The organism is Streptosporangium sp. OZ121 (genome assembly GCF_051918885.1).
Lineage (GTDB): Bacteria > Actinomycetota > Actinomycetes > Streptosporangiales > Streptosporangiaceae > Streptosporangium.
This window is the reverse complement of the sequence record NZ_JBPXMC010000005.1, coordinates 165164-277096: the sequence shown is the minus strand read 5'-3', so window position 1 is coordinate 277096 and position 111933 is coordinate 165164. Positions and strand designations below refer to the sequence as shown.

At 72.1% G+C, this 111933-nt stretch carries 99 protein-coding genes and 2 pseudogenes (1 of these 101 running past the window's edge); 55 read left to right on the top strand and 46 right to left on the bottom strand.

What is annotated here, in order from left to right; all coding sequences use genetic code 11:
- Positions 1-813: 813 nt before the first annotated feature.
- Positions 814-1854, top strand: coding sequence for a hypothetical protein (locus tag ACTOQ1_RS13355; RefSeq protein WP_440066998.1), 1041 nt, complete (start codon positions 814-816; stop codon positions 1852-1854).
- Between the two features lie 139 nt (positions 1855-1993).
- Positions 1994-3181: a DUF6716 putative glycosyltransferase gene (locus tag ACTOQ1_RS13350; protein ID WP_440066997.1), complete on the top strand. Its 1188-nt coding sequence runs from the start codon at positions 1994-1996 to the stop codon at positions 3179-3181.
- Positions 3182-3210: 29 nt separating this feature from the next.
- Here ACTOQ1_RS13350 and ACTOQ1_RS13345 read toward each other — a convergent pair whose 3' ends face one another.
- The 9 genes and pseudogenes from ACTOQ1_RS13345 to ACTOQ1_RS13305 all read right to left on the bottom strand — a co-directional run.
- On the bottom strand, positions 3211-4269 hold the full coding sequence (locus tag ACTOQ1_RS13345; protein ID WP_440066995.1) for a HAMP domain-containing sensor histidine kinase: 1059 nt from the start codon (positions 4267-4269) through the stop codon (positions 3211-3213).
- Positions 4266-4940 carry a response regulator transcription factor gene (locus ACTOQ1_RS13340; protein ID WP_440066994.1) on the bottom strand — a complete coding sequence of 225 codons (675 nt, stop codon included), beginning with the start codon at positions 4938-4940 and terminating at the stop codon, positions 4266-4268. Before ACTOQ1_RS13340 ends, ACTOQ1_RS13345 begins: the two co-directional genes overlap by 4 nt.
- Positions 4941-4946: 6 nt before the next feature.
- On the bottom strand, positions 4947-6650 hold the full coding sequence (locus tag ACTOQ1_RS13335) for a serine hydrolase domain-containing protein (RefSeq protein WP_440066992.1): 1704 nt from the start codon (positions 6648-6650) through the stop codon (positions 4947-4949).
- Positions 6651-6778: 128 nt separating this feature from the next.
- Positions 6779-8056, bottom strand: coding sequence for an alpha-2,8-polysialyltransferase family protein (locus tag ACTOQ1_RS13330; protein ID WP_440066990.1), 1278 nt, complete (start codon positions 8054-8056; stop codon positions 6779-6781).
- Positions 8056-8982: a glycosyltransferase family 2 protein gene (locus ACTOQ1_RS13325; RefSeq protein ID WP_440066988.1), complete on the bottom strand. Its 927-nt coding sequence runs from the start codon at positions 8980-8982 to the stop codon at positions 8056-8058. The genes ACTOQ1_RS13330 and ACTOQ1_RS13325 overlap by 1 nt, the downstream gene beginning before the upstream one ends.
- Before the next feature lie 60 nt (positions 8983-9042).
- On the bottom strand, positions 9043-11100 hold the full coding sequence (locus tag ACTOQ1_RS13320; protein WP_440066986.1) for an N-acetylneuraminate synthase family protein: 2058 nt from the start codon (positions 11098-11100) through the stop codon (positions 9043-9045).
- A gap of 263 nt (positions 11101-11363) precedes the next feature.
- Positions 11364-12326, bottom strand: coding sequence for an alpha/beta hydrolase (locus tag ACTOQ1_RS13315; protein WP_440066984.1), 963 nt, complete (start codon positions 12324-12326; stop codon positions 11364-11366).
- Positions 12327-12672: 346 nt separating this feature from the next.
- Complete coding sequence (locus ACTOQ1_RS13310) at positions 12673-13074, bottom strand: zinc ribbon domain-containing protein (protein WP_440066982.1); 402 nt, start codon at positions 13072-13074, stop codon at positions 12673-12675.
- A gap of 44 nt (positions 13075-13118) precedes the next feature.
- Positions 13119-13583 (bottom strand): annotated as a pseudogene (locus ACTOQ1_RS13305) (transposase); the annotation flags it as partial.
- Here ACTOQ1_RS13305 and ACTOQ1_RS13300 point away from each other — a divergent pair.
- The gene (locus ACTOQ1_RS13300; RefSeq protein ID WP_440067176.1) at positions 13498-13881 is read left to right on the top strand and encodes a hypothetical protein; all 384 of its coding nucleotides are present in this window, start codon (positions 13498-13500) and stop codon (positions 13879-13881) included. The pseudogene ACTOQ1_RS13305 and the gene ACTOQ1_RS13300 overlap by 86 nt on opposite strands.
- 242 nt (positions 13882-14123) lie before the next feature.
- A complete protein-coding gene (locus tag ACTOQ1_RS13295) occupies positions 14124-14840 on the top strand; it encodes an MgtC/SapB family protein (protein ID WP_440066980.1) in 717 nt (238 codons plus the stop codon).
- Between the two features lie 397 nt (positions 14841-15237).
- On the opposite strand, the gene ACTOQ1_RS13290 is transcribed toward ACTOQ1_RS13295, so the two are convergent.
- Together ACTOQ1_RS13290 and ACTOQ1_RS13285 are read right to left on the bottom strand one after the other, a co-directional pair.
- Positions 15238-16002 carry an ABC transporter permease gene (locus tag ACTOQ1_RS13290; protein ID WP_440066978.1) on the bottom strand — a complete coding sequence of 255 codons (765 nt, stop codon included), beginning with the start codon at positions 16000-16002 and terminating at the stop codon, positions 15238-15240.
- A complete protein-coding gene (locus ACTOQ1_RS13285; RefSeq protein WP_440066976.1) occupies positions 15999-16943 on the bottom strand; it encodes an ABC transporter ATP-binding protein in 945 nt (314 codons plus the stop codon). Before ACTOQ1_RS13285 ends, ACTOQ1_RS13290 begins: the two co-directional genes overlap by 4 nt.
- 110 nt (positions 16944-17053) lie before the next feature.
- On the opposite strand from ACTOQ1_RS13285, the gene ACTOQ1_RS13280 reads away from it, so the two are divergent.
- The 3 genes from ACTOQ1_RS13280 to ACTOQ1_RS13270 all read left to right on the top strand — a co-directional run bounded on the left by ACTOQ1_RS13280 (position 17054) and on the right by ACTOQ1_RS13270 (position 21314).
- Complete coding sequence (locus tag ACTOQ1_RS13280; RefSeq protein ID WP_440066974.1) at positions 17054-18163, top strand: sensor histidine kinase; 1110 nt, start codon at positions 17054-17056, stop codon at positions 18161-18163.
- Entirely contained in the window at positions 18160-18807 is a 648-nt protein-coding gene (locus ACTOQ1_RS13275) for a response regulator (protein WP_440066973.1), read from the top strand. Before ACTOQ1_RS13280 ends, ACTOQ1_RS13275 begins: the two co-directional genes overlap by 4 nt.
- Before the next feature lie 137 nt (positions 18808-18944).
- Positions 18945-21314: a protein kinase domain-containing protein gene (locus ACTOQ1_RS13270; protein WP_440066972.1), complete on the top strand. Its 2370-nt coding sequence runs from the start codon at positions 18945-18947 to the stop codon at positions 21312-21314.
- 106 nt (positions 21315-21420) lie between these two features.
- On the opposite strand, the gene ACTOQ1_RS13265 is transcribed toward ACTOQ1_RS13270, so the two are convergent.
- The 3 genes from ACTOQ1_RS13265 to pulA form a co-directional block, all read right to left on the bottom strand.
- Positions 21421-22296 carry an AEC family transporter gene (locus tag ACTOQ1_RS13265; RefSeq protein ID WP_440066970.1) on the bottom strand — a complete coding sequence of 292 codons (876 nt, stop codon included), beginning with the start codon at positions 22294-22296 and terminating at the stop codon, positions 21421-21423.
- A 124-nt stretch (positions 22297-22420) separates the two neighbouring features.
- Positions 22421-24145, bottom strand: a complete 1725-nt coding sequence (locus ACTOQ1_RS13260; RefSeq protein ID WP_440066968.1) for a carbohydrate-binding module family 20 domain-containing protein — start codon at positions 24143-24145, stop codon at positions 22421-22423.
- A gap of 90 nt (positions 24146-24235) precedes the next feature.
- The gene (gene pulA, locus ACTOQ1_RS13255) at positions 24236-30184 is read right to left on the bottom strand and encodes a pullulanase-type alpha-1,6-glucosidase (RefSeq protein ID WP_440066966.1); all 5949 of its coding nucleotides are present in this window, start codon (positions 30182-30184) and stop codon (positions 24236-24238) included.
- A 364-nt stretch (positions 30185-30548) separates the two neighbouring features.
- On the opposite strand from pulA, the gene ACTOQ1_RS13250 reads away from it, so the two are divergent.
- The 14 genes from ACTOQ1_RS13250 (at position 30549) to ACTOQ1_RS13185 (ending at position 49296) form a co-directional block, all read left to right on the top strand.
- Entirely contained in the window at positions 30549-31841 is a 1293-nt protein-coding gene (locus tag ACTOQ1_RS13250) for an extracellular solute-binding protein (protein ID WP_440066964.1), read from the top strand.
- 24 nt (positions 31842-31865) lie between these two features.
- Positions 31866-32855, top strand: coding sequence for a carbohydrate ABC transporter permease (locus tag ACTOQ1_RS13245; protein WP_362682965.1), 990 nt, complete (start codon positions 31866-31868; stop codon positions 32853-32855).
- Positions 32852-33727 carry a sugar ABC transporter permease gene (locus ACTOQ1_RS13240; protein ID WP_440066962.1) on the top strand — a complete coding sequence of 292 codons (876 nt, stop codon included), beginning with the start codon at positions 32852-32854 and terminating at the stop codon, positions 33725-33727. Before ACTOQ1_RS13245 ends, ACTOQ1_RS13240 begins: the two co-directional genes overlap by 4 nt.
- A gap of 50 nt (positions 33728-33777) precedes the next feature.
- Positions 33778-35394, top strand: coding sequence for a glycoside hydrolase family 13 protein (locus ACTOQ1_RS13235; RefSeq protein WP_440066960.1), 1617 nt, complete (start codon positions 33778-33780; stop codon positions 35392-35394).
- Positions 35384-36448 carry a LacI family DNA-binding transcriptional regulator gene (locus tag ACTOQ1_RS13230; protein WP_440066959.1) on the top strand — a complete coding sequence of 355 codons (1065 nt, stop codon included), beginning with the start codon at positions 35384-35386 and terminating at the stop codon, positions 36446-36448. Before ACTOQ1_RS13235 ends, ACTOQ1_RS13230 begins: the two co-directional genes overlap by 11 nt.
- A 330-nt stretch (positions 36449-36778) precedes the next feature.
- Positions 36779-36910 (top strand): hypothetical protein, encoded by a 132-nt coding sequence (locus ACTOQ1_RS13225; protein WP_440066957.1) that lies wholly within the window; start codon positions 36779-36781, stop codon positions 36908-36910.
- Positions 36907-38373 carry an FAD-dependent oxidoreductase gene (locus ACTOQ1_RS13220; protein WP_440066955.1) on the top strand — a complete coding sequence of 489 codons (1467 nt, stop codon included), beginning with the start codon at positions 36907-36909 and terminating at the stop codon, positions 38371-38373. Before ACTOQ1_RS13225 ends, ACTOQ1_RS13220 begins: the two co-directional genes overlap by 4 nt.
- On the top strand, positions 38370-39053 hold the full coding sequence (locus tag ACTOQ1_RS13215) for a DUF6875 domain-containing protein (protein WP_440066953.1): 684 nt from the start codon (positions 38370-38372) through the stop codon (positions 39051-39053). The genes ACTOQ1_RS13220 and ACTOQ1_RS13215 overlap by 4 nt, the downstream gene beginning before the upstream one ends.
- Positions 39050-43717: a non-ribosomal peptide synthetase gene (locus tag ACTOQ1_RS13210; RefSeq protein ID WP_440066951.1), complete on the top strand. Its 4668-nt coding sequence runs from the start codon at positions 39050-39052 to the stop codon at positions 43715-43717. Before ACTOQ1_RS13215 ends, ACTOQ1_RS13210 begins: the two co-directional genes overlap by 4 nt.
- Positions 43714-45030, top strand: a complete 1317-nt coding sequence (locus ACTOQ1_RS13205; protein WP_440066949.1) for an MFS transporter — start codon at positions 43714-43716, stop codon at positions 45028-45030. Before ACTOQ1_RS13210 ends, ACTOQ1_RS13205 begins: the two co-directional genes overlap by 4 nt.
- A 98-nt stretch (positions 45031-45128) precedes the next feature.
- A complete protein-coding gene (locus ACTOQ1_RS13200) occupies positions 45129-46160 on the top strand; it encodes a methyltransferase (RefSeq protein ID WP_440066947.1) in 1032 nt (343 codons plus the stop codon).
- 181 nt (positions 46161-46341) lie between these two features.
- Positions 46342-47601 carry a right-handed parallel beta-helix repeat-containing protein gene (locus tag ACTOQ1_RS13195; RefSeq protein WP_440066945.1) on the top strand — a complete coding sequence of 420 codons (1260 nt, stop codon included), beginning with the start codon at positions 46342-46344 and terminating at the stop codon, positions 47599-47601.
- 94 nt (positions 47602-47695) lie between these two features.
- Complete coding sequence (locus ACTOQ1_RS13190; RefSeq protein ID WP_440066943.1) at positions 47696-48334, top strand: amino acid-binding protein; 639 nt, start codon at positions 47696-47698, stop codon at positions 48332-48334.
- Positions 48335-48567: 233 nt separating this feature from the next.
- Positions 48568-49296 (top strand): hypothetical protein, encoded by a 729-nt coding sequence (locus ACTOQ1_RS13185; protein ID WP_440066942.1) that lies wholly within the window; start codon positions 48568-48570, stop codon positions 49294-49296.
- Positions 49297-49386: 90 nt separating this feature from the next.
- Here the strand turns inward: ACTOQ1_RS13185 and ACTOQ1_RS13180 are convergent, their stop codons facing one another.
- On the bottom strand, positions 49387-50676 hold the full coding sequence (locus ACTOQ1_RS13180) for an ABC transporter ATP-binding protein (protein ID WP_362845700.1): 1290 nt from the start codon (positions 50674-50676) through the stop codon (positions 49387-49389).
- Between the two features lie 295 nt (positions 50677-50971).
- Between ACTOQ1_RS13180 and ACTOQ1_RS13175 the strand changes: the two genes are divergently transcribed.
- The gene (locus tag ACTOQ1_RS13175; protein WP_440066940.1) at positions 50972-52036 is read left to right on the top strand and encodes a LacI family DNA-binding transcriptional regulator; all 1065 of its coding nucleotides are present in this window, start codon (positions 50972-50974) and stop codon (positions 52034-52036) included.
- Between the two features lie 54 nt (positions 52037-52090).
- Positions 52091-53140, top strand: a complete 1050-nt coding sequence (locus ACTOQ1_RS13170; RefSeq protein WP_440066938.1) for a carbohydrate kinase family protein — start codon at positions 52091-52093, stop codon at positions 53138-53140.
- Positions 53141-53301: 161 nt separating this feature from the next.
- Here ACTOQ1_RS13170 and ACTOQ1_RS13165 read toward each other — a convergent pair whose 3' ends face one another.
- Entirely contained in the window at positions 53302-56790 is a 3489-nt protein-coding gene (locus tag ACTOQ1_RS13165; protein WP_440066936.1) for an indolepyruvate ferredoxin oxidoreductase family protein, read from the bottom strand.
- A 109-nt stretch (positions 56791-56899) separates the two neighbouring features.
- Between ACTOQ1_RS13165 and ACTOQ1_RS13160 the strand changes: the two genes are divergently transcribed.
- A complete protein-coding gene (locus ACTOQ1_RS13160) occupies positions 56900-57352 on the top strand; it encodes an Lrp/AsnC family transcriptional regulator (RefSeq protein ID WP_362845710.1) in 453 nt (150 codons plus the stop codon).
- Positions 57353-57436: 84 nt separating this feature from the next.
- On the opposite strand, the gene ACTOQ1_RS13155 is transcribed toward ACTOQ1_RS13160, so the two are convergent.
- Entirely contained in the window at positions 57437-57907 is a 471-nt protein-coding gene (locus tag ACTOQ1_RS13155; protein ID WP_440066934.1) for a DUF2000 domain-containing protein, read from the bottom strand.
- Positions 57908-58020: 113 nt separating this feature from the next.
- On the opposite strand from ACTOQ1_RS13155, the gene ACTOQ1_RS13150 reads away from it, so the two are divergent.
- Positions 58021-58512, top strand: coding sequence for an Lrp/AsnC family transcriptional regulator (locus tag ACTOQ1_RS13150; protein WP_362682891.1), 492 nt, complete (start codon positions 58021-58023; stop codon positions 58510-58512).
- 170 nt (positions 58513-58682) lie between these two features.
- Entirely contained in the window at positions 58683-59093 is a 411-nt protein-coding gene (locus tag ACTOQ1_RS13145; protein WP_440066932.1) for a hypothetical protein, read from the top strand.
- Positions 59094-59190: 97 nt separating this feature from the next.
- On the opposite strand, the gene ACTOQ1_RS13140 is transcribed toward ACTOQ1_RS13145, so the two are convergent.
- Both ACTOQ1_RS13140 and ACTOQ1_RS13135 read right to left on the bottom strand, forming a co-directional pair.
- Positions 59191-59853, bottom strand: a complete 663-nt coding sequence (locus ACTOQ1_RS13140; protein ID WP_440066930.1) for a response regulator — start codon at positions 59851-59853, stop codon at positions 59191-59193.
- Positions 59850-60977, bottom strand: coding sequence for a sensor histidine kinase (locus ACTOQ1_RS13135; RefSeq protein ID WP_440066928.1), 1128 nt, complete (start codon positions 60975-60977; stop codon positions 59850-59852). The genes ACTOQ1_RS13140 and ACTOQ1_RS13135 overlap by 4 nt, the downstream gene beginning before the upstream one ends.
- A 230-nt stretch (positions 60978-61207) precedes the next feature.
- On the opposite strand from ACTOQ1_RS13135, the gene ACTOQ1_RS13130 reads away from it, so the two are divergent.
- Both ACTOQ1_RS13130 and ACTOQ1_RS13125 read left to right on the top strand, forming a co-directional pair.
- Positions 61208-61630, top strand: a complete 423-nt coding sequence (locus ACTOQ1_RS13130; protein ID WP_440066926.1) for a DUF6223 family protein — start codon at positions 61208-61210, stop codon at positions 61628-61630.
- Positions 61627-61821 (top strand): hypothetical protein, encoded by a 195-nt coding sequence (locus ACTOQ1_RS13125; protein ID WP_440066925.1) that lies wholly within the window; start codon positions 61627-61629, stop codon positions 61819-61821. The genes ACTOQ1_RS13130 and ACTOQ1_RS13125 overlap by 4 nt, the downstream gene beginning before the upstream one ends.
- A 30-nt stretch (positions 61822-61851) precedes the next feature.
- Here the strand turns inward: ACTOQ1_RS13125 and ACTOQ1_RS13120 are convergent, their stop codons facing one another.
- The 3 genes from ACTOQ1_RS13120 to ACTOQ1_RS13110 form a co-directional block, all read right to left on the bottom strand.
- The gene (locus tag ACTOQ1_RS13120; RefSeq protein WP_440066923.1) at positions 61852-62994 is read right to left on the bottom strand and encodes an AI-2E family transporter; all 1143 of its coding nucleotides are present in this window, start codon (positions 62992-62994) and stop codon (positions 61852-61854) included.
- Between the two features lie 461 nt (positions 62995-63455).
- Positions 63456-64847 carry an acyl-CoA thioester hydrolase/BAAT C-terminal domain-containing protein gene (locus ACTOQ1_RS13115; RefSeq protein ID WP_440066921.1) on the bottom strand — a complete coding sequence of 464 codons (1392 nt, stop codon included), beginning with the start codon at positions 64845-64847 and terminating at the stop codon, positions 63456-63458.
- A gap of 434 nt (positions 64848-65281) precedes the next feature.
- The gene (locus tag ACTOQ1_RS13110) at positions 65282-65935 is read right to left on the bottom strand and encodes a class I SAM-dependent methyltransferase (RefSeq protein WP_440066919.1); all 654 of its coding nucleotides are present in this window, start codon (positions 65933-65935) and stop codon (positions 65282-65284) included.
- A 37-nt stretch (positions 65936-65972) separates the two neighbouring features.
- Between ACTOQ1_RS13110 and ACTOQ1_RS13105 the strand changes: the two genes are divergently transcribed.
- Complete coding sequence (locus ACTOQ1_RS13105) at positions 65973-66398, top strand: MerR family transcriptional regulator (protein ID WP_440066916.1); 426 nt, start codon at positions 65973-65975, stop codon at positions 66396-66398.
- Positions 66399-66481: 83 nt separating this feature from the next.
- Here ACTOQ1_RS13105 and ACTOQ1_RS13100 read toward each other — a convergent pair whose 3' ends face one another.
- From ACTOQ1_RS13100 to ACTOQ1_RS13090, 3 genes are all read right to left on the bottom strand, one after another.
- Positions 66482-67297: an isocitrate lyase/PEP mutase family protein gene (locus tag ACTOQ1_RS13100; RefSeq protein ID WP_440066915.1), complete on the bottom strand. Its 816-nt coding sequence runs from the start codon at positions 67295-67297 to the stop codon at positions 66482-66484.
- Positions 67294-68196: a hypothetical protein gene (locus ACTOQ1_RS13095; protein ID WP_440066913.1), complete on the bottom strand. Its 903-nt coding sequence runs from the start codon at positions 68194-68196 to the stop codon at positions 67294-67296. Before ACTOQ1_RS13095 ends, ACTOQ1_RS13100 begins: the two co-directional genes overlap by 4 nt.
- Before the next feature lie 212 nt (positions 68197-68408).
- A complete protein-coding gene (locus ACTOQ1_RS13090) occupies positions 68409-69113 on the bottom strand; it encodes a CTP synthase C-terminal region-related (seleno)protein (RefSeq protein ID WP_440066911.1) in 705 nt (234 codons plus the stop codon).
- 77 nt (positions 69114-69190) lie between these two features.
- Here ACTOQ1_RS13090 and ACTOQ1_RS13085 point away from each other — a divergent pair, with 77 nt between their 5' ends.
- Positions 69191-70087, top strand: coding sequence for a LysR family transcriptional regulator (locus tag ACTOQ1_RS13085; RefSeq protein ID WP_440066909.1), 897 nt, complete (start codon positions 69191-69193; stop codon positions 70085-70087).
- Here ACTOQ1_RS13085 and ACTOQ1_RS13080 read toward each other — a convergent pair.
- The gene (locus tag ACTOQ1_RS13080; RefSeq protein WP_440066907.1) at positions 70030-71385 is read right to left on the bottom strand and encodes a serine hydrolase domain-containing protein; all 1356 of its coding nucleotides are present in this window, start codon (positions 71383-71385) and stop codon (positions 70030-70032) included. The genes ACTOQ1_RS13085 and ACTOQ1_RS13080 overlap by 58 nt on opposite strands.
- 507 nt (positions 71386-71892) lie before the next feature.
- Between ACTOQ1_RS13080 and ACTOQ1_RS13075 the strand changes: the two genes are divergently transcribed.
- The gene (locus ACTOQ1_RS13075; RefSeq protein WP_440066905.1) at positions 71893-72159 is read left to right on the top strand and encodes a GlsB/YeaQ/YmgE family stress response membrane protein; all 267 of its coding nucleotides are present in this window, start codon (positions 71893-71895) and stop codon (positions 72157-72159) included.
- A 391-nt stretch (positions 72160-72550) separates the two neighbouring features.
- Here ACTOQ1_RS13075 and ACTOQ1_RS13070 read toward each other — a convergent pair whose 3' ends face one another.
- Positions 72551-73024 carry a MarR family winged helix-turn-helix transcriptional regulator gene (locus tag ACTOQ1_RS13070; RefSeq protein ID WP_440066903.1) on the bottom strand — a complete coding sequence of 158 codons (474 nt, stop codon included), beginning with the start codon at positions 73022-73024 and terminating at the stop codon, positions 72551-72553.
- A gap of 98 nt (positions 73025-73122) precedes the next feature.
- Between ACTOQ1_RS13070 and ACTOQ1_RS13065 the strand changes: the two genes are divergently transcribed.
- On the top strand, positions 73123-75876 hold the full coding sequence (locus ACTOQ1_RS13065; protein ID WP_440066902.1) for a helix-turn-helix transcriptional regulator: 2754 nt from the start codon (positions 73123-73125) through the stop codon (positions 75874-75876).
- Positions 75877-75915: 39 nt separating this feature from the next.
- Complete coding sequence (locus ACTOQ1_RS13060) at positions 75916-76386, top strand: SRPBCC family protein (protein ID WP_440066900.1); 471 nt, start codon at positions 75916-75918, stop codon at positions 76384-76386.
- A gap of 168 nt (positions 76387-76554) precedes the next feature.
- Here ACTOQ1_RS13060 and ACTOQ1_RS13055 read toward each other — a convergent pair whose 3' ends face one another.
- Together ACTOQ1_RS13055 and ACTOQ1_RS13050 are read right to left on the bottom strand one after the other, a co-directional pair.
- The gene (locus tag ACTOQ1_RS13055) at positions 76555-76917 is read right to left on the bottom strand and encodes a nuclear transport factor 2 family protein (RefSeq protein WP_440066898.1); all 363 of its coding nucleotides are present in this window, start codon (positions 76915-76917) and stop codon (positions 76555-76557) included.
- Between the two features lie 2 nt (positions 76918-76919).
- Entirely contained in the window at positions 76920-77231 is a 312-nt protein-coding gene (locus ACTOQ1_RS13050; RefSeq protein WP_440066896.1) for a phenolic acid decarboxylase, read from the bottom strand.
- A gap of 163 nt (positions 77232-77394) precedes the next feature.
- On the opposite strand from ACTOQ1_RS13050, the gene ACTOQ1_RS13045 reads away from it, so the two are divergent.
- From ACTOQ1_RS13045 to ACTOQ1_RS13030, 4 genes are all read left to right on the top strand, one after another.
- Positions 77395-78249 carry an alpha/beta fold hydrolase gene (locus ACTOQ1_RS13045; RefSeq protein WP_440066895.1) on the top strand — a complete coding sequence of 285 codons (855 nt, stop codon included), beginning with the start codon at positions 77395-77397 and terminating at the stop codon, positions 78247-78249.
- A 110-nt stretch (positions 78250-78359) separates the two neighbouring features.
- Positions 78360-79070, top strand: a complete 711-nt coding sequence (locus ACTOQ1_RS13040; protein ID WP_440066893.1) for an alpha/beta fold hydrolase — start codon at positions 78360-78362, stop codon at positions 79068-79070.
- Between the two features lie 104 nt (positions 79071-79174).
- Complete coding sequence (locus ACTOQ1_RS13035; protein WP_440066891.1) at positions 79175-80170, top strand: hypothetical protein; 996 nt, start codon at positions 79175-79177, stop codon at positions 80168-80170.
- A 1-nt stretch (position 80171) separates the two neighbouring features.
- Entirely contained in the window at positions 80172-80819 is a 648-nt protein-coding gene (locus ACTOQ1_RS13030; protein ID WP_440066889.1) for a pyridoxamine 5'-phosphate oxidase family protein, read from the top strand.
- Positions 80820-80892: 73 nt separating this feature from the next.
- Here ACTOQ1_RS13030 and ACTOQ1_RS13025 read toward each other — a convergent pair whose 3' ends face one another.
- Complete coding sequence (locus ACTOQ1_RS13025) at positions 80893-81516, bottom strand: hypothetical protein (protein WP_440066887.1); 624 nt, start codon at positions 81514-81516, stop codon at positions 80893-80895.
- Positions 81517-81884: 368 nt separating this feature from the next.
- On the opposite strand from ACTOQ1_RS13025, the gene ACTOQ1_RS13020 reads away from it, so the two are divergent.
- From ACTOQ1_RS13020 to ACTOQ1_RS13010, 3 genes are all read left to right on the top strand, one after another.
- On the top strand, positions 81885-82334 hold the full coding sequence (locus tag ACTOQ1_RS13020; RefSeq protein ID WP_440066885.1) for a helix-turn-helix transcriptional regulator: 450 nt from the start codon (positions 81885-81887) through the stop codon (positions 82332-82334).
- Between the two features lie 5 nt (positions 82335-82339).
- Positions 82340-82750 (top strand): VOC family protein, encoded by a 411-nt coding sequence (locus tag ACTOQ1_RS13015; protein ID WP_440066883.1) that lies wholly within the window; start codon positions 82340-82342, stop codon positions 82748-82750.
- A 249-nt stretch (positions 82751-82999) separates the two neighbouring features.
- Complete coding sequence (locus ACTOQ1_RS13010) at positions 83000-85390, top strand: ATP-binding cassette domain-containing protein (protein ID WP_440066881.1); 2391 nt, start codon at positions 83000-83002, stop codon at positions 85388-85390.
- A gap of 96 nt (positions 85391-85486) precedes the next feature.
- Here ACTOQ1_RS13010 and ACTOQ1_RS13005 read toward each other — a convergent pair whose 3' ends face one another.
- Positions 85487-86056: a PadR family transcriptional regulator gene (locus tag ACTOQ1_RS13005; RefSeq protein WP_440066879.1), complete on the bottom strand. Its 570-nt coding sequence runs from the start codon at positions 86054-86056 to the stop codon at positions 85487-85489.
- Between the two features lie 94 nt (positions 86057-86150).
- On the opposite strand from ACTOQ1_RS13005, the gene ACTOQ1_RS13000 reads away from it, so the two are divergent.
- The gene (locus tag ACTOQ1_RS13000) at positions 86151-86585 is read left to right on the top strand and encodes a nuclear transport factor 2 family protein (RefSeq protein WP_440066877.1); all 435 of its coding nucleotides are present in this window, start codon (positions 86151-86153) and stop codon (positions 86583-86585) included.
- A gap of 122 nt (positions 86586-86707) precedes the next feature.
- Here ACTOQ1_RS13000 and ACTOQ1_RS12995 read toward each other — a convergent pair.
- Positions 86708-87351: pseudogene (locus ACTOQ1_RS12995) on the bottom strand (dihydrofolate reductase family protein).
- A 198-nt stretch (positions 87352-87549) separates the two neighbouring features.
- On the opposite strand from ACTOQ1_RS12995, the gene ACTOQ1_RS12990 reads away from it, so the two are divergent.
- The 4 genes from ACTOQ1_RS12990 to ACTOQ1_RS12975 all read left to right on the top strand — a co-directional run bounded on the left by ACTOQ1_RS12990 (position 87550) and on the right by ACTOQ1_RS12975 (position 90613).
- Positions 87550-87918: a YciI family protein gene (locus ACTOQ1_RS12990; protein WP_440066876.1), complete on the top strand. Its 369-nt coding sequence runs from the start codon at positions 87550-87552 to the stop codon at positions 87916-87918.
- Positions 87919-87925: 7 nt separating this feature from the next.
- A complete protein-coding gene (locus tag ACTOQ1_RS12985) occupies positions 87926-88264 on the top strand; it encodes a YciI family protein (protein ID WP_440066874.1) in 339 nt (112 codons plus the stop codon).
- Positions 88261-89502, top strand: coding sequence for an RNA polymerase sigma factor (locus ACTOQ1_RS12980; RefSeq protein WP_440066872.1), 1242 nt, complete (start codon positions 88261-88263; stop codon positions 89500-89502). The genes ACTOQ1_RS12985 and ACTOQ1_RS12980 overlap by 4 nt, the downstream gene beginning before the upstream one ends.
- Positions 89503-90178: 676 nt before the next feature.
- Positions 90179-90613, top strand: coding sequence for a cupin domain-containing protein (locus ACTOQ1_RS12975; protein WP_440066870.1), 435 nt, complete (start codon positions 90179-90181; stop codon positions 90611-90613).
- 247 nt (positions 90614-90860) lie between these two features.
- On the opposite strand, the gene ACTOQ1_RS12970 is transcribed toward ACTOQ1_RS12975, so the two are convergent.
- Positions 90861-91694 carry a helix-turn-helix domain-containing protein gene (locus tag ACTOQ1_RS12970; protein WP_440066868.1) on the bottom strand — a complete coding sequence of 278 codons (834 nt, stop codon included), beginning with the start codon at positions 91692-91694 and terminating at the stop codon, positions 90861-90863.
- A 180-nt stretch (positions 91695-91874) separates the two neighbouring features.
- On the opposite strand from ACTOQ1_RS12970, the gene ACTOQ1_RS12965 reads away from it, so the two are divergent.
- Positions 91875-92651, top strand: coding sequence for an SDR family oxidoreductase (locus ACTOQ1_RS12965; RefSeq protein WP_440066866.1), 777 nt, complete (start codon positions 91875-91877; stop codon positions 92649-92651).
- Positions 92652-93155: 504 nt separating this feature from the next.
- Complete coding sequence (gene aspS, locus ACTOQ1_RS12960; protein WP_440066864.1) at positions 93156-94487, top strand: aspartate--tRNA(Asn) ligase; 1332 nt, start codon at positions 93156-93158, stop codon at positions 94485-94487.
- Positions 94488-94542: 55 nt separating this feature from the next.
- Here aspS and ACTOQ1_RS12955 read toward each other — a convergent pair whose 3' ends face one another.
- Positions 94543-95757 carry a M20/M25/M40 family metallo-hydrolase gene (locus ACTOQ1_RS12955; RefSeq protein ID WP_440066862.1) on the bottom strand — a complete coding sequence of 405 codons (1215 nt, stop codon included), beginning with the start codon at positions 95755-95757 and terminating at the stop codon, positions 94543-94545.
- 167 nt (positions 95758-95924) lie between these two features.
- Here ACTOQ1_RS12955 and ACTOQ1_RS12950 point away from each other — a divergent pair, with 167 nt between their 5' ends.
- Positions 95925-96383, top strand: coding sequence for an Lrp/AsnC family transcriptional regulator (locus ACTOQ1_RS12950; protein WP_362692404.1), 459 nt, complete (start codon positions 95925-95927; stop codon positions 96381-96383).
- Positions 96384-96425: 42 nt separating this feature from the next.
- Here the strand turns inward: ACTOQ1_RS12950 and ACTOQ1_RS12945 are convergent, their stop codons facing one another.
- Entirely contained in the window at positions 96426-96680 is a 255-nt protein-coding gene (locus tag ACTOQ1_RS12945) for a hypothetical protein (protein ID WP_440066860.1), read from the bottom strand.
- Positions 96677-97042, bottom strand: coding sequence for a hypothetical protein (locus ACTOQ1_RS12940; RefSeq protein ID WP_440066858.1), 366 nt, complete (start codon positions 97040-97042; stop codon positions 96677-96679). Before ACTOQ1_RS12940 ends, ACTOQ1_RS12945 begins: the two co-directional genes overlap by 4 nt.
- A 215-nt stretch (positions 97043-97257) precedes the next feature.
- Here ACTOQ1_RS12940 and ACTOQ1_RS12935 point away from each other — a divergent pair, with 215 nt between their 5' ends.
- The 3 genes from ACTOQ1_RS12935 to ACTOQ1_RS12925 are packed head-to-tail and all read left to right on the top strand — an operon-like array spanning position 97258 to position 99891.
- Positions 97258-97932, top strand: coding sequence for a response regulator (locus tag ACTOQ1_RS12935; protein ID WP_440066857.1), 675 nt, complete (start codon positions 97258-97260; stop codon positions 97930-97932).
- Positions 97933-97939: 7 nt separating this feature from the next.
- Positions 97940-99430 carry an ATP-binding protein gene (locus ACTOQ1_RS12930; protein ID WP_440066855.1) on the top strand — a complete coding sequence of 497 codons (1491 nt, stop codon included), beginning with the start codon at positions 97940-97942 and terminating at the stop codon, positions 99428-99430.
- On the top strand, positions 99427-99891 hold the full coding sequence (locus ACTOQ1_RS12925; protein ID WP_440066853.1) for a hypothetical protein: 465 nt from the start codon (positions 99427-99429) through the stop codon (positions 99889-99891). The genes ACTOQ1_RS12930 and ACTOQ1_RS12925 overlap by 4 nt, the downstream gene beginning before the upstream one ends.
- A 37-nt stretch (positions 99892-99928) precedes the next feature.
- Here the strand turns inward: ACTOQ1_RS12925 and ACTOQ1_RS12920 are convergent, their stop codons facing one another.
- The 5 genes from ACTOQ1_RS12920 to ACTOQ1_RS12900 all read right to left on the bottom strand — a co-directional run bounded on the left by ACTOQ1_RS12920 (position 99929) and on the right by ACTOQ1_RS12900 (position 105314).
- Positions 99929-100621, bottom strand: coding sequence for an aspartate/glutamate racemase family protein (locus tag ACTOQ1_RS12920; protein ID WP_440066851.1), 693 nt, complete (start codon positions 100619-100621; stop codon positions 99929-99931).
- 174 nt (positions 100622-100795) lie between these two features.
- On the bottom strand, positions 100796-102175 hold the full coding sequence (locus tag ACTOQ1_RS12915; protein WP_440066849.1) for a UDP-N-acetylmuramoyl-tripeptide--D-alanyl-D-alanine ligase: 1380 nt from the start codon (positions 102173-102175) through the stop codon (positions 100796-100798).
- Positions 102172-103128, bottom strand: coding sequence for a D-alanine--D-alanine ligase family protein (locus ACTOQ1_RS12910; RefSeq protein ID WP_440066847.1), 957 nt, complete (start codon positions 103126-103128; stop codon positions 102172-102174). Before ACTOQ1_RS12910 ends, ACTOQ1_RS12915 begins: the two co-directional genes overlap by 4 nt.
- 169 nt (positions 103129-103297) lie before the next feature.
- Entirely contained in the window at positions 103298-103870 is a 573-nt protein-coding gene (gene vanY-N, locus ACTOQ1_RS12905) for a D,D-peptidase/D,D-carboxypeptidase VanY-N (protein WP_440066845.1), read from the bottom strand.
- 226 nt (positions 103871-104096) lie between these two features.
- The gene (locus tag ACTOQ1_RS12900) at positions 104097-105314 is read right to left on the bottom strand and encodes an MFS transporter (RefSeq protein ID WP_440066843.1); all 1218 of its coding nucleotides are present in this window, start codon (positions 105312-105314) and stop codon (positions 104097-104099) included.
- A gap of 134 nt (positions 105315-105448) precedes the next feature.
- Between ACTOQ1_RS12900 and ACTOQ1_RS12895 the strand changes: the two genes are divergently transcribed.
- The 3 genes from ACTOQ1_RS12895 to ACTOQ1_RS12885 all read left to right on the top strand — a co-directional run bounded on the left by ACTOQ1_RS12895 (position 105449) and on the right by ACTOQ1_RS12885 (position 108301).
- Positions 105449-106384 (top strand): LysR family transcriptional regulator, encoded by a 936-nt coding sequence (locus ACTOQ1_RS12895; protein WP_440066841.1) that lies wholly within the window; start codon positions 105449-105451, stop codon positions 106382-106384.
- A gap of 253 nt (positions 106385-106637) precedes the next feature.
- Positions 106638-107285 (top strand): HD domain-containing protein, encoded by a 648-nt coding sequence (locus ACTOQ1_RS12890; RefSeq protein ID WP_440066839.1) that lies wholly within the window; start codon positions 106638-106640, stop codon positions 107283-107285.
- Positions 107273-108301, top strand: coding sequence for a GlxA family transcriptional regulator (locus ACTOQ1_RS12885; RefSeq protein ID WP_440066837.1), 1029 nt, complete (start codon positions 107273-107275; stop codon positions 108299-108301). The genes ACTOQ1_RS12890 and ACTOQ1_RS12885 overlap by 13 nt, the downstream gene beginning before the upstream one ends.
- Before the next feature lie 85 nt (positions 108302-108386).
- Here the strand turns inward: ACTOQ1_RS12885 and ACTOQ1_RS12880 are convergent, their stop codons facing one another.
- Genes ACTOQ1_RS12880 through ACTOQ1_RS12860 form a run of 5 tightly spaced genes read right to left on the bottom strand, consistent with a single transcriptional unit; the run spans position 108387 to position 111687 of the window.
- Positions 108387-108857 carry an SAM-dependent methyltransferase gene (locus tag ACTOQ1_RS12880; RefSeq protein ID WP_440066835.1) on the bottom strand — a complete coding sequence of 157 codons (471 nt, stop codon included), beginning with the start codon at positions 108855-108857 and terminating at the stop codon, positions 108387-108389.
- Positions 108858-108872: 15 nt separating this feature from the next.
- Positions 108873-109670, bottom strand: coding sequence for an ABC transporter permease (locus ACTOQ1_RS12875; protein ID WP_440066833.1), 798 nt, complete (start codon positions 109668-109670; stop codon positions 108873-108875).
- The gene (locus ACTOQ1_RS12870) at positions 109667-110434 is read right to left on the bottom strand and encodes an ABC transporter permease (protein WP_440066832.1); all 768 of its coding nucleotides are present in this window, start codon (positions 110432-110434) and stop codon (positions 109667-109669) included. Before ACTOQ1_RS12870 ends, ACTOQ1_RS12875 begins: the two co-directional genes overlap by 4 nt.
- Entirely contained in the window at positions 110427-111341 is a 915-nt protein-coding gene (locus tag ACTOQ1_RS12865) for an ABC transporter ATP-binding protein (protein WP_440066830.1), read from the bottom strand. The genes ACTOQ1_RS12870 and ACTOQ1_RS12865 overlap by 8 nt, the downstream gene beginning before the upstream one ends.
- A gap of 55 nt (positions 111342-111396) precedes the next feature.
- Entirely contained in the window at positions 111397-111687 is a 291-nt protein-coding gene (locus tag ACTOQ1_RS12860) for an antibiotic biosynthesis monooxygenase (protein ID WP_440066828.1), read from the bottom strand.
- A 60-nt stretch (positions 111688-111747) separates the two neighbouring features.
- Here ACTOQ1_RS12860 and ACTOQ1_RS12855 point away from each other — a divergent pair, with 60 nt between their 5' ends.
- Positions 111748-111933: the beginning of a TetR/AcrR family transcriptional regulator gene (locus ACTOQ1_RS12855; RefSeq protein WP_440066826.1), read on the top strand. 447 nt of this gene lie beyond the right edge of the window; only the first 186 of its 633 coding nucleotides appear in the window; its start codon is at positions 111748-111750; its stop codon lies beyond the right edge, outside the window.

Genomic DNA, 111933 nt, shown 5'->3' with positions numbered 1-111933 from the left:
GACGGCGGAAGGTCTCCGCCAGGTGGGACACGGTCGGGCAATGTGACGGCAATGCACAGACCTGGATAGACCTAGGCAATTGCCATGAATAGGACGAAGGTACGCCAGACGGACAGACGATTACAAGTAGGACATATTGCCTTGACTTGGGAATACGTCCGAATCGGGTCGGTGTCGCGGGGTGCCGCCCGGCCCGGGAGGTGGGGTGAGGCCGCGCCGGCCGCGCCTCCTTCCGGCGGGTGGGGGAACGCCCCACCGAGGCCGGGATCCCCTGCCCCCGCGGCGATCCCGGGTTTCCGGACCCGCCTGCGAGCCGCCGGCCGGGGAGTGCTGAGGTGCGCGGGTGAACCCCCTGGTCCGAGATGGTGTGCCCTCATCTGTTCGAATATGTGTTCGATAGTAAAAAGTATTCGGATGGTAGGGGTTCTCCCATGGAAGGCCAGGAGAGGGCGCTCGGGATCCGGCGGTCCTCGACCCGCGCCTGACGGGGTTTCCGCAGCTCAGAGCGATGGGAGAGCGACGCGATCAGGCCGCCGGCCGGCCTGGCCGCCCGAAGGGTAAAGAAACGCGCGCTCGGAGGGGTTCGACGCCCGCGAAGGTAAAGGCGAGAGGTAAAGGAAGTCGCTTTCCAGACGGCCCTGTCATCCGCGGAGGTAAAGGCGCGCGGGACAAGGGCGCGTCAGGGCGAACAGCGGGCCGGTCGGCCTGGAACGGCCGTGGGCGGAGAACCCGCCGCACCGGCGGTCGAGCGTGGTCGGCTGTTCACCCGCAGTTCCCGGGCGCTTAAGGCCGCCGGGTTAGGTTGTGGCAGTCGTGAACGGGTCATCGCCCGGCGTGGAGGACGGCCGAGACCACGCGCGGGAACAGGGTTCGGCCGTTGCCTGGGTGGAGTCCCCGCTGCAGATGCTCTGCGCGGTGGAGGCCCACCACGCCGGGCTGCTCGGTGCCCGCAGCCATCTCGTGCCCAGGGCGAAACTCCGCCCGCTGGCCGTGACGGGTCGCGAGCTGGACCGTCTCACCCTGCCCAGCGGGCTGGAGCTCACCGCGGCCAGGCTGGACATGCCCCGGCCGCGCCGGGGCGAGACCTGGGTGGTGGGCGACGCCTTCTCCGGCAAGGTCCAGTTCCGCTGGCTCACCGCGCTCCCGGGCCGGATCGTGATCGTCGACGACGGGCTCGCCACCATCCGGCTCCTGGAACTGCTCACCGGCAGGATGGGAACGCCCCTGCTGAGGGCCAGGGGGAAGGCCGGAAGGCTCAGGACCGTCCTCGGCGCGGCGGCCGGGCTCAGGCTGCGCGCCGCCGCCCGCTCGGGGCGGCTGTCGATCTTCACCGCGCTGCCCGTGCCCCCCGACCTGGCGAAGGCCGTACGCGCCGGGGGAGCCGAGCTGGTCACCCACGACTTCGCCTGGCTGCGCTCCCAGCCGCTGCGCGGGCCCCGTCCCGAGGAGCGCACCGTCGTCCTCGGCACCTCGCTGGTCCGCAACGGCCTGATCCACCGCGACCGCTACTTCAGCTGGCTGGCCGGGCTCGGCTCGGCCGGTCCGGTGGCCTACTTCCCGCACCGCCGCGAGGATCCCGACGACCTCGCCCGGGTCGGGGAGCAGCCGGGGATCACCGTCTACGACGGCGGGACCCCCGCCGAGATGACCCTGCGCGGGCTCGCCGCCGAGCAGCGGGTGCTGAGCCTGCCGTCCACCGCGGTCACCTCCCTGCGGGTGCTGCTCTCGGCACGGGGCGTCGCCGTGGAGACGGTGGACGTCCCCGACGAGTGGTGGACGGCCGAGGCGGTTCCCTCGCTCCGCTCCCACCTGTCGAGGTTCGCCCATCACGACTCGGGAGTCACCGGGTCATGACCTCACGGCCGGCGCACGGCGGGCCCGCCGCTCGCGGGACGCGCGCCGTGCCGCCTCTCCACGAACGAATCCTCTCCACCCACGAAATCGCGCGAAACCGGGGATTCCCCGTCGGAGGTTCTCTTTGAAGGTCCTGGCCGTGGCCGACTCTGACTCCTACCTGAAGTGGGCGGCCTGCCTGCTGAGGGACCTGCCCTCGGGCTGCGAGACGGAGCTTGCGGTCATCCGCACCCCCATCACCCCGTCGCCGGCGCAGATCCACGCCGCCGTCACCGGCTCGGCGGCCGACCCGCCCGTGCTGTCGGCCCGCGCGCTCCGCCGGACCGCGGAGCGTTTCAGGCCCGACGTGGTGCTCGTCGCCTGTACGGGGCCCGTGGTGGACGTGCTGGCCGGCGAGGTGCTGGCCGGGCTGCGGCCCCGGCCGGTGTTCGTCTCGGGGCTGCCGGGCATCTCCGTCCCGGCCACCGAGAAGGCGTGGCTGTTCCGCAGCGGGTGCGACCTGTTCGTGCTGCACAGCGGCCGGGAGGTCGAGGAGTTCTCCGAGATCGGCCGCAGGCTGGGCGGAGGCGGCCAGATCGGGCTGGCCCGGCTGCCGTTCCTGCGCGACGGCGCGGAGACCCCCGTCACCGGGCCGCGCGACCGGGTGGTGTTCGCCACCCAGGCCAAGGTGCCCAGGCGCAGGGAGGAGCGGGAGCGCATCCTGCTGGCCCTGGCCGAGCTGGCCGGGAGGCGGCCGGACCTTGACGTCGTCGTCAAGCTCCGTGCCCTGGACACCGAGCGCCAGACCCACAACGAGCGCCACCACTACCAGCGCCTGTGGCAGGCTCTCGCCGCGGAGGGACGGGTGCGCGCCGAGGCCGTGCGCTTCGCGGTGGGGCCCATGCACGAGCACCTGGCCCACGCGGCGGGGTTCGTCACCGTCAGCTCGACCGCCGCGCTGGAGGCGATCGCCCAGGAGGTGCCGCTCCTGGTGCTGTCGGACTTCGGGGTGGGCGCCGAGATGATCAACCTGGTCTTCGAGGACAGCGGCCTGCTCGGCACCCTCGACGACCTCTCCGCCGGGCGCTTCCTGGACCCGGACGACGCCTGGTGCAAGGTCAACTACTTCCACCCCGGTGGCGAGAGCGACTGGGTGTCGCGGATGGTCTCCCTGGTCGGGCAGGCCCGCTCCGGGCGCCTGGTCCCGGCGAGCTCCCTGCTCGAAGGCCCCGAGTTCGCCGCGGCCCGCCGCCGCGCCCGCATGCGCGTGGAGGTCCCGCCGAACGTGCTGCGCGTCGGCTACCGCGCCAAGCGCCGGATGCGCCGCTACCTCAAGGCGCTCGGCTAGCCGCGAACCGGGATCGTCCTCGAAACCGGTCAGCGGTGCAGGGTGAGCCGGAAGGCGCAGCCGTCACCGTCGGGCCGGGAAGGGTCCAGCGTGAGGTCGCCGCCGTGGGCCAGCGCGATCTGCCTGGCGATCGGCAGGCCGAGCCCGGTGCCGGGGACGTCACGCCGGCCGCGCCAGAAGCGCTGGAAGACGTGTTCGCGCTCGCCGGGGGGGATGCCGGGGCCGTGGTCGGTCACGGTCACCGCGGCCTCGGCGCCGGTGACCTCGACGTCGATCTCCACCCTCGACCCGGCCGGGGCGTACCTGATCGCGTTGTCGACGAGGTTGGAGATCGCGCGGCTCATGGTGGGCTCGTCGACGGAGCACACGGCGGTGGGCGGGCCGGTGACCGACAGGCCGATCTCCTTCCCGGCCGCCAGCACGCCGGCGTGCTCGACGACGCCGCGTACCAGGGCCATCAGGTCGGCCGGCCGCCGGTCGACGGCGCGGGCCCGCGCGCGGGCGTCGACCAGCAGGTGGTCGATCGTCGTCTGGAGCCGTTCCGACGCCGCTCGCGAGCGTTGCAGCCCTCGCCGGTAGATCTCGACGGTGGGCGCGGGGTGGTCGAGGAGCACCTCGGCGTTGGTCATCAGTACCGACAGCGGCACGCGCAGCTCGTGGCTGGTCTCGTCGATCAGCCGCCACTGCGTCGCGGCGGCCTGTTCCAGCCGGTCGAGCATGGCGTCGAAGGCGGCGGCCAGTGCCACTATCTCGGCCGGCCCGCGGTCCAGGGCGATGCGCCGGCTCAGGTCCGTTCCGCCGATGTCGTCGGCCGCCGCGCGGACCCGCTCGATCGGGGCCGTCGCCCGGCCCGCCCACCACCAGGCGAGCGCGGCGGCGGCCGGAGCGAGCGCGAGGACGGTCCAGCTGACCCACGCCGACCTGTGCGTGGAGGTGCTCCGGACGCTCTGCGCGCCGTCGAGCGTCTGGAGGGTCGTCTCGGTGTCGGTCACGAGGATCACGCCGAACAGCAGCAGCGCCGGGAGGTAGCTCGCGAGGAATCCGAGCACGGCCAGGCGCGCGCGCAGCGAGCGCCAGGGACGGGTCATGACGAGGGTCCCTTCAGCCGGTAGCCGACATTGGTGATCGTGAGGATCAGGGGAGGATCGCCGAGCTTCCTGCGCAGCCGGCTGAGGATGACCCGTACCGAGGCGGTGAAGGGGTTGGCGTGCGCGTCCCACACGTGCTCCAGCAGGTCCTCGGCCGAGAGCGTCGCACCGGGGTGGTGCATGAAGTAGCGCAGCAGCGCGTACTCGCGCGAGGTGAGATCGAGCTCGACGCCGGATCGCCACACCCGGTGGGCGGCCAGGTCGAGCGTCAGCTCGCCCACCCGCAGGATCGAGCCGTGGTCGTCGCCGCGACGGCCCAGCGCCCGCAGCCGGGCGACGAGCTCGGCGAAGTGGAACGGCTTGACGAGGTAGTCGTCGGCACCGGCGTCCAGCCCGGCCACCCGGTCGGCGACGGCGTCGCGGGCGGTCAGCACGAGCGTGCGCCGGGGCCGGTGCAGGTCGGGATCGCGGGCGAGCCGGTGCACGAGGTCGAGCCCGTCACCGTCGGGCAGGGACAGGTCGAAGCAGGCCACGTCGTAGGCCGTGGTCCGCAGCGCCTCCTCCGCCTCGCGGTAGGTCGCCGCCAGGTCGACCGCGTACGACTCGTTGCGCAGGCCGAGGGCGACCAGCTCGGCCAGATCGGGGTCGTCCTCGACGATCAGGATGCGCACGGCGGGTCAGCCGGTTCGCCGGGCGGTCGAGGTCCCGTCCGCCCGGGAGACGACCAGGTTCCGGTCCCGGAGGGAGAGGCTCACCTGGGGCCCGGTGCCGGTCGGGTCGTCGGGGAGGTAGAGGCCGTCCCCGGAGGCGACGAAGGTCAGCCTCGGGGGTTTGGTGGGAACCTCCGCCGCCTGGACGCCCCCCTGCTCGTTCACGGTGTACCAGCCGAGGACCGGCCGGGTTCCCGCGGTGATGGTGACGTAGGTGCGCACCTCGCCGTCGCCGGTCACGGTGCCGGCCAGGGTGACGCCGCTCACGGGCCCGAAGGCGGAGGTCAGGGACGCCCGCTCCTTGCGGCCCTCCTGCGTCTGGCCGGCCAGCAGCGCCAGCACGCGCTCGTCGTGCCCGCGCGCGTCGCCGGCGCCGGGCCCGCGCGGCGGGAACAGCGCCGTGACGGCGTCGGGGCCGGTCGCGGAGACCGTCACCTTGCCCGCGGCGGCGCTCACGTCGAAGGAACCTCCCGTCTCCAGCTCGTACGTTCCGACGATAGCGGCGAGGTCGGCGCCGTCGCGGGGCGCGGTGGTGGGGGTGGGCAGCGGGCCGCCGGTGAGCAGCGCCGGGCCCACCGCCCGCAGCAGGTCCTCGGCGCTCACCTCCGGCCTGTTGGCCGATATCGCGACCACCCGATCCTGTCCGGGGATCCACGCGACGGTGGTGTTGTGGCCGACCTCGCCGCCGCCCCCCGCCGCGGTCACGAACGGTTCGCCGAACACCGACTTCTCGAACGCCACCCATCCCGGGGTCTCGGACCTGCCGTCGCCCAGGTCGTGTCCGGGCCTGGCGACGGCCTCGGCCGACTCGCGGGAGAGCAGCCGCCCGGTGAACAGCGCGTGCGTCCAGGTCGCCAGGTCCCGCATGGTCATGGCGAGGCCCCCGTTGCCCTCCACGGCCCAGTACGGTCCGGCGAAACCACCCGGGTGGCCGGTCGTGCCGTTGTCGAGGCGGCCGACGGCCCGGGGGCCGGTCACGGCCGGCTCACCGTCCCAGAATCCCCCCGCGACCCGTCCGCCGGGCAGCCGCAGGATCCTCGACGCCAGGTAGGAGCGGAAACTCCGGCCGGACGCCTTCTCGACGACGAGCGCCAGCAACGTGTAGCCGGCGTTGGAGTACAGGTAGCCGCGGCCGGGCTTGAAGGCCGGCTCCAGCGCGCCGATCGCCGCCACCGCGGCGTCCCGGTCGAGCGGCTCGTAGTCGTCGTCGGCGTGCGAGCCGTTGAGCCCGCCGGTGTGCAGCAGCAGCTGCCCGACCGTCGCCTTGGCCGCGGCGCCGCCCAGCTCGGGCAGGATCCGCCCCGCCCGGTCGTCGAGCGACAGCTTCCCCTCCTCCACCAGGGCGAACACGGCCGCCGCGGTGAAGGCCTTGGTGACCGATCCGATGCTGAACACCGTCTCCGGCGTGTTCGGCCTCGCGGTGGCGTCGTCGGCCGTGCCGTAGGCGGCGAGACACTCGACCCTGCCGCCCTTCATGATCGCGATCGATCCGCTGAACCCGGCCCTCGCCCACGCGCCGAAGGCCGTGTCCAGCCGGTGGTCGCACCGCGGCGCGCCGGCGTCCGCGGCCCGTCGCGGCTGCGGGCCCGCCTGGCCGGCCGGATCGGCGCTGCACGCCGCCAGGGTCGCCGTCAGCGCGAGGACCGCGATCGCTGGAAGAGATTTTCGCATGAGGCGAAGCTAGGACCCCGCCCGCAAACCTGATGTGAACGGCTCCGCGCCGGGCCGGAGTCCCGCCCGGCCCCGCCACGACGGCGGCCGTTCACCGGCCCCGCCGTGGCGGGTCCGGGTCCGGGGGTCTAGGGGAACGCCTTCGACAGGCGGTCGCGGAGCCTGCCCAGAGGACTCCGCTCCCGGGAGGCGGCGGCGGCCCGCGGGGCGACCAGGTCCAGGGCGCCGAGGCGCTGGCGCTTGAAGTAGCGGGCGGGGCCGTGCGCCTCCAGGTAGGCGGCGGCGTTCTCGCGCAGCCCCGGATACACCTCGGCCTGCATGCAGTAGCCGACCGCGCCCACCAGGGCGGGAAGATCCACCGGCGGCGGTTCCTCCAGCGAGCCGTCCGCCGACAGACGCGGCAGCAGGGCGTCGGTGACGGTGGCCGGGATCCGGTTGCTGTTCTCGTACGGGGTGAGCCGCTCCAGGACCAGCTCGCCGCCCACCGTCGCCACCGGGAGCCCGAAGTACCGGCTCGCGGTGATCAGGGCGGTGGAGAAGCAGCCGACCACGAGCTCGGGCCGCAGCTCGGCGAAGCACGACTCGGCGGGCACGGTCTCCGCCACCACCTCCAGCTCGACGCCCAGCTCGGCGGCCGTCTCGCGCAGCCGCCGGGCGTGCTCGCGCCCCGCGGCCGGGTGGGGCTTGAACAGCACGCCGCGAAACCCCCGGGCGGTGAGGCCGCGCAGCATGTCGGCGTGCAGCCGCGCCTCCTCCTCGGGGGTGACGAGGTCGAGGGCGGACAGGTACTGCCCGAGGATCATCGCCCGGCCCGAGGGTGTCCCGGGTGTCCCCCCGATCAGGTCGAGGAAGGCCCGGCCGGGGATGATCTCGGCGGGGACCCCGTACTCCGACAGCAGCAGCGGCGTCAGGCCGGGGACCAGGTCGAGGTGGAGCAGGCGGGTGATCCGGCCGGAGACCTCCAGCGGCAGCGGGTCGCGGGTCGGGCCGTAGCTCATCAGGCCGTCGGAGTAGACCGAGATCGGGCAGTCCTTGACCAGCCCCGCCAGGGTCCTGGCCGGCGGGACCGCGATGGACTCCAGGACCAGCTCGGCGGGCCCGTTCCCCAGGGACAGGTGCGAACCGACCAGGCGGCTCAGCATCGGCACCTCGATGACGCGGGCCTTCCAGTCCGAGGGGTGCAGCGGGGCCACGATCTCGTTCCACGAGTGGACCTCGTCGAAGCGCGGGCGCAGCGCGGCGAAACCGGGGGTCTCGTCCAGGGACGGGGTGATCTCCGGGATGGCCGCGTTGTTGGACACCAGCAGGATCCGGCGCCCCTCGCGGGGGCCGAAGCGGCCGTCGTCGATCGCCGCCGCCAGCGTCATCGCGCCGAACAGGGTCGAGGCGTAGAACAGCTGCGTCATCAGCCCTCCAGGAGTCTCTGCAGGATCTGGTCGCGTTCCGGGTCCAGGCGGGTCTCGGCGAGCAGGTCCGCGGGGAACCGCCTCAGGGTGGCGGCGCCGCGCTCCTCGAAGCGGGCGCGCAGCTCGGGGGAGAACCGCTCGCCCGTCTCCAGGTGGTGGGCCAGGAGCGCGCGGAACATGCGCACCGCCTTGGGCGTGAACTCCTCCTCCAGGCCGTCGAAGACCATGTCGAAGGCGTCGAAGAAGTGCAGCTGCCTGGCGTCGCCGATCCGCGTCAGCGAGCCCGCCACCATCCGCCGGTAGAACAGCCCGGCCAGCGACACCACCGCGAACGAGCTCGCGGCGCGGTGCAGCCGCCAGATCCACGGCCTGTCCTCGGCGGTGTGCAGATGCCCGGGAAAGGTCAGCAGCTCGCCGAGGTCGCGGCGGTAGATCCCCGCCCACGCGTACGGGTAGTCGACCATGGTCTTCGACCGGGCGGGCAGGATGTGGTCGCGCGGCTTCAGCACGACCTCCCGGGTGGCGAGCGGCGCCCGGTGGATCACCCGCTTCCTGCCCTCCACCTGGACGTGGTCGACCCGGACGAAGTCGCAGCCGAGCCGCTCGATCGCCCCGACCAGGTCCTCCAGGTAGCCGGGCGCGAGCCAGTCGTCGCCGTCCATGAACGTCAGGTAGCGGCCGGAGGCCAGGGTGACCCCGAGGTTGCGCGCGTCGGCCAGCCCGACCGGCGCGTCGTTGTGCAGCACGACCAGACCGGGCAGGTCGCCGCGGAAGTCCTCGACGATCTGCCCGGTCGCGTCCGCGGATCCGTCGTCCACCACGATGAACTCGAAGTCCCGGCGCGCGTTCCTGACCAGCGAGGTCAGCGCGTCACCGATGTAGGCCTCCGCGTCCCGCACCGGGACGACGACGGACAGCTTGATCAAGTTGTTCTTCCCGTTCCTGATCGGAGGGCCATACGGTGACGCGACTTCCCGATCGAAGGGTCACACGGTGACGCGGCGCAGGCGCGACTTGGGAGCCTCCTCGCCGGGGAAGACCCGCTTGACGCCGTCGCCCAGGGCGGTCTCGATGATCCGGATGTCGCGGACCAGGTGCTCCAGCCCGGCCGGCTCCAGCGAGGCGGCGTGGTCGGAGCCCCACATGGTGCGGTCGAGCGTGATGTGCCGCTCCACGGTCACCGCGCCCAGGGTCACCGCCGCGAGCGAGATCTGCAGGCCGCGCTCGTGGCCGGAGTAGCCGACCGGCACGCCGTACCGCTCCTGGAGGGTGACGATCGCGCGGAGGTTGGCCTCCTCGGGAGGAAGCGGGTAGGTGGAGGTGGCGTGCATCATCACCAGCTTGGAGGTGCCGAGGATCTCCACCGCCTGGTCGATCTCCTCCAGCGTGGACATGCCGGTGGACAGGATGAGCGGCTTGCCGGTGGAGGCGAGCGCGCGCAGCAGCTCCAGGTCGGTCACGCTCGCCGAGGCGATCTTGTGGGTGACCACGTTCATCGACTCGAGGAACTCCACCGACGGCACGTCCCACGGGGAGGCGAACCAGTCCAGGCCGCGCTCCTGGCAGTGCTTGGCGATCTCGGTGTACTCCTTCAGGCCGAACTCGGTCCTGATCTTGTACTCCATGTAGGTCATCTCGCCCCAGGGCGTCTGCCGGATCTGGTCGCGCTGCTCCAGCGGCACGCAGATCTCCGGGGTGCGCTTCTGGAACTTGACCGCCTGGCAGCCCGCCTCGGCCGCCACGTCGATCAGCCTGCGCGCGATGTCCAGGTCGCCGTTGTGGTTGATGCCGATCTCGGCGATCATGTAGACCGGCTGGCCGGCGCCGACCAGCGAGTCGCCGATCTGGACGGGCTTGGCGACCGGGGTGAGCCGCAGCTCGGCGCGGGGCGCGGGAGTGGTGACGACCTCCTCCAGCGGTCGGGCCGCGAGGACCCGGTCGCACAGCTCCCGTACGGCCCCGGCCCCTCCGGCCCGGGTCAGCACGGTCCTGGCGGCGGCGCGGACCTTGGGGTGGGCGTCGGGGACCGTGACGGGCCAGCCGACGTCGCTCATCGGGCCCAGGTCGTTGACGTCGTTGCCGACGTACGCGACGCGGGCCGGGTCGATCCCCTCGATGGCGAGCCAGTCGCGCAGCACGGTCCGCTTGTCGGTCAGGCCCTGCAGGACGGGCACGCCGAGCTTGCGGGCGCGGGCCGCGACCACCGGGTTGTGCTCGGTGGACATGATCATCAGCTTGACGCCGGAGCGGCGCAGCAGCGAGATGCCCATGCCGTCGGAGCGGCTGACCGCGACCATCTCGCGGCCGTCCTGGTCGACGTAGGCGCGGTCGTCGGTGTGCACGCCGTCGAAGTCGGTGATCACCGCGTCCACGTCGATCGGCTCGGGCTCGTCGACGAAGGGCGCGAGCGCCCGTACGATCTCCAGGTCCTCGGGGGTGTCGACCTCGATGGCGTGGCGCGAGGGCACCTGCTGCACGGCGACGGCGCCGAAGAAGCGGTGACCGTGCTCGCGCAGGCCCTCGGTGCGCATCACGTAGAACGCGCCGGTCTCGCGGAAGTTCGGCTCGCGGTCCTGGCGGCGGGGACGGTGGGACGGGTCGTGGTTGACGCCCGCGCCGCTGGCGCTCCACAGGAACTCGTGCGTCTCCAGCCCGGAGAAGACCACGTCGGCGCTGCCGTCCAGGACCTTGGCGATCGCGCTGTCCAGGTCGGCGGGGTCGATGAACGCGCTGGTGCACTGCACCAGGATGACCACGTCGGGGACCTCGGACAGATGGTCCAGCGCGTGCAGCACGGCGGACTCGCTGGAGGCGGTCGCGCCGCTCAGCTCCTCCGGCCGGTGGATCACGGTGGCACCCGCGGCGCGGGCGGCCTCGGCGATTCCCTCGTGGTCGGTGCTGACCACGACCTCGTCGACCAGCTCGGCGCGCACGCAGGCCCGTACCGCACGGGCGACCAGGGGACTGCCGCCCACCGCGGCCAGGTTCTTCAGGGGGACCCCCACCGAACCTCCACGGGCGGGGACAACGGCCAGGACTCGCAAGGTGGCTCCTCATGACATACGGCGAACGCCCCTGAGCTGGGGTGTCATAGGAACCTAGCCACGGGGGTGACCGGAAAGGGGTGTCTGAGCTGAACGCCCAGAGTCGCCCGTCTTAACTTTCCGCGCGACCGGGAGTACCAGCTCGCCGGTGCCCCGTGACCTCTTGAGTCACCGGCCCGCCGGTCGCTCGCGGTCCCCTGAACGCCCGCCCGCCGGTGCCCCGCGGCCTCCCGGTCGCCGGCCCGCCGATGACCCGCGGATCCTCAGACGGACGCGCCGATGGAGCCCATGAGCATGGGGAGCGAGCGTTCGAGGCCGCGGCGCCAGTAGGGCCAGGAGTGGGTGCCGGGGCCGTAGAAGTCGACCGCCACGTCGGCGCCGTTCGCCTTGGCCCGCTCGACGAAGGTCACGGCCTGGAGGAGCAGGGAGGCCTCGCCCTCGTCCCGCGCCTCGGAGGCGTCGTCCAGCGGGCCGGGGGCGCCGTCGCCGCTGGAGACGAAGAGCCGCACCCCGCGCAGCGCGCCGGTGAGGTCGGCCGGATTGCGGGCGGCCCACTCCGGGTCCTGGGGGGAGCCCCAGAGCTTCACGGACTCCTCGCCGTACTGCTCGAGCAGCCAGTCGACGCCGCCGTTGCCGTCACGGGTGTGCAGCACCCCGGAGTAGGAGGCCGCCGCCTGGAACATGCCGGGGTGGCGGGCCGCGTACGACATCGCCCCGAACCCGCCCATGGACAGCCCCGCCACCGCCCGCCGGTCCCCGGCGCCGTAGTCGCGCTCCAGGACGGTCCGCACCTCGGTGAGGTGGAAGGTCTCCCAGCCGGGCCCCTCGCGCCAGTCCGAGTAGAAACCGACGTCGCCGCTCTCGGGGATGACCACGAGCGCGGGGTAGCCCGAGGTGAGCTCCGCGGCGCCTCCCTTGGTCACCCAGGTGTCGTAATCGGACTGGCAGCAGCCGTTCAGCAGATACAGCACCGGCCACGGACCCGAGCCCGGCTCCCACCCCTCGGGCAGCAGGACCCTGACCCTGCCCTCGCGGCCGAGCGCGGCGGAGGTGACGGTGAGCTCGTGGTCGCGCTCGCCCAGCTTCTTCACCGCGACGGCGGAGGCTCGGGCGTCCTCCTTGCCGTACGTGCCGGTGGAGGACGGGGGCAGCAGGGCGAGGAGCACCGCCACGACCGCGACGGCGGCCAGCAGGAACACTCCCAGGCGTACAGCGGTGCGGTTCACGCCGCCAATCCTCCCGCGTCCCGCTGATCGCGTGAAGCCCACATGCCGTACCGGGCCCGCGGAGGAGGCGGCGAGGCGGCGTGTCCGGCGGAGGGGCGGGAGTTCGCGGCCGGTACGGCTCGCCGTTTGGGCCAGTCCATTCATGTTAATTCTGGTGACATATGGCGCTTTAGTAACCCGAAAGCTTGAAAATTACACAAGATCTATTCAGGATTCTCCACGTGGGTTGTAAAGATCGTGCGCACCCCGCGTCGCTCTGCCGGGCGGGAGACTCCCGTCCGGAGTGAGTGAAGGAGATCGTGTGTCAAACACCGTTGCTTGTGAGCGTGCTGTGGTAAGCGCGCTCTCAGGCAGCTTCCGGCTTGCGCCGGAGCGTTCCCCGTTTCCGGGGTTCCCGTTTCGCCGGTGCGCGCCCGGCACGGGTGCCGGGTCCTACCGCTCCTCCACGGGCGTTTCGCGTCTTTCCGCGACTCTGGGCGACGTCGGCCGCGAGCGCGGCCAGATTCAGCGCGGCATTGAGGTCACGGTCGGCGACCAGGCCGCACCCGGCGCAGGTGTAGGTGCGTTCGGACAGGGCGAGCTTGGCTGTCACCGCGCCGCAACCCGAACAGGTCTTACTGGAGGGATACCACCGGTCGGCGACGATGAGCCTGCCGCCGCTCCATGCGGTTTTGTAGGACAGTTGCCGCCGCACCTCGGCCATGGCGACGTCGGAGACGGCGCGGGCCAGGCGACGGTTACGGACCATCCCGGAGAATGGTGAGGTCTTCGACCAACCACCGTGCCCCAGGTGGCCGCCAGGCGGCTGGTGAGCTTATGCAGGCCGTCGCGCCGCTGGTTGGCCACCCGTGCATGTGCTTTGCCGAGCGCGGCCTTGGCCTTGGCCCAGCGGGCCGAGGCCTCGCGCCTGCCGCCGTCCGGGGCGCGGGGGCCGACGCGGCGGGCGAGTTGCTTGTTCAGCTTGCGCAGCCGCCTGAGCGCCGAGCGGTGATGTTTGGGGTTGGCGACGACTTCCCCGGTGGACAGCACCGCGAGGTCCTTGACCCCGAGATCCACCCCGACGACGGCGCCCGGCCGGGCCGGGGCGCGGTCGGGGCGGTCGAGCTCGCAGGTGAACGCGACGAACCACCGGCCCCCCTCGCATCGGACGGTGGCCGACAGGATCCGCCCCGTGCCGCGCTCCACGTGCCGGGCGAGTTTCCGGGTGGATTCGTGCGAGAACGCCGACTTCACCCCCTTCTGGATCGCCAACGCCATCCAGGTGACCGGCAACGCCAAGCTGGCCGAGAAGATCGCCGAGCGGCCCGAGGTGGACCGGATCGAGCCCAGCCGGGTCACCAAGGTGCCCGAGCCGCTGCCCGGCAAGGAGGTGGCGAGGATCAACGCGATCGAGTGGAACATCGACCGCGTCAACGCCCCCGCGTCTGGGACGAACTCGGCGTCCGCGGCGAGGGCATCGTCGGGCCAGCTCAACGTGCGGTTCGCCAAGCGGACCGGCGACACCGTGCTCAACAGCCTCCGCGTCTCCGAGCGCCCCGACAAGGCCACCCCGTAGCGGCCTGACCCCCACCGGCCCTCCCCGCCTTCCCCGCGGGGCGGGCCGGTGCTCGTCCCCCCGGCGGTCCGCGGTACGACAGTGCGCGAGCCGGGGGCCGCGGTGTGACGGTCCGCGGGCCGGTGGTTCGAGAGCCGGCCGGACGGGCAAAGTCCTGGCCAAACGACGTTACGGGTCGTGCGGGGCCGGGGATTGGCGGGGTGTGTCGCCTTCACCGGGGCGCGGGACCGGGGGTGATGGGGATGGCACCTCTCGGTGAACTCGCCGGACAGGGCTGGGCACAGGTGGGGGCACTGTTCCTGGCCTTCGCGCTCTCGGCCATGATCGGCCTTGAGCGGGAGGTCCGCCAGAAGAGCGCGGGCCTGCGCACCCACACCCTGGTCGGCTTCGCCGCCGCCCTGATCATGCTGGTGTCGAAATACGGCTTCGCCGATGTCCTGGGGGAGAACGTCAACCTCGATCCGTCCCGGGTGGCCTCCCAGATCGTGTCCGGCATCGGCTTCCTGGGCGCGGGACTGATATTCGTCCGCGGTGACGCGGTCCGCGGCCTCACCACCGCCGCGGCCGTCTGGCTCACCGCCGGGGTGGGCATGGCGGCGGGGGCCGGGCTGTGGCTGCTGGCGATCATCGTGACCGCCGGGTACTTCGCGACGGTGTTCGTCCTCACGCCGCTGGCCGACCGGCTTCCCCGGTCCAAGTACGCACCCTCGCGGCTCCACCTGACCTACCTCGGCGAGCAGGGCGTGCTGCGGCGGGCACTGGCCGAATGCACGCGGCGGGGATTCGGCGTGGACGAGCTGTCCGTCGGCCAGCGCCCCGAGGGTCAGAGCCCGGCGACCGTCTCGCTCTGGCTCACCGTGCACGGCGCCGGCTCGATAACGGAGCTCACCACGGCGCTCTCCGAGATCGACGGGGTGCTCGCCGTGGTGAGCAGGGACGCCAACACGGCGATGCCCTGAACCGCGGTCGCGCGCCCCCGGTGATCGCTCCTCGGAGTCGTCGCTGCCGGGTGCGGGGGAAAGCATGTCCATGACGTGGGGATTCGCGGGTTTTCGCCGGACGGGGATCCGGTGGGATGAGTAGGGGATACTCATGCTTTCCGGCGCGTCCCTGCCTAACGTTCGGAAAGACCCGTCCTGACCGATCCACGGGGGGTGGGTGGGAAAAGGGCTGGATCCGTCCTCGTCATCGTGTTGATGACGCCGGTGCCGCTCCTCGCGGGTGTCGCACCGGCCGCCGGGAAAGCCGCGAGCCTGGCGGGGGCCGGCTCGCGGGCCGTCCCGTCCGGCCGTCCCCGGACGCCGGTCATCGGGCGGCGGGGGACGGGGGCAGGGCTGAGCGGGGGCGCAGGGCCGGCTAGTCCCAGCGGAAGAACACGGCCGCGACGACGCTGCCGAACACGACGCCGGCGGCGAGACCGATCAGGTTGGAGGCCTCGATGGGAGCGCCGATCCAGGCGGCCGACAGGGCCTGGCTCCCGGCGCCGAACGGCAGCCACTGACCGATCGTCGTGATCACCTCCGGGAGACTGTCGCGCCCGCCGAACATGCCGCCGGTGGCGCCCAGGACGAAGAAGAGGCTCAGGCCGATCGCCACGGAGGAGTTCGGGGTGGGCGACAGCGCGGCGACGACCAGGCCCACGGCGTACATGGCGGCCACCGTCAGCGCCAGCACACCGAGCGCCGCGCCGACGCGCACCGGGGGGTTGGCGTCGAACGCCAGCGTGGCCAGGATCCAGGCGGCCGTGACGCCGACGGCGATCTGCAGCACGCCGGCGGCCGCCTGGGCGACGAGGATCAGCACGGGCGAGGCGGGCGTCACCCCGAGACGTCGCAGGATGCCGCTGTGACGGTAGTGGGCCAGGAAGCTCGGCATGTTGACGATGCCGGTCAAGGCCACGATCATCGTGAACGTCAGCGGCAGCACGTGGACGTCGAACGCCGTGCGGCCGTGTGCGATCGTCTCCCGGCCGGCGGACGAGGCGTTCATCACCAGGATGAGCATGGGCAGGCCGATCGGCACGATCAGCCCGGCGGTGTCGCGGGCGACCATCTTGAGCTCGCAGATCAGCAGTCCGGCCCAGGCGCGCGGGCCGGGGCGGTGGACGGTGATGTCCGTCATCGGATCGTCTCCTCCTCGGTGTCGAGCCGGTGCCCGGTCAGGGCGACGAAGGCGTCGTCCAGGCCGGCCTGTTCGCTGCGCGTCTCGGTCGCCACGACGCCGGCGCGTACGAGCGCGACGCTGACGGCCTGGAGCAGGTCACCGCGGCCTTCGACGAGGACGTGGTCGCCGTCGGCGCGTACCCGCTCGACCTCGCCGAGTCCTTCGAGCAGCCCGCTCGGCACGGGGGCGGCCGTGCGGAAGGTGACCCGCTGGGCGAACCCGGCCCTTCGCACGAGCCCGGAGGGCGAGTCGAGGGCGATGACCCGTCCCTCGTCGAGCAGCGCGACCCGGTCGCACAGTCGTTCGACCTCCTCCATGGCGTGGCTGACGAGCAGGACGGTCACGCCGGACTCGCGCAGCCGCTCAAGGGCCGACCACATCTGGCGGCGCGCCTCGGGGTCGAGCCCGGTGGTGAGCTCGTCGAGGATCACCACCCGGGGCCGCCCGACGAGGGCGAGCGCGATCGACAGCCGTTGCTGCTGGCCGCCGGAGAGATTCTCGAAGCGGGTGCGGTGGGAGGCGGTCAGGCCGACCGACTCGATCAGGCCGGCGGCCGGCAGCGGGTCGCGGTAGAAGGTCCCGTACAGGCGGACCAGCTCGGTGACCGTGAGCGCGGGGTGCAAGGTGGCCTCCTGCAACTGGACTCCGAGGACCTGGCGCAGCCGGGCCCGGTCGCGCCGGGTGTCCAGGCCGAGCACGCGGACGGTGCCGCGGTCGGGCCGCCTGAGCCCGGCGATCAGCTCGACGGTGGTCGTCTTGCCGGCTCCGTTGCGTCCCAGGATGCCGAAGATCTCGCCGGCGGCGACAGAAAGGCTGACCTCCTCGACGGCGACCTTGGAGCGGTAGCGCTTGTGCAGACGGTCCGCTTCGACGGCGGGAGGTGACGTTGTCGCATGCATGCCGTCGACGTTAGGAAGGGCGAGCCCCTGGCGCCTGTGCCGATGGTCAGCATCGGTACCCATGACTTTCGGCACCTCGGCGCGGATGCGAGCGTCAGTAGAGTGATGGTATGCGGCGAATCGAGCCGGACGGGTGGGCTGGGCTGGCGGTGCTACTGGTGTGCCTCGCGGTGGGCACCCCGATACTGCTCGGCGCGGCCCGGACCTGGGTGCCCCTGCCGGTGTGGGGCGTGCTGTTCGTGGCGCTGCTGGCCACCTCGCTGACCGCCGCGCTCTGGGAGGATCGCCGGCCGAGGCGGGCGTGGGCCTGCTACGGCGCGGCCGTCGCGCTGGGATGGCTGACGGTCCTGACGGCGCCCGGCGCCGGGTGGCTGCCGATCCTGCTGGTCTTCGCCGCGGCCTTGAGCGCGTACGTCGCGCCGCCGTGGGCGGGCCCGGTGGTGGTCGTGCTCAACACCGTCGTCATCGCCGCGAGCGTGGGCCTCACCGGCGCCACCCTCACCGAGATCGGCCTCAGCGCGCTGCTGTACCTGCTGATCCAGGTCGCGACGCTGCTGAGCTCGCTGGCGACCATCCGGGAGCAGCGGATACGCCGCGAGCTGAGCGAGGCGCATCTGGAGCTGCGGGCGGCGAGCGTCATCCTGGCCGACACCGCACGCGCCCACGAACGCCTGCGCATCGCCCGGGAACTGCACGACCTGATGGGGCACCAGCTCACGGCGCTCACCCTGGAGCTGGAGGTCGCCCGGCACCACGACGGCCCCGGCGCGCGCGTGCACATCGAGCGCGCCGACCGGGTGGCGCGGGACCTGCTCCGCGACGTGCGCACGACCGTCGGGCAGCTGCGCGCCGACGCGCCCGATCTGCGCGAGTCCCTGGCCGCCGTGGTACGCGACATTCCCGGCCTCGACATCGGCGTGTGGATCGACGACGACGTACGTCCCACCGAGGAGGTGACCATGACGCTCATCCGCGTCGTCCAGGAGATCGTCACCAACACCATCCGGCACGCGGACGCGACCTCGCTGCGCATCCGGATCGAGAGCACCCCGGACCGGGTCGTGAGGCTCACCTCCGTCGACGACGGGCGCGGCAGCCCCCAACTGCGGCCGGGCAACGGGCTGCGCGGCCTGAGCGAGCGGATCGACGCGATCGGCGGCGACGTGCGGCTCGACGGCAGCGACGGTTTCCGCGTCACCGCCAGGGTGCCGGCGCGGTGATCCGGGTGATCGTGGTCGACGACCAGACCCTGGTCCGGCAGGGCATCCGCAGCCTGCTCGACCTGACCGACGACATCGAGGTGGTGGGGGAGTCCGACGACGGCATGTCCGCGCTGGCGGCGATCGAGGAGCACGCCCCCGACGTCGTCCTGCTCGACCTGCGCATGCCCCGCCACGACGGCATCTGGGTGCTCGAGGCGTTGCGGGAGCGCGCGGACGACTCGCCGCCGGTGCTCGTGCTGACCACGTTCGACAACGACACCCTGGTGCTGGACGCGATGCGGGCGGGGGCATGCGGCTACCTGCTGAAGGACGTGACGCTCGAACGGCTGACCCGGGCCATCCGCGTCCTGGCCGACGGAGGGACGCTGATCTCGCCGTCGATCACCGATCGGCTGCTGCGCGCGGTGCACCGCCGCCGGCCGGCGGACGACGACCTGCCCGCGATCCAGCGGCTCACCGAACGAGAGGTGGAGGTGCTGCGGCTCGTCGCGGAGGGTTACAGCAACCGCGAGATCGCCCAGGCTCTGTTCCTGGCCGAAGGCACGGTGAAGAACCACGTCTCGACCGTGCTGCTCAAACTCGGGGCGCGCGACCGGACCAACGCGGTGCTGCGCGCCCTGCACGCCAGCATCCTCGACTGACAGTCAGCAGGCATTTGGTCTAATTCGCTGATACTGGCATGCTCCTTTCCGGGACTCGGCTGCCCGGAACCCGGCGCGTGCGGCAGGGCGCCGGCCGCCGGCCCACTCGGGCGGGTTCGCGGCGGGGGAGGAGCACGATGGCCGGTACGGAGCTCAGATCCGGCGACCCCACCGCCTTCGGGCCGTACACGATCGAGGCCAGGCTGGGTGAGGGCGGGCAGGGCACGGTCTACCTCGGCCGTGACCCGGCCGGTGAGCGCGTCGCGGTCAAGGTGCTGCACCCGAGGTTCGCCGCCGACCAGGTCGCGAGGACGCGCTTCCAACGGGAGATCGCCGTCGCCCGGCAGATCGCCGAGTTCTGCACCGCCCGGGTGCTCGACGCGGGGGAGAGCGGCGACCACCTCTACGTGGTGAGCGAGTTCATAGACGGGCCGTCGCTGCAGCAGGCCGTCGAGCGCGAGGGGCCACGCGACGGTGCCGCCCTGCAGCGCGTCGCGATCAGCACGGCCACCGCGCTCGTCGCCATCCACCAGGCGGGGATCGCGCACCGCGACTTCAAACCGGCCAACGTGCTCCTCGGCTTCGACGGCCCGCGGGTCATCGACTTCGGCATCTCCAAGGCGCTCGACGCCGGGCCCGCCCAGACCAGCGGCGCCATCGGGACCCCGGCCTACATGTCACCCGAGCAGGTGCACGGTCAGCTCGTCGCCGCTCCCTCGGACGTGTTCAGCTGGGCCGTGACGATGGTGTTCGCCGCCACCGGCGGCCCCGCGTTCGGCCAGGACTCCATCCCGGCCGTGCTCCACCGCATCCTCAACGCCGAGCCCGACCTGTCCGGGGTGCCCGAGGGGCTGCGGCCGCTGCTGCGCGCCTGCCTGGCCAAGACCCCCGCCGGCCGGCCGACCGCCCCCGACCTGCTGTTCCGGCTGATCCGCCAGCCGTCGGCGGGTGCCGTCGCGCCACCGTCACCGCCGCGGGCCGGGGACCCGGTACGGGACCGGCCGCCGTCGCCCCAGCCGTCCCCCGGTTGGGACGGCGAGTCCGGGCAGCCGTCTCCCGGGTGGAGTGCCGGCTCCCGGCAGCCGCTCTCGCGGTCGCTGTCCGAGTCGCCGTCCCCGCCGTTGCCGCCACCCGGGCGTGGCACCGCGCCCGCGCAGCCGTCGTACGCCGGGCGGTCACCGGTCGGCCCGGGCGCCACGCCGGGGCAGCGGCGCCCGGCGGATCCCGGGGGACCGGCCTTTCCCGGTGACACGCGGGAGGAATCCGCCGACGCGACCGTGCCCGGCGGGTCCGGACGATCGCGCCCGTGGCGGATCGGGGCCGCCGTCGCGGCCTCCGCCCTCGCGGTCTCCGCGGGAGTCTTCGTGCTCCCGCCGCTGCTGGCGGGTACGGGGGAGGAGCCCGCGGACCCCACCCCCGTCGCGCTGACCGGATCCCCGTCGGTCTCCGGCGGATCCCCCTCGTCCGGCGAATCAGCGCCGCCCAGCACCTCGCCGTCTCCCAGCGGTTCCCCCTCTCCCGGTGGATCGGCGTCCCCCGCGGCCACCCCCACCTCGGTCACCGGGGACTGGAGGAGCGCGCCGGTCGGCGGCCCGTTGCGCGGCCATCGCGACGACCTCCAGACGGTGGCGATCGCCCAGGTCGGCGGCAGGCCCGTGATCGTCTCCGGTGCCAACGACCGCACCGTCCGCCTGTGGGACCTCGCCACCCGCAGGCCGCTGGCCACGCTCACCGGGCACACCAACTGGGTGCGCTCCGTCGCGGTCACCGAGCTGGACGGCAGGACGATCGCGGTGTCGGGCGGCGACGACGGCACCGTACGCCGCTGGGACCTCACCACCCGCAAGCCGGTCGGCAGGCCCTTCGACGCCGCCGTGCCCGTCTTCTCCCTCGCCCTGGCCACCCTCGACGGCGAGCCCGTCGTGGTGGCCGGCGGCCGCGACGGGAGCCTGCGCCTGTGGGACCTGAGGACGGGCGCCGCGATCGGCAAGGCCCGCCGTGCCTCCGTCGGCGCCGTGTTCGGCCTGGCCACCGCCGAGCTCGACGGCGAGCCCGTCGTGTTCACCGGTGGCGGCGACGGTACGGTGCGCCGCTGGCCGCTCCGCTCGGGGCCCGGCGAGACGATCCTCACCCAGCGGTCCCAGGTCACGGTCGTCACCACGGCCGAGCTGGACGGCAGGCTCGTGGTGCTGTCCGCCGGAGGCGCGCAGGACATCCACATCGACGACGCCGCGGGCGCCGGTGAGGTGCGCCCGCCCATCCGGAGCCACAGCGGCTGGGTCTACTCCCTGGCCGTCGGCCGGGTGGGGTCGCTCACCGTCGTCGTCTCCGGCAGCAACGACTCCACCGCGCGGGTCCACGACCTCGACACGGGAAAGCCGGCGGGGCGGCCGTTCAAGGCCCACGACCACAACGTGTTCGCCGCCGCGGTGACCGAACTCGGCGGGCGCCCCGTCGCGGTCACCGGAGGCGGCGACGACGCCGTCCGCGTCTGGCGCCTGGGCTGACCGGCCCCCGGCACATCGCGGCGATTCCCCGGCTGCCCAGAGTCGTCTCGCTCGTCCGCCCGTCGCCGGTGCTCAGGCCCGGACGCGCTCCTGAGGCGGCTGTGGATCACTCGGCGCCCAGCAGGGCGATGGCGGACAGGGTGCCCAGGGACAGGACGCTGGAGACGAGGATGGCGTCGCGGGGCAGGTCGGTGGGGCGGCCGTACTCGGCGGCGTACACGAACGTGTTCTGCGCGGTGGGAAGCCCGGAGAACAGGACGGCCGCGAAGAGCGCCGGGCCGTCGAGGTGGAGGAGGAAGCGCCCGACCAGGAAGGCCACCAGCGGCTGGAGCAGCAGCTTGAGCGTCACCGCCGGTGCCGTCGCGCGCCAGGAGACGGCCGAGCCGTTCAGGGACATGCCCAGCGAGAAGAGCGCCAGGGGCACCGCGGCGCCGCCGAGGATCTCCAGGGGCCTCAGCGCGAGGTCGGGCAGCCTCAGGCCGAGGGCCGACACGCCCAGGCCGAGGAACGAGGCGATCACGATCGGCGTCCGCAGCGGGGCGAGGAAGGACGCGCGCCCGGCCCCGAGGCCGAGGAAGATCAGCGGGGAGACCAGCAGGACCTGGAAGATCAGGACCGACACCACGAACGTCGCGTCGTCCAGGACGTACAGGCCGACGGGGATGCCGAGGTTGCCGGCGTTGACGTAGGCCGACGACATCGCGCCGATCACCCGTTCGGGCAGCTCGCCGCGGAACAGCGCGAGCGCGAGCAGGCCGACGGCGAAGGTGCTGACCGCGAAGGCGAGCAGCGGGCCGGGCTGGATCCGGTCGAGCGGGGTACGGCTGAGCGTCGTGAACAGCACCGCGGGCATCGCGACGGTGAACGCGAACCGCGTCAGCGCCCGCCGGGCGTGGTCGCTCGCCCACCCGAACCGGGCGGCCAGCCAGCCGAGGGCGCCGATACACCATATGGGGATGAATGCCGCGATAACCGACTGCACCCGGCATACCGTAGCCGGGTTCTCGCGCGGGGCCGGGAGCCCGGCCCCGACCGGCACGGCTTTCCGGGCCGCGCCGGCCAGGGCCGGGCCGTGTCAGTCAGGGCAGGTCAGGGCAGGTCGGGGATCAGCGCCAGGAGTCGGTGCGCGTCGCGGTGCCGCCGGAGGGGGTGGTGAAGGAGCGGTTGGGGTCGCTCTCCCAGGTAACCGAGCCGTCGGAGTTCTTCTTGATGTACTTGTACCGGATCGTCGTGCCGGCCGGCAGGTTCACCGTGGCCCTCCAGACCGGGTACGCGGCCGACGACAGGGCGACGGCGTTCGCCGGGTTCCAGGAGCCCAGCGCGGCGACGTCGCCGACGACGAAGACGTTCTGGCCCCAGTTCGTGGTCACGGTGGCGTTGAACGTGGTGGCGACCTGGCCGGGGTTCACCGTCGGCGTCGGGCTGGGGCCGGGGCCGGAGGCGCCGGTGTGGACGGCGACCGCGCCCCTGGCCGGGACGGTCACCGAGGCCGAGCCGTCCGCGCCGACGGTCACCGAGCCGCCGCCCGCGACGTTGGCGTAGGTCCCGGCGGGCAGGCCGGTGGAGAAGGTGCGGGTGACGGCGCCGCCCTCGTTGTTGATCGCGACCCAGCCCTTCGCGCCCCGGCTGAAGGCGATCACGTTGTCGCCGTTGTCGTACCAGTCGCCGACCGAGGTGCCCTGCACGGCGCGGTTGAAGCCGACCATGCCGTTCATCTGGCGGTGGAAGCAGGTCCACCGGCCGTTGCCGCAGTCGGCGTCGGTGGCGAAGCCGCCATTGGCCGACGGCGGACCGGCCTCGCCGTCGCTCCAGGTGAACCCGGAGTAGACCCTCGGCGTGCCGTACGGCCAGGCGAGCATGAAGACGTTGGCCAGCTTGTAGGCGTCGCCGTACTTGTAGTTCATGGTCGAGCCGTTGCGCTCGGTGTCGTGGTTGTCGACGAACACCACGGCCTTGTCGCTGGGCACCGACAGGCCCCAGCTCTGCCCGAAGGACCGCAGGTTCCTGATCTGGCCGCCGTTGAACTGCTCCTTGAGCTTGCGCCCGTACACGAACTCGTGGACGTCGCCGACGCCGGTGTACTGGCTCGGGCTGATCGCCTCGCCGTCGCCCTGGATGACCTCCTGGTGGATGTACGGCGAGCCGGTGAGCCTGCCCTTGATCGCGGCGAGGTCTCCGGGGTCGATGTGCTTGGCGGCGTCGACGCGGAAGCCGTCCACGCCCAGGGAGGTCAGCTTGTTGAGGTAGCCGGCGATCTGGTCGCGGACGTACTCGGAGCCGGTGTTGAGGTCGGCCAGGCCGACCAGCTCGCAGTTCTGCACCCGCCAGCCGTCGCCTGTGTAGTCGGAGCCGTTGATCGTGCAGGCGGGGGAGTGGAAGTCGGCGGCGGAGTAGAGGCCGGGGTAGTTGTACTTGCCGAAGCCGTAGCCGCCGTAGCTGGTGCTGCCCTGGCCGGTCATGTGGTTGACGACGGCGTCGGCGTGGACCTTGACGCCGGCCGCGTGGCAGGCGTTCACCATGTTCCTGAACGCGTTCTCGTCACCGAACTTGCTGGTGAGGGTGTAACGGGCGGGCTGGTAGATGTCCCACCAGACCGAGCCGCCCCGCGACATCGAGTCGCTCGGCGGGGAGACCTGCACGGCGGCGTACCCGGCCGGGCCGAGGACGTCTGTGCACTCCCTGGCGACGGAGTTCCAGTTCCAGTTCCACAGCTTCACGATCGGGCCGGGGGTGGGCGGCGCCGCCTGGGCGGGGAGCGCGCCGGGCACCAGCACGGCGGCGCTCGCCAGAGCGCTTAACGCCGTGGCAACGACGACTCTGTAGGGTTTCACGAGGGGGCCTCCAGGATCGATGGACGGGTTCCCTGGCCGGGCCGGGTGCTGCAACACCTGGCCCGGCCGTCTTTCCGGGGTGTGCGGGGGTCAGGGCTGGACGAAGACGGCGACCGTGCGGGCCGGTACCGTCAGCGTGCCCGTGGCGGGGTCGAACGTCGACCGCTTCACGACGGCGTCGTCGCCGGCCGTCTGGACGGGGTGGAGCGTCACCTGGGCGCCCTTCAGCGCGGCGACGGTCTGCGGCCGCGCCTCGGGGGTCGCGTTGAAGACGACGGTGACCGACTTCCAGCGCGGGTCGATCCCCGTGGCGTCCAGGTGCATGGTCACGACACCCGGGGTCTCCGAGGTGCCGCTCGTCGGGAAGGTGAGGCGCTTCTGCACCTCGGCCAGGGTGGCGAGGCCGAAGACCGGCGAGGATGAGCGGATCCTCAGCAGCTCCCCGTACCGGGCGCGGGCCGCGCCGATCGCCGCGCAGTCCGGCTTCAGCGCCGGGTCGGCGAGCAGCGGCCTGGCGTACTGCCACTTGTCCTCGTTGTCGGGCCTCGGGGGGAGCCCGGCGCCGAAGCCGTTGCCCGCCGAGCAGTCCCACAGCAGCCGGTTGAACCAGTCGCCCGAGTCGTAGGAGTTGCGGTCGAGGGACTTGGAACGCAGCCGCTCGCTGCCCGCGTGCACGAACGAGGTGCCCTGCCCGAGGACGGCCGTGGCCAGCGAGAGCGACTGCATGCGCACCCGGTCGGCCATCGCGGTCGCCGGGGGCAGTTTGTACGCCAGCGCGTCGAACAGCGTCTCGTTGTCGTGGGCGTCGACGTAGGTCACGACTTCGCCCGGTGCGGCGGTGTACCCGGCGGGGGAGCCGTTGTAGCTCACCTGCGAGCCCTTGACCCGCTCGCCGCTGGAGGCGGTGAAGGTGTAGTCGCGGAGGTTGCCGGCGAGCCCGACCTTGATCAGGTCGTGGTAGTTCAGCAGCCGGGACCTCTGCTGCGCCTCGTCGCCGTTGGCCGGTGAGCCGTTGGGCGCTCCGGCGAGCCCCGAGCCGAAGCCCTGCACGCGGGGGTCGGCGTCGAACGGGCCGCCGCCGCGCACCGCGTCGCGCAGCCGGTCGCTGAAGGTGCCGATCCCGGTGCCCGCCATGTTGGCCTGGGTGGCCTGCTCGAAGCGGGCGTCGTCGGCCACCTCGCCGAAGTTCCAGCCCTCCCCGTACAGGATGATCGACTTGCCGTCGACGCCGTCGCGGGCGACGGTCAGCTTGTCGAGGGCCGCACGGACCGCGACCATGTTCGCCTTCGGGTGGTGGCCCATCAGGTCGAACCTGAAGCCGTCCACCTTGTACTCGCGGGCCCAGGTCACGATGGAGTCGACGACGAGCCTGCCCATCATGGCGTGCTCGGGCGCGGTGTTGGCGCAGCAGGTGGAGGTGGCCACCGTGCCGTCGTCGAGCAGCCGGTGGTAGTAGCCGGGCACGAGGCGGTCGAGCACCGAGGCGGGGTCCTGGCCGGCGGCGTGGGTGTGGTTGTAGACCACGTCCATCACCACCCGCAGCCCGGCCCTGTTCAGCCCGCCGACCATGCCGCGGAACTCTCTGATCCGCGACGACCCGTCCGGCTCGGAGGCGTAGGAGCCCTCGGGCACGGTGTAGTGCAGCGGGTCGTAGCCCCAGTTGAAGGAGTCCTTGGCCGCGGTCCGCGCGACGCAGGCCTGCTGCTCCTCGGAGTCGGGGGGCATCGAGGCGAGGTCGCAGTCGGGTTCGGTCCGGTCGGCCTTCCTCTCGGGGACGGTCGCCATGTCGAAGACGGGCAGCAGGTGCACGTGGGTCAGCCCGTCCTTCGCCAGCCCGCGCAGCTCTCTCATCCCCGCCGAGTCGCCGGTGAACGCCGCGTACGTGCCGCGCTCGGCGGCCGGGACGGTCGTGTCGGAGGCGGAGAAGTCGCGCACGTGCAGCTCGTAGACGGACGCCTTCTGCTGGGGGACGGCCTTCGGTTTGGCCAGCGACGACCAGCCGGCAGGGCGCAGCGCCCGGTCGGACAGGTCGGCGAGCTGGCTGCGGCCCGAGCCCGCCGACAGCGACAGGCTGTACGGGTCGGTCACCTCGTTGACGACGACCTTCCCTGCCGTGTCCTCGCCGGGTGCGTAGACCGTCACCAGGAAGGTGTAGTAGCGGTCCTTCCAGTCCCGCTGCCCCCGCAGCGACCAGACGCCGGTGTCGTCGTCGCGGCGCATGGGGTGGACGGTGCGCTTGCCGCCGGAGGAGTCACGGTAGAGCGCCAGCTCGACCTTGCCCGCGGTCGGCGCCCAGACCGACAGCCTGGGCGTGCCGCCGCTCCAGGAGGGGCCGAGCTCGGCGGTCGCCGCCCTGGGGTACAGGTCGTCGAGCAGGCCGGGCAGTTGCACGCCGGTGGCGGCCAGCAGCGCGCCGGAGGCGTCGCGCTCGACGGCCACGACCTGGCCACGGGTGGCCTCGCGCACCAGGTCGGCGTCGCGCGGGTCGACGGTGAACGCGGCGTGCCCGGCCAGGTGCGGCCACTTCGCCTTCTGCGCCTCGGTCAGCGCGCCGGGGGCGAGACGGATGAGCTTGAGGTCGCCGGTCAGGTCGCCCTTGTCGTAGGTGATGCCGCCCTTGGCGGAGAAGGCCAGGGAGTAGCGGTTCGTGGTGGAGGGGGCGACCTTCCAGGCGACGGTGGCGCGGTCGATCCAGTGCGCCGACGACTTCGACAGGTCGGCGTCGGCCCCGCGCGCCGAGGGCTGGGGCAGCAGGTGGCCCTCGGTGGCCGCGACCCGCCACACCTCGTGGCCGGTCGCGGTCAGGTCCAGCGACTGGTCGTCCGGCAGGTCCTTGGCGTCGCCCTTGTGGATGATGTAGTTCACGGTCTTGGCCCCCTCGGTCAGGGGGACGCGGAAGTGAACGCCGAACCCGTCCTCGCCCGCGGGCGGCAGCGGCGCGGCCCACTCGGTGGGATTCGCCACGTCGCCCCACAGATGAAGTCCCCAGCCGTCGTAATTCCCGTCCGGCCGGTGGTAATGCAGGATCGCGACGTTCTCGGCCGCCGCCCGGGTCGGGTGGGCCTTCGCCACGCCCGAGGCGACGTAGGCGTCGGGCTGCGACGCCGGGGTGAACGACTGGTCGGGCCCGGGGTCCTTGGTGTCGCCCTTGTGGATGATGAAGTTCGCCGGAAGGGAGGCGTCCTTCAGCGGCACCCTCCAGAACGCGCCGAAGGAGTCGACGCCGTCCGGCGGGCGTGGCGCGGCCCAGTCGGTGGGCACCCCGTCGGCGAGCCCGTCGCCCCACAGGTGCAGTCCCCAGCCGTCGTAGTCCTTGCCGGGGCGGCCGTAGTGGACGGTCGCGTACCCCTGGGCCGCCGCGCGGGACAGGTGGGTCTCCGGTCTCCCCTTCGCCAGCCAGACCTCGCCGTTCCTGGCGGGGTTCACGATCCGGTCGCCGCCGTCCTTCTCCTCGCCCTTGTGGGCGATGATCCCGACGCTGGTGGCGCCCGGCTTGAGCTTGATCCAGGCGAAGCGGCCGTAGGAGTCCTCGCCGGTCAGCGGGAGCGGGGTCGCCCACTCGGTCGGGTTCTCCACGTCGCCCCAGACGTGCAGGCCCCAGCCGTCGTAGTCGGCGGCGTCCTCCCGCTGGTAGTGCACGACCAGCCAGTCGCGCCTGACCGCGCCGGGCTCCTCGGGGGCGGGCTCGGCGCCGACGGTCGCCTGCGCGCCCGCCGAGGCGAACCGGCCCGCGGAGTCCTTCACCACGGCCTTGTACGAGATCCTCGTGCCCGCCGCGATGCCGCGCAGGTCGTGGAAGACCCGGAAAGCCCTGGAGGCGGGGCCGGAGGGGGCGGCGTTGGGGGCGTCGTCGGTGCCGATCGCCCGCCAGGGGCCTTCGCCGACCTTGGCGGCGAAGGTGACCTGGTCGAAGCCGGTGCCCGGCACGGTCGCGACGACCGGGATCCGGCCGTCCTCGGCGGTGCCCCTGATCTCGGTCCCCGGCAGGGCGATCGAGACGGCCGGGGCCGAGGCCGGTGCGGCGAGCTTGGCGGGCGCCTTGTAGACCACCGCCGACAGGGCGGGGACGGTGAGCGCCAGCTTGGCGTCCGCGCCGGTGGTGAGCGTGGCGGCGCCCTCGCCGTACACCTTCGTGAAGGCCGCGCCCGCCGAGAAGGTGGGCACGCTCGCGGTCGCCGGCTGTTCGGCGTTGTTGACCGCGACCAGGTACTCGACCTGCCGCGTGGCGTCGATCCTGGAGAAGGCGTAGACGCCGCCGGAGACCAGCCGCTCGATCTGGGCGCCGTCGGCCAGCGCCGGGTGGGCGTCGCGCAGCGCGGCCAGGGCGGAGATGCCCCGGTAGAGCGGGTGGGAGGGGACGAAGTTGTCCTGGGCGTGGGTGGAGCCGGTGCCGATCAGGTCGTCGCTCAGGTAGCTCTCGGTTCTGGAGGCGAACATGGACGCGCGGGCGTCCTGGTCGCCGCCCTTGCCGGTGAAGCCCTGCTCGTCGCCGTAGTAGACGACCGGCTGGCCCCGGGTGAGATACATCAGCTCGTGGGCGAGCAGGTCCCTGCGCAGCAGCTCGGAGTCGGGGGCGCCGGGGTTGTCCTGGGCGACGAAGCGGCCGATGCGGCCCATGTCGTGGTTGCCGAGGAAGGTCGGCAGCGACGAGGCGTTGCCGTCGGCGTCGATGTGGTAGTCGTCGCCCGCGTACAGCCGGGCCAGCCGGGACGCGTCCGCCGTGCCGCCGGCGAAGGAGCGGGCGGCCTCCTGGAACGGGAAGTCCAGGGTGGCGTTCATGGCGCCCCGGGTGGAGTAGCGGCTGGTGAAGGCGGGCTCGCCGGAGTAGACCTCGCCGAACATGAAGAACCGCTTGTTGCCGTGCTGGGCCGCGTAGCCGCGCAGCGCCGGGGAGAATTTCTCCCAGAACTCCATGTTCACGTGCTTGGCGGTGTCGATGCGGAAGCCGTCGAGGCCGGTGTCGCGCACCCACGTCTTGTAGATGTCGGTCATCCCCTTGACGACCTCGGGGCGCTCGGTCCACAGGTCGTCGAGGCCGAAGAAGTCGCCGTACTCGTCGTTCTCGCCGCCGCTGAAGGTGGAGTCGCCCCGGTTGTGGTACATCGTCGGGTCGTTCAGCCAGGACGGGGTCTTGGCGTTCCTCGGCGCGACCGGCGTGTACGGGAACGAGCCGGCGTCCACCTCCGGGAAGGTGTCCTTGCCCGCGTGGTCGCGGTCGTCGAACGGCACGCCGTCGGTGTCGACGTAGGGGTAGGCGCCCTTGGAGCGGTAGGAGTAGGTCTTCTCCGCGTAGTCGACCACGTCGGCCGTGTGGTTGGTGATGATGTCGAAGAAGACCTTCATCCCGCGCCGGTGGGCCTCGCGCACCAGCTCCTTCATCTGGGCGTTGGTCCCCAGGTGCGGGTCGATCCTGGTGAAGTCGGTGATCCAGTAGCCGTGGTACCCGGCCGAGACGTTCGCGCCGGTGCCCTGCACGGGACGGTTCACGAAGGCCGGGGTGATCCAGATCGCGGTGCTGCCCAGGTTCTTGACGTAGTCGAGCTTGCCGAGCAGGCCCTTGAGGTCGCCGCCCTGGTAGAAGCCCTTGTGCGTGGGGTCGAAGCCGGTGGCGAGCCGGTCGCCGGACAGGCCGCCCCGGTCGTTGCCGGTGTCGCCGTTGGCGAACCGGTCGGTCATCGCGAAGTAGAAGCGCTCGCGGCTCAGGTCGGCGCGGAGCGCGTCGCGCGCGAGGTCCCGGTCGGAGGGCTCGGCGGTGCGGCTGAGCGCGGACACCACGGGACCGGACGACACCGCGGGACCGGACGCCGCGGGACCGGACGCCGCGGGACCGGACGCCGCGGGGCCGGACGCCGCGGGGCCGGCGCCGGACGCGGAGGGCGCCGTGGAGGCCGGTACCGGTGCTGAAAGGGGTGCGGGGGAGGGGGACGCGGCGGCGGGGAGCGGGGTGGCGGCGAGGGGGGTGGCGATCAGGGTCGCCGCGAGCGCGACCCCCGTCAGGAAGGTCGTTCTCGCGCGCCGTGGGGGGAGCGGCCAGACCACGGGGGGCCTCCACGGGAGTTGTTTCGAGGGTGTTGCCCGGAAGTTACTCATTGGGAATGGTCTGTGCAATCCCTTGCGGCAATTTTCTGAATCCCGGCAATTCGCGGTCGTCCGGAAGGGGACCCAATCGGTTGCCCAAAACGTACAAAAGGTGATTTTCATCACTAAGAGGGCGATATATCTGCTCGAAGGTCGAGGGAGAGGCAGTGAGACCCCTCGGCTTTGGGGGGCTTTGTAACGACTTTGCAGACTCTTGCAGAAACTTCTTCCAATGGGGTTCACGTCGGCGTAACGTCCGGCGTACTCCAGACCCGGCCGGACGGCTCTTCGGTCCCGGCCGCCCCCTGAACACGAGGAGAAGAACATGCGGCGAGCCTTCTCGGCCGCGACGATTGTCGCGGCCCTCGCCCTGGCGGTCTCCGCCTGTGGTGGCGGTGACGCCGGTACGGCGGCCCCCACCCAGCCCGCGGCGACGGACCCGTCGAAGATCACCGGTGAGATCACCTGGTGGGACACCGTCAGGCCCGACAGCGAGGGCCCGACCTTCCAGGCGCTCATCAAGGACTTCCAGGCGAAGTACCCGGGCATCAAGGTCAAGTACGTCAACGTCCCCTCCGACCAGGCGCAGAACCAGTTCCAGACCGCGGCGCAGGCGGGCGCGGGGGCGCCGGACGTGATCCGTTCCGAGGTCGCCTGGACCTCCCAGTTCGCCTCGCTCGGCTACCTCCAGCCGCTGGAGGGCACGCGCGCCGTGGAGAACGAGTCGGACTTCCTGCCGGGGCCGCTGAGCAGCACCAAGTACAACGGCAAGACGTACGCCGTCCCGCAGGTCACCGACACCCTCGCGCTCATCTACAACAAGCGGCTGCTCAAGGAGGCCGGGCACGAGAAGGCCCCCACCACGGTCGAGGAGCTCAAGCAGACCGCGCTCGACGTCAAGGAGAAGACCGGCGCCAGCGGCCTCGCGCTCAACGTCGACTCCTACTTCCTGCTGCCCTTCATGTACGGCGAGGGGGGCGACCTCCTCGACGTGCAGAACAAGAAGATCACCGTCAACTCCCCGGCGAACGTGAAGGCCATGGCCACCGTCGCCGACCTGATCACCTCCGGCGCCGCGCCCAAGCCCGCCATCCAGGACAGCTACGCCAACGCGATGACCGCCCTCAAGGACGGCAAGGCCGCGATGATCTACAACGGCCCGTGGGCGCTGTCGGAGATCTACCAGGGCAAGGAGTTCAAGGACAAGGAGAACCTGGGCATCGCCCCCGTCCCGGCGGGCTCGGTCAAGGCCGGCGCCCCCACCGGCGGCTGGAACCTGGCCATCTACGCCGGCTCCAAGAACCTGGACGCCTCCTACGAGTTCGTCCGCTTCATGAGCACCCCCGAGTCCCAGGCCAAGGTCGCCAAGGAGATCAGCCTCCTGCCGACCCGCGTCTCCGCGTACGACAACCCCGACGTGCAGGCCAACAAGGACGTCTCCGTCTTCAAGCCCATCATGGAGACCGCGACCGCGCGGCCGTGGATCCCCGAGGGCGGCCAGCTCTTCCAGCCGCTGCTCGAGGGCTACCAGTCGCTCGTCGGCGGCACGGCGACCCCCGAGGACATGCTCAAGAAGGTCGACGGCCAGTACCGAGGCATCTTCAAGGACTGGAGCTGACCCGTGGCGCTCTCGACTGGGCGTGTGAACAGCACGGCCAGGGACCGGGCCGCGGGTGCCGACGGCGCCCGCGGCCGGGGCCGCCCGCCGGGCGGCCCGTTCCGGCGGGCGCTGGGCAGGCACTGGTACGCCTGGGCCATGGTCGCCCCGGTGATCCTGGTCACCGGCCTGCTGGTCGGCTGGCCGCTGGCCAGGGGCGTCTACCTGTCGCTGACCGACGCCACCGAGGCCAACATCGGCCGGACGATCGGCGTCAACGTCATCCCCTCGACGTACGAGTTCACCTGGTTCGACAACTACGTCGCGATCCTGACCAGCGGACTGTTCTGGGAGAAGCTGACCTGGACGGTCGTGTGGACCGTCGCCTGCGTGGCGTTCCACTACGGCCTGGGCCTCGGCCTGGCCATGCTGCTCAACCGCAAGGTCAGGTTCCGCTCCGCCTACCGGCTGCTGCTCATCCTGCCGTGGGCGATCCCGGGCTTCGTCTCGGCCTTCATCTGGCGCTACCTCTACAACAGCGACTTCGGCGTGATCAACGCGATGCTGCGGGCCGCCGGCCTGGGCGCGGTCGGCTGGCTCGACGACCCGACCACGGCGAAGATCGCGGTCATCGCGGTCAACGTCTGGATGGGCGTGCCGTTCATGATGGTCGCCGTGCTGGGCGGGCTCCAGTCGATCCCCGGTGAGCTGTACGAGGCGGCCGAGGTCGACGGCGCCACGCCGTGGCAGCGCTTCCGCTTCATTACGATTCCCGGCTTGCGTACCGTGTCGAGCACGGTCGTCCTGCTGGGCACGATCTGGACGTTCAACATGTTCCCGGTGATCTACCTGATCAGCGGGGGAGGACCGGGCAGCTCCACCGAGATCCTGGTCACCTACGCCTTCCGCGAGGCCTTCACCGGCGTCCGCAACTACTCCAACTCCGCGGCATGGGGAGTGATCATCCTCCTGCTCCTCGTCGTGCTGGCCGTGGTCTACCGGCGCTCGCTGCGCAAGCAAGGGGAGGTCTGGTGAGCGCCACCGTCACCACGTCCGGGACCGGCCGCGTCCGGGGGCGCGGGGAGCGCAGCGTCGGCAAGTCGATCCTGCTGCACGCGACCCTGCTCGCCGCGGTCGTCACCTCGCTGTTCCCGATCGTCTGGCTGGTCCTGACCTCGCTCAAACCGCGCGACGGCTGGCTCTCCAGCGAGCTGGAGATCTTCAATCAGCCCTCGCTGGACAACTACGTCCGGGTGCTGACCGAGACGCGGTTCCCGACCTGGTTGCTCAACTCGGTGATCGTCGCCGGGCTGACCACGGTCATCGGCGTCTTCCTCGCCTCCACGACCGGGTACGCCATCAGCCGCTTCCGCTTCCCCGGCTACCGCGGGGTGATGTGGATGCTGCTCGTCACCCAGATGTTCCCGGTGGCGATCCTGATCGTCCCCCTCTACAACCTGATGGCGGGCCTCGGGCTGCTCAACCAGATTCCCGGGCTGGTCATCGCCTACATGACGGTGGCGGTGCCGTTCTGCGCGTGGATGATGAAGAGCTACTTCGACTCCATCCCGCGCGAGATCGACCAGGCGGGACTGGTCGACGGCCTGACGCCGTTCGGCGCGTTCTGGCGGGTCATCCTGCCGCTGGCCAGGCCGAGCCTGGCGGTCACCGCGTTCTACTCGTTCATGACCGCCTGGGGCGAGGTGGCCTACGCCACCGTGTTCATGTCGCAGGAGGAGAAGCGCACGCTCGGGATCGGGCTCCAGCAGTTCGTCGGCCAGCACTGGTCGGACTGGGGCCTGCTCACCGCCGCCGCGGTGCTGATCGCGGTTCCGGCGGCGGTCGTCTTCCTGCTCGTCCAGCGGCATCTGGTCACCGGGCTCACCGCCGGTGCCACGAAGTCGTAACACCACTGTGCTAGTACGTCCTGATATGTCGTCTGATCGGGGGATTTAATATGACCGAGCTTGTCCGGGCGGACCGGGGTGCCGGGACCGCCACCCGATGGTGGCGCGACGCGGTGATCTACCAGGTCTACGTGCGCAGCTTCGCCGACGGCAACGGCGACGGCGTGGGCGACCTGCTCGGCGTGCGCGGCAGGCTCCCGTACCTCGCGGACCTCGGGGTCGACGCGGTCTGGCTCACCCCGTTCTTCACCTCGCCGATGGCCGACTTCGGCTACGACGTGGCCGACTACCGTGACGTGGACCCGATCTTCGGGTCGCTGGCCGACGCCGGGGCGCTGATCGAAGAGGCGCACCGGCACGGCCTGCGGGTCATCGTGGACGTGGTGCCCAACCACACCTCCGACCGGCACGCCTGGTTCCTGGAGGCCCTGGCGGCGCCCTCCGGAGACCCCGCGCGGGAGCGCTACATCTTCCGCCGGGGCCGCGGAGCCGAGGGGGAGCTGCCGCCCAACGACTGGGAGTCGGTCTTCGGCGGGCCCGCGTGGACCCGGCTGCCCGACGGCGAGTGGTACCTGCACCTGTTCGCCCCCCAGCAGCCCGACCTGAACTGGGAGAACCCCGAGGTCCACGCGGAGTTCGAGTCGATCCTGCGGTTCTGGCTCGACATGGGGGTGGACGGCTTCCGCGTCGACGTCGCCCACGGCATGGTCAAGGCGGACGGCCTGCCCGACGTCGGCCACCCCGACCAGGTCGGGATGATCGGCACCGAGGTGGTGCCGTTCTTCGACCAGGACGGCGTGCACGAGATCCACCGCGCCTGGCGCAAGCTGCTCGACTCCTATCCCGGGGAGCGGATCGGCGTCGCCGAGGCGTGGGCGCCCTCCTCGCAGCGGCTGGCCAACTACGTCCGCCCCGACGAGATGCACCAGGCGTTCAACTTCCACTTCCTCGTCGCCCCCTGGGAGGCCGCGACGTTCCGCGCGGTCATCCAGGAGTCGCTGACGACGGCCGGGACGGTCGGCGCGCCCTCCACCTGGGTGCTGTCCAACCACGACGTCAAGCGCCACCTCACCCGGTACGGCGGCGGCGAGGTCGGCCTGCGCCGCTCCCGCGCCGCCGCCCTGCTGACGCTCTCCCTGCCCGGCTCGGCCTACATCTACCAGGGGGAGGAGCTCGGGCTGCCCGAGGTCCTCGACCTGCCGGAGGAGTTCCAGCGCGACCCGCAGCGCCTGCGCAACCCCGACCACGGCCGCGACGGCTGCCGGGTGCCGCTCCCGTGGGCCGACGGCGAGCCGCACTTCGGCTTCAGCCTGCCCGGTGCCGAGGAGACCTGGCTGCCCATGCCGCCCTCCTGGGGGCCGCTCAGCGTCGCGTCCCAGCTCGGCGACCCGGTCTCCACGCTGAACCTCTACCGGGAGGCGCTGCGGATCAGGCGCGAGCGCCGCTCCTTCGACGACGCCCCGCTGACCTGGCTCGACTCCCCGCAGGGCACCCTGGCCTTCGCCAGGGGCGACGGGTTCGCCTGCACGGTCAACCTCACCGGCGAGCCCGTGGAACTGCCCGCCCCCGGGCGGATCCTGCTGGCCAGCGCGGAGACGGCCGTCGCGGGCGGCACGGTGCGGCTCGCCCCCGACTCCGCCGTCTGGTGGGAACCCGATGCCGCATAGCACCGGGCAGCTCGGTGCCGGTGCCGGCGGCACCGGCACCGCCCGGCTGACCGACATCGCCGCCCAGGCCGGGGTGAGCGAGGCCACGGTCAGCCGGGTGCTCAACGGCAAGCCGGGCGTGTCCGCGGTGACCCGGCAGGCGGTGCTGACGGCGCTGGACCTGATGGGCTACGAGCGCCCGCAGCGGCTGCGCCAGCGCAGCAACGGGCTGGTCGGCCTGGTCACCCCGGAGCTGGACAACCCGATCTTCCCGGCCTTCGCCCAGGCCTTCGAGAAGACGCTGACCCAGCACGGCTACACCCCGGTGCTCTGCACCCAGCTGCCCGGCGGGGCGGTCGAGGACGAGTTCACCGAGGTCCTCGTGGAGCGCGGGGTGAGCGGCATCATCTTCGTCTCCGGGCTGCACGCGGACATCACCGCGCGCTCGGACCGCTACACCCAGCTGATCGGGCAGGGCGTGCCGATCGTCCTGCTCAACGGGCACGCCGCCGACGTGCCCGCCCCGTTCATCTCCCCGGACGACCGGGCCGCGGCGCGGCTGGCCGTGCAGCACCTGGCCGACCTGGGACACGAGCGCATCGGCCTGGCCGTCGGCCCCGGCCGGTTCGTGCCGGTGATCAGGAAGATCGAGGGTTACCGGCAGGCCATGTCCCAGCTGCTCGGCGTCACGGACGTCGACGGGCTGATCTCGCACTCGCTGTTCTCGGTGGAGGGCGGCCAGGCCGCCGCGGCGCAGCTGCTGGAGCGCGGCTGCACGGGGATCGTGTGCGCCTCGGACCTGATGGCGCTGGGCGCGATCCGGGCCTGCCGCGACCGGGGACTGTCGGTGCCGGGAGACGTGTCGGTGGTGGGGTTCGACGACTCGCCGCTGATCGCGTTCACCGACCCGCCGCTGACCACCGTGCGCCAGCCCGTGCAGCCGATGGTCACCGCCGCCGTGCACACCCTCCTGGAGGCCGTCGCCGGGGCGCCCGGCCAGCACTCCGAGCTCATCTTCCAGCCGGAACTCATCGTGCGGGGCTCGACGGGCTCAGGGCCCAAGATCGTTCGCTGAACGTCCCCGCCCGTGTAAGTTTCACGGCGATCCATTTCCGCCACCGTCGCGGGCTTCCCCGGTGTGCCCGCCGATCTCTATACTCCGAGATCTTCACACCGAGAGGACCGCCGCAGCCGCCGGTCCTCCGGAACACCGCGAAGACCGTAGCCGCCGGTCCTCCCGGGCAGTGCGAAGGCCGCCAGAGCCGCCGGCCCCCTCGAACATCGCGAAGGCCGCCAGAGCCGCCGGTTCTTCCGCTCGGCACGTTTTGATCCGGGCCGCCCGCGGTCCGGGACCTCACCCTCTTTCGACCCGTCGATCTCGCGCGCCCGCCCCAGGAGGCCGGTTTTGAGTGTGCACGACCTCGCCCAGATCGCTCAGCTCGCCATGATCGCCGATCCTTCCCGGCTCACCGTTCCGATTCACGACCGCGCGGGCACGCCCTCGTGCCGCGCCATGGGACCGGAGGAGACGCCGTGACGGACGCATCCCACTTACCCGGTACGCCTGGCACACCTGACCTGTCAGGCTTACCCGGCGGCACCCGCCGCCACGAGGCCCACCCCGCCGCCGTCCACCCCGCCTCAGAGGACAGGGCCGCGGTCGTCGGGGCGGGCCCGGCGGGATCGCTGCTCGCCGTCCTCCTCGCCCGCCGCGGCCACCCGGTCGACGTCTACGACATGCGCCCCGACCCGCGCGACGGCAAGGGCGACGGCGAGGGACGCTCGATCAACCTGGGCCTGTCGGCCCGCGGCATCCGCGCCCTGCGGCACGTCGGCTTGTGGAACGCTCTCGGGGACAGGCTCGTGCCCATGCGGGGACGGATGATCCACCGTCCGGGCAGGCCCGCGGCCTTCCAGGCGTACGGCACCGACCCGGGGGAGATCCTCTACTCGGTCCGCAGGGACGAGCTGACCACCCTCCTCGTCGAGAGCGCCGCCGCGCACGAGGGGGTGAGGCACCTCTTCGGCGTCCGCTGCGCGGGAGTCGACCGCGAGAGCGGGGAACTGACCCTGGCCGACGCGATCACCGGGGAGACGCGCGAGGCCCGCGCGGACTTCGTGGTCGGCGCGGATGGAGCGTTCTCCGCCGTACGCGCCGCCATGCAGCGAGGGCTCGCCGCCGACTACCGTCAGGAGTTCCTCGAATGGGGGTACAAGGAACTCACGATCCCCGCCGCCCCCGGCGGCGGCTCCCGCGTCCCGCTGGAGGCGCTGCACGTCTGGCCCGGTGAGAACGCCCTGATCGTCGCCCACCCCAACGTGGACGGCTCGCTCACCGCGACGCTCTTCCTGCCCCACTTCGGCGCCCCCGGCTTCGCCGAGCTCTCCGGGGAGCGGGACGTCACCCGCTTCTTCCGGCGGACGTTCCCCGGCGTGGTGGACCTCGTGCCCGACCTGGCCGCGCAGTACGCCGCCAACCCGGTCGGGAACCTGGTGACCATCCGCACCTCGCGCTGGCGGCACGCGGACCGGGTGGTCCTGGCGGGCGACGCCGCCCACGCGGTCTACCCGTTCTACGGCCAGGGCATGAACTCGGCCCTGGAGGACTGCCTGGTGCTCGACGGCTGCCTCGCCCGCCACCCCGGCGACCGCGCGGCCGCGTTCGAGGAGTACCAGCGACTGCGCAAACCGCACACCGACATCCTGGCCGACCTGTCGGAGCGGAACTTCGCCGACCTGCGCGACGGCACCCGCTCCCCGCTGCGACTGGCCCGCAGGCAGGCCGACCTCGCGCTGAACCGCGCCTTCCCCACCCTGTGGCGGCCGCTCTACACCATGGTCTCGCACACCGACATGCCCTACGGCGAGGCGTTGCGCCGGGCCCACCGGCAGGACCGCGTGCTGCGCTGGTCGGGCGCCGGCCTGGCCGCCGGCCTGGCCGCGGGAGCCGCCCTCGCGGCCGTACGGATCGGCTCCTCGCCGCGGAGGACGGCCCCGTGATCACGCACCCCGACGACCCGTCGCTCCGCCTGATCGAGGTCGCCGACCTCGACGCCCCGTCCCCGCCGCCGGAGGTCCTCGCCCACCGGGACGCGCTGCGGGCCGTCGTCGACTGGGCCGGGACCTACCTGTGCCGCCCGCACCCCGACCTGGGCCGCAACGGCCCGGTCTGCCCGTACGCCCAGGGCTCGCTGAGCCGCAACAGGTTCTACCTCGCGGTGCCCGAGGCGGGAGCCCGCGCCGCCGAGACCGCCGAGACCGTCGAAGACATCGTCGCCGCGGTGGAGCCCTACCGTGCCTGGTTCGTCCGGCTCGCGCCGCTGGACGGGCCCGAGGCCGTGTTCACCACGATCCTGCTGCTCCTTCCCCGCCTCGGCGACCGCCTGGAGTTCGTCGACGGCGCGCAGAACGCGCTGAAGGACGCCTTCGTCGAGGAGGGCCTGATGATCGGGGAGTTCCACGACGGGCCGCCCGACAAACCCGGGCTGTGGAACCCGTCGCTGCGCCCCCTGGCCGGTCCCGTGCCGCTGCTCGCGATCCGCCACATGGTCGCCACGGACCTCCCCTTCCTGTGGGGGGACCCGGCCCACCGGCGCGCGTACCTGACCCGGTTCGACGGCAGGGTGCCCGCCCATCTGCGAGAGATCGTCATGGAGGCCGTCATGGAGGGGACCGAGTGATACCGCCCGCGCGCCGCGACCCCGCCGCGCCCGTCCCGCTCACCCCCGCCCAGGCACGCCTGTGGTTCCTCGACCGGGTCGGGTCCGGCGGGGCGTCCTACGTCTGCTGGACCTTCCAGCGCCTCGTCGGGCCGCTCGACACGGACGCGCTGCGCGCGGCCTTCACCGCCGTCGTGGGCCGGCACGAGGCGCTGCGCCTGGTCATCGTCGAGGGAGCCGAGGGACCCGCCCAGGTGGTACGGGAGAGCGGGCCGGAACTGCGGGTGGTGGACGCGCCCGACGAGGAGCGGGCGCGCGACATCGTCAGGGACGTGCTCTCGCGCAGGTTCACCCTCGACGGAGCCCCGCTGCACCGGGCCGTACTGATCAGGCTCGCGGCCGGGGAGCACATCCTGGGCTGGTGCCTGCACCACATCATGTGCGACGCGCCCTCGCTCGGGATCCTGGAGGAGGACCTCTGGGCCTGCTACCGGGTCCTGGTCGACAGCGAGGAGCCGCCGGGGCCGGTCTCCGCCCAGTTCCCCGACTACGCCGCCTGGCTCGCCGGGCAGGGGGCGGCGGGGCACGAGGCGGGGCTGGCCCACTGGCGCGAGCACCTGTCCGGCGCGCCCGCCGTCACCACCCTCCCGCAGGACAGGGCCCGGCCTCGCGAACCCGTACGGGGCGGGGCCCGCCGCTCCCTGCGCCTGCCCGACACCCTGGTTGCTGACCTGTACGCCCTCGTCAAGGCGCGGCGCGTCACCCTGTTCGTCATCGCGATGTCGGCGATGACCGCAACCCTGGCCAGGCACTCCGACGAGGAGGACGTGGTCGTCGGGACCGCCCTGGTCAACCGGCACCTGATCGAGCTGGAGGGCTCGGTCGGCTGCTACATCAACCTCATCCCGGTGCGGACGGACCTGCGGGCCGACCCCACCCTGGCCGAGCTCCTGCGCGCCGTGCGCGGCTCGGTCATCAGGGGGCTCGGCCACCAGGCGACGCCGTTCGAGGAGATCGCCGACCTGGCCGGAGCCCCCCGGGACCTGCGCAGGAACCCCGTCTTCCAGACGCTGCTCGTCATGGGGGAGGGAGGCCGGTCCACCGAGCGGGCGGCGAACCTCACCACGGAGACCTGGGAACTCGACGAGTCCTCGCCCGGCGCCCGCTTCGACCTCACCCTCGTCGTGAGCGTGAGCGAGAGAGGGATCGAGTTGCACGCCGACTACTCCGCCGACCTCTACGACGAGGTCACCGTCGACCGGTTCCTGCGCCACGTCGTCGTCTTCCTGTCCGCCTTCACCGCCACGCCGGACCTGCGGGTCTGGCAGATCCCGCTCCACGACGAGGTCCACGCCGGTACGCCGGACGCCTCGTACGGCGGTTTCCCAGGGGGTGCGCGGTCCCTGGGCGGGGGCACGCCCGACGGCGGTCCGGAGCCCTGCGACCTCCCGCCCGCCGGGGAGTTCACGGCGGTCCACGAGCTCATCGCCCGGCGGGCGGCAGAGGCCCCCGCCGCTCCCGCGCTGGTCTCGGAGGCGGGGACGATCGGCTACGGCGAGCTGGAACGCCGCTCGGCGCGGCTGGCGGCGAGGCTGAGGGAGGCGGGGGCCCGGCGCGAGTCCGTCGTCGCCGTCGTCCTGCCGAACGGCGAGGACGCCGTCGTCGCCCTGCTCGCCGCGCTGAGGGCCGGAGCCGCCTACCTGCCGCTCAACCCGGCCGACCCGCCGGACCGGATCGCCGGGATACTCCTGGAGGCCGGGGCGGTCGCCGCCGTCACCTCCGACGAGCACCGGGACGCGCTCGCGGGCTACCCCGGCGCGGTTCTCACCGCCGGGGCCGCGGAGGAGGCCGGGAACCCCGGGGATCTCGGTGAGGTGCCGCCCGCGGGACCGGAGGACCTCGCGTACGTGATCTACACGTCGGGGTCCACCGGGCGGCCCAAGGGGGTGATGGTGACCCACGGGACCCTCGCCCGGCTGACCGGGTCGTTCCGCGACATCCACGGGTTCGGGCCCGGCGGGCGGGTGCTGATGCTGCCGCCGCTGACCTTCGACGCCTCGGTGGGGGACGTGTTCCCCGCCCTGTGCTCGGGGGCCGCCGTCGTGCTGCACCCCGACCCCGCCCTGCTCGACGGACCGGAACTGGTGCGCTTCTGCGCGCGGCACGGCGTGACCGCGGTCGACACCGCGGCCTCCCTGTGGCGCGGGTGGGCGGCCGGACTGGCGCCCGGAGCGGTGCCCGACGGCTGGCCGGTCACCACGATGATGGTCGGGGGAGAGCGGGTGCCGCTCTGGGCGGTCCGCGCCTGGGCCGCCGCCACCGGCGGCCGGGTCGAGCTGTTCAACCACTACGGCCCGACCGAGGCGACCGTGTGCGCCACGGTGCACCGCACCCGCGACGGAGCCGAGGCGGCCGGGCGGGAACACCTGCCGATCGGGCGCCCCCTGCCGCACGTCCGCGCGTACGTCCTCGACCGCAGGGGCGGCCTGGCGCCCACCGGCACGCCGGGCGAGCTCCACCTGGGAGGTGACTGCCTGGCCCGCGGCTACGTCGCCCGGCCGGAGGAGACCGAGGCGCGGTTCGTCCACGACCCCCACGCCGGCCGCGAGGGGGCCCGCATGTACCGGACCGGGGACCTGGCCAGATACCTGCCCGACGGGACGCTGGAGTTCCTCGGGCGGGTCGACCGGCAACTGAAGGTCAACGGCTACCGGATCGAGCCCGCCGAGATCGAGTCCGCCGTCGTGGCGCACCCGGGGGTGCGGGACGCGGCCGTCGTGGCCTCCCCCGAGGGGGACCGGCTCGTCGGCTACGTGGCGCCGCGCACCACCGACACCGAGGAGCTTCGGGGCTTCCTGCGCGAGCGGCTGCCCCGGCACATGGTGCCCGCCGTGCTCGTACCCCTCGACGAGATCCCGCGCACACCGCACGGGAAGATCGACACCGGGCGGCTCCCGGACGCCTCGCGGGACGCGCCCGGGTACGTCCCGCCGCGCGGCCCGCTGGAGACGGCGCTGGCCGGGGTGTGGGCCCGGGTGCTCGACCTTCCCCGGGTGGGACGCCACGACAACTTCTTCGCCCTCGGCGGATCCTCGCTGCTGGCCGCCAGGGTGCTCGGCGAGATCCGCGGGGAGACCGGGGTCGAGCTCTCTCTCGGCGGCCTCTTCGAGACGGCCGACCTGGCGGAGTTCGCGGCCTCCGCGGCCACGCCGGAGCCGGTCCTCGGCGACGACGACCTGAGGGCGCTGGCCGTGCTGCCCGGCGATGTGCGCGACGCCCTCGCCCCGGCGCGCGGCGTGCCGGGGGCCGGGGGCGAGACCTCCGCTTCCGTGTCCGGCGCACCGGAGGCCGGGGGAGAGGCGCCCGCTTCCGTGTCCGGCGCACCGGGGAACGCGCGCGGCGTCCTCCGCCCGGCCGGCTCCGCGCCGGGCGGGGCGGCGGCGGGGTGGCCCGGACGGGTGCTGCTGACGGGGGCGACGGGCCTCCTCGGGGCGCACCTGCTGGCCGAGTTGCTCGACCGGGGCGTTCCCGAGGTGGTGTGCCTGGTCAGGGCGGGGGACGAGCACGCCGCCGCCGGCCGGGTCCGTGACGTCCTGACCCGGCACGGCCTCTGGAGGCCCGGTTACCGGGAGAGGGTCACCGGTCTGGCCGGGGACCTGACGGCGCCCCGGCTGGGGCTGGAGCCCGGCGTCCACGACGCCGTGGCGGAGGGGAGCGACCTGATCTGCCACACCGGGCGGATCGTCAACTTCGTCCAGCCGTACCGGATGCTCGGCCCCGTGAACGTCGGCGGGACCGTGGAGATGGTCCGGCTGGCCGCGCACCTGCGGCCGACCCCGCTGCACACCGTCTCCACCCTCGGCGTGTACCTGGGCCGGGCGGGCCGGGACCGCCCGATCACCGAGGACGAGGCCCCGGACGACCCCGCAGGGCTGGACTCCCCGTACTACCAGAGCAGGTGGGTCGCCGACGCGGTGGCGCGGCGGGCCCGCGAGCACGGCCTGCCCGTGACGGTCCACCGGCCCGCGCGGGTCGGCGGCCACAGCCTCACCGGCAGGGGCGACCCCGCGGACTACCTCAACCGGCTGCTCGCCACGTTCGTCCAGCTCCGCATGGTGCCCGACATCCCGGTCGCCGAGGACGTCATCCCCGTCGACCACCTCGCCGCCGCCATCGCCGCGAGGCTGCTGGACCCGGCGTCGGCGGGGCGCGACTTCCACTACTTCGACGCCGAGGGGATCACCTACCGGCAGATGGCGGCGGCCCTGCTCGATCACGGGTACGACGTCGAGCTCGTCCCCTGGGAGCGCTGGCGGGCGGAGATCCTGCGGCGCTCCGCCACGGGCGAGCCGGTCGCCATGGGGCCGTTCGCCGCCGATCTGGGCGAGGAGCCGCCGGGACCGCGCGGGCCGAGGTTCGACACCTCGTTCGCCTGCCCGCCGCCCGGCGCCGCCCTGATCGGCCGCTATCTCGCGTTCCTCGAAACGTGTCCCGGACCCCTTTCCGGGACGTCTCCCCGGACGCCCACCGAGGCCTCCTCCGAGGCCTCCTCCGAGGCCTCCAGCGGGGCCTTCGCCGAGAGACCCGCCCGGAAGGCCACCGGGAAACCCACCGGGGCGTCCATCGGGACGTCCGCCGAGACCGGGACGTCCACCGGGACGTCCGCGGAAGGAGGGCTGCGTTGAGAGCCGACGCGCTCAGGTTCGCCGGCATCTGGTCCGCCGAGCTGGTGTCGGTGATCGGTTCCAGCCTCACCGGCTTCGTGCTCAGCGTCTGGGTCTACCAGGAGTCCGGATCCGAGACCCAGTTCGCCCTCACCCTGCTCTGCGCCACGCTGCCCGGCATCCTCATCACCCCCTTCACCGGGGTGATCGTCGACCGCTTCGACAGGAAGTGGGTGCTCGTGCTGAGCGACTGCGGGGCGGCGCTGTCGACGGCCGCGCTGCTGGTGATCGTCCAGGCGCAGAGCCTGGCCGTGTGGCACGTCTACGTCGCCACCGCGGTCGGCGCGATCTGCGGGACCTTCCACCTCACCGTCTACCAGGCGATGACGCCGCTGCTGGTCCCCGAACGCCACCTGGGCCGGGCCAACGGGCTGATGCAGGCCACCTGGGGGCTGCAGATCGCGGCCCCGGTGGCGGCGGGGACGCTGCTGGAGGTCGTGGGAGTGCGCGGGGTGCTCCTGCTGGACCTCCTGTCGTTCGCCGTCGCGACGGTCGTGGTCCTGGCGACCAGGCTGCCCAGGTCGGTCACCCGGCCCGAGACCGTCGCGAGCCCGCCGTCGCTGGGCACCGACCTGCTCTTCGGGCTGCGGCACCTGCGTTCCCACGGGCTGTTCCCCCTGGTGGCGGTCTTCGCCGCGTTCAACCTCGTGTTCGCCGTCGCGGGGGTGCTGATCCGCCCGCTCATCCTGTCGTTCACCGGGCCCGCCACGCTCGGGGTGCTGGTGTTCGCCGGCGGGGCGGGACTGTTCGCGGGAAGCCTGGTCATGGGCCTGTGGGGAGGGCCGCGCCGCAGGATCACCGGGATGAGCCTCTTCATGGCGGCGGGCGGGCTCGCCCTGGCCGCGCACGGGCTGTCGCCCTCGGTGGTGCTCATCGCGGTGGTCGCCCCCGCGTTCCTGTTCGTCCTGCCGGTGGTCAACGGCTGCGTGATGACGGTCCTGCAGCTCAAGACGGAGGCGGGGGCGCTCGGCAGGGTGCTCGCCACGGCGCGCACCCTGTCCCAGTGCGCGATGCCCATCGCCTACCTGAGCGCCGCGCCCGCCGCCGAGCACCTGACCGGCCCTCTGCTGATGCCGGGCGGCGCGCTCGCCGGGAGCGTCGGGGAGCTGATCGGGACGGGCCCCGGCAGGGGCACCGCCCTGATCTTCCTGGTCGACGGGCTGCTGCTCGTCGTCCTCGCGGTCACGACCTTCGTCCTTCCCCGGCTCCGCCGCCTGGAGCGCGAGATCCCCGACGCGCCCAGAGCGGACACCGCACCCGCCCCGGTCTCCTGACCCCCGCCCCCGGAACCGCGCCCCCGCGAGAAACCTTCGGAACCGCGACCCTCACGTACCCCGCCCATACGAACCGCGACCCTGACGAACGAGGTCCGATGCCGCTGCACCTGACACCCGAGGAAGCCCGCCGCTACCTGGAGAGCGGAGAGGCGCCCGGTCCGCATCTCGACGTGATCGGCGCCATGTCGGCGCACGCCGCCGCGGCAGGGCTCCGGCTCGGCCTGTTCGAGGCCCTGGCGGACGGGCCCAGAGACCTGCCCGACCTGGCCGCCGGGCTCGGCGCCGACCGGGAGGGCCTGCGCGTCCTGCTCGGCGCGCTCGCCGCGACCGGCTACGTGACCTGCGAGCCCGGCGGGTACGCGCTCACCGCCGTGTCCCGCCCGCTGCTCGGCGGGTACGGCAACATGCTGCTGTTCTGGCAGGAGGTCCTGGCCGGGCTCTGGGGCGGGCTGGAGGAGTCGGTGCGCTCCGGCAGGCGCGGCGCCGACTTCTACGCCTGGCTGGCCGGGCGCCCCGAGGTGCTGGCCCGCTTCCAGCGGTTGCTCCAGGACCAGGCGGGGTGGCTGGCGGAGGAGATCGCCGCCGTCGCCCCCCTGCCGGGCGGCGCCTCCCGGCTGCTCGACCTGGGCGGCGGGCACGCCCGCTACAGCATCGCCTACTGCCGCGACCGGCCGGACCTGCGCGCCACCGTCGTCGACCTGCCCTCGGGGATCGAGGCGGGCCGCCCGGCGGTGGCCTCGGCGGGGATGGCCGACCGCGTCACCCTCCTCGCCGGGGACATCCTGGACGATCTTCCGTACCGGGACCAGGACGCCGTGCTGCTGTTCAACCTGCTGCACGGCTTCGGCGAGGAGCAGGCCTCGGCCCTGCTGCGGGCCGCGGCGCGCACGCTGCGCCCCGGCGGGGTCGTGCTGGTCCTCGACCGGGATCCCGGCCATCCGGGCGACACGGCGGCGCGGGCCTTCACCCCGCTCTTCGAGCTCAACCTGCACCACACCCAGGGCGGGCGGCTGTACTCCCCGGAGACGATCACCCGGTGGCTCGCCGAAGCCGGTTGTCACGGACCGCAGGAGTATGTCCTGACGCGCTCCCCGGCCCACCTTCTGATCATCGCCACCAGGGCGTGAGCCGCACGGACGGCGACCGGACCCGCCCGGCCCGCCGGGGTGGAGCGGCCACCCCCGGCCCGCCGGGTGAAGCTGAGGTAACGACCGGCTGTGCGTCCTTCGCTCGGATCGCTGAGTGAACCCCGGGTGTGCGAAGATCTGCGCTGACGTACTGGCGGTGACGGCGATGGAGCGTACCAGAATGAAATCGACGAGGCTGTGGGCCGCTCCCGTGGCGGGGGTTCTCGTGGCGGGAAACATGCTCGTCGCCGTGCCCGGAGCCGCCGCGGCCGGCACCGTCTACTACGTCGACTCCAGGTCCGGAGACGACTCCGCCGCCGGGACCTCGGCCGCGACGGCCTGGCGCAGCCTGGACAACGTCAACGCCGCCACCCTGGGCCCCGGCGACACCGTGCGCCTCAAGCGCGGCGGCAGCTGGCCGGGCGCGCTGACGCTGTCCGGCCGGGGCACCGCCGCCAGCCCCATCTCGGTCGAGCCGTACGGCAAGGGCGCCGCCCCGAGGATCAGCGGCAGGGACGCGGCCTGCGTGGTGATCTCGGGCTCCTACGTGCGGGTCGTGGGGGTGCGGGCGAGCAACTGCCGGTGGGCCGGCTTCGAGGTCGGCGGCAGCCGCAACGAGCTCGACCGCGTCATCGCCGACCGCAACATCGCCGGGGTCCACTTCATGGGCGCGCGCAACGTCGTCAAGAACAGCGTCCTGAGCGACAACAACCGCATGAGCGTCAACGACGAGGGCGGCGACGACGACTCCGGCGCGTTCGGCGTGCTGCTCAACGGCGACGACAACCTCGTCACCGGAAACGTGATCACCGGCAGCTACGCGAGCAGCAAGGACTACGGCACCGACGGCGCCGCCGTGGAGGTGTTCAACGGTGACCGCAACCGGATCACCCACAACGTCGCCAGGAACAACGAGACCTTCGTCGAACTCGGCGCGCAGAAGGGCAAGACCGCCGGGGGCAACATCTTCGCCCACAACGTGGTCACCTCCTCGCGCAGGGGCTCCTTCCTCGTCACCCGGGGCGCCGGCCACGTGGTCGGGCCGGTGAAGGGCACCGTCGCGGTGCACAACTCGGTCTACCTGCCCGCCCGTAAGACCCTCGGCTGGGCCTGCCACGACGGCTGCTCCCCGGCGATCCTGAAGCTGCGCAACAACATCATCGTGGTCGGCGGCGAGGTGGGCTTCGAGGACGGCAAGGGGGCCGACGAGGACGCCGGCGTCTACAAGGGCCGCTCCCGCAAGTTCAAGCTCGGCCCCCGGTCGATCATGGCCGACCCCCGCTTCAGGAGCCGGACGGACCTGCGCCTGCGCCCCGGCTCCCCGGCGCTCGGCCGCGGCGTCAAACTCGGCCCCACCTGGTACGGCGGGGCGGGCCTGGCCCGTGACCTCTCCGGTGCCAAGCTGTCCGCGACCCCCGCCGCCGGGGCCTATCAGTCCTGACTTTTACCCGTTTTGGGTCTTATTCTGGACATCTCCCCGGAACCTTCGTGAAACCTGGCTAGGACAGTCTGGTGCGCAGAGCGAGGTGATCGGCATGATGTTGCGGCTACGTGTTTCCTTCCCGGACAGGCCGGGCGCACTGGGCCAGGCGGCCCGGGTGCTCGGCACGCTGGGTGCGGACATCCTCCAGGTGACGGTCCTGGAACGCGAGCTCGGCCGGGCGGTGGACGACTTCACCGTCTCCTGGCCCGGCACCGTGGACGCGGAGACGGTCAAGGACCGCCTCTCCGGCGTTCCCGGGATGCGCGTCGAGGGCGTCTGGCCCACCCGCGAGGTACCCGGCACGGCGCCCGACTACGACCTGCTGAAGCACGTCGCAGCCGATCCCGGCAGGGCCTTCGCCACCCTCGTGGACGCCATGCCCGACCTGGTGAGCGCCGAGTGGGCGGTGATCCTGTCGCCGGAGAGCGGAGATCTCCTCCATCGCAGCTGGCAGGCTCCGATGGCCCTCGACGAGACGGGTGGCCTCGTCGGGGTCAAAGCGGCCGACCTCGCCACGCTGCGCCCCGCCGTCCTCGGTTCCGGGCGGCACCAGCTGATGAGCCTCCCGGTGCCGGACACGAGCCGGCACCTGGTCCTGGTCAGGGACGACGGCCCGCCCTTCCACCGCGCGGAGCTGGACCGTGCCATCCGCGTCCTGGAGATCGTCTCCATCATGAGCCGATCCTCCTAAGTGCCCGCGTTTCCGATATGTCGGTTATGGGGTAGGAAGGCTAGGAGTGGCTCGGCGCCACCTTCGGTGACCGCGCCTCTTGTCCGTTGTGCCCGGTCCCGCCCACCGCGGGCGGCCGGGTCCGCCCGGCGGGACGGTGGCCGTCGCGCACACCCGCATCAGATCTCCCCCCGATAGACGCCGCTGGTCGTATCGGTACCGGGCCCCCGCGGGTCCGCGAGGAGGGCAGCCTGATGCCTAAGCGCCACCACGTGACGATGATCCTGCTGGGGCTGTGTCTGGGAGCCGGTACGGCCTGCGGGGGGAGCCCGGCCGTCACGGACGCCGCTTTCGCGGCCCCGGTGCGAGGCTCCGACCTCGAGCGAAGTCCCGGCCCCCGGCAGAGCGCCACCCCCACCGCCGGCTCCCCGGGGAGCGCCGCACCCGTGCCGGAGGGGTTCAAGCAGATCGGGGGACCCGCCAACGGCGTCACCGTCGCGGTCCCGAAGGAATGGGTGGCGCTCGACCTGACCAAGGACGATCTCGACAAGGGGCTGAAGAGCAGCGGCCTGTCGGGTCCCACGCTGGAACAGGCGAAGCGGAGCCTGCAGACCCTGGTCGACAACAACGGCATCTGGGCGTCGGACACCGACTCGGCGAAGACCTCCAGGAACGGCTTCCCCACCAACCTCAACGCCTTCTGCCAGGCCGGTCGGCAGATCTCGACGGAACAGCTGCTCAAAGAGACCAGATCCCAGCTGGAACAGCTCAACGCCAAGGTCATCGAGACGGGGAAGGTGCGGATCGGCTCCAGGGAGGTGGCGCGGCTCGTCTACTCGTTCGAGACCAACGGCGTCAACGTCCGGGGCACCCAGTACTACGTGCCGGTCGAGGACAGGACCTGCATCGTCACGCTCAGCACCGACACCGGGGGCAAGCAGGAGCTGTTCGACCGGATCGGCGAGACGATCAGGCCGACCTGACCGTCTCGCCTCTTGCGGCAGGCGAGGCGGCCCCGTACGGCCGGCGCCGCACCGCCCCGACGCCGCGGATGGCTCCGGGGCGGCGCCGCGTCAGCGCTGCGGCGGGTCGATGCGGGCGCCGTCCATGGTGAAGAGCATCAGGCGGGTGACGTCGACACCGACCCTGGCGGGCTCTCCGGACCGCCAGACCGGGCGGGAGCCCAGGCGGACGATGAGGTCGGCCCGGCGGTGATGGCCGCTGACGTGCTCCTGCTGCTGCTGCGGCTCGGCGTCCTCGTCGAACACGCCACCGGGCATCAGCCGCCGCAGGACCGAGCGGATCCGCCCGCCGACGAGGGGGACGCCCAGGCCGTTGGCCTTGTGCCGGGGGTCGGGGGGCTCGGGCACGGCCACGGAGGTCAGCCCGCTCTCGACGTAGGCGAGCCACTCGTGGCCGTGGTACTCCAGGGCGCGGACGCGGCCGAGGAAGGTCGGGCCCTCGAAGCTGTCGGGGACCGGGGCCAGGCAGTCCGGGCGCAGGCCGACGATGATCTGGTGGCCCACGTGCTGGGAGATGACGTACGCCCTGGGATCGGTCCAGGGGATCATGATCTGGTGCGGGCCGAAGTCCAGCAGGATGAACTGGTTCTGCGGGGTCCGTACGGTGGCCGCGAGCAGGTTGATCTGCTGGGAGCTGAGGAAGGCCGCGGTGAAGGCGGTCGCGGGGTCGTTGTAGACCTGGCCGGGAGTGCCGACGTCCTGCAGGACGCCGCGGTTCATGATGGCGATCCGGTCGGCCAGCGTGAGGGCCTCGACCTGGTCGTGCGTCACGTAGATCGTGGTCACCCCGAGGGAGCGGACCAGCGACGAGATCTCCATCCGCAGCTCGGTGCGCATGCCCGCGTCCAGGTTGGAGAGCGGCTCGTCCATCAGGAAGAGCGAGGGCTGGCGGACGATCGCGCGGCCCATCGCCACGCGCTGGCGCTGGCCGCCGGAGAGCGTTCCAGGGCGCCGTTCCAGGGTCTCGTCGATGTGCAACGCCTTGGACAGCTCCGTCACGCGCTCCCTGACCATCGCGGGGTCGGCCTTCGCGATCTCCAGGGGGAAGGCGATGTTGCCGCGTACCGTCCGGTGCGGGTAGAGCGCGCCGTTCTGGAACACCATGGCCACGTCGCGGTCGCGGGGAGCGAGCTCGTTGGCGAGCGTGCCGCCCAGCCACAGGTCCCCTTCGGTGACCTCCTCCAGCCCCGCGATCATCCGGAGCAGGGTGGATTTGCCGCAGCCGGAAGGGCCTAACAGAACGAGGAACTCCCCGTTTTCCGCGCGCAGACTCATGCGGTCGACCGCGAGGTATCCACCCGGGTATACCTTGCTCACGTTGTCGAGGACGACGGTACTCATGCGCGCTCGTTCCTCCCGGACGCCCCCGCCCGGATCCCAGCCATGTGATTGATGAGGTAGTACATCGCGACACTTGCCCGTGTGTCCATAGATGTCGTTAGAAATCGCTCATCTAATGGTTACTTCTCCGTTCCCGGGCGTGACGGCCGGTCGTGACATCAAGCCTTTACCGGAGCACCAGTACGAAGGTTGAAATGTTACAATTTGCGAAAAGTTGCAGAAACGAATTTCATAGAGGGCGCCGGATGCCGATCGGTTCGCACCCGGTTCAGCCGCATGGTGGGGTGACTGCTTGATGGACGGTGAGCTCGCGCAGCCCTCACGCTTCCGCTCCGACGGGACGACGATCCGGCTGGCCGACATCGCCGCCCAGGCCGGGGTGAGCGAGGCCACGGTCAGCCGGGTGCTCAACGGCAAGCCCAGCGTGTCGCAGTCGACCCGGCAGGCGGTGCTGACGGCGCTGGACCTGATGGGCTACGAGCGCCCGCAGCGGCTGCGCCAGCGCAGCAACGGGCTGGTCGGCCTGGTCACCCCGGAGCTGGACAACCCGATCTTCCCGGCCTTCGCCCAGGCCATCGAGAAGGCGCTGACCCAGCACGGCTACACCCCGGTGCTCTGCACCCAGCTGCCCGGGGGCGCCCCGGAGGACGAGTTCACCGAACTCCTGATGGACCGCGGGGTGAGCGGCATCGTCTTTGTCTCCGGGCTGCACGCCGACACCACGGCCAAGATGGACCGTTACACGCGCCTGATCGAGCGCGGGCTGCCGATCGTCCTGCTCGACGGCTACAGCGAGCGCGTCGAGGCGCCCTTCGTCTCCCCGGACGACCGGGCCGCGGCGCGGCTGGCCGTGCAGCACCTGGCCGACCTCGGGCACGAGCGCATCGGCCTGGCGGTGGGGCCGCGCCGGTTCGTGCCGGTGATCAGGAAGATCGAGGGTTACCGGCAGGCCATGTCCCAGCTGCTCGGCGTCACGGACGTCGACGGGCTGATCTCGCACTCGCTGTTCTCGGTGGAGGGCGGCCAGGCCGCCGCGGCGCAGCTGCTGGAGCGCGGCTGCACGGGGATCGTGTGCGCCTCGGACCTGATGGCGCTGGGCGCGATCCGGGCCTGCCGCGACCGCGGGCTCTCCGTACCGGGGCAGGTGTCGGTGGTGGGGTTCGACGACTCGCCGCTGATCGCGTTCACCGACCCGCCGCTGACCACCGTGCGCAAGCCCATCGGCGCGATGGCCTCGGCGGCGGTGGCGACCCTCCTGGAGGAGATCAACGGGGTCCGCGCCAAACATGTCGAGCTGATGTTCCAGCCCGAGCTCGTCGTCCGCCGCTCGACCGGCTCCGGTCCCCTGGTCAGCCGCTAGGGGCACGCGTCCGGCCGGGTGGGAACCGGTGGGAACCGATGGGAACATGGCCCGATGAACACTGGCCACGACGTCGTCGTCATCGGCGGCACCGGCGTCGACACCACCGCCTACGTGCCCGCGCTTCCCCTGCCGTACGCCGACACCTACGCGGTCCCGCCGGTGATCGACCGGATCGGCAACACCGGCAGCGGTGTCGCCCTCGGCTGCCATGCGCTCGGGCTGAGGGTCAAGCTGGTCGACCTGATCGGCGACGACCCGCAGGGCCGGTTCATCCGGGCGCACTTCGCGGAGAAGGGGGTGGACACCGGCTGGGCGCTCGCACCGCAGGGGACCCGGCGCAGCATCCTGCTCGTCGGCCCGGACGGGCGGCGCACCTCGCTGTTCGACCCGCGCGCCGCGACGGGTGAGCGGCTGCCCAGGGAGCTCTATCTGGACGCGGTCCGCGCGGCCCGGCACGTCCACGTGTCGATCACCGACTTCTCCCGGCACGTCTACCCCGACCTGCGTACCGGGTCCGGCCCGCGCACCGGACCCGAGCAGGACACCGGGCCCGCATCGGCCGCCGGGCCCGAACCGGCCGCGGGGACCGTCCTGGGCGGAGGGTCCGTCTCCACCGACCTGCACGACTGGGACGGCGAGAACGACCACCACAGGGACTTCGCCTACTCCTCCGACCTGGTCTTCCTGTCGGCCACCGCCCTCGGCCCGCGCCGCGACGAGGTCATGCGCGACATCCTGGCGCGCGGCCGGGCGAGGGCCGTGGTCTGCACGGAGGGCGCCGAGGGCTGCCGCGTCCTGGACGCGGACGGCTTCCGCCGCTTCCCCGCCGCCCCCCTGCCGGGACCGGTGGTCGACAGCAACGGCGCGGGGGACGCGTTCGTCTCGGGGGTCCTGTACGGGCTGCTCTCCGGGCGTTCCCTCGACGACTCCATCCCCCTCGGCGCCGTCGCCGGAGCCCACGCCTGCACGTCGGCGGGCACCCACGAGAACCCCATCGGCGAGCCGGACCTCCTCCTTCGCGCCGGAGAGGCGGGAGAACCCGGCCGCGCGGAAGGACCTGGCCACGCGGGGAGACCTGGGGAACCCGTCCGCCTCCCGTAGCCCTCGCGCGGGCGCGCCGACCCCACCCGCCCGGCTGCCGCGTGACGGCGTCCGCCTCCGGGGTTCCGCGCGTTCGCCCGGGCCCGGCTCCGGGCGCGCCGCCGTGCGCGCTTTCGTGCCCCCGGCGGGGCCTCGCCGTTCCGGCACCGGGGGCGCGGACCCTACTCGCCGGTCAGCTCGTCGAGGACTGCCCTGGCGGAGGCGCGGTAGGCGGCCACGTTGCGCAGCTTCACGTGCTCGTAGCCGCGGACCACCTCGGGCAGCTCTGCCAGCTCGCGGACCCGCTCCCCGGTCTCCGGGCGCAGGTGGTCCAGCGCGCGGTGCACGTCGCGGGTGTACTCGGCGGCGAGTTCCCGCTCGGTCCCGCGCACCCCGCCCAGGCCGAACGGGTCCAGGCGGGTGCCGCGCAGCGCGCGCATGCCGTACAGCAGGCGGAAGGCCGGGTCGAACCAGGCGCCGAGGCGGAGCTTGCGCCTCATGCCCAGGGCGCGCAGGAACGGCGGGTGCAGGTTGTAGGAGACCCGCGCGCCGGGGCCGAACTCGGCGGCGATCCGCGCCCGCTCGGCCGGGTCGAGGTGCAGGCGCGCCACCTCGTACTCGTCCTTGTAGGCCATCAGCCGGTGCAGCTGCCGCGCGTAGGCCTCGGTGACGGCGGTGTTCCCGGGGGTGACCTCCCGCTCTCTGGCGAGGACCGCGCGGACCGCGTCGGCGTACCGGGCGGCGTAGCGCGCGTTCTGGTACGCGACGAGGTCGGGCACCCGGACCGCGAGGATCCGGTGCAGCTCGGTGCCGGGCTCGGCGACCGCGTCGACCAGCCGCACCGTCTCCTGGTCGGGCGGCGGCGCGACCGGGGCGGCGGGGCGGGTCGCCGCCGCCACGGCCTCGGGGGCGGCGACCACCGCGCGGCCCCAGTGGAAGGCGGCGACGGTTCGCTCGGCGGCCCGGCCGCCGCCCGCGCGGATGGCCCGCTCGATCGACTCCAGGCCGAGCGGGATGAGCCCGCGCTGCCAGGCGGCCCCCACGATGATCGTGTTGGCCGGCATGTGGTCGCCGAACAGCGCCTGGGCCATCTCCTCGGCGTCGAGGTAGACGTTCAGCTCGCGCCGGGTCCGCGACTCCAGCGCGCCGATCGGCGAGCCCACGTCGGTCAGGTGGGTGGACGGGTCGAGCACCATCGAACCGGTCGGCACCAGGCTGGTGGAGACCACCGCCACGGTACGGTCGCGGTCGGCGGCGGCCAGGTGGGCGGGATCGGTGGCGCCGATCAGGTCCAGCGCCAGGTAGGCGTCCACGCTGGCCGCGCCGCCCCGCGCCGAGCGGTCGCCGTCACCGTCGAAGATGAGGATGTCGGAGACGACCGTGCCGCCCTTCTGCGCCAGGCCGGTCTGGTCGAGTCCCCGCGACCGCCTGCCGTCGAGCATCGCGGCGGTGCCGAGGATCTGCGCGACCGACACCACGCCGGTGCCGCCGATGCCGACCAGCCTGATCGAGGTCTCCCCGGTGCGTGCCTCGGGGAGGGGCATCTCCGGCGGCGCGGGCACCGCGGCGCGCTTCTTCGCGGCGGCCTTCCCCTTCGCGGGCAGGACGGTCAGGAAGGACGGGCAGTCGCCCTCCACGCACGAGTAGTCCTTGTTGCAGGACGACTGGTGGATCTCGGTCTTGCGGCCGAACTCGGTCTCCACCGGCAGCACGGACAGGCATTCGGACTGCTGGCCGCAGTCGCCGCAGCCCTCGCAGACCCGCTGGTTGATCGCCACCCGCCTGGCGGGGTCGGGCAGGTCGCCCTTCTTGCGCAGCCGCCGCTTCTCGGCCGCGCACTGCTGGTCGTGGATGAGCACCGTCACGCCGGGGACCGCGGCCAGCTCGCGCTGGGCGTCCTCCAGCGCCGTCCGGTCGCGCACCTCGGCGATGCCCGCCAGCCTGACACCCCGGTAGCGCTCGGGCTCGTCGGTGGTGACGACGATCCTGCGCACCCCCTCGGTCTCCAGCCAGCGGGTCAGGTCGGGCACCGACAGGGCCGGGGTGATCGTCTGCCCGCCCGTCATCGCGACCGCGCTGTTGTAGAGCAGCTTGTAGGTGATGTTGACGCCCGCGCCGACCGCGGCCCTGACCGCGAGCGAGCCGCTGTGGTGGAAGGTGCCGTCGCCCAGGTTCTGGAAGATGTGCGGGGTGTCGGTGAACGGCGCCTGGCCGATCCACTGCGCGCCCTCGCCGCCCATCTGGGTCAGGCCGGTGAGCGTGCCCTTGCCCTCGCGGTTGAGCACCACCATGGTGTGGCAGCCGATCCCGGCGCCGACGGGCGCGCCGTCGGGGACGGCGGTGGAACGGTTGTGCGGGCAGCCCGAGCAGAAGAACGGGGTGCGCTTGGGGGTGAGCAGCGTCAGCGGCGCCGGGCGCGAGATGACGGAGAGCCCCTTCTCCACCCGCTCGCCGAGGTCGGCCAGGCCCCGGCGGCGCAGCCGGAAGGCGATGGCTTTGGCGGCCAGGTCGGCGTCGACGGCGCCGTGCCGGGGGATGAGCTGCGCGCCGTTCTCGTCGAGCTTGCCCAGCACGCGGGGGGCGTCGGCGGTCCCGTACAGGATGTCCTTGACCGAGGTCTCCAGCAGCGGGGCCTTCTCCTCCACGACGAGGATCTCCGACAGCCCCTGGGCGAAGGTCCGGACGATCTCCGGGTCCAGCGGCCAGAGCATGCCGATCTTCAGGAGGCGGACACCGGCCTGCTCCGGCGTGACGCCGAGCTTGCGGAAGCCCTCGCGGACGTCGTAGTAGGCGGTCCCCGAGGCGACGACGCCCAGCCAGGCGTCACGGGGGTCGGCGGTGACGCGGTTGAGCCCGTTCTCGCGGGCGTAGGCGCGGGCCAGGTCCAGACGTGGGCCGACGAGCGTGCGCTCCATCTCCAGCGACCACGGGGTGAGCAGGATGGCGTCGGGCACGTGCCGGTACGGCCTGCCCTGGTACTCGACGACGGGCATGACCGGGACGACCCGGTCATGCCCGACGTCCACGGTGCCGGTGCCGTCCACGACGTTGGAGACGGCCTTCACCGCGACCCACAGGCCGCTGGCCCGGGACGCCGCGATCGCGTGGCGTCCCAGGTCGAGCAGCTCCTGGACGCTGCCGGGATGGACGACCGGCATGCCCAGCGTGGCGAGCGTGCCCTCGGTCGCCGAGGGGAGGGTGGAGGACTTGCAGGTCGGGTCGTCGCCGCAGAGCGCGATCAGGCCGCCCTCGGGGTGGGCGCCGACGAAGTTGCCGTGCCGGAACGCGTCGGCCGCGCGGTCGACGCCGGGTGCCTTGCCGTACCAGACGCCCAGCACGCCGGAGGTGCGCGGGCGGGGGAGCGCGGGCACGAGCTGGCTGCCCCAGACCGCGGTGGCGCCGAGCTCCTCGTTCTGCCCGGGGCGGTGCACCACGCCGAGCGGCTCGGTGTGGCGGCGGGAGCGGGCCAGCTCCTGGTCGAAGCCGCCGAGCGGGGAGCCGGGGTAGCCGGACACCATCGTGCCGGTACGGAGACCCGCCGCCCCGTCGGCGCGCATCTGGTCGATGATCACCCTGACCAGGGCCTGGGTTCCGGTCATGAAGACCTGGCCCTCGTCGAGCAGGTAGCGGTCGTCGGGGGAGATCTCCCGGGCGTCTGCGAAGATCGTCATGTTTGGTCCCGTCGTCGGCGCTCCTGCGTTGCCGCAAGGTTATGCCAGGTAGAACAAAACTCGATGTCAAACTTTCCAAGGTTGGCCCCTCTCGTTAGCATCCGATGTCATGGATGTGACGGATCGCGCAATTCTCGGTCTCCTGCAGGTGGAGGGGCGGCTGAGCAACCTGGAGCTGGCCGAGCGGGTGCGGCTGACCCCCTCGCCGTGCCTGCGCCGGGTCCGCAACCTGGAGGAGACCGGAGTGATCACCGGCTACCGTGCCGTGATCGACCCGACGGCCGTGGGACGGGGCTTCCAGGTCGTCGCCTACGTCGAGCTGGAGGGCCAGGACGCCGAGACGGTCACCGCCTTCGAGGCCGCCGTCATGGAGATCGACGACGTGGTGGAGTGCCTGCGCATGTTCGGCCGCCCCGACTACGTGCTGCGGGTGGCGGTGCCCGACATGGACGCCTACAGCCAGCTCTGCCTGGAGAGGCTCGGCCGCCTGCCCGGTCTGGACAAGCTCACCTCACAGATCGCCATGAAGGCCCTCAAGCCCGGCGGCGTCCTGCCCCTGTGAACCGGCGCTTCCGGGAGCGGTCCTCTTGGGGCGGTCCTTTCCGGATCCGCGTCTTCCGGATCCGCGCCGCGCCTCTGCGTGCCGTCAGCGCAGCAGCGGGAGCTTGCCCGTGAGGCGCTCCACGGCCTGGCGCGGGCCCAGCAGGCTCACCGCGTAGTACGAGAGATCCTCGCCGCCGGCGCGGGCCAGCCCGGCCAGATACTCGTCGTAGACGTTGGTCCGCTGCGCGATGGCCGCCATGTCGGCGACGACCAGCTCCGCCTCCTCCGCCGCCTCGTTCCTGATCCGGCGGACGACGTCGGCGGGCGCGGCCAGCACCGTGCACCCGGTCCAGGGCAGCCCGGCGTGGGTGTGGCCCGAGGCGTCGGTGCCCGCCGACCCCAGGATCGCGGGCACCGCGTTGCCCACGGACGCGGCCAGGCAGGCGGCGGCGTTGGCCTGCAGGCCACGGGGCAGATCATGGTCGATCACGATCACCCATTTCGCCGGAAGCCGCCGGGTGGGCAGGTCGGTCCGGCGGTCCAGGGTGCCGATCCAGTCGGCCGATATGGTCATCCGTCTCCCTCTCTCCGAATTTCTGAGAGGACGTTCGCATCTGAAATGCAGGAATCACAACTCGATCTCATCGCTTCCGAAGAAAATTCGGAAATCTCTGGGAAGATGTGTGCGTGGACGAACTTGACACGGCCATCCTCGCCGAGCTCCAGCGCGACGGCCGCCAGACCAACCGCGAGCTGGCCGAGCGGCTCGGCATCGCGCCCTCGACCTGCCTGGAGCGGGTGCGGTCCCTGCGGAGCAGGGAGGTGATCGAGGGCTTCCACGCCGAGGTCAACCTCGCCGCCATCGGCCGCCCGGTCCAGGCGCTCATCAACGTCCGGCTGCACCCGAAGATCAGGGAGGCGGTCGAGGGCTTCCGCGACCATGTCGCCGCGCTTCCCGAGACCCTCGCGGTCTTCGTGGTGTCCGGCGGCGACGACTTCATCATCCAGGTGGCCGTACGCGACACCGGCCACCTGCGCGACTTCGTCCTCGACCACGTCTCCAGGCACCGCAACATCGCCGACGTACGCACCTCGCTGGTCTACGACCACATCCGCAAGACCTCCGTCGAGGTCCTGCCCCCCGAGCGGCCGAGCCCGCCGCGGACCCGCCGCCGCTGAGAGCGGGCCCGCCGCCGCCGAGAGCGGGTCCGCGCGTCCATCGCCGTGCCGGCCGCGAGGCCGGATACCTCTCATCCGATCACCGGCTTCGGCCGGCACACGTGGTGATCCTAAGATCGCTGGGAGGCCACCCCCCCACGATCGATGACCTGGTATCCGGAGGATCCGCCATGCGACTCCCTCGTTCCCTCTCCGGCTGGACGATGGCCGTCTTCGGCCTTCTCGCCGTGGCACTCGGCGTCGTCGGCCTGGTGTCGCCGGACACCATGCTCGCCCTCCTCGGCTTCGAGGTGCCGCAGACGCGTGACCCCGGCGACTACACGAAGGTGTACCTCGCCGCCTCCTCGATGGCCGCGGTGAACATGGGCGTCTACTACCTCCTGGCCGCCGCGGCCGACTACCGGCCCTTCTTCCTGTGGACGGTGCCGTTCCGCCTGCTGACGTTCACGGTCTTCACCCTCCTGGTGGTGACCGGCGCCGCCCCCGCCCGGTTCATCGGCGTCGGCATCTGGGAGGGGGTCGGCGCGGTGGTCACCGGGGCCGCGCTCTGGTGGGAGCGCAGGCGCCCGGACGCCGCCTGACGGCCCCGGCCCGGCGTTCGCGCGCGCCCGCACGCCGGGGTGCCCGGTCCCGGCGTCGTTCGCACGCCGGGATGCCCGGTCCCGGTGTCAGAGGACGTCAGGAGCCGCGCGGGACCACCAGGCCGGATTCGTAGGCGAGGACCACGAGCTGGGCGCGGTCGCGGGCGTGGAGCTTGGCCATGGCCCGGTTGATGTGGGTTTTCGCGGTCAGCGGACTGATCACCATGCGGTCCGCGATCTGGTCGTTGGACAGGCCCTGCGCGACCAGGGCGACGGCCTCGCGCTCGCGGTTGGTCAGTTCTTTCAGCCCCGTGCCGGTGCCGCTGTCGAGCGGCTGGTTGACGTACCTGTTGATGAGCCTGCGGGTGATCGACGGGGCGAGCAGGGCGTCGCCGCGCGCGGCGACGCGTACGGCGTGCAGGAAGTCCTCGGGCACGATGTCCTTGACGAGGAATCCGGCCGCGCCGGCGCGCAGCGCGTCGAAGACGTGTTCGTCGAGGCCGTAGTTGGTCAGGATGACGACGTGCACCCCGGCCAGGGCCGGGTCGGCGGCGATGCGCCGGGTCGCCTCGATGCCGTCGACGACCGGCATCTGGATGTCGATGAGAGCGATGTCGGGCAGGTGTTCCCTGGCCAGGGCCAGGCCCTCCAGCCCGTCGCCGGCCTCGGCCACCACCTCGATGTCGTCCTCGAGGTCGAGGAGCGCGCGGAATCCGCTGCGGATGAGCGGCTGGTCGTCGACCAGCAGGACACGGATCATGACGTTCGGTCCACGGGAAGTTCGGCCTGGACGGTGAAGCCGCCCTCGCCGCGCGGTGCCGCCCGCAGGCGACCGCCGAGGGCGGCGACGCGCTCGCGCATCCCGAGCAGCCCGACGCCGGGCACCGGGGCGGTGTCCGGCGTGGCCTTGCCGTCGTCGTCGATGCGGATCGCGAGGGTGTCGGGACGGTAGTCGATCCGGACCGACGCGGTGGCGGCGGCGGCATGCCGGGAGACGTTGGTGAGCGACTCCTGGACGATCCGGTAGACGGTCCGGCTCACCGCGGCCGGCACGTCGTGCCGTTGCCCTTCGATGGTCAGCGTCGCGTCCAGGCCGATGGTGCGGGCCCTTTCCAGCAGCTCCGGGATGTGGTCGAGCCCACGCGGCGGGGTCGTGTCGTCGTCGCGCAGCGCCTGCAGGGTCGCGCGCAGTTCCCGGGTCGCCTCACGTCCGGCCTCCTGGATCGCGAGCAGGGCCTCCGGCACCTGCTCGCCGCGCCTGCGGGCCACGTGGACGGCGACCTCGGCCTGCACCTTGATGATCGAGATCTGGTGGGTGAGCGAATCGTGCAGCTCCCGCGCGATGTGCAGCCGCTCCTCGTCGGCGCGGTGCCGCGCGGTCTCCTCCCGGGTGCGCTCGGCCTCGTCCGCCCGCCGCTCGGCCTGCCGCAGCGCCTCACCCGCGGCGCCGGCCGCGACCAGCCAGGCCAGCTCAAGGGCGCCTCGGGCCTGCGCGAGCGCCTCGCCCAGGTCGTGCGAGCCCGAGACCAGGGCCGCGAAGGGGAGCGCGGCCAGCACGATCACGCTCGCCACCACCGTGACGGTGCGGTGTCCCGCCCGTACGGCGGCGTACACCGCGAACAGGTACGCGACGGCGGGCACGTCGAAACCGGCGGCCTGGTAACCCACCGCGCACAGCCCGGTGACGGCCAGGACGGGAATCGGGGCCCGGCGGCGCGCGGCCAGCACCAGGCCGCCGGCCGCCAGCAGCGCGTAGCCGAGCAGGGCGAGGTCCGTGGCGGAGTGCCGCCCGGACAGCCCGGTGACCAGCAGCGTCGCCGCCACGCCGACGGCGATCGCCCAATCCTGGACATCGGCCCGGACACCGGACCGTCCTGTACTCATGCGCGAACCCTAGCCGGATGCCCGCGCGGGCGACTCCCGCCCACGGACGATCGGCAGGCTACCGCGCCCGCGGTAGCCTCGCGGCTCCTGCGGCGTCCGCGGCAGCCGGCTGCGGCACCGGCGGCAGCGCGAAGTGTCCGCGTCCGCCGGACGACCGGCGGCGGGTCCGGCGGACATGATCAGGCGATATCGAGTCGTAGCAGCCAGTCGTAGGAGAAAAGGAGCACCTCATGTCAGTCCGACGTGTGCTTGCCGTGGCCGGAGCCGCCCTGATCGGAGGTTTCCAGCTCGCCGTACCGGCGGTCGCGCACGCCTCGGTCCAGCTGGAGCCCGTCGGTGCCTACACCATGACCGCCGGGCGGCTCTGGTCCCTGGTGGGCGCGGGGGTGGGGCTGGTCGGCGTGGTCGCCGGCGGGCTGGCGCTGGCCCGCTCCACCGGCCGGATCGGCTCCGGCTCCGGGAGAAGGGGGGCCTTCGTGGCCCTGGCGGCGGGGCTGATCAGCGCGGTCATCGGCGGGATGATCGTGGCCGCCGCCGAGGGTGGCCCCGGCACCGGTTACGGGATAGTCGGAGGAGTCGTGGCCGTGGTGGTGGGGTTGATCGGCATGGCCCTCGGCGGGCTGGTGCTGGCCCGCTCCCGCCGCACCGGATGACCCGCGGGGGACGGCCCACCGGCCTCGCCCACATCGGCAGCGTGTACGTGGCCATGATGCGGGAACTCCCGCGCCGGAACAAGGCGTATCCGTGCTTCGCCACCCGCGACGAGCTCGCGGCCAACGTCGCCGCGCAGCGGGCCGCGAAGGTCCTGGGGGCCGAGGAGGTCGTACGACGCCTGCGGCGGTGATCGTGTCGTGGCGGGTGTTCCGGTGGGTGGTCAGGCCTGTGGCGCGTCCTGTGTTGCGGGTTCGGGGTTCGGGGTGGGGGTGGGGGGTGGGCTGGTTTCGGGGTGTGGGGGTGGGTCGCTGAGCTGGTCGCGTAGGTAGTTCCAGATGACGGCGATCAGGGCGGCGACGGGTACGGCGAGCAGGCTGCCCACGATGCCGGCGAGGTTGCCGCCGAGGGTGACGGCGAGGAGGATCACGGCGGCGTGCAGGCCCAGGCCGCGGCTTTGCACCATGGGCTGGAAGACGTTTCCCTCGAGTTGCTGGACGGCGATGATGATGGCGAGCACGATGAGGGCGTCGGTGGGGCCGTTGGAGACCAGGGTGATCAGGACGGCGACGAAGCCGGCGAACAGGGCGCCGATGATGGGGATGAAGGCCGCGACGAAGGTCAGGACGGCCAGGGGCAGGACGAGGGGGACGCCGACGATCCATAGGCCCAGGCCGATGAAGATGGCGTCGAGCAGGCCGACGAAGGCTTGGGAGCGGACGAAGGAGCCCAGGGTGTCCCAGCTGTGGGCGGCCACGGTGGGCAGGTCGGTGGCCAGGCGGCCGGGGAGCTGGCGGGTGAGCCAGGGCAGGAATCGTGGGCCGTCTTTGAGGAAGAAGAACATCAGGAACAGGGCCAGGACGGTGGTGACCAGGCCGTTGAGGATGGTGCCGACGCCGGTGACGGTGGCGGTGACGATGCTGCCGACGCTTGATTGGATGCGGGTGGCGGCGGTGTCGAGGGCGGTGCTGAGTTGGTCGGCGCCGATGTTGAGGGGTGGTCCGGCGGCCCAGTCGCGTAGGCGTTGGATGCCGTTGCCGACGCCGGTGGCCAGTTCGCCGGCTTGGGAGGCGACCGGGACGGCGATGAGGACCAGGGTGCCGGCGGCGAGGAGCAGGAACAGGGCGGTCACGGTGGAGGCGGCCAGGGTGGGGTGCCAGCCGTGTTGGCGCAGGAAGCGGGTGATGGGCCAGGTCAAGGTGGTGAGCAGCAGGGCGATGACCAGGGGCCAGATGATCGACCACATCTGGCCCAGGATCCACAGGGTGATCGCGGTCATCAGCACGACGAGCAGCATTTGCAGGGAGATCCGCGCCGAGGTGCGCAGCGCGGCGCGGGTCTTGGTGACGTTCAGCGGGGCAGGCACGAGATCACCTTAGACACAGCCGGGCCGGAGCGCGCCGGCACGGCGACCGTCACGACCGGGCGCGTCCGCGAGGACCTGGACGCCGACCGGCATGACCCCGCGATCACCACCGGGCATCCGCCACGCCCGCCGACCTCGAACTGGCCGCACGAACCCGAGCGGGCCAGCAGGGTCACCCGCTACGACGAAGCACCGGAATGCTACGAGGCCGCCCCCTACCTCCAAGGTTCGATCGTGTGGCTGAAGCTCCTCACCTCAACCACACGATCCGAACTCCGAACAGCTCCTAGATGGCTGGTGTTGAACGGCCACTCAGCGATCACGGTGGAGCGTCATACCTATGAAACGTTCATTGCGGAGGAAGATTCGGCCTCCAAGCGGAGTGTGCGCTCGCGATCCTCACCGTTCTTGACGCCTTGGTGGAGGTACCAAGGTTGCTCCGCGCTAAAAACACCGGCGACCTAGTGGGCCGCTACAGCGGCGGCGAGGAATTCGAGGGTTCGCTTCCACGCCTTACGGTTGGCGTTGTGGTCGGCTTCGGGCGTTCCGCCCAGTCCCAGATAGTTGTTGTAGGGCGCGGGCCCGAGATAGTGGTTGTAGGTGGTCGGCTGATTCGGCACCAGGATGATGTGCCCAGCGCCTTCGTAGCTGCGATGACGATAGGGGAAGCTGTAGGTCGTGCTCGCCTGCAGGCGCCCATTCGAGATGTTGGCCAGGGCGGTGGAGGGCCAGAGCTGGTCGTCCTCGCCCGAGATCAGGAGAATGGGGCCGTTCGTTTGTTCGACGGGTATCTCGGCGTTGGCGCTGTTCGGGTCGGCGGCCAAGGCGTCTTCGAAGTAGGGGCGAAGCGGGACGATCGCGCCGGTGCCCTCGTTGTCTTCCATGAGATCGATGAGGTCGTCCCTCGACAGGGACTCGTCGACGTAGGTCAGGGGCAGGCCTCCCAGCGTCCAGGAAGGCTCCACGACCGAGAGGTTGCTCGGCACGGAGGGCCAGACGACGCCGCTGGGAGAGATGGCGATGACCGCGTCGATGCTGTCGAACGTGGCACCGGCCAACAGGGCGAGTTCACCTCCGCGTGAGGCTCCGCTGAAGGCGACGAAGTCACTGACGCCGTCTTGGTCTTTGAGCCAGTCGACGGCGTTGCCGATGTATTCCAGCGGGATTTCGGTCAGCGTCGAGGGCAGTCCTGGGTAGTTGAAGTAAGCGAGCGCCAGCGTCGTGTAGCCGTGCGAGGCCAGGAGGGCGGCCCGGTTCTCACTCATCAGCCCCACGCCGCCGTCAGATCCGGTGACGTAGATGACAGCTGGATGGTCTTCTGTTCCATCCGCCCGGTACAGCACTCCCTTGACGCCGTCTTCGTCGATCACTTCACGGCTCACGCCGGGAGCGCTGAAGTGCTGCACGAAGGTCTTGGTCGCCACCGTGGAGCCGCCCACGGACGCGCTGAAGGTGAAGGTGGTAGGAGTGGCGCCGAACTTGTTGAACCCGAAGGTGGACTGCGTCTCTTCTCCCACGATGCGCATGGAGTAGAACAGGCCCATCTTCTGGGCGCCTGTGTAGCTTCCGCCGGTCAGCGGAGCATCGTGGGCGAGGTTGACTTCGCCGTTGGTGTCTGCGGTGAAGGTCGCTGACGACCTCCACAGGCGTGGGCCTCCAAGTGTGGGTGGGAGGTCGTCGGACATCTCTGCTTTGAGCGTGACAGTCGCGTTGGGCGCAAGTCCGGTGATCTTGGTGGTGAACACCTCGTCGGCCAGAGCGCTGGCGGGCATCCGGATCTCGGGCGGAGTGGCGGCCTGGGCCGGGGCGGCGACCAGTGTGCCGCCCATCAGCGCGACCAGGATGCTCAACATCGTTGTCTTGCGGGGTAACAATCGCACAAGTCTCTCCCATCATCTAGGCAAGGACTGACGGCGGGATCTTTCCTGTTGGCTCGGGGCCGGGCTGTACTCCTTTGCAAGATCCACCGCACAAGCGATACGCAGCGAATGAAAGCTTCGGTTCTTCTGGCGCGGAAAGAGTCGGTGAGGGGGCGGACCGAGTACGCCGGAAAGGGCTGATAGGGCTGGTCAGCCCGCACTGGAGCCCAGTACGTGATCGGTTGTGCTGCTCGATCGGCGGCAGGGGCTCCTGGGCGGTGTCCTGTGAGGTGAGCTCCGGCGTCGGCTCCGGGCGGATGCCGAACGGACCGGTTGGCGGTGCGCCCGGGTCCCGGATCCGGCTTACTTGGTCTGCCCCCCGATGAGCCGGATACCGGCGGAGAAGCCGGCCGGTGTGTTGGCTGCGGTCATGACGGCATGCCGGCCGGATTGTCGGCAAGCACACAGGCCACGGGCGGGTCGAGCTCAAGGGTCTCGACCCGGAGACGGGTGAAGCCGGCCTGGGTGAGCATGTCCTGAAGCTCCTGGGCGGCCCAGGCCGTGGTGTCGCGGGTGGCACCGGGGCAGCGGGGCTGGCTGACGAGCGCGATGCGTCCCGCCGGGCGGAGCAGGCGGCGCAGCTCGCGAAGCCGATCCACCGGGTCGGGCCAGAACCCTACGGAGTTGACGGCGAGGATGGCGTCGAGCGGATCGCCGAAACTCGGCAACCGCTCCACGGAGGCGTGCATGAGGTGCACGCGGTGGGCGCGGACGGCGGCGGCGTTGCGACGGGTGGCCTGGCGGACCATGGACTGCGAGTGGTCGACGCCGAAGACACGGCCCCGGGTGGCGCGGCGGGCGAACTCGGCGATGGCGACGCCGGGACCGAAGCCGATCTCGAGCACCCGGTCGGTGGGCCGCACGTCCAGCAACGACACCGCCCAGATGTTGCGCTGCCGGTTGGAGGAACGATGAGCGAACATCCAGCCGACCGCCCACCCGATGACGCCCCGGGGGTGGTGGGCCTGGCGAACCAGGCTTCTGAGCGCGCGTTGCCTGAGAGAGGTGCCTGCTGTCTGCATGATCGCAGTCAACGGCTTCAAGTACGCTTGAAGTCAAATGGATGAGCAGTTGACGATCGGTGAGCTGACGAGCCGCACGGGTGTCGCCACCTCCGCCCTGCGTTACTGGGAGGAGCTCGGCCTGCTCCCGGCACCGGCCCGGGTCTCAGGCCAACGGCGTTATCCGCCGTCGGCGGTCGAGCTGGTCGGTGTGGTGGTGTTGCTGCGAGATGTCGGTTTCACGTTGCGAGAGGTCAAAGCGTTCGTCGCGTCTCGTTCGCCGACCGGCGACGGCTGGCGGGAGCTGTGCCGACGCAAGCTCACCGAGCTGGACGAACGGATCGCCCGGACCCAGGTGGCACGTACCGCCATCGCCCATGGCCTGGCCTGCCCGCACGAGGACGTCTTCGAGTGCCCCAGCTTCACCGGCGGGGTCGCGGCGCTCCTGGCGGGGTCTTCCCTCGAAGAGGCTCATCCGCACTGACCTTCCGCCGAGACGGGCGGCCTCACCGCCGGCGTCACCGCCGGCGCGCGAGATCGTCACGGATGACGGCTCAGGACCGGGCGTCAGCGGCGACTCGTTCCAGGTCTGCCGTCGCCGGTGCGCGAGCCGTACCGGTGCAGCGCCTCGACCTGCTCGTAGGAGGGCACATCGCCGGTGAGCGGTTCGCCCTGGGCCACCGCCAGCGCCGTGGTGACGGCCGCGCGCAACGCCGCGCGAAACAGCAGCGACCCGTAACTGAGGCGGGCCACGCCCAGCTCGGCCAGCCGTCGCACCGGCACGCCGGGCTGGACGAGCACGTTCAGCGGCACCCCGGCCCCGCCCACCAGCGCCTCGATGTCCCGTTCGGCGCTCGCGCCCGGCACGAAGACCCCGTCGGCCCCCGCCCCCGCGTAAGCCCTGGCCCTTTCCAGCGCCAGCGCCCGGGCGTCGGGCAGGCCCAGCCAGAACGCGTCGGTACGCGCGTTGAGGAACACCTCCGGAACCCGCCGCTTGACCACCGCGACCAGTTCCGCCTGTGCCGGGACATCGGCCAGGCGGTCACCACGCCCGTCTTCCAGGTTGATCCCCGCCACTCCCAGTCCCGCCAGCTCCGCCACCAGATCGGCGACCTGTCCTGGCTCCTCGGCGAACCCCGCCTCGATGTCCACTGTCACCGGGATCCCCAGCCTCGTTGTCGTCCGGGCCAGCGTCAGCGTCTCCTCCCGCGTCGCCCGTCCGGCGTCCGGCTTGCCCGCCGCGGCGGCCACCCCCAGGCTCGTCGTCCCGATCGCGGCGAATCCCGCCTCCGCCAGGGCCGCCGCGGAGGCGTGATCCCACGCGCAGGGAAGCAGCAGCGGCTCGTCCGCGTGGTGCAGCGCCCTGAACCGCGCGAACGTCATCGGGTCACCGCCTCGATCGTCCCGACCGCCAGGGCCAGCGCGACCTGCCTGCCCGGGCAGGCGCGCGGTCCCGCTCCGAACGTCAGGAACTCCGGTTCGTCTCCCGCGCGCGCCAGGTCCGGGCCGCGGGGCGTCTCGGGATCCCGGCCGGCCGCCGCGACGTCGAGCACCACGGTCCTTCCGTCGCCGGGCGCCCTGCGGCGCAGTGTCCGGACCGGAGGATCGTGGCGCAGGGTCTGGTCCAGCAGTTCCCGCGCCGTCCACACCCCGGCCGTGCGCGGCTGCCCGCCCCCGGCCCCGGAGCCGGCTTCAGCTCCGGTCCCGGCTCCGGCCGCGGACCGTGCCGGTGCGGCGGCCAGGGCACCGCGGACCAGACCGGTCATCGGACCGTACGCCTGGGCGAGCAGTCCCGCCACCACGGCCAGCCGCTCCGGAGCCGGGTCGCCCAGCAGGCGCGAGAGCCGCACCAGCCCCGCGTCGGCCGCGGCGACATCCGTCTCATCGGGTCCGGCCCCAGATCCTGGCAGGTAGGCCGGGGCGATCGCCGCGACGGCCTCCACGGCCTCCGGCCCGTCCTCGGCCCGCACTCCCAGGGCGACGGCCAGCACCAGCACCGGAACCGGCTCCGGGGGACAGGGGTGACCGCCGGTGTCCCGCGAGGCGAGCCGGAACGCCTCGGCGCGCAGCGCGTCCGGGTCCAGCCCGGCCAGCACCGCCTCTCCCGCGGCCCTGCGCTCGGCGTGCAGGGCTCCCTCGGCGAAGCGGCCGACCGCTCCGCGCAGCCATGCCACGGTCAGCGCGAACGGCGGGCGCGGCACGGGTTCGACGGTGAAGCGGGGGTCGGCCAGCACGGCCCGTATCTCGGCGGGGCGGCTCAGGACCAGCGGATCGGATGTCATCGGTTCTCCCTCGGGTGGAGATCTCCCCCTTCGGCCGAAGGGGGAGGCGTGGGACCGCCACGCTCTCCGCCGGGGGCGCGCGGTGTGGCCCCCCGTGGCTCGGCGATGTTCGAAAGGCTAGGCACCGGACGCTTCGGCACCCGCCGAAGCGTCCGTGCGAGCCGTCCGTGCGAGCCGCGGCCGGTGGCGTTCCGCTCGGCGTTTCGCGGGGGTCACGCTCGCGCGGACGAGGCGGCGCGGGTGACGCAGGCCGAGGCGAAGGCGGCGATGACCGGGTGCGGGCGGCTGCCGTCTCCGGCCAGTTCCGGCTGGAAGAGAGTGGCCAGGAAGAACGGATGGCCCGGCAGCTCCAGGACCCGTACCAGCCCCGCCTCGTCGTGGCCGGTGAAGCGCAGCCCGCCCGCCTCCAGTACGGGCACGTAGTCGGCGTTGAGCCCGAAGGCGCAGGAGTATCTCTCCACGGTCCTCTCGGCGCCGACGATCTTCTCGGCCAGCGATCCCGGCGTCAGCCGGACGGCGTCCTCGTGACCCGCCAGAGAGCACGCCAGTGGCAGCAACAGCAGGTCCTCGGCGCCGGGGTCGTTCTCGGCGTGCGCGACGGGCAGGCCCAGGACGTTGCGGGCGTACTCCAGCAGGGTGTGCTGGAAGCCCCCGCAGGTGCCCAGGAACGGGATGCCGTGCTCGCGGGCGGTGCGGGCGGCGTTCACCGCGCCGGCCTCGCTGCGGTACGGGCTGCCGGGCACCATCCAGACGCCGTCGAACCCCTCAAGGCCGGTGGCCTCGGTGGTGGGGACCCAGTAGGCGTCCAGCGCCAGCCCGTCGCGCTCGCGCAGCGCCTCCAGCAGTACGGGGATGCGGGCATGGGATCGGACGGACGGTGACTTGTCGCCCACCAGGGCGATCCTCGCGGTGCTCATGCCCCGATCCTGGTGCCGGCCACCGGGTAAGCGCCAACGATGATTCCTGGTGACTCGATAAGCGATACTGATGCACCGTGGATCCGCACCTGCTGCGCACGTTCGTCACCGTCGCCGACCGGCGGTCCTTCTCCGCCGCCGCCACCGAACTCGGCTACACCCAGTCGGCGGTCTCGCAGCAGATCGCCGCGCTGGAGGCCGACCTGGGGCTGGCGCTGCTGCACCGTCGCCCGGTGGAGCCCACCCGGGCGGGGGAGCGCCTGCTGGAACACGCCGGACCGCTGCTGCTGCGCCACCGGGCCGCCCGCGCGGACGTGCTGCGCGCCGCGGCGGGACCGGCGGGGCGGCCGGTGGTGGCCGCCTCCCCGCTGGCCTGCACCCCGGCGATCGTGCGGAGCCTGCCGCCGGGATGCGGGCTGCGCGCCGTCACCCGCGAGCGCGTCGCCGGGGAGGTCGCCTCGGGCGCGGCCGGTCTCGGCCTGGTCGACGGGATCGCCGCCCCCAGCGACCCGCTGCGGCTACCCGACGTGGGACCGCTGTCGGGCTTCGGGATCGCCGAGGAGGAACTGGTGGTGGTCCTGTCCGACGGCCACCCGCTCTCGCACCGGCGCGGCCTGGAGCTGACCGATCTGACCGACGCCCTGTGGCTGCGGGCGCCGGTCGCCGTACCGGTGGAGCGGCTGCGCGAGCTGGCCGGCGGGGGCGGGTTCCGCGCCGCGTTCCGCTACGACGGCGAGGACGTGCGCACGGTGCTGAACCTGGCCGCCGCCGGGCACGGGCTGGTCCTGCTGCCCGCCTCGGTGGTTGCCGAGACGGGCGCCGAGGTGCGGTGGGTGCCGTTGAGCTCGCCGCGCGTGGTGCACCGGGTGGAGGTCCTGTACGCCGAGGCCACCGGCCCGGCCGCCGCACTCGCCGCTCAGCTGCGCCAGCCGCCCTCGTCCACCCCGCCGGGCACCTCCGCCTCCGGGTCGTAGGGGGTGCGGGTGAAGATGAAGGTGTTGAGGTCCAGGTGGCTGGGCGTGCCGTCGGGCCTGCGGACCACCCGGAGGGTCTCGCCCGCGTAGTAGCCGTCCAGCCCCAGCCAGGTCCCGTCGGCCTGGGCGGTGAACCGCGAGGCCCGTCCCGTGCCGCCGATCGGGTTGAGGGAGACACCGCCCTCGGGCAGCAGCCGCAGCGCGTACGCGCTGGGTCCCCAGTACCACGGGCCGGTCAGTTCCAGCAGGCCCGCGGTGTCGGCGACGGGCTCCCACTCGGCGGGCAGGCGCGGCTCGTGCTCGTCGAGGATCGCCAGCAGGTCGGTCAGCAGGCTCCGGCTGACGCCCGCGGTGGAGTTGGCGGTGAACAGCACGCCGACCTTGTCGGACGGGTCGGCCCACACCGTGGCCAGGAAGCCCGGCATGGAGCCTGTGTGACCGGCCAGCCGGCGACCGCCCGCGCGGGCCAGCTGCAGGCCCAAGCCGTACCCGCCGGTCCAGGCGTCACCGTCGTCGACCGTGGCGGGCTCGCGCATCTCCGCCACGGTGTCCGGGGCGAGCACGCCCCCGGTGTCCCCGGCCACGAACGCCGCCCAGCGGGCGAGGTCGGCGGAGGTGGACCACAGCTGCCCGGCCGGGGCCATGGCGACCGCGTCGTGCTCGGGTTCGGGCAGCAGCACGTCCGCCCAGGGGTGCACGGCGTAGCCGGTGGCGTGCGGCGCGCGCGGCCGCGAGGTGGTGTCGCGCATGCCCAGGGGCAGCAGGATCTCCTCCTGCACGGCCTCGACCCAGCTCACACCGCGGTGGCGGGCCACCAGCTCGCCCAGCAGGGCGAAGCCCACGTTGGAGTAGTGGAAGCGGCGTCCCGGCCGGTGCTTGGCCGCCTCGGGGCCGAGCCCGGCGACGAGATCGGTAACCGGCATGCCCGGAGTCCGCTCCCACCACGGCCCCGGGGACTCGGCGCTCAGCCCCGAGGTGTGCGACAGCAACTGGGCGACGGTCACCTCGCCGACCCGGAGGTCGGGAATGTGCTTGCCGACCGGGTCGAGCAGGTCCACCTTGCCCTCGTCGCGCAGGCGCATCACCACGGCGGCGACCAGGCTCTTGGTGATCGAGCCGATGCGGTACTGGGTGACGGGTGTGGGGGCGATCCCCTCCACCCGGCCCCGCGCGCCGAACCAGGCGAGCTCTCCGTCGCGCACCACGGCGGCGGTCAGCGAGGGCAGGCGTCCCTGGGCCTGCTCCACCGCGATCCTGCGCAGCAGCGCGCGAGCCGTACTCTCCAGAACCGGGGACATCACATGGCTCCTCATCCGACACTAAACCCAACGCGAAAAGTGTCCCCAGGTTAGTGCCGTCCGGGCCGGGAGAGCATCGGCGGCGACCCGGCGGGGGTGGGTGAGGGCCGGCCACCGGGTCGCCCGGGTGATCGCCGCGTACCGGCGGTGGCGGCGTCCGTCCGCCGGGACCGGCGGCTCCACACGTCGCCGGAGCCCGCTTGAGCGAGATCATCCGGGGGCCGGGCCGGTGCGATCGCACATCGCGCGGTGGCCCTGTCATCGACATACCTTGTCAGGACGTGTTCGGATGATCCATTTTCCGGAAAGGTGCTGGACAGGCGGTGAACTCCGCCCCGCGGACGCCTGCGCCGTGTTGGGCCGTTTCCGGGGGAGCGCACCCCGCGATCGGTTCGATCACCCGATAAAGGCAGGTCATCGGCGTATACGTGATGTCAAGATCATGTCAACAGGGACATCCTAGGCTCGCCGTCGACAGTTGAGACCTGCCCGAACAGGGAGATCACCATGATCACGTTCATTATCGGCGCCATCATCGTCGGTGCGATCACCGGCGGCATCGGCCGGTTGCTGATCCCGGGCCGCCAGGACATCGGGTGGGTTCCCACCATCCTCGCGGGCATCGTGGCCGCCCTCGCCGGCACCGCCATCGCCCACCTGCTGGGTTTCGCGGACAGGGCGTGGCTGACCTTCGTGGTGCAGATCGTCATGGCCGTCATCTGCGTGAGCGTCGTTTCCAACATGCAGGCCAAGAAGAGGGGTAGCAGGGCCTGAGCCTCACGGAACGCGGGCCTGGAGGCCCGCCTCCGAGCGTGGACGACGCGAGTCACCACACCGCACGAGGAGGGTTCCCGCCCTCACGGGGTCGTGGGATCTGCGAGGAGTCCGGAACCGATCGGCGCCGACCGGCGCGAGTCGGAACCGGACTCTCGGCGTATCCGCGCGGTGTCCGCCCAAGACGATCAGTGGACCAGGTCGCGGGCTCGTGGTCGGCCGCCTGCCGGGAAGGCGCCCTGGGCGAGGCGGGTGGCCACTTTGCAATTTAATCCACTTTAGTGATAGTAATTTTTTTGACTATATGACTGAGACGATCACGAGCATGTCGTCACGGACCTGTGGTCAGGTCTCGCCGATGCCGACCTCGGACTTTGTCACGGACCGCTGATCAGTCCTCGCCGACGGAGCGGAGGTGGCGGCGCTGGTGCTCGGTGATGTCGGTGAGCATGCGCTTGAACTCGTCGTAGCTCTCTTGCCCGAGGCGTCGCGCGTGCCGCTGCTGGATGGCGGTCATGATGGCGTCGGCGGCGCGCATCTGGGACAGGCCGCGTTCGGTGGGACAGATCAGCTTCGCCCGGCGGTCGCTTGGATCGGGCCGTCGCTCGACGTAACCCAGAGCCTCCAGCTCGTCGATCAGCACCCCGACGATCTGCTTGGACTGGCCCGACAGCCGCGACAGTTCGGTGGCCCGGACGCCGTCCGGGTCCAGGTACGCGAGCACGGCGCCGTGCCGGTGCCTGAGGTCGTCGAACCCCTGCCCGGCGAGCGTGACGAAGAGTTCGTGTTGCACCGCGAACAGGAGCCGTCCGGACAGCACGCCGAGGTCGGGGTCCGTCGCGTTGCGCTCCGCCCGGGTGACCATCCGCCGCACTCCTGTCCTGGCCGACCTTGCCTTCAAGACCTTATCGACCTGCTCGGACGGTACGTACCGAGCCCGCCGCTTTTCTGGAGGATCAGGCAGTGGAATTGATCGGCCGCGAAGAGGACGTCAGCTCGATCCGGGCTTTCTTCGACGGCGCCGGGGTGCGCGGCGGCGCGCTGCTCGTCGTCGGTGAGGCCGGAGTCGGCAAGACCGCGTTACTCGACGAGTTCGCGGCCGGCGAAGCGAAACGCGGCGTCCGCGTCCTGCGGGCCGCCGGCGTGCAGTTCGAGGCGGAGATCAACTACTCCACGCTCAACCAGCTGCTGTTCCCGCTCGGCGACGAGATGGCTTCGCTCGGTCCCGACCACCGCACCGCGCTGCGCTGCGCGCTCGGCTTCGAGGTCGGGCCGGTACCGGACCGGCTCGTCGTGGCTAACGCGGCGCTGCTGTGGCTGCGAGCCGTCGCGGCCGAGACGCCGATCCTGGTCCTCGTCGACGACCTGCACTGGGTGGACCGGGCCAGCGCGGAGGTGCTCGGCTTCGTCGCCCGCCGTCTGGTCGGCAGCCCGATCGTCTTCCTGGTGGCCTGCCGGTCGGGTGAGCGCGGCTTCTTCCGCGACAGCGGGCTGACCGAACTGGTCCTCTCGCCGCTGCCGGCTCCGGCGGCGCGAACCCTGGTGGACCGACGCTTCCCGGAGCTCGCGCCGGCGGTGCGGCGGCGGCTGCTCACCGAGGCCGCGGGTAACCCGCTGGCGCTGCTGGAACTGCCGTCCGCGCTGGACGGCGACCAGCGAGCGGACTTCACCACGTTGCCCGACGTCCTGCCGCTGTCCGAGCGGCTGCAGGCGATGTACACCGCCCGGGTGCGCGGCCTGCCGGAGCGGTGCCGGCTGATGATGCTGCTCGGCGCGCTCGGCGGCACCACCGGCCTGGCCCGCCTGCGGACGGCCGGCGGCGCCGCCTGCGACCTCGACGACCTGGCCCCGGCGGAGGAGGACCGGCTGGTGCGGCTGAACGCGCACCGGCTGACGTTCCGGCACCCGCTGGTCGGGGCGGCGGTGGTCGAGGCGTCCACGGAACGGGAACGGCGCTGGGCGCACGGCGCGCTCGCGGAGGTCGTCGACGCACCGGAGCGTCGCGTCCGGCACCTCGCCGAGTCGGCGGTGGGGCCCGACGAGGAGATCGCCGCCCAGCTCGAGGCCACGGCGCAGGTCCTGCTTCGGCAGGGCGACGCGCTCGCCGCGGTCACCACGCTGACCCGGGCCGCGGAGCTCAGCCCCGAACCGGCCGGCCGGAGCCGACGGCTCGCCGCTGCGGCCTACATCGGCGCGGACGCCGGCGGGGAACTGGTGACCGCGAGCCGGCTGCTGGGCGACGCGCGGCGGGGCGGATCCCTGGAGACCCACTCGCTGCCCGCGGCGGCCGCGACCGCGCACCTGCTGATCAACTCCGACGGAGACGTGACCACCGCGCATCGGCTGCTGGCCGGCGCGATCGAGGCCGGCGACCACGGCTTCGCCGCGGCTGACGCCGACCTCGTCGAGGCCCTGCTCAACCTGCTGCTGATCAGCTGGTACGTGGGCACCGAACAGGCCTGGCACACCTTCCACGACCTGGTCGGCCGGTTGACGCCGGAACCGCCGCCGCTGCTGCGGGTGAACGCGGCCGTGTTCTCCGACCCCGCGCGGGCCACCGCTGACGACGTCGCCGCCCTCGACGCGCTGATCGACACCGTCGGCACCGGCGAGGACCCCACCCGCCTCATCCGCATCGGCACCGCCGCGGTCTTCGCCGACCGCCTTCCCCGGCTGCGCGGCCCGGAACGGCATCTCGCCCGGACGCGCCGGGACGGCAAGGGGCCGGCCCGCCGCCACCTCGGCGCACTCATGCACCTGGGCCTCGACGGCTTCGCCGCGGGCCGCTGGGACGAGGCGCGGAAGATGGCCGACGAGGGCCTCGCCGTCTGCGCCGAACACGGGTTCCGCTTCTTCCACTGGTACTTCCACTACGTTCACGCGCTCGTGGCGGCGGGGTCCGGAGAGGTCGAGGCGGCCCGGCGGCTGACCGACGAGATGAACCGGTGGGCCATCGCCCACCAGGCCACCGGGGTCACGTACTTCGCGGCGCAGGCCCGGGCGCTCGCCGAGATCGGCGCGGGCGAGCACGAGGCGGCCTACCAGAACGCGGCGCGGGTCAGCCCGCCGGGCCGGCTCGCGCCCTACCGGCCGACCGCGCTGTGGGCCGGCCTGGACCTCGTCGAAGCCGGCCTGCACACCGGGCGCCGGGCCGAGGCGGCGGCGCACGCGGTCGCGCTGAGCGAGGCGGGCCTGGGCGCGTTGTCGCCGCGTCTGTGCCTGCTGAGCACCGCGGCGGCCGCCTTGACGGCGGACGACGAGACGGTACGTGACCTGTTCGAGGCGGCGCTGTCCGTACGGGATCCGGAGCAGTGGCCCTTCGACGTGGCCCGGGTACGCCTGGCCTACGGCGAACGCCTGCGCCGGCTGCGCGACACCGGCGCGGCCCGTGAGCAGCTCGCCCTGGCGCACGAGGCCCTGGCGGCGCTGGGCGCCGTTCCGTGGCGGGACCGTGCCGCCAACGAGCTGCGGGCGACAGGGCTGACCCGGCGTTCGGGCCCGGACGCCCGGTCGCCGTTGACGCCGCAGGAGCGTGAGATCGCCGAGCTGGCGGGCGCCGGACTGACCAACAAGCAGATCGGGCAGAAGCTCTTCATCTCGCACCGGACGGTCAGCGACCACCTGTACAAGATTTTTCCCAAGCTGGGCATCACGTCGCGGGCCGCGCTCCGGGACGCGCTCAACGCCCATGACCGGTCGGACAAGACAGTCATGTGACGGGTGCTGGGCGCGGCGGCGCGCGCGACCCTGGAAGGCATGAGCGCAGAACCGAACCCCGGCGTCCACTGGCCCCCAGGCTGGGGCCCGGACCGCTGTGACAGCTTCGTCAGCCACGAACGCCGCGTGGCGGCCCCGGCCGCCGCCGTCTTCGCCCACCTGGTCGCCGTCGAGAGGTGGCCGAGCTGGCAGCGGGAGGTCGAGCGCACGGAGGTCTCCGGCGAGCTCGCCGTCGGCGGCCGCTTCGTGGTCGTGGCACCACCGCACATGCTGGACGGGATCGTCGGCGAGCTGGTCCGCCCGACCCGCTTCGGCTGGGCCGCGGTGAGCGACGAACTGAGCTTCTACCAGTCGTGGCTCCTGCTGGAGGAGCCGGACGGCGGCACGCTGGCGATCTTCGAGGAGGCGTCCCGCGGACCGGCGGCGTTGTTGCGGGCGGCCGGACGGGCCGAGCTGGCGCGCAGCTGGGTGGACGCCCTGGCGCCGGTCGGGGGGGAGCGGCTCGGCTGAGTTCGTCGCGCCGTGTGCCGGTGACCGGGTGGCCCGGTCGCCGGCTTTCGGCGTGCCACCAGGTGACCGGCACCACGGTGACCTGTGCGGGCACCTCGCGCCGTCGACCGCGCTCACGCCTTGAGGGGCCCGAACGGATGTCCGAGCCCCTCATTCGCGCGTCATGCCTCACACCATCGCGTTGCCGCTGACCGTCCTGTCCGCGGGGACGTACGGTTGCACCACGTCCCAGTGCTCGACGATGCGGCCGTTCTCGAAGCGGAAGATGTCCACGATCGCCGCGTCCCCCTCCGGGATCCAGCCGCTCACCCGGCTGTGCGCGATCACGTGGTCGCCGTCCTCGAAGATGCGTTCCGGGTTCCAGCTGAAGCCTTCGAGCGACGGCACCGCCGCGCGCAGCCCGTCGAGGCCGTTGGGCAGGTTCGGGCTGTGCTGCACGTACGGCTCGGCCCAGTAGCGATCCAGCGCCGTCACGTCCTTGTCCTCGAACAGCTCGCGCATGGCGGTGCGGAGGATCTCCTTGTTCGACATCGTCAGACCTCCGTGAAAGTGCCGGCCAGGCGGTAGAGCCGCCCGTCGAGGGTCACGGTCGAATGCACGACGGAGTGCTCCAGGTCCTCCACGTGGACCACGGTCGCACCGGTGGCCTCCTGCCAGGAGACCAGGTAGACCCGCGGGCGGATCTCGACGATCTCCACCTCGACGGTCTCGGTGTGACCGTCGGCCACCATCGCGGCGCCCGACGCGACCACGAAGGTCATCTTCGAATCCGTGTCGTAGGGCAGCTTCACCTTCAGCCGGCCGAGGTCGGCGGCGAATGTCCGGCCGACGAGTTCTGGGGTCATGGCCTTGCTCCTTGCTGTGCGTCGCGTTCATGGTGACGAGAACCATCGTCGCGACGAGGCCGCCGGGCAACGCCTGTCAGATGACTGTGACCGTGACGGTCACCGGCTGCCGGTATCGTCCGGTGGCGTATTCGCGGATCGCGCGTTTTCGGAGGTGAGGGCCATGGTGGACACGCCGGTCGTCCTGCTGCACGGCTTCTACCACGGAGCATGGGCGTGGACCGAGGTGATCGCCGAGCTGGCCGCGCGCGGGCGTGCGGCGGTCGCGGTCGACATGGCGGCGCACGGGCTCCACGCCGTGCCGCCGGCCGCGGCGGGCCGTCGCCCGTTCGACCCGGTCCTCTTCGCCGCCGAACCGTCCCCGGTGGCGAAGGTGGGACTCGACGCCGCCGCCGACCTGCTGATCGCCCAGCTGAAGCGGGTGGGCGGCGGGAAACCGGTTTCCGTGGTCGCGCACAGCATGGGCGGCGCGGTGCTGAGCAGGGCGGCGGAACGGGCACCCGCGCTCGTGGCGCACATGGTGTACCTGGCGGCGTACATGCCGGCCTCGGACACGCCGTGCCTCGCCTACCCGTCGTTGCCGGAGGGAAGTGACAACCGGTTCATGCGGTTGCTGGTCGGCGATCCGGGAAGCACCGGCGCGCTGCGGATCGACCCCCGCAGCCCCGATCCCGCGATCCGGGCGGCCATCCGTGAGGCGTTCCACGGTGACGTCGACGAGGCGAAGGCGGCGGCCGCGACGGCTCTGCTGAGCTGCGACGCGCCGTTGGCCATGGTGGTGGAGAGCACCGCGCTCACCGAGGCGGGCTGGGGTTCGCTTCCCCGGACGTACGTCGTGTGCACCGAGGACCGCACCATTCCGGCGCCGTTGCAGCGGCTCTTCGTCGCGCAGGCCGACGCGGCGTTCCCGGCGAACCCCACCGGCGTCGTCGAACTCGCCGCCTCGCACTCGGCTTTCCTGTCCGTTCCCGGCCGCGTCGCCGAGATCATCGCGGAGCTGCCGCCGTCGCGGGGATGACTGGCCGGCGGTGACCGTCTGGACGACGGTCATCTGACAGGTGCTGTCCACGGGCGTCCTGCCGACCATGGTTTCCGTCAGCACGAACGAGAGACCTTTCGGAGGAAGCCATGACCACGAACAAGAAGCCGACCATCGTCCTGGTGCACGGGGCGTTCGCGGAGTCGGGCGGCTGGGGCCCGGTCGCCGAGCGGCTGCGGGCCGCCGGGCACCAGGTCATCGCGGCGCCCAACCCGCTGCGCTCGGTGGCTCACGACGCGGCGCAGGTGCGTGCGCTGGTGGACACCATCGAGGGCCCGGTCGTCCTGGTCGGGCACTCCTACGGCGGGATGGTGATCAGCAAGGCCGCCGCCGGGGCCGAGAACGTCTCCGCCCTGGTCTACATCGCGGCGTTCGCTCCGGAGGCGGGCGAGAGCGGGGCGAGCCTGGCCGGGAAGTTCCCCGGCAGCACCCTTGCCGAGACGCTGCGGCCGGTGCCGCTGCCGGACGGCAACCAGGACATGTACGTCGCGCAGGAGCTCTACCGAAACCAGTTCGCGGCCGACGTGCCCGAGGAGACGACGCGGGTGATGGCCGCGACCCAGCGGCCGATCACCGCCGCCGCGCTGAACGAAGCCGCCGAGGGCCCGCAGGCGTGGACGGAGCTGCCCGGCTTCTTCCTGATCGCCGAGGCGGACAGGAACATCCCGGCCGCCGCGCACCACTTCATGGCCGAGCGCGCCGGCGGCGAGGTCGTCAGCATCGCGGGCGCCTCCCACGCGGTGTTCGCCTCCCACCCGGACGAGGTCGCCGGCCTCGTCCTGCGGGCCGCCAACGTCTGAGCGCCACCCGGAGACCACCACCTCACCCGACACGGCACCGCCGCCACCGGCGGTGCCGTCGGCCCGGTCCGCGTCACCCGCGGCCGCCGCCCCCGGAGGACATCATGACCAGCACCCTCATCCATCGCCACGCACCGGCCGAAGCGCCCGCCCCCCGACCGGCGCCGGAGAGGCTTCCGCTGACCACGCTCGCCATCGGCTTCGGCCTCGCCGGTCTCGCCGAGGCGTGGAGCAAGGCCGGCCCGGCGCTCGCCCTGCCACGCGCGGTTCCGCAGGTGTTCTGGGCTGTGGCGGCGATCGCCTGGGTCTGGCTGCTCGCCGCGCACCTCGTCCGGGGCGCCCGAAGCGGGCAACGCCTGAGCAGTCAGCTCCGGCATCCGGCGCAGGGGCCCCTCGCGGCGCTGGCCCCGGTCACCGCGATGCTGCTCGCCGCCGACCTCTTCACCTTCTCGCCCGGCGCCGGGCGGGCGCTGTTCCTGCTCGCTCTGATCGTCTCGGCGCTCCTCGCGGCCTGGTTGTTCGGCTCGTGGTTCGAGGGGCGCCTCGATCTCGACGCCGTGCATCCCGGCTACCTGCTGCCGACCGTCGCGCCGGGGCTGGTCGGTGCCGACGTGGCTCACACACTCGGCCATGGCGGCCTCGCGTGGGCGCTGTTCGGCGTCGGGACCTTCTTCGCCGTCGTCATGACGGCGATCGTCGTCCTGCGCCTGATGTTCCGCGCCGCCCTCCCGGACGCGCTGCTGCCCAGCGTCGCGATCCTGCCGGCCCCGCCGGCGGTCGCGGGCCTGGCCTGGTTCTCCCTGAACGGGCATGCCGCGGACCCCGTCGCCCAGGCGATCGCCGGCCTCGGCGTGCTGCTCCTGCTGGTGCAGGCCGCCATGCTGCCGCGCTACCGGAGGCTCCGCTTCTCCCTCGGCTTCTGGTCGTTCACGTTCCCGTCGGCCGCCGCGGTGGCGCTGGCCGGGGAGTGGCTCCAGCTCGCCCGGCCCCCCGGGTGGCAGGTGATCACCGGTGTCCTCGTGGCCGTTCTCACCGCCTTCGTCGCGGTCATCGCCGGCCACTCCCTGCGGCTGGTCGCCCGCCGTCCGGGGAGGGCGTGACATGCCGCACCGCTATCTGGCCGAGCTGACCACGCCGTCGGTCGAGGCCGCTCAGAAGGAGTACGGCAGCCACAGCGCCATGCGGCGCATGATGGCAGGCCGGCACGCCGACGGCGTGCTCGGCGAGGAGGAAGCCGAGTTCATCGGCGAGCGTGACGGGTTCTACCTCGGTACCGTCGGCGAGACCGGGTGGCCCTACGTCCAGTATCGCGGGGGTCCACCCGGTTTCCTGAGGGTGCTCGGCACCGAGAACGGCGCGAGCGTGCTCGGCTGGGCCGACTTCCGCGGCAACCGGCAGTACGTCTCTGCGGGCAACCTCAAGGCGTCGAATCGTGTCTCGCTGTTCCTCATGGACTACGCCCACCGGCAACGGCTGAAGATCCTGGGCGAGGCCCGTACCGTCGACGCCCGCGAGGAAGGGGCCGCCCGGCTCCTGGAACAGGTCGCCCTGCCCGGTTACCGCGCGAACGTCGAGCGGGTCATCACCGTGCGGGTGATCGGCTACGACTGGAACTGCCCCCAGCACATCACCCCGCGCTGGACGCAGGCCGAGCTGAAGCCCGCGCTGGAACTGCTCCAGAAGGAGGTCGAAGACCTGCGCGAGGAGAACCGCCGCCTGCGGGAACGACTCGTCACCCCGAAGGACTGAAATGCCGGGCAGGAGATCGCGCTCGCGGCGGAGCGGCTCGCCACTCCGCCGCCGGCCGGCCGGGGTCGCGTCCTCAGCGACGGACGAGCTCGCGTCCGAGATCCTCACGGAGGTGCACCTCGATGAACACCCGCAGGTATCGATCGCCTGCCAGGTCGTCGAAGGCGGCGGCCAGGGACGGGTCAGGCCCGTCGGTCAGGTGGACGATGCGCCAGAGGTTGAGCGGGTCGTCCTCCGGACCGGTCACGGAGTGTTCGACATGGAAGACCGGCTGCCCGGTCCCGGCGGTGAGGACGCGGCCGTCGGGCGCCTCGAAGCGCTCGGCGCCGATGAAGAACGCGCGCCGGTCCCGGTGATCGAGACGGACGTGCTCGATGACCGTCGTGTACCGGTCAGGGTGGGCCCACAGCCGCTGTACCGACACCCTGGTGAAGTCCTCGAACCGGCCGTGGCGCACGCTCGGGAACTTCTCGGCGCTGCCTGCTCTCACGGCCGTCGGGATGTACTTGTCCGGTGCCGCGGCCTTGCGGACCTCCATGTCCCACAGCTGCGCGCCGGTGTAGGCGAACGGTGGCCGCGTGTCGTAGCGGTCGCGCAGCACGTCGTTCACCCGTATCGGTGGCAGCTCCACCGACGTGGTGCCCGGCGCCTGCCACGCCTGCTCGAAGATCGATTCGTGGTCGAGCGTCTCGGTCATGTCTTCCCCTGGCCGCAACTAGTAAAAATTTAGGATAGTCAATATTTATGACTAATGTTCGCCAGTGTACGGCCGTGAGACGTGTGCGCCGACCGCGAGACCGAGCCTGCCGAGTTCAAGCGGCGCCGAGAGCGTGAGGGACCTCGTCGCGGTCATCATCGGGCACCCGCCGGCGTCCGGGACCTTGCCCGCTTTCACTCTTCGCCGCGACAGGCGCGCGGCTCACGGCGCGCCCGGTGACGGTCGCGGCGGCGCCGTGATCACCTCCGGCTTCGCGCACGACGCATCGGGACCCGAGGCGACGTCGTCGCTCGGAGAAACCGATCGCGAGGTTACCGGGCGATTGCGGGGGACATACGATTGTGCGGGTGACCAGCAGACCCGTCCCGGCGCAGCGCCTTCGTGACCTCGCACGGCTGCGCCGCGTCCGCGATCGGATCGACCGGGAGTACGCGCAGCCGCTGGACGTCGAGGCGCTCGCCCGCGGCGCGCACATGTCGGCCGGGCACCTCAGCCGCGAGTTCCGGCTAGCCTACGGAGAGTCGCCGTACGGCTACCTCATGACGCGGCGCATCGAGCGCGCGATGGCGCTGCTGCGCCGTGGCGACCTCAGCGTCACCGAGGTCTGTTTCGCGGTCGGCTGCTCGTCGCTGGGCACCTTCAGCACCCGCTTCACCGAACTGGTCGGCATGCCGCCCAGCACCTACCGGCGCCAGGCGGCGCGCGCGACGGCGGGGATGCCGCCGTGCGTGGCGAAACGGGTGACCAGACCCGTCAGGAATCGAGAAGCGCCGGCCCCCGCGCCGCGCCTAACGTGATCGCCATGGACATCACCATTCACGCCACCTTCCTACCGCACGACGATCCGGACACCTCGCTGGCCTTCTACCGTGACGTTCTCGGCTTCGAGGTCCGCGACGACGTGGGGTACGAGGGGATGCGCTGGATCACGGTCGGCCCCGCCGGACAGCCCGGCACGTCCATCGTCCTGGAGCCACCGGCCGCCGACCCCGGCGTCACCGACGACGAGCGCCGCACCATCGCCGAGATGATGGCCAAGGGCACCTACGCCGGCATCACCCTGGCCACCGCCGACCTCGACGGCACCTTCGCGCGGCTGCGGGCCGGCGGCGCCGAGATCGTCCAGGAGCCGACCGAGCAGCCGTACGGCGTTCGCGACTGCGCCGTCCGCGACCCCGCGGGCAACCTGCTCCGCATCAACGAGCTCCGCTGACCCCTCCGGCGACCACGGCCGAGGCCTCCGGGTGGCCGGCGCCTCGGCAGGTGGTGCGCCGTGCCGCGGTTCCGCCGCCCTTCGGCCGAGACGGCGAGGTGCCGCCGATGGCCACGCCGCACCGCCGGCCCCGCCTCCACCGGACCGACAAGGAAAAACCAGACGTACCGCTCGAAGCTGGTTAGATCGAGCCAGGCGACGCCGGCGGAGTCCGCGAAGGCGGCCCCCCTATACATATATGGAGACACGATGAACATGGCTGCCAGGACGGATACGCCGTCGCCCGCGCCGCACGATGCCGACAGCCACGACCTGATCCGCGTGCACGGCGCGCGCGGGAACAACCTCAAGGACGTCAGCGTCGAGATCCCGAAGCGCCGGCTCACGGTGTTCACCGGCGTCTCCGGCTCGGGCAAGAGCTCGCTGGTGTTCGGCACGATCGCCGCGGAGTCGCAGCGGCTGATCAACGAGACCTACAGCACCTTCGTGCAGGGCTTCATGCCGACGCTGGCGCGGCCCGAGGTCGACGTGCTCGAAGGGCTGACGACCGCGATCATCGTCGACCAGCAGCGGATGGGTGCCAACATCCGCTCCACGGTCGGCACCGCCACCGACGCCAACGCGATGCTGCGCATCCTCTTCAGCCGGCTCGGGCAGCCGCACATCGGCTCGCCCAACGCGTTCTCCTTCAACGTCCCCACGGTCCGGGCGAGCGGTGCGATCACGGTCGAACGCGGCGCCCGCAAGACCGAGAAGGCGACCTTCACCCGCGTCGGCGGCATGTGCACGCGCTGCGAGGGCCAGGGCGCGGTCTCCGACATCGACCTCACCCAGCTCTACGACGACTCCAAGTCGCTCGCCGAGGGCGCGTTCACCATCCCCGGCTGGAAGTCGGACAGCTTCTGGACCGTGCGGGTCTACGCCGAGTCGGGTTTCGTCGACCCGGACAAGCCGATCCGCAAGTACACCGAGAAGGAGCTCCACGACTTCCTCTACAAGGAGCCGGTCAAGGTGAAGGTCGACGGCGTCAACCTCACCTACGAGGGGCTGATCCCGAAGATCCAGAAGTCGTTCCTGTCCAAGGACCGGGAGGCGATGCAGCCGCACATCCGGGCGTTCGTGGACCGGGCCGTCACCTTCACCACCTGCCCCGAGTGTGAGGGCACCCGGCTCAGCGAGGAGGCCCGGTCGTCGCGGATCGGCGGGATCAACATCGCCGACGCGTGCGCGATGCAGATCAGCGACCTGGCCGGATGGGTCGGAGACCTCGCCGAGCCGTCGGTGGCGCCGCTGCTCGCCGCGCTGCGGCACACCCTCGACTCGTTCGTGGAGATCGGGCTGGGCTACCTCTCGCTCGACCGTTCCTCGGGCACGCTGTCGGGCGGCGAGGCGCAGCGCGTCAAGATGATCCGCCATCTCGGCTCCTCGCTCACCGACGTCACCTACGTCTTCGACGAGCCCACCGTCGGCCTGCACCCCCACGACATCCAGCGGATGAACAACCTGCTGCTGCGGCTGCGGGACAAGGGCAACACGGTGCTCGTCGTGGAGCACAAGCCGGAGACGATCGTGATCGCCGACCACGTCGTCGACCTCGGCCCCGGCGCCGGTACGGCGGGCGGCACCGTCTGTTTCGAGGGAACCGTCGAGGAGCTGCGGGCCAGCGGCACCATCACCGGCCGCCATTTCGACGACCGGGCCACCCTCAAGGAGACGGTGCGAAAGCCCACCGGCGCGCTGGAGATCCGCGGCGCGACGGCGCACAACCTGCGCGACGTCGACGTCGACATCCCGCTCGGGGTGCTCGTCGTCGTCACCGGCGTCGCCGGCTCCGGCAAGAGCTCGCTCGTGCACGGGTCGGTCCCCGCGGGCGCGGGGGTGGTGTCGGTCGACCAGGGGGCGATCCGCGGCTCGCGACGGAGCAACCCGGCGACGTACACCGGACTGCTCGAGCCGATCCGCAAGGCGTTCGCGAAGGCCAACGGCGTGAAGCCGGCGCTGTTCAGCGCCAACTCCGAGGGCGCCTGCCCCAACTGCAACGGCGCCGGCGTCATCTACACCGACCTGGGGATGATGGCCGGCGTCGCCACCACCTGCGAGGAGTGCGAGGGCAGGCGGTTCCAGGCATCGGTGCTGGACCACCACCTCGGCGGCCGCGACATCAGCGAGGTGCTCGCGATGTCGGTGACCGAGGCCGAGGAGTTCTTCGGCGCCGGCGAGGCGCGCATACCGGCCGCGCACGCCATCCTCGGCCGGCTCGCCGACGTCGGGCTCGGCTACCTCAGCCTCGGCCAGCCGCTCACCACGCTGTCCGGCGGCGAGCGGCAGCGGCTCAAGCTGGCCACCCACATGGCCGAGAAGGGCGGCGTCTACGTCCTCGACGAGCCGACCAGCGGTCTGCACCTCGCCGACGTCGAGCAGCTGCTCGGCCTGCTCGACCGGCTCGTCGACTCCGGCAAGTCGGTGATCGTCATCGAGCACCACCAGGCGGTCATGGCGCACGCCGACTGGATCATCGACCTCGGTCCCGGCGCCGGCCACGACGGCGGCCGGATCGTCTTCGAGGGCACCCCCGCCGACCTCGTCGCCGCCCGCTCCACCACCACCGGCGAGCACCTCGCGGCCTACGTCGGCGCCTGACCGGGCAGCCGCAGGAGGTGCGCGACCGCGCCTTTCCCGATCCCGCGGTCGCCCGCGGGATCGGGAAGTGCCTGGAGGGCGACGTGGCGCGGGTGCTCACCGCCGGGCATGAGCGATCCGCCTCTCCCGCAGGATCGCCGCGCTCCGGTGGCACCAGTCCCGGTTGCCCCGCTCGAAGGCGAGGCCGCGCAGGCAGGTCAGGTAGGGGCCGACGCGTTCACCGTGGCGCAGGAAATCCTCCTCGCTCCTGTCGCCGCGCATCTGCCGCAGCAGCCCGCAGAACAGTTCGATCTTGGCGTCGGCGAAGGCGGCTCGCTCCATGAGCTGGGCGATCACCTCGTCGGTGTCGAGGTGGTCGGCGGCCTGGACCTTGACGAGGAGGTCGTCACGGATGGAGGAGGGCTTGCCGGCGGTCGCCGCGAACCGTTCCAGCTCGGCCAGGCCGGTCTCGGTGACCTTGAACAGGCGCTTGTTGGGCCGGGTGTCCTGCACCACCTCCCGGCCGGCGACCAGTCCTTCCCTCTCCAGCTTGGCCAGCTCGGCGTACAGCTGCTGGGGCAGGGCGTGCCAGAAGTTCGCCACGCCCATGTCGAACGCCTTGGCCAGCTGGTATCCGCTGAGCTCCTCGTCCAGCAGTGCCGCCAGCACGGCGTGCCGCAACGCCACCGATTCGCCCCCCGTTCTACCTCTTTTCCGTTGCCTATCCGCCATGATACTCAATTAATTGATTAGTCACTTTTTTGAGTATCGAGGTGCAGTCATGACCACCGCAGACCGCTTCCGGGCCGCCGTCGAGAGCCGCGACCTCACCGCGCTGGGCGCCCTGCTCACCGACGACGTCCGCGTGTACAGCCCGGTGAAGTTCACCCCCTTCGAGGGCAGGCCCATGGTCCTGGGGCTCCTCGGTGTCCTGCTGCGCGTCTTCGAGGACGACTTCCGCTACATCGGGCACTTCGACGGCACCGCGCAGACCAGCGCCGACGGAACCGAGGCCCCGTCGGCCGTCCTGCTGTTCCGGGCCACCGTGCGCGGCAAGCAGATCCACGGCATGGACCTCCTCCAGTTCGACCGGGCCGGCCTGATCAAGGAGCTCACGGTGATGGTCCGCCCGCAGTCCGCGGTTCAGGTCCTGGGGGAGGCGGTCCTCGCCGGTCTCGTCGCCGACGGCCTCGCCCCGGTCCCGGCCGACCGCTGAGGCGCCCGCGGTCCCGGAACCGTTGCGACGGCTGACGACCTGCCCGTGCCGGGGGCGACGGGCAGGTACGCGCTCATCGCGGCAGGTGCGTGCGATCGTGCGGGGGCAGTGGTCACCGTTGGTCACCGTCTCCAGAACAGGAGGTGGGTGACTCCGCTGGGGCTCGGTACCGTCTCGAGGTGGAAGCGGTCGAGCAGGTCGGTGTGGCTGTCCCACAGCCGTTCGCCCCGGCCGAGGTCGACGGGCGCGACGGCGATGTGCATCACGTCGACCAGGTCGGCCCGGATGAACTCGCGGATGGTGGTGACCCCGCCGCCGAGGCGTACGTCCCGGCCGCCGGCGGCCTGCTTCGCGCGTGCCAGCGCCTCGGCCGGTGTCGCGTCGAGGAAGTGGAAGGTGGTGTCGGCCAGGGTGAAGGACGGGCGTTCGTGGTGGGTGAGCACGAAGACCGGCGTGCGGAACGGCGGGGTGTCTCCCCACCACCCCTGCCACTCGTGGTTCTCCCAGGGGCCGCGCTGGGGCCGAATTTGTTGCGACCCATGATCTCCGCCCCTATGCCGCTGGTGTGGGCGCGGGTCAGGTAGTCGTCCAGGCCGCGGGTGCCTCCGGGGTCGGTGCGGTTCACCCAGCCGGCGGTGGCGCTCGCCCAGGACCACAGGGGGGTGGGGTCCGCGTGGCCGAAGGGCCGCTCCAGGCTCTGCCCCTCACCGGTGCCGAACCCGTCCTGCGACACATTGAAGCATTGCACCCTCAACAGCTGCGACATGCGTCCTCCTTCGGGAGCCGGCAAGTACCTGCCGGCAAATACCTTCTGGTGGAACGCCCAGGTCAGGCGCCCCTTTCTGGAGGTAGTCGAAGCAGCGGGAAGATTCTTGCGGTCCGGTACCGCAAGAATGCGGCATCGGCGCCGACTCCATGGTGAACGGCGTCTCAGGGGCGCCGCCCGGCCGTCGAAGGAGACGACGTGAAATTCTTGTTGATCATGCACAACAACCCGAGGATCTGGGACGCGCTGACCGAGGAGGAGCGCGACGAGGTGATGAGGGGCCACGGCGCGTTCATGGAGACCGTCAGGAGGTCCGGGGAGATGATCAGCACCGTCGCGCTGGCCGACCCGTCGCAAAGCGCCGTGGTCCAGGTCCGGGGCGGCGTCCCGGCGGTGACGGACGGGCCCTACCTCGAGGCCAAGGAGTACCTGGGCGGCTACTACCTGGTGGAGTGCGAGAACAGGGAACGTGCCCTGGATCTGGCCGCGCTCATTCCGGACGCCGGCGTCGAGGGCCTGGGCGTCGAGGTGCGGCCGGTGGTCCACGCGGCCACGGCGGACGGCTGAGCACGCGGTGAGGTTCCTGCTGAGTCTCTACCTGGACGCGGCGGACCCGCCGGGGGAGGGGTTCGACCATGAGGAGTTCCTGGCCGTGGCCGGGCGGGCGGGGGAACTGATCGGTGCCCACGCGCTCGCCGATCCCTCCATCGGCGCCGTCGTGAGGGTGAGGGGCGGCGTGGTGACGGTGACCGAGGGCCCGTACCCGCGGACCTCGGACCAGGTCGCCGGCCACTACGTGGTGGACTGCGAGGGCCGGGAGCGCGCCGTGGAACTGGCCACCCTGATATCGAGCGGTCAGGCCGGCGGCGTGGAGGTGCGGCCGCTGATGGACGCGGCCGGGATGGAGATGTGAACGCGTCCGAACGCCTCGGGGACCTGCTGCGCGAGCTGGCGCCGCGGGTCCTCGGCGTGCTCCTGCACCGCTACGGCGGGTTCGAGGAGTGCGAGGACGCGGTGCAGGAGGCGTTGCTCGCGGCCGCGACGCGGTGGCCCGCCGAGGGCGTCCCGGAAAGCCCGCGGTCCTGGCTGGTGACCGTCGCCTCCCGCCGCCTGATCGACCAGGTACGCAGCGAGCAGGCCCGCCGCCGGGAGGCCGCCGCGGCGGTGCGGGAGGCGCCGGACGCCGGCCTCGCGCCGGCCCCCGGCGACGAAAGCCCTCGCGACCACGACGACACCCTCACGCTGCTGTTCCTGTGCTGCCACCCGGTGCTGACGCCCGCCTCCCAGGTGGCGCTCACGCTGCGCGCCGTCGGCGGCCTCACCACCGCCGAGGTGGCGCGGGCGTTCCTCATGCCGGAGGCCACCATGGCGCCGCGGATCAGCCGCGCCAAGCAACGGATCAAGGCCGTCGGCGCCTCGTTCGAGACGCCGGGCGCCCAGGAGCGGGCCGGACGGCTGGACGCCGTCCTGCACGTGCTCTATCTGATCTTCAACGAGGGCTACACCGCCGGCTCCGGACCCGACCTGCACCGCGGCGAGCTCACCGCGGAGGCGATCCGGCTCACCCGGACGGTGCACCGGTCCCTGCCGGACGACGGCGAGGTCGCCGGGCTCTTGTCGCTGATGCTGCTGACCGACGCCCGCCGAGTCGCCCGCACCGGCCCGGACGGCGCCCTCGTGCCGCTGGCCGAGCAGGACCGGAGCCGGTGGGACGCCGCCATGATCAAGGAGGGCACCGCGCTGGTCACCGGCGCCATGTCCGCCTCGGCCCTCGGTCCCTACCAGCTCCAGGCGGCGATCGCCGCGCTGCACGTCCAGGCGCCGCGAGCCGGGGACACCGACTGGGAACAGATCCGCATCCTGTACGCGATCCTCACCCGGATCGCGCCGAACCCGATGGCCACGCTCAACCACGCCGTCGCGGTCGCGATGACCCGCGGGCCCCGGGCCGGGCTCGAACTGCTGGAAAGCCTGGACGGCGACCATCGGATCACCCGTCACCACCGCCTCCACGCCGTGCGCGCCCACCTGCAGGAACTTGCCGGCGAGCACGCCGCCGCGCGAGAGAACTACCGGCTGGCGGCCCGGCGTACCACGAGCCTTCCCGAACAGCGCTACCTGCGGGACAGGGCGGGCAGGCTGGACCGGTGACGGCCGGCGTACGTGGGCTGCTCCCTGGAACCAGGTGGTGCCGGGCCAAGCGGTCGCCAGGAGTGCCATGCTGAGTCCGATCTGTCCGTCATCCCGGATCATGCCGGAGCACTTGACGCACCGGCCCTTGTCATAGACCTTCACGCGGGCCGGTGGGCGGCTGGTGCGTCTGGCGGCTGGGGAGCACCGCGCCGGCGCTGCCGATGGGCGGCGGGCCGGGCATCGTAGGCGGGCGGCACGGCAAGGTGGGGTGTTCGCCGTTCCCTTGAACGCATGGATTCGACGTTGGGCAAATCATCGCCAAAACTTGAATTCCTCCTCGGTTAGCCTTCGAGGTTCCTGGAAAATGTAATTTGGATAATTCCAATCCGACTGGCCGGGGCCCGCCCCGGGGTGAGCCGCCTCGGCACGGCAGTGCCCTCGTGATCGAGGGCACTGTGCGCAACCGGCTCGGTGGCGAGCCGGTGCGTTACCTGCAAGGGCGAGAGCCGGGTCGCGCCGCCGGGCGCCCACCGCGTGCTCGCGGAGTGACAGATCTTCGCCGTCGTCCCCTGCGCGAGACGACCGTATGACGTCTTCACCGGCGAGCCGCGCCTGGTCATGTGCCGATCCCCGCCGGTGGGCCGGGGCTCGTCTCGGCCGACAACGGAAACGACCGGAGAGGACGAAGGAACACATGAGCACCGCACATACACACCATCTCGAGAATCCCGACGCGACCACTCCGCCGCCGAAGATCGAACTCATCTCGTCGGTGCCATCGCCGCCGCCGATGCCGGACAACGCCGAGGCGATGGCAATCCTGGTCACACTGCCGCCGGGCAGCGAGGGCAACCCGCCGCACCGCCACACGGGACCCGCGTACGGATACATGATCAGAGGCGAGATGATCTTCGAGCTGGAAGGCGAGCCGCAACGGATCGTCAAGGCGGGAGAGATGTTCTGGGAGCCCGGCGGGGACCTCATCCACTACCAGGACGGCAACAACCTCCCGGACGCCGAAACCCAATTCGTCGTCACGATGTTCGGTGTGGCCGGACAGCCGATGCTCATCCCGGTGAGCGCGGAAGAACTCGAAGAGCGCCGGGGCCGCCGAGCGCCTCGCCCATAACCGTGGGCGAGGAGGCCGGAGCTGCTCCCTGTTCGCGGACCTCCCGCACCGGCCTGCCGCGCTGCCGGTCTCGCGCGGAGGTCATGGCCTGCGGGCTCCTGCGGGCCACGCCGCTGCCGGTGATCGTGGTCAGGGAAACCGTACGCCAGGGAATGATCTTGAAGGGGCCGGTGGTCGTTCGCGTACCCGCTGGGAATTTGATCTGAAGGCCCGGCTCGCGTGCCTTAAAAACCCCCGCACTTGTCCCTCATGGAGTCCGGCCGCTCAGCAGCCGCAGGGCCTCGGCGGTGGCGGAGCCGGGTTCGGCGTTGTAGACGCACAGGGTCTGGTCGGGGTCGTCGGGAGGCTGGAAGGTCTCGTAGGAGAAATGAAGATCGCCGACCACGGGGTGGCGGTAGTGCTTGGCGCCGTGAGTGCGGCGCAGGACGTGGTGGTCGTTCCACCAGGTGGTGAACTGGGGCAAACGCAGGTTGAGCTCGGCCACGAGGTCGGCGAGCAGCCGGTCGTGCGGGTGGCGGCCCGTTTCGAAGCGGAGCATGGCGACGGTCTCGGCGGCCACCTCCGCCCAGTTCTCGACGCGGTCATGGGCGTCCGGGTCCAGGAGGTAGTAGCGGGCGAGGTTGCGCCGGGGGGCGGGGATGGCCTCGAAGTCCGTCAGGACCGCGCAGATCAGGTGGTTGGCGGCCAGCACGTCGGTGCGCCGGCCGAGGATGAAGGCGGGGACGCCCTCCAGGGCCTGGAGCGTGAGGTACATGCCCGGGCGGACCCGCTGCGGGCCGGCGGGGGTACGGGGGGCCGGTACGGGCCGCGCCAGCAGGTCGGTGAGATGCTCGCGCTCCACGAGATCGAGCTGGAGCGCGCGTGCGAGGGTCGCGACGACCTCAGGGGACGGGTTTCTGGCGCGGCCCTGTTCAAGGCGGGTGTAGTACTCGGTGCTCACTCCGGCGAGGCGGGCGACCTCGTCGCGGCGCAGTCCCGGCACCCGCCGGATGCGGCCGTCATCCGCCAGCCCCGCCCGACCGGGGGTGATCCGGGCCCGGCGGGAGCGCAGAAAGTCGGCGATCTCGCTACCACGGTCCATGTCTCCAGTGTGAACCCGCCGGGTGCGGGGCGCCTTCGCCGGGTGGCCCTGCCGGTACCTGCCTGCTCAGGGCCTGTTCAAGCCCCGTAAAAGCGGCTCGGGGGTGGTGTGCTGGATGTATGGGACGGTTGCCGGCCACGGCCCATCCCTTGATCCGTTTCTCGTTGGGAGGTGTGCCCCATGTTCGGGGAGATCCCTGTCAAGCCCCTGACCGGCCGCGTGGCGGTCATCACCGGCGCCTTCGGCGACGTCGGCGAGGCCTCGGCCGAACACCTGGCGGGGCTGGGCGCGCGTGTCGCCGTCCTGGACCGGAGTGCGGACCGGCTGGACAGGCTGGTCTCCCGGATCGGGAAGAACGGCGGCACCGCCCTGGCGATCACCGTTGACGTGACCGACGCCGCGGCGGTGCGCTCGGCCGCCGGCCGGGTGGCGGCCGAGCTGGGAGACGCCGATCTGCTGATCAACAACACGGGCGTCATGCTGCCCGTCCCGATCGAGGAGCCGGTCGCCGATCCGTGCAAGCGTCAGATCGACCTCAACATCACCGGGCTGACGAACGTCCTCGGCGCGTTCACCCCGCAGCTGGTCAGGGCCGCCGGTGAGCGTGGCGTGGCCGATCTGATCAACGCCTCGTCGATGGCGGCGCGGAACGGCTTCCCCGACTTCTCCGTCTACTCCGGTACCAAGGCATACGTCACCCGCCTCTCGCATCACCTGCGTGTCGAGCTGGGCACCAAGAACGTGCGGGTGTCGAGGCTCGAACAGGGCGTCGCCGAAACCGGGCCACGGCGCCACGTCACCGGCAACGGTGCGTTCCGGTGGCTGAGATGTTCCAGGAAGACGATGGAGTGGCTCACGCCGCAGGACATCGCGGAAACCGTCGGCTTCATCGCCACGCTGCCGCCGCGCGCGACCCTCCAGCGGATCACGATCACGCCCACCCGCCGGCCCGTCTGACCCCGCTCACCCCTCTGCGCCCGCCTCCCGCGCTCGCCCCTGCCGAGGCCACGGGCCGCGAGGACACCTGCCCGATCCTCCCCGGCGGGCGCCGCCGGACCGGCGACCGGCCGGCCCGGCCCGGCCCGGCCCCGGAACCCACTGGCCCTACGGGCCGGTGGGCTTTCTCGGCGTACTCCGCGACGCGCGGCGATTGTGGTTGCGATGCGCGACAGCGCACGCGTACTCTTCCGGCAACGCATTGACGGAGACGAGTAGTCACGGGATCAGGGCGGGCAGGAGAGAGCCGCCGGCAGCTGCGAAGGCGGCCCCGCCCCCGGTGACGAAGACCCTCCCGAGTGCGGGGAGAAACGGCGTCCGCGCGCCCAATGCCCCGCCGGCCGGCCCCCGTCACCGGGCCCATCGAGGCCGCCGTCGTCACGGCGGTGAAAGTGCGGTGGCACCGCGAGTTCCCTTCTCGCCCGCACTCCCAAGGGATCACCACTCACTGACCAGAGGTTTGTGATGATCTCCTCATCCGCGACTGTCCCGTCCACCCCCAGAACCCTGGCCGCGGAGCTCCCGCGGCGAATCGGCCGGCAGGTGACCGTCCAGGGCTGGCTGCACCGCAGGCGAACCCTGAAATCCGTGGTCTTCCTCATCCTGCGAGACCGCTCCGGCCTGGTCCAGGCCGTGGTCACCGAACCCGAGGCCATGGCCGCGGCCGGCGGCCACCCGGAAGAGACCGTCCTGCAGATCACCGGAACCGTGACCGCCAACCCCCAGGCTCCCGGCGGAGCCGAGGTGACGTCCCCGGCGGTGACCGCCCTGTCGGGACCGGCCGCCGCCCCGCCGTTCGACCTCTACCGTCCCGCGGTACCGGCCACCCTGCCGACCATCCTCGACCATGCCCCGGTCGCCCTGCGCCATCCGCTGCTGCGGGCGCCCCATGCCATCTCCGCGGTCTCGGTGGCGGGTTTCCGCGCGACGCTGGACGCGCTCGGCTTCACCGAGATCCACACGCCCAAGGTGGTGGCCTCGGCGACCGAGTCCGGTGCCGGTGTGTTCGAGATCGACTGGTTCGGCACCCGCGCCTACCTGGCCCAGTCGCCGCAGTTCTTCAAGCAGGCGATGGTCGGGGTCTTCGAGCGCGTCTACGAGACCGGGCCGGTCTTCCGGGCCGAACCCCACGACACCGCGCGGCACCTGGCCCAGTACACCTCGCTGGACGCCGAGCTCGGCTTCGTCGGCGACCACCGGGAGGTGATGGCCGTGCTGCGCGAGGTGATCGCGGGCATGACGGCCGCCGTCGAACAGCACGCCGGCGAGGCGTGCGCGCTGCTGGGCGTCGAGCTGCCCGACGTCCCGGAACGGATCCCGGAGATCCACTTCGCCCGGGCCCAGGAACTCCTGGCCGCCCACACCGATGAGGACCCCCGGGGTGAGCCGGACCTCGCCCCGGCCCACGAACGCTGGCTGTCGCGGTGGGCGCTGCGCGAGCACGGCAGCGAGTTCCTGTTCGTCACCGGCTACCCGATGGCCAAACGCCCCTTCTACACCCACCCCGAGCCCGGCAGGCCGCAGTACTCCAACAGCTTCGACCTGCTCTTTCGCGGCTTGGAGCTCGTCACCGGCGGCCAGCGCCTGCACCGCCACGAGGACTATCTCGCGGCCCTGGCGGCCCGCGGGGAGTCGCCGGAGCCGTACGCCGGCTATCTCGCCGCCTTCCGGCACGGGATGCCCCCGCACGGTGGCTTCGCCCTCGGCCTGGAACGGTGGACCACCCGGCTGACGGGGGCCGACAACATCCGCCGTGCCACCCTGTTCCCCCGTGACCTCCACCGGCTGACCCCCTGACGCCTCCGGGTGCGGCCCGCCGGGACACCACCGGGACGGGGCCGCACCCGGTTCGTCAGGACAGCATGTCACTCGCGTAGCGGGCGTACACGGCGGCGCAGCGGCGCATGGCGATCTCGTCGATGTACTCGTCGGGACCGTGTGAGACGTCCAGGCGGCCCGCGCCGTAGCCGAAGGCGGGGATGCCGAGCTGCGCGTACCAGCGGGTCTCCAGGATGCCCGCGCACATCTCGAACCGGGCCGGCGCGCCCTGGACGTCGCCGACGACGCGGGCGAGCGCGACCGCCGCGGGATGGTCGCGCCCGGTGCCGGCGGAGGGCTGCAGCTGGGTCGTGCGGATCGACACGTCGGCGCCGATCTCGCGGGCGGCGTCCTCGATGAGGCCGGTCAGGCGCTTGAGCTCGCCCTCCAGATCCTCTTCGGGGTTGTAGCGGCCGTCGACGGTGAAGAAGGCCGAGCCGGGCACGACGTTGAAGTTGGAGCCGCCGCCGGACAGGCCGCCGACGACGAGCATGCTGCCGCGAGCGTCGCCGTCGCTCATCGGGAAGCCGGTGTGCCGCCCGGCCATCTCGGCGGCGTACCGCTCGACGGGGCGGGCGATGTGCAGCATCTGCTGGAAGGCGTTGACCCCGAGGTTCGCCTGCCCGACATGGGCCTCGCGGCCCCGGATGTCGACGCGGACGGAGACGGCGCCGCGGGCGGCGTTCCAGATGGCGCCGCCGCTGGGTTCGGCGGTGACCATGGCCAGCGCGGCCGGCTCGATCAGATCGGCGGCGCGCAGGTGCCCGGCGCCCACGACGCTGCCGGTCTCCTCGTCGCACACCAGGTGCACGACGACCCGCCCGTCGCCGAGCAGCCCCAGATCCCTGGCCGCCGCGGCGCCGTAGAGCATGCTGACGATGCCGCCCTTCATGTCCGCCGCGCCCCGGCCGATGATCCTCCCGTCGCGGCGTACGGCCGTGAACTGCCCGCGGCTCTGGGCGGGCACCACGTCGAAGTGGCCGTGGAAGTAGACGAGCCTGTCACCGTCGCCGGCGGTGCCGCGCACGACGCAGGGCTCTTCGAGCTCACCGGACGGGTCGACGAGGTCGATGATCTCCGGGGACAGGCCGAGACGGTCCATCGCCTCGCGCAGCACCCGCGCGCAGCGGCCCAGCGCGCGGCCGGGCGGGTTCTCGGAGTCGACGGCCACGAGACGTTCGAGAAGCAGAGCCATCTCCTCGGCCCGTTCGTCCAGCCAGGCTCCGACCTGCGCGGCGTGGTTCGCCATGGGTTCTCACCTCTCGTCGGACGGTGTCACGGTGCGGCTCGCCCCCGGAGCCCATATGGGCGTGCACGACGGAAAGCGGGGCGTTCAGCCACCGGAAAAGCAATTGACGCAATTCTAGGTTGAAATGAACCTCATATGGTTTCCGATTCTGACTCTAGAATCGCAATATGAGCAATGAAAACATACTTGATGCCATTGACCGCGAAATTTTGTTCCACCTGCGGCGGGACGGCCGGTTGACCAACGTCGAGCTCGCCAGGCGCGTGGGGCTCACCCCGCCCCCGTGCCTGCGCCGGGTGAAGCGCCTGGAGGAGGCGGGCGTCATCACCGGTTACCGGGCGACGGTCGATCACGGGATCCTCGGCGGCGGGCTGGAGGTCATCGTCTCCATCGAGGTCGCCGTGAGCGATCTGAAGACCCTGGAGCAACTGGAGAGGACCATCGCCGCCTACGACGAGGTCGTCGAGTTCCGCCGCCTGTTCGCCACCCCCGACTACCACCTGCGCGTTCTCGTCGCCGACTACGCCGCCTACGAGGCGTTCCAGACCGGGAAGATCATCGGTATTCCCGGCGTGGCCCGGGTGATCTCCCAGCCGACCATGAAGAAGATCAAGGTTCTCGACTGATCGGGGGCGCACCAGGAAACGTGTCACCAGCGGCAGCGCGACTCAGATCCGGCGTGGAGGGCGAACTCGTCGTTTGTGTCGTACCCCGACGCACTGATCGGCGAGCTCGATGGACAGCGCCAGGCCGACACCGACCACCTCGGCGCCGACCCCGCCGCCGCCTTCCGCGCGATCGCCGAACGATCGGTGGCGGCCTTCGCCGCGCCCGGCCCGCTGGAGCGCCGATACGCCTTCATGGGCGCCACCGTGCCCGGTGCCGTGCCGGCCTCGATCAGCTTGCAGGAATCGCTGATTCACGGCTGGGACATCGCCACCGGCGCCCACCTCCCCACATCGCCGACGACGACGTCGTGCACGCGGTCTGGCAGTACGCCGAGACCGGCGTCGGCGACGACCAGCGCCGCGCCGGCCAGTTCGCCGAGGCGGTCCCCGTCCTGCCTGCGGCCCCCTTGTTCGTCCGGCTGCTGGCCCACGCGGGACGGCACGCCCAGCCCTGACATCCGGCCGCCCGCCGCGATGCGGCGGGCGGCCTCGACGGGAGCGACCCCGAGGAGACCTGACGTTCTGAACGTGCGGTCATCGATTCGCCCGGATGGCGGCAGGAGCAGGGTGAACAGCCGGTCATGGGGCCGGGGAGGGGTCGTGCGCGGCTCGTTCACGACGAACTACGATTGGTGCCGAATGCGCGCGCGTTGTCCGCCGCATGTCACCGTTCGTCGGCGGAGGCCACCGTCGGCGCGACCGTCGGCAAGGCCGTGACACAACCATGACACGGCGAAGACGAGGCGGGCACACGGCCGGCCGACAGTGGATGGGATCGACCGGCGGACGAGCTGCGGGCGAGTTACGGGGGCGTGCTGTGAAACTCGGGGGCGTGTCGCGAGTGCTGTTGATCGAGGACGACCCGGCCGTGCGGGAGGGCCTTGAGCTGGCCCTGACCTTGCACGGGTACCGGGTGCGCGCGGTGGAGTCCGGAGAGCAGGGGCTGGAGCGGCTGCGTACGGACCTTCCCGACGTCGTCGTGCTCGATCTGATGTTGCCCGGCATGGACGGCTTCGAGGTCTGCCGCCGCATCCGGGCCGCCGGCCAGCTGCCGATCATCATGCTGACCGCGCGCGGCGACGACATGGACGTGGTGGCCGGGCTGGAGGCGGGCGCCGACGACTACGTGGTCAAGCCGGTGCAGCCCAGGGTGCTCGAGGCGCGCATCGGCGCCGTGCTCCGGCGGATCGGCCGGGACCAGGCGGAACTGGAGCGGCACGGGGACCTGACCATCGACCGGGCCGGGATCGTGGTCGCCAAACGCGGAGTGCCGGTGGACCTCGCCCCGACCGAGCTGCGCCTGCTGCTCGAGCTCTCCGGCACGCCGGGCCGGGTGCACAGCCGCCAGCAGCTGCTGGAGTCGGTGTGGGAGCACGGGTATTTCGGCGACTCGCGCCTGGTGGACGCGTGCGTGCAGCGGTTGCGCGCGAAGATCGAGGACGACTCGGCCGCGCCCGTCTACGTGCAGACGGTGCGTGGGTTCGGGTACCGGTTCGGGCCGGTGTGAGCCGCCGGTGACACCCCGGCCGAGCCTGGGGCTGCGTGCCCGGCTGCTGTCCGCCTTCGCGCTGCTGTGCGTGGTCACCGCGGCGGCGGTGGCCGGCGGGATCTACGTCCAGGCCCGCAACGCCATCCTGCAGAGGACCCAGGACGCCGCGGTGCAGGCGATGGCCGGCCGCCTGGAGGCGCTCTACCCGTTGCGGAGCGCGGCGCCGGGCCCGGACGAGCTCGGCGAGATCGCCGAGGCCGCGGCCGACCAGAACAGCTTCGCGGTCGCCGTCCACGGCGAGACGCACTCGCCGCTGCCCCCGTCCTCGCCCCCGGCGCCGGGGTCGGGGCCCTGGAGTCCGGACGGGAACGCCAGGCTCTCGGACCTCGGGGTGATCTCACCGGAGTTGCGGCAGGTGGTGGCCGGCGGCCGTACCGCGTGGCAACGCGTGGTCTGGCAGAACGCGCCCATCCTGATCATCGGCATGCCGTTGCTGATCATCGAGCAGGACCGGACGACGCGGGTGTCCGGCATCGAGGTCTACAGCGCGCGCAGCCTGCTTCCCGAGGAGCGCAGCGTCGACGAACTCGCCGCACGCGCCTGGCTCATCGGCGGGGCCGCCCTGGCGTTCGCGGTCGTCCTGGCGTTGCTGGCCACCCGTGGCGTGCTGGGCCCGGTGCGCGAGCTCGGCCGGGCGGCACGCCTGCTGGGCGAGGGCGAGATGCGGACCAGGATCGCGGTGCGCGGCTCCGACGAGCTGGCCGACGTGTCGCGCACGTTCAACAACACCGCCGCGGAGCTGGAACGGCTCGTCGGGCAGCTGCGCGAGATGGAGGCCGACGCCCGCCGGTTCGTGGCCGACGTGTCCCACGAGCTGCGCACCCCGCTGGCCGCGCTCGCCGCGGTCGCCGACGTCCTGGAGGAGGAGGCCGCCCGGCTGCCCGAGCCCGCAGGCAGGGCCGCCAGGCTGGTCAGCCAGGAGACGCTCAACCTCACCGCTCTGGTGAACGACCTCATCGAGATCAGCAGGTTCGACTCCGGCGTCGCGGCCCTCGCGCCGAACGAGGTCGACGTGGCCGAGCTGGTGCGCGCGACCTTGCGCGTCCGGGGCTGGTCGGAGCGGGTGGAGGCCGAGGTGCCGGCCGGGGTGACGGCGCGGCTGGACCCGCGCCGGGTGGACGTCATCCTCGCGAACCTGGTCGGAAACGCCCTGCGGCACGGCGAGCCGCCGGTGTCGGTACGGCTTCGCGCCGGCCCGCACTGGATCACCATCGAGGTCCGCGACCACGGATCGGGGCTGGACGAGGCGGTGCTGCCGCACGTGTTCGACCGGTTCTACAAGGCCAGCGCGGCCAGGGCCAGGTCCGAGGGCAGCGGCCTGGGCCTGGCCATCGCGCGGGAGAACGCGCGCCTGCACCGAGGCGACCTCACCGTCGCCAACGCCCCGGACGGCGGCGCCGTGTTCACGCTGCGCCTGCCACGCCGGGCACCCGATCCGGACGGAGGCCCCGAATGAGGACCGGACCCGCCCGCCGCACGCTCGCCGCGGGCCTCGTGTCGCTCGCCGCCGTGGCCGGCTGCGGCGTGCAACCCAGCGACGTCATCCCCGCCGGCGACCCGCCGAGCGGACGCGTCGCACCGACCACGACGATCACCCTCTATCTGGTGAAGAGCGGCCGGATCAGCGCGGTGACGCGGCCCCGTGATCGTCCGATGTTCCCGGCGGACACGCTCGCGCTGCTGGCGGACGGACCCACCGCGGGGGAGCGGGCGAACGGATTCACCACCGAGGTCCCGCCCGAAGCCGGTCCGTTCTCGGTGACCGCCAGGCCGGCCGGTCACCTGGTGGTGACCCTGTCCGCACCGGCCGTCGAGCAGATCGTGTGCACGGCCGCCGCCACGGCGCCGGGAAGCCCTGCCCAGGTCACCGTCGTCGGTGCCGGGCAGAGCGTCGGCCCCCGCGACTGCCCGGCGTAGCGCCGGCGCGCCGGGGGAGAAGGCGGCCGAGCGCGCGTCAGCCGGCCAGCGCGAAGCCTGCCGCCGCCTCCGCGTGCAGCCGAGCGCTCGGCAGCAGCGGGACGGCGGTGTCCTTCTCGGTGATCAGGAGTTCGATCTCCGTGCAGCCGAGGATGACGCCTTCGGCTCCGCCGGCTGCGAGATCGGCGATGATCTGGGCGTACGCGTCCCTGGAGGATTCCCGGAGCACCCCGCGCACCAGCTCGTCGAAGATCACGCGATGGGCCAGTTCCCGTTGCTCGCGCCGCGGGACGACCACGTCGAAGCCGTGGGCGGCCAGCCGATCCCGGTAGAAGGGCTGCTCCATGGTGAAGCGAGTGCCCAGCAGGCCGACCTTGTGCATCCCCCTGGCGCGGACCTCCGCGCCCACGGCGTCGGCGATGTGCAGCACGGGCACGCCCGTGGCCCGCGCCACGTCGTCGCTCACCCGGCTGAAGGTGTTGCTGCAGACGAGCAGGACCTCGGCGCCGAGATCCTCCAGTTTCCCGCCGGCGTCGGCCAGCAGCGTACCCACCTCGTCCCAGCGGTCGGCGAAGATGAGGTCCTCGACGGTCGTGTAGTCGACCGACCAGATGAGGCTGTTGGCGGAATGGCTGCCGCCGAGTCGCTCGCGTACCCGCTGGTTGACGATCCGGTAGTAGATCATCGTCGATTCCCAGCTCAACCCGCCGATGAGACCGATGGTGCGCATGGAACTCCGTTTCGATGTTTCGATGTTTCGATAGGCCGATGGCCTGTGCCGGCAGGCCGGCCGGTGCCGGTCACGGTGCCGCCGCCGGCCTGGCCGAGTCCGGCCAGGCGGCGCGTCGGCGCCGACTCGGCCGACTCGCCCGGTCCGCTCGGCTCCTCGGCGACGCGCCGGCGGTCAGGTGCCGGCCAGCGCGCGGGCGCAGGCACCGAGCCCGATCTCGCTGGAGGCCTTGACGAACACCACGTCTCCCGGTTCGACGAGCGCGGTGGCCAGCTTGATGGCCTCGGCCACGTCCTCGGCGGTGTGGACGGCCACGCCCTGGTTCGAGGACTCCGCCGCCTCCGCCATCGCGAGCGGATCCCCTGCCCCGACCGCGATCAGCACGTCGAAGCGGAGGTCGGCGACGAGCCGGCCCGTCTCCGCGTGCCGGGCGCGGGAGGCGTCCGCCTGCTGTCCCATCGCGCCGAGCACGGCGACGGTACGACGGGTGCCGGCCAGGGCCTTCACCGCCCGCAGCCCGGCCCGCATGGATTCGGGGCTGGCGTTGTAGGCGTCGTCGACGACGGTGACGCCGTCAGGTCGTTCGGCGATCTCCAGCCGGCCCGCGGAGCGCCGCCGGGCGGCGTTCAGCCCGTCGGCGATCTCGGCGGCGCCCAGGCCGAGCGCGGTGGCGACGGCGGCGGCGGCCAGGGCGTTGCCCACCTGGTGCTCGCCCAGGAGGTCGAGCGCGACCGGGGCGCGGCCGGAGGGCGTCACCAGCTCGAACGCGGTGCGCGCGCGGTCGGCCATCCGCACGTCTTCGGCCCGCACCTGAGCCTTCGCCGACCTGCCGTACGACAGGATCCGGGCCCTGGTGCGGCCGGCCATGCCCATGACGTACGGGTCGTCGGCGTTGAGCAGGGCGAACCCGTCCGCCGCAAGTGCCTCGACCAGCTCGCCCTTGGCCTCGGCCACGTCGGCCGGCCCGGTTCCCATCCGCTCCACGTGCGCGGTGCCGACATTGAGCACCAGCCCGACCTGGGGCGGTGCGATCCCGGTCAGGTACGTCAGGTCGCCCTTGCGGCCCGCACCCATTTCCAGCACCAGGTACCGGGTGGCGGCATCGGCGCGCAGCACGGTGAGCGGCAGCCCGAGCTCGTTGTTGAACGACCTGTCGGTGGCGACCGTCGCGGCGTGCCGTTCGAGCACCTGGGCCAGCAGGTCCTTGGTCGTGGTCTTGCCCACGGAGCCGGTCAGGCCGATCACGGTCGGGCTGATGTGTTCGAGCAGGTGCCTGGCCAGCAGGCCGATCGCGAGCTGGACGTCCTCGACCACGAGGGCGGGCACGCCGACGGGCCTCGAGGCCAGCACGGCGACGGCGCCGCCCGCGACGGCACCGGCCGCGTGGTCGTGGCCGTCGACGCGGGCGCCGGCCGTCGCGACGAACAGGCCGCCGGGCACCACCTCGCGGGAGTCGACCGCCGAGGGCGCCGTCACCTGTGCCCGCGGGTCGCTCACGTCATGCGGGCTCGCGCCGACGACCCGCGCGATCTCGTTCAGCGTCATGGGGATCATGAGCCGCTCCTGGCGAACGCGAGGTCGACGAGGCGGCGCAGCAGGTCCGGGTACGGGACGCCGCTCGCGGCCCACGACCTGGCGTAGACGGAACGGGAGGTGAAGCCGGGCATGGTGTTGATCTCCAGCACGTACAGGCGTCCCGTGTCCTCCTCGTAGAGGAAGTCGACACGGGACAGGCCGTAGCCGCCGATCGCCCGGAAGGCGCGCAGGGCCAGCTCGCGCACGTCCTCGGCCACCCGTTCCGGCAGCTCGGCGGGGATGGCGGCGATCTCGGCCCGGCTGAGGTACTTGGCCTCGTAGTCGAGCCAGTCGCCGGGCACGATGAGCTCGCCGGGCACCGAGGCGTCCGGAGTGTCGTAGCCGCCGAGCACGCCGCAGATGACCTCGCGCGCGGTCACGCCCTGCTCGACGACGACCACCCGGTCGTAGGTCAGCGCCAGATCCACGCCCGCGCGCAGCTCCTCCATGGAGGTGACACGTGAGATGCCGATGGAGGAGCCCATGCCGGCCGGTTTGACGTACATCGGCCAGTCGAGCGATTTCACCAGGCCCCAGTGGTCGGTGGTGGTGCCCCATTCGTACTCGGTGAACCACACATGTGGGGTGAGCGGAATGTCCTCTGCCAGGAACGCGCGCCGCATCGCGACCTTGTTCATGGCCACGGCGGAGGCCATGACGCCGCAGCCCACGTACGGGATGCCCAGCGTCTCCAGGTGACCCTGGACGACGCCGTCCTCGCCGAACGGCCCGTGCAGCACGGGGAAGACCACGTCCACGAGATCGCGTCGCAACTCCACCGGCCACCTGCCCTGCCGGTCGATGATGACGGCGACGGGCTCGTACAGATCCCTCGGCAGGGCGTTGAGCACGGCCTGCGCCGACTGCAGCGACACCTCGTGCTCGGCGGACGGCCCGCCCGCCAGCACAGCCACGCGTACGCGTTCGGTCACGATCGATCAGCCTTCCTCGGTGGCACGGAGACGGCCGGACCCGCCGCTGGGAAACAGGCGCCGGCCGGCCCCGTCCACTGTCGGCCGACCGTGTCCCCGCCTCGTCAGCGCCGTGTCATGGTTGTGTCACGGCCGAGCCGTCCTCGGGGCCGCCCGTGGGCTCCGTGGGTTACAGCCGGTCCGGGTGCTCGCCGGCCTGGCCCACGCCGGGGTGGGGCCGTCGCCGGGGTGGCCTGCCGCCCCTGTCCGGGCGGTACTCGAAGTGCCACCACTCGTTGTCGTAGATGCGGTACAGGTCGTAGCGGGCGCCGTGTTCCTCCAGCCAGCGCGCGCCCTCATGGGGGCGCACGTCCAACGCGACCCCCTTGACGTGGGAGGATTCCGCCGGTGGCAGCACGAGCATGCGCGCCGACGCCGGGGAGCCGGAGCGGCGCACCTCCTCGTCGAACATCCGTTGCTGGACGTGGGGATCGCGGTATCCCGAGGTGAGGCCGATGAGCTGGCCGTGACGCCAGAGCGCCCGGGCGCGCGCCGCGGTGAACGCCGCCAGGGCGCCGTCGGTGAGCCCGGTGAGGTCCTCGGCGGGGAATCGCACCCGCAACGCCCAGCGGCAGGCCAGTTCACGGGCACGGCCGGGATGGCGGGCGAACGCCGCGGGCAGCAGGAACACGGCGAGCACCAGCGTGACCGCGGCATACAGCCGGTCACGGGGCCGAAGCGGGATCGTGCGTGGCTCGTTCATGACGAACCACGATCGGCACCGGATGTGCGCGCGCCGTCCGCCGCATGTCACCGTTTCTCGATGACGGCGGCCGTCGGCAAGGCCGTGACACGACCATGACACGGCGAAGACGAGGCGGGCACCCGGCCGGTCTGCAAGGGGTTTGCCGGCGGGCGAGTCACGTGGGCCCGCCGTGGAACCCGGCGGCGGGTCACGGGTGTCGCCGATCGAGGATGGCCCGGCCGTACTACGGGAGGGGCGCCGCGGCGCGCCGGGGGAGCAGCAGCGGGGTCGCCAGCAGGAGCACGCCGGCCAGGCCGATGGCCGTGCGCGGGCCGAGCACGCCGCCCAGCACGCCCCAGACGGCGGTCAGGAGCGCGGTCGAGACCTTGGTCGTCACCGCCCAGGCGGACAGCGTGCGGGCGACCCGGCCGGTCGCGGTGCGCTCGAGGCGGTAGGTGGCGCAGACGGGGTTGAAGACCCCGCAGCAGAAGATGAGCCCGAGCTCGACGCCCATCACCAGCAGCAGCCCCCCGGTGCCCGGCCCCAGGAAGACCAGGCCGACGGGCCAGAACGCGCGCAGCGTCCCCGCCACGACCAGGACCCGGTGCTGTCCGAACCGGGTGACGAGCGGCCGGGCCAGCCGCGAACCGAGCAGCCCGCCGATCGCGGGGGCGGCGAAGGCGAGGCCGTACTGCCAGGGTGCGAACCCGAGGCGGCCGAGCATCAGGACGGCCAGCGGCGGCCCGGTGGCCATCACCAGGCCGTTGAACAAGGCGGTGTCGACCAACAGCCGGCGCAGCGTCGCGTCGGCGAGGATGTACCGCCAGCCGTCGAGCAGGTCCCCGGCCCGCACGCGCGCGGCCTGTCGGCGTTCGGGCCGCGGCTCCCGGCCGCCCATCGCGCCGATGCCCAGGGCCGAGAGCAGGTAGCTGACCGCGTCGGCCACCACCGTCGCCACCGGGCCGAGGAGCCCGATCGCGGCGCCGCCCAGAGGCGGCCCGACGATCGTGGTCGTCCAGGTCGTGGACTCGAACCGGGCGTTGGCGACGAGCAGGTCCTCGGCCGGCAGCAGCGTCTTCAGGTACGCGCCGGAGGCGGCGCGGAAGGTGATGTCGGCCGCCGCGACGACGACCGAGACCAGCAGGAGCTGGACGAAGGAGAGCACGCCGAGCGCGAACGCGGCGGGGATCGTCAGCAACGCCGCGAACCGCACCAGGTCCATCCCGATCAGCACCGGCCGCTTGCGGCGGAACTCCACCCACGGGCCGAGCGGCACCGCCACGGCCGCGCCCGCCAGAGCCCCCACGCTGGACAACGCCGCGACCTGCGCCGGGCCGGCGTGCAGCACCTGGATCGCGATCAGCGGGAACGCGCCGAAGGCGAGCCACGTACCGAGCGCGCTGGTCCCGTACGCCCCCCAGAGCCACCCGAACCGCCGCCCCAACCGGTGCCCGTTCCTCATGTTCGACGCCCCTCGTCACTCATCAGCACAACCGATCCGCGATCGAAGAGCATCAAAGCGAGCCCCATGGCCGGGGATCAAACAACTACATGCCACCCAGCCACAACCGGTGGTTGTACTCATAGGGTGTACGCATGGACCTCGAGACCGTACGGACCTTCGTCGCCGCCGCCGACGCGGGGCAGTTCCAGGAGGCCGCCGCCGAGCTTGCGGTCACCCAGCAGGCCGTCTCCAAGCGCATCGCCGCGCTGGAGCGCGACCTCGGCGTGCGATTGTTCACCCGCACCCCGCGCGGCGCCGAGCTCACCATCGACGGGCAGGCGTTCCTGCCCCATGCCCGCGAGCTGCTCCGGGCCGCCGAGCGCGCGGTCGCGTCCGTGCGCGCCGGCAGCCGCCCGCTGCGCGTCGACGTGATCACCTCGCGCAGCGCGCAGTCGGGCCTGATGCGCGGCTTCCACCGCGCGCACCCCGAGATCGAGCTCGACGTGGTGATGCTGTTCGAGATCGAGAAGGCCCTCGCCGCCATCCGGTCCGGTGCGATCGACGCGTCCTTTCGCGCCGTCGCCGCGCCCGGCCGGCCCCTTCCCGAGGGCATCGAGTCCGTCCGGGTGCTCGACGAGGCGCTCCAGCTCCTCACCGGGCCCGCCCACGCGCTGGCGGGCGCCCGGTCGGTGACGGTCGCCCAGCTCGCCGGGCACCGGATCTGGATGCCCGGCATCGTCCCCGGTACCGAGTGGGCCGCCTACTACGACGATCTCGTCGCCGAGTTCGGCCTCACCATCGAGGCGACCGGCCCCAACTTCGGCTCCGACGCGCTCCTCGACACCGTCGCCGACACCCCGGCCCTGGCCACCTTCATGGGCGAGCAGACCCGCCTGGTCTGGCCCGCCGGCCACGGCCTGCGCCGCATCCCGGTGACCGGCCCCACGCCCGTCTACCCGCACTCGCTCCTGTGGCACCGCGACAACCCCCACCCGGGGCTGACCACCCTCCGCGCCCACCTCGCCGCCGCGGCGGCCGGCCACGGCGCCGCCGGGACCTGGGCGCCGGACTGGGCGATCACGCGCTGAACGCCGCCGCCCGGCAGGCGCGAGCAGGCACGCCACAGCCCCCGACCGGGGTGAGAGGCCGCCGTCACCGAACCGTTTTCAAGATCGTCTCTGGCGCCGGGATCCGGGTCGATCCTTTCCTGAAGACCATTCCGGCCGATGTCCGTATCTGTGGGTTGTAGGGCCCTGCGGCCATGGCGCCGCGGTTGGGCGGTTCGTAGGTTGGAGGTGCCGCCGGAGGGGCCGGCAGGCGACGTGAGCAGGGGTGATGGCGATGATCGGGGACTTTTCCGCACCGGCCGGGATACGGGTGCCGGACTCGACGCTGGCGAGGGAGGCGACCGAGCTGGTACGCGACAGCGCGAGCGAGCTGATCTACGACCACTCGCGCCGGGTGTACTTCTTCGGCGCCCTGCGGGGGCGCAACCGGGATCTGGGCTTCGACCCCGAGCTGCTCTACGTCGCGGCCATGTTCCACGACCTGGGCCTGGGCGAGCCCTTCCACGGCAGCGGGCGGCGTTTCGAGGTCGACAGCGCCGACGAGGCCCGCCGTTTCCTGCGGGAGCGCCAGGTGCCCGAGGACGGCGTCCGCCGGGTGTGGACCGCGATCGCCCTGCACACCACCCCGGGCATCCCCGAGTTCATGGAGCCGGAGGTGGCACTGGTGACGGCGGGGGTCGAGTACGACGTGCTGGGCATCGGCTACCACGACATCAGCGAGGCCGACCGGGCGGCGATCGTGGCCCTGCACCCGCGCCCCGACTTCAAGCGGCGCATCCTCGACGCCTTCACCGAGGGGATCCGGCACAAGCCGCAGACCACGTTCGGCAACGTGAAGGCCGACGTGCTCGCCCACCACGTTCCCGGTTTCGTGCGCGGGGACTTCGTGCGCACCATCCTGGACTCCCCGTGGGCCGAGTAGCCTCGCGCCGGCGGGCGGACCACGTGGTCGCGGTGGTGGCCTTCGACGGCGTGCAGCTGCTGGACGTCACCGGTCCCGCCGAGGTCCTCACCACGGCGAACGGCTTCGGCGCCCGTTACGCGGTACGGGTCGTCTCCCCGTCCGGCGCGGACGTGCGCACCTCCTCAGGGGTGCGGATCGGGGTGGACGGAGCCCTGGAGAGCCTGCCCGCGCGGCTGGGCACGGTCGTCGTCCCCGGCCGCCACGACTGGCGGCGGGCCGTGGCCGACCAGGATCTGCTCGCCCTGGTCACGGAGCTCGCCCGCCGCTCGGCACGGGTCACCTCGGTGTGTGCCGGGGCCTTCGTGCTGGCGCAGACGGGCGTGCTCGACGGACGGCGTGCCACCACCCACTGGCGGCTCGCCGCGCAGCTGGCGGCCGCCTATCCCCGGGTGAGAGTCGAGCCGGACCCGGTGTTCGTCAGGGACGGCCACGTCGTCACCTCCGCCGGCGTCACCGCCGGCATCGACCTGGCACTGTCCCTGGTCGAGGCCGACCACGGGGCCGGTCTCGCGCGCGACGTCGCCCGCGAGCTGGTCGTCTTCATGGCCCGCCCCGGAGGGCAGTCCCAGTTCAGCGCCCGCCTGGCCCCGCGTGAGGCGGCGCACCCGGTGCTGCGGCTCGTGATGGACGCTGTCGTGGCCGACCCGGCCGCCCCGCACAGCCTGGAGTCCCTGGCCCGTGACGCCGGTGTCAGCGCCCGCCACCTCAGCAGGCTCTTCCGCCGCGAGACGGGGACGACCTTGGGGCACTACCTCGAGTCGATACGGCTGGAGGCCGCCCAGGCTCTCCTCGAAGCGGGGAACAACCCGGTGGAGAGGGTGGCCGAGGAGTCCGGCTTCGGGTCCGCGGAGACCATGCGCCGCGTCTTCCAGCACACCCTGGGCGTCGCCCCGACCACCTACCGGGCACGCTTTCGCACCACCACCGCCGCCGCCGTGACCCGCGCGGCCGTGCCGGGGCACCTCGTCTCGTAGACCGCGGGGCGTGTCATCCACGAGAGGCCATGGCCCTGCGGACCGGGTCGATCACTTGGCGGGGGGCGGCAAGCCGCAGGGAACCTCAGTAGTAGGGGCTCATGAGCTCGGTGGCCCAAGCCGGCTGGACGACCGGATGGCGGGGAGCGAACTCGATCAGGTACGGCTTGATGTCCAGGACGGGTGTGCCTGACAGCGCGTCCAGGTCGGCGACGTGCAGGTTCAGGCCGTCCACGGCGAGGAGCCGGCAGCGGGAGACGCCGAGACGGTTGGGCCGGTACGGCCCGCGGTGGGCGAAGATCCCCACCGGGGCCGCGTCCGGATTCCCCCGCGGGGGACGGGGATCGGTGCGCACCTCGGCCGGATCGATGCGATCGAAGAGAAAGACGACCTCCAGGTGGGAGAAGTCCTCCAGGCCCTGGACCGCCGAGGTGGTGAAGGACTCGCCGTCCAGCCGGATCACGGCTCGAACGTCGTGCCAGTCGTCTTCGACCATCTCGCCGCGCCCGCCCACCACCTGGCCGACGGGTCGCACGGTCACGGTGTCCGTTGTCATGGTGATCTCCACCTTCTAGTGGCGGCCGAGGGTGCCGCGGCGTTTGGCGAGGTGTTCGAGTCGATTGAACAGCACCACCCCGGCGGTGGTGAGGAGCAACGGCTGGACCAGCAGCCATCCCAGGCCCCAGCCGGTCGGCAGGGCGGCCAGGGAGTGGCCGCCGAGCAGGATGTCGCGCATGGCCTCGATGCCGGGCGCGACGGGAACCAGCAGCCGGCTGAGGGCGGCGATCGGATCGGGCATGGCGGCCAGGGGGACCAGGGTGCCGCCGGCGATGGCGTAGACGGCCACCGACAGCTGGGTGATGATCTCGATGCGTTTGAACACCAGGGTCAGCCCGCACAGGATCAGAGCCAGCCCGCAGGTGCCCAGCGCGATGGCGGCCAGCGGCACGATCACCTGCGCGTCGAGGGGCAGCCGCCCGCCCTGGAGGGTGATGGCGACGGCGCCGGTGGCCAGGACGGCCAGCGCGGCGGGCAGGGCCGAGATCACGGCGGCCACCTGGCGGCCGAGGATGCTCGCGGCCGAGGGCAGCGAGGTCAGGTAGGTCTGTTCCAGCACCCCGGACTGGATGTCGCCCAGGTAGCTCCAGAACACCCGGTTGACCTGCTCGTGGATGAAGGTCAGCGCCACCATGCCGAGCAGCACCGGCAGCAGCAGGTCGGGGAGCAGCTGCCCGCGTCCCATGAACAGCACGATGAGCAGGTAGAACAGCGGAAACGTGACCATTTCCAGGATGCCTTCACGCCAGCCGGCGGCCAGGTTGAGCAGGCCCTTGCCGACTTCGGCGGCGAATCCGCGAGCGAAGCTCATGAGGACTCCCGCAGGGCTCGGCGGTGGTTTCGGACGAACAGCAGGCCGCTGACCGCGACCAGGGCGAAAGTGTGCAGGAGCAGCCAGGGCAGGGTGCCGCCGCTCCAGACCTCGGACAGGCTCCGGCCCCCGAACAGCGTCTGGGTGATCGCCTCGATGCCCAGCGTGGTGGGCAGGACCCTGGCGAGAACGGCCAGCCAGTCCGGATAGAAGACCAGCGGCAGGAACGAGCCGTTGAGCAGCAACACCAGTGAGGTGAACAGCGACTGCAGGGCGCCGATCATCGGGGAGGCCAGGGCGAGGGCCGCCAGCAGGAAGGTGAAGGCCAGCACGTTCACCCCCAAAAGTACGGCGGGCAGGAGCGCCGCCCAGCGCGCCGGGATCGTGACCCCGGCCACCAGCATGGGGACGAGCGTGGCGACGGCGGCGACCGCCAGGCCGAACACCGAGGCGGTGACCAGCCGGCCGAGCATCGGCAGCCACGGTGGCGCCGTACTCATCTGGGTCTGGGCGAAGGTGCCGGCGCGTTTCTCCTCGATGAGGTCGGCCACCATCACCAGCGCGGCGTACTGCAGGAACCAGTAGCCGCCGATCGCGACGAGGGTCTGCGGCAGCAGATCCTGGCGCAGCTGCCCCTGGCCCAGCACGAACTGCAGGCCGAGGTACATCATGGTGCTGATCAGCAGCGTGATGACGTGGCCGATCGGGTGGGCCAGCTGCACGCGCAGCCCCTTGCCGATCTCGGCGCCCAGGACGTCAAGCATGGGACGGCTCGTTCACCAGGGCGAGGAACACGTCCTCCAGGTCGGGCTGGACCTGGGTCAGCGACTCCAGGACGGCCCCGTGCGCGCGCAGGCGTTCGACCACGTCGTACACCTCGCCGGGTTCGTTCACCCGCACGTCGATCGTGGTGACGCCCTCGCGGGTGACGGCGTCGAAGCCGGCCGGCGCGGTTCCTTCGACGCGGATCTCGTAGCGGTCGCGTTCGCGGAAGCCGGCCAGCAGCTCGTGCGTGGGCAGGTCGGCCACGAGCCGTCCCCGGCGCATGACGGCCACCCGGTCGCACAGCTCCTGGGCCACGTCCAGCTGGTGGGTGGTGATCAGAACGGTGGTGCCCAGTTCACGGGCCAGCTCGGCGATCCAGTCCTTGACGACACGGGTGGCCTCGACGTCCAGGCCGAGCGTCGGCTCGTCCAGCAGCACGATCGGCGGGCCGGCGATCAGGGCGACGGCGATCGCTACCTTCTGCTGCATGCCGCGGGAGAAGCCGCCGACCTTGTCGCCGCGCCGTTCCCACAGCCCCAACCCGGTCAGCAGGTCCCTGGCACGGTCGGCGACCTGGGCCTTGCGCAGGCCTTTGAGCCGGCCGAAGTACATCAGGTTCTGCCAGGCCGACAGGCTCCAGTAGACGTTGCGCGAGCCCTCCAGCACGGCTCCGAACTGCGCCATCGCGGCCGAACGCTGCCGGGTCACGTCGAAGCCGCCCAGCCGGACCCGGCCGGAGGTGGGGGTCAGCAATCCGGCGAGCATCTTGATGGTGGTGGTCTTGCCCGCGCCGTTGGGTCCCAGGAAGCCGAACACCGATCCGGCGGGAACGCGCAGCGACACCTCGTCGACGGCCCGCGCCTGGGCCGTGCCGTACACCTTGGTCAGCGCTTCGATATCGATCATGTCATCTCCTCGGTGGGGGAACCCCGGCCCCGGGTCGCGGGGCCGGGGCGGGCGGTCAGAGCTCGTCGAACATTTCGATGTCCTCCGCCGTGACCTCGCGGGCCACCTCGAACGCCGCGACGGCCGCCGCGGTGCCGGGCGCCGCCTGGCGGGCAGCCCGCAGGCTGGCGGCGCTGTCCCAGCGCCAGACGCCGACCCACGTCTCGTCGTCGAGCCGGCCGAGGCGTGCCTCGGTGAGACCGGGCTGGGCGGCCCTGATCGCGGTGACCAGGGCGGCGTGCCTGGCCCTGACCTGGTCGGTGTCGGCGGGATCGGCCTGGAAGCGCGTGACGCTGACGATCGACATGACTAGACCTCTTCTCTAGAGTTCACTTCTAGTAACTGCATCTAGAGATAGACTCTAGCCATGAGTGATGTCAAACCGGCGAGCAAGCGGGCGCGGAAGGCGCAGGAGACGCGACAGCGCATCCTGGCGGCGGCACTGGAGTTGTTCGTGCGGGACGGATACGGCGCGACGAATCTTCAGGACGTCGCCGACCGGGCCGGGGTCGCGGTGCAGACGATCTACTTCGTCTTCGGCAACAAACGCGCC

Excerpts from the sequence above, each read along its gene's own strand:
- ACTOQ1_RS13345 (WP_440066995.1), bottom strand. The coding sequence starts at position 4,269 with ATGACCCGTCCCTGGCGCTCGCTGCGCGCGCGCCTGGCCGTGCTCGGA.
- ACTOQ1_RS13335 (WP_440066992.1), bottom strand. The coding sequence starts at position 6,650 with ATGCGAAAATCTCTTCCAGCGATCGCGGTCCTCGCGCTGACGGCGACC.
- ACTOQ1_RS13330 (WP_440066990.1), bottom strand. The coding sequence starts at position 8,056 with ATGACGCAGCTGTTCTACGCCTCGACCCTGTTCGGCGCGATGACGCTG.
- ACTOQ1_RS13310 (WP_440066982.1), bottom strand. The coding sequence starts at position 13,074 with ATGGTCCGTAACCGTCGCCTGGCCCGCGCCGTCTCCGACGTCGCCATG.
- ACTOQ1_RS13295 (WP_440066980.1), top strand. The coding sequence starts at position 14,124 with ATGGCACCTCTCGGTGAACTCGCCGGACAGGGCTGGGCACAGGTGGGG.
- ACTOQ1_RS13290 (WP_440066978.1), bottom strand. The coding sequence starts at position 16,002 with ATGACGGACATCACCGTCCACCGCCCCGGCCCGCGCGCCTGGGCCGGA.
- ACTOQ1_RS13285 (WP_440066976.1), bottom strand. The coding sequence starts at position 16,943 with ATGCATGCGACAACGTCACCTCCCGCCGTCGAAGCGGACCGTCTGCAC.
- ACTOQ1_RS13280 (WP_440066974.1), top strand. The coding sequence starts at position 17,054 with ATGCGGCGAATCGAGCCGGACGGGTGGGCTGGGCTGGCGGTGCTACTG.
- ACTOQ1_RS13270 (WP_440066972.1), top strand. The coding sequence starts at position 18,945 with ATGGCCGGTACGGAGCTCAGATCCGGCGACCCCACCGCCTTCGGGCCG.
- ACTOQ1_RS13250 (WP_440066964.1), top strand. The coding sequence starts at position 30,549 with ATGCGGCGAGCCTTCTCGGCCGCGACGATTGTCGCGGCCCTCGCCCTG.
- ACTOQ1_RS13235 (WP_440066960.1), top strand. The coding sequence starts at position 33,778 with ATGACCGAGCTTGTCCGGGCGGACCGGGGTGCCGGGACCGCCACCCGA.
- ACTOQ1_RS13230 (WP_440066959.1), top strand. The coding sequence starts at position 35,384 with ATGCCGCATAGCACCGGGCAGCTCGGTGCCGGTGCCGGCGGCACCGGC.
- ACTOQ1_RS13200 (WP_440066947.1), top strand. The coding sequence starts at position 45,129 with ATGCCGCTGCACCTGACACCCGAGGAAGCCCGCCGCTACCTGGAGAGC.
- ACTOQ1_RS13195 (WP_440066945.1), top strand. The coding sequence starts at position 46,342 with ATGAAATCGACGAGGCTGTGGGCCGCTCCCGTGGCGGGGGTTCTCGTG.
- ACTOQ1_RS13190 (WP_440066943.1), top strand. The coding sequence starts at position 47,696 with ATGATGTTGCGGCTACGTGTTTCCTTCCCGGACAGGCCGGGCGCACTG.
- ACTOQ1_RS13185 (WP_440066942.1), top strand. The coding sequence starts at position 48,568 with ATGCCTAAGCGCCACCACGTGACGATGATCCTGCTGGGGCTGTGTCTG.
- ACTOQ1_RS13180 (WP_362845700.1), bottom strand. The coding sequence starts at position 50,676 with ATGAGTACCGTCGTCCTCGACAACGTGAGCAAGGTATACCCGGGTGGA.
- ACTOQ1_RS13175 (WP_440066940.1), top strand. The coding sequence starts at position 50,972 with ATGGACGGTGAGCTCGCGCAGCCCTCACGCTTCCGCTCCGACGGGACG.
- ACTOQ1_RS13170 (WP_440066938.1), top strand. The coding sequence starts at position 52,091 with ATGAACACTGGCCACGACGTCGTCGTCATCGGCGGCACCGGCGTCGAC.
- ACTOQ1_RS13165 (WP_440066936.1), bottom strand. The coding sequence starts at position 56,790 with ATGACGATCTTCGCAGACGCCCGGGAGATCTCCCCCGACGACCGCTAC.
- ACTOQ1_RS13160 (WP_362845710.1), top strand. The coding sequence starts at position 56,900 with ATGGATGTGACGGATCGCGCAATTCTCGGTCTCCTGCAGGTGGAGGGG.
- ACTOQ1_RS13155 (WP_440066934.1), bottom strand. The coding sequence starts at position 57,907 with ATGACCATATCGGCCGACTGGATCGGCACCCTGGACCGCCGGACCGAC.
- ACTOQ1_RS13145 (WP_440066932.1), top strand. The coding sequence starts at position 58,683 with ATGCGACTCCCTCGTTCCCTCTCCGGCTGGACGATGGCCGTCTTCGGC.
- ACTOQ1_RS13140 (WP_440066930.1), bottom strand. The coding sequence starts at position 59,853 with ATGATCCGTGTCCTGCTGGTCGACGACCAGCCGCTCATCCGCAGCGGA.
- ACTOQ1_RS13135 (WP_440066928.1), bottom strand. The coding sequence starts at position 60,977 with ATGAGTACAGGACGGTCCGGTGTCCGGGCCGATGTCCAGGATTGGGCG.
- ACTOQ1_RS13130 (WP_440066926.1), top strand. The coding sequence starts at position 61,208 with ATGTCAGTCCGACGTGTGCTTGCCGTGGCCGGAGCCGCCCTGATCGGA.
- ACTOQ1_RS13125 (WP_440066925.1), top strand. The coding sequence starts at position 61,627 with ATGACCCGCGGGGGACGGCCCACCGGCCTCGCCCACATCGGCAGCGTG.
- ACTOQ1_RS13115 (WP_440066921.1), bottom strand. The coding sequence starts at position 64,847 with ATGTTGAGCATCCTGGTCGCGCTGATGGGCGGCACACTGGTCGCCGCC.
- ACTOQ1_RS13110 (WP_440066919.1), bottom strand. The coding sequence starts at position 65,935 with ATGCAGACAGCAGGCACCTCTCTCAGGCAACGCGCGCTCAGAAGCCTG.
- ACTOQ1_RS13105 (WP_440066916.1), top strand. The coding sequence starts at position 65,973 with ATGGATGAGCAGTTGACGATCGGTGAGCTGACGAGCCGCACGGGTGTC.
- ACTOQ1_RS13100 (WP_440066915.1), bottom strand. The coding sequence starts at position 67,297 with ATGACGTTCGCGCGGTTCAGGGCGCTGCACCACGCGGACGAGCCGCTG.
- ACTOQ1_RS13095 (WP_440066913.1), bottom strand. The coding sequence starts at position 68,196 with ATGACATCCGATCCGCTGGTCCTGAGCCGCCCCGCCGAGATACGGGCC.
- ACTOQ1_RS13090 (WP_440066911.1), bottom strand. The coding sequence starts at position 69,113 with ATGAGCACCGCGAGGATCGCCCTGGTGGGCGACAAGTCACCGTCCGTC.
- ACTOQ1_RS13080 (WP_440066907.1), bottom strand. The coding sequence starts at position 71,385 with ATGTCCCCGGTTCTGGAGAGTACGGCTCGCGCGCTGCTGCGCAGGATC.
- ACTOQ1_RS13075 (WP_440066905.1), top strand. The coding sequence starts at position 71,893 with ATGATCACGTTCATTATCGGCGCCATCATCGTCGGTGCGATCACCGGC.
- ACTOQ1_RS13070 (WP_440066903.1), bottom strand. The coding sequence starts at position 73,024 with ATGGTCACCCGGGCGGAGCGCAACGCGACGGACCCCGACCTCGGCGTG.
- ACTOQ1_RS13060 (WP_440066900.1), top strand. The coding sequence starts at position 75,916 with ATGAGCGCAGAACCGAACCCCGGCGTCCACTGGCCCCCAGGCTGGGGC.
- ACTOQ1_RS13055 (WP_440066898.1), bottom strand. The coding sequence starts at position 76,917 with ATGTCGAACAAGGAGATCCTCCGCACCGCCATGCGCGAGCTGTTCGAG.
- ACTOQ1_RS13050 (WP_440066896.1), bottom strand. The coding sequence starts at position 77,231 with ATGACCCCAGAACTCGTCGGCCGGACATTCGCCGCCGACCTCGGCCGG.
- ACTOQ1_RS13045 (WP_440066895.1), top strand. The coding sequence starts at position 77,395 with ATGGTGGACACGCCGGTCGTCCTGCTGCACGGCTTCTACCACGGAGCA.
- ACTOQ1_RS13040 (WP_440066893.1), top strand. The coding sequence starts at position 78,360 with ATGACCACGAACAAGAAGCCGACCATCGTCCTGGTGCACGGGGCGTTC.
- ACTOQ1_RS13035 (WP_440066891.1), top strand. The coding sequence starts at position 79,175 with ATGACCAGCACCCTCATCCATCGCCACGCACCGGCCGAAGCGCCCGCC.
- ACTOQ1_RS13030 (WP_440066889.1), top strand. The coding sequence starts at position 80,172 with ATGCCGCACCGCTATCTGGCCGAGCTGACCACGCCGTCGGTCGAGGCC.
- ACTOQ1_RS13025 (WP_440066887.1), bottom strand. The coding sequence starts at position 81,516 with ATGACCGAGACGCTCGACCACGAATCGATCTTCGAGCAGGCGTGGCAG.
- ACTOQ1_RS13015 (WP_440066883.1), top strand. The coding sequence starts at position 82,340 with ATGGACATCACCATTCACGCCACCTTCCTACCGCACGACGATCCGGAC.
- ACTOQ1_RS13010 (WP_440066881.1), top strand. The coding sequence starts at position 83,000 with ATGAACATGGCTGCCAGGACGGATACGCCGTCGCCCGCGCCGCACGAT.
- ACTOQ1_RS13000 (WP_440066877.1), top strand. The coding sequence starts at position 86,151 with ATGACCACCGCAGACCGCTTCCGGGCCGCCGTCGAGAGCCGCGACCTC.
- ACTOQ1_RS12975 (WP_440066870.1), top strand. The coding sequence starts at position 90,179 with ATGAGCACCGCACATACACACCATCTCGAGAATCCCGACGCGACCACT.
- ACTOQ1_RS12970 (WP_440066868.1), bottom strand. The coding sequence starts at position 91,694 with ATGGACCGTGGTAGCGAGATCGCCGACTTTCTGCGCTCCCGCCGGGCC.
- ACTOQ1_RS12965 (WP_440066866.1), top strand. The coding sequence starts at position 91,875 with ATGTTCGGGGAGATCCCTGTCAAGCCCCTGACCGGCCGCGTGGCGGTC.
- aspS (WP_440066864.1), top strand. The coding sequence starts at position 93,156 with ATGATCTCCTCATCCGCGACTGTCCCGTCCACCCCCAGAACCCTGGCC.
- ACTOQ1_RS12955 (WP_440066862.1), bottom strand. The coding sequence starts at position 95,757 with ATGGCGAACCACGCCGCGCAGGTCGGAGCCTGGCTGGACGAACGGGCC.
- ACTOQ1_RS12950 (WP_362692404.1), top strand. The coding sequence starts at position 95,925 with ATGAGCAATGAAAACATACTTGATGCCATTGACCGCGAAATTTTGTTC.
- ACTOQ1_RS12925 (WP_440066853.1), top strand. The coding sequence starts at position 99,427 with ATGAGGACCGGACCCGCCCGCCGCACGCTCGCCGCGGGCCTCGTGTCG.
- ACTOQ1_RS12920 (WP_440066851.1), bottom strand. The coding sequence starts at position 100,621 with ATGCGCACCATCGGTCTCATCGGCGGGTTGAGCTGGGAATCGACGATG.
- ACTOQ1_RS12915 (WP_440066849.1), bottom strand. The coding sequence starts at position 102,175 with ATGATCCCCATGACGCTGAACGAGATCGCGCGGGTCGTCGGCGCGAGC.
- vanY-N (WP_440066845.1), bottom strand. The coding sequence starts at position 103,870 with ATGAACGAGCCACGCACGATCCCGCTTCGGCCCCGTGACCGGCTGTAT.
- ACTOQ1_RS12900 (WP_440066843.1), bottom strand. The coding sequence starts at position 105,314 with ATGAGGAACGGGCACCGGTTGGGGCGGCGGTTCGGGTGGCTCTGGGGG.
- ACTOQ1_RS12895 (WP_440066841.1), top strand. The coding sequence starts at position 105,449 with ATGGACCTCGAGACCGTACGGACCTTCGTCGCCGCCGCCGACGCGGGG.
- ACTOQ1_RS12890 (WP_440066839.1), top strand. The coding sequence starts at position 106,638 with ATGATCGGGGACTTTTCCGCACCGGCCGGGATACGGGTGCCGGACTCG.
- ACTOQ1_RS12880 (WP_440066835.1), bottom strand. The coding sequence starts at position 108,857 with ATGACAACGGACACCGTGACCGTGCGACCCGTCGGCCAGGTGGTGGGC.
- ACTOQ1_RS12875 (WP_440066833.1), bottom strand. The coding sequence starts at position 109,670 with ATGAGCTTCGCTCGCGGATTCGCCGCCGAAGTCGGCAAGGGCCTGCTC.
- ACTOQ1_RS12870 (WP_440066832.1), bottom strand. The coding sequence starts at position 110,434 with ATGCTTGACGTCCTGGGCGCCGAGATCGGCAAGGGGCTGCGCGTGCAG.
- ACTOQ1_RS12865 (WP_440066830.1), bottom strand. The coding sequence starts at position 111,341 with ATGATCGATATCGAAGCGCTGACCAAGGTGTACGGCACGGCCCAGGCG.
- ACTOQ1_RS12860 (WP_440066828.1), bottom strand. The coding sequence starts at position 111,687 with ATGTCGATCGTCAGCGTCACGCGCTTCCAGGCCGATCCCGCCGACACC.